Origin of the sequence: Alteromonas aquimaris (genome assembly GCF_026183695.1) — a bacterium.
Lineage (GTDB): Bacteria > Pseudomonadota > Gammaproteobacteria > Enterobacterales > Alteromonadaceae > Alteromonas > Alteromonas aquimaris.
Genome location: NZ_JAPFRD010000002.1, coordinates 54,279 through 169,621, shown reverse-complemented (window position 1 = coordinate 169,621; position 115,343 = coordinate 54,279). Strand labels below are relative to the sequence as shown.

Annotated in this window: 103 protein-coding genes and 1 riboswitch (1 of these 104 only partly in view); of the genes, 55 read left to right on the top strand and 48 right to left on the bottom strand. The window is 45.8% G+C overall.

All coding sequences use genetic code 11. From position 1 onward, the window contains the following. The 15 genes from ftsA to OPS25_RS00880 all read right to left on the bottom strand — a co-directional run. Nucleotides 1-596: the 5' portion of a cell division protein FtsA gene (ftsA, locus tag OPS25_RS00950; protein ID WP_265615771.1), read on the bottom strand. Its footprint begins 634 nt before the window's first position; 596 of the gene's 1,230 nt are visible here — the first part of the coding sequence; its start codon is at nt 594-596; its stop codon lies beyond the left edge, outside the window. Between the two features lie 7 nt (nt 597-603). Beyond that, nucleotides 604-1,344, bottom strand: coding sequence for a cell division protein FtsQ/DivIB (locus OPS25_RS00945; protein ID WP_265615770.1), 741 nt, complete (start codon nt 1,342-1,344; stop codon nt 604-606). After that, nucleotides 1,344-2,315: a D-alanine--D-alanine ligase gene (locus OPS25_RS00940; RefSeq protein WP_265615769.1), complete on the bottom strand. Its 972-nt coding sequence runs from the start codon at nt 2,313-2,315 to the stop codon at nt 1,344-1,346. The genes OPS25_RS00945 and OPS25_RS00940 overlap by 1 nt, the downstream gene beginning before the upstream one ends. Further along, the gene (gene murC, locus OPS25_RS00935; RefSeq protein ID WP_407080205.1) at nt 2,312-3,754 is read right to left on the bottom strand and encodes a UDP-N-acetylmuramate--L-alanine ligase; all 1,443 of its coding nucleotides are present in this window, start codon (nt 3,752-3,754) and stop codon (nt 2,312-2,314) included. Before murC ends, OPS25_RS00940 begins: the two co-directional genes overlap by 4 nt. After that, nucleotides 3,754-4,827, bottom strand: a complete 1,074-nt coding sequence (murG, locus tag OPS25_RS00930) for an undecaprenyldiphospho-muramoylpentapeptide beta-N-acetylglucosaminyltransferase (protein ID WP_265615767.1) — start codon at nt 4,825-4,827, stop codon at nt 3,754-3,756. Before murG ends, murC begins: the two co-directional genes overlap by 1 nt. Continuing rightward, nucleotides 4,820-6,097, bottom strand: a complete 1,278-nt coding sequence (ftsW, locus tag OPS25_RS00925) for a cell division protein FtsW (protein WP_265615766.1) — start codon at nt 6,095-6,097, stop codon at nt 4,820-4,822. The genes murG and ftsW overlap by 8 nt, the downstream gene beginning before the upstream one ends. Further along, nucleotides 6,094-7,401: a UDP-N-acetylmuramoyl-L-alanine--D-glutamate ligase gene (gene murD, locus OPS25_RS00920; RefSeq protein ID WP_265615765.1), complete on the bottom strand. Its 1,308-nt coding sequence runs from the start codon at nt 7,399-7,401 to the stop codon at nt 6,094-6,096. The genes ftsW and murD overlap by 4 nt, the downstream gene beginning before the upstream one ends. 13 nt (nt 7,402-7,414) lie before the next feature. Next, on the bottom strand, nt 7,415-8,497 hold the full coding sequence (gene mraY / locus OPS25_RS00915; protein WP_265615764.1) for a phospho-N-acetylmuramoyl-pentapeptide-transferase: 1,083 nt from the start codon (nt 8,495-8,497) through the stop codon (nt 7,415-7,417). After that, nucleotides 8,491-9,894 carry a UDP-N-acetylmuramoyl-tripeptide--D-alanyl-D-alanine ligase gene (locus OPS25_RS00910; RefSeq protein WP_265615763.1) on the bottom strand — a complete coding sequence of 468 codons (1,404 nt, stop codon included), beginning with the start codon at nt 9,892-9,894 and terminating at the stop codon, nt 8,491-8,493. The genes mraY and OPS25_RS00910 overlap by 7 nt, the downstream gene beginning before the upstream one ends. Continuing rightward, nucleotides 9,891-11,420 carry a UDP-N-acetylmuramoyl-L-alanyl-D-glutamate--2,6-diaminopimelate ligase gene (locus tag OPS25_RS00905; protein WP_265615762.1) on the bottom strand — a complete coding sequence of 510 codons (1,530 nt, stop codon included), beginning with the start codon at nt 11,418-11,420 and terminating at the stop codon, nt 9,891-9,893. The genes OPS25_RS00910 and OPS25_RS00905 overlap by 4 nt, the downstream gene beginning before the upstream one ends. Beyond that, the gene (locus tag OPS25_RS00900) at nt 11,410-13,182 is read right to left on the bottom strand and encodes a peptidoglycan D,D-transpeptidase FtsI family protein (protein WP_265615761.1); all 1,773 of its coding nucleotides are present in this window, start codon (nt 13,180-13,182) and stop codon (nt 11,410-11,412) included. Before OPS25_RS00900 ends, OPS25_RS00905 begins: the two co-directional genes overlap by 11 nt. Further along, nucleotides 13,182-13,511 (bottom strand): cell division protein FtsL, encoded by a 330-nt coding sequence (gene ftsL, locus OPS25_RS00895; protein ID WP_265615759.1) that lies wholly within the window; start codon nt 13,509-13,511, stop codon nt 13,182-13,184. Before ftsL ends, OPS25_RS00900 begins: the two co-directional genes overlap by 1 nt. Further along, a complete protein-coding gene (gene rsmH / locus OPS25_RS00890) occupies nt 13,508-14,443 on the bottom strand; it encodes a 16S rRNA (cytosine(1402)-N(4))-methyltransferase RsmH (protein ID WP_265615758.1) in 936 nt (311 codons plus the stop codon). The genes ftsL and rsmH overlap by 4 nt, the downstream gene beginning before the upstream one ends. Beyond that, entirely contained in the window at nt 14,440-14,898 is a 459-nt protein-coding gene (gene mraZ / locus OPS25_RS00885; protein WP_265615757.1) for a division/cell wall cluster transcriptional repressor MraZ, read from the bottom strand. The genes rsmH and mraZ overlap by 4 nt, the downstream gene beginning before the upstream one ends. Nucleotides 14,899-15,337: 439 nt before the next feature. Beyond that, nucleotides 15,338-16,105 carry a SapC family protein gene (locus tag OPS25_RS00880; RefSeq protein ID WP_265615756.1) on the bottom strand — a complete coding sequence of 256 codons (768 nt, stop codon included), beginning with the start codon at nt 16,103-16,105 and terminating at the stop codon, nt 15,338-15,340. Nucleotides 16,106-16,433: 328 nt separating this feature from the next. Here OPS25_RS00880 and OPS25_RS00875 point away from each other — a divergent pair, with 328 nt between their 5' ends. Continuing rightward, nucleotides 16,434-17,573: a dipeptidase gene (locus tag OPS25_RS00875; protein ID WP_265616133.1), complete on the top strand. Its 1,140-nt coding sequence runs from the start codon at nt 16,434-16,436 to the stop codon at nt 17,571-17,573. Between the two features lie 52 nt (nt 17,574-17,625). Here OPS25_RS00875 and OPS25_RS00870 read toward each other — a convergent pair whose 3' ends face one another. Continuing rightward, on the bottom strand, nt 17,626-18,648 hold the full coding sequence (locus OPS25_RS00870; RefSeq protein ID WP_265615755.1) for an alpha/beta hydrolase: 1,023 nt from the start codon (nt 18,646-18,648) through the stop codon (nt 17,626-17,628). 170 nt (nt 18,649-18,818) lie between these two features. After that, nucleotides 18,819-18,933: riboswitch (cyclic di-GMP riboswitch) on the top strand. Nucleotides 18,934-19,041: 108 nt separating this feature from the next. Here OPS25_RS00870 and OPS25_RS00865 point away from each other — a divergent pair. From OPS25_RS00865 to OPS25_RS00855, 3 genes are all read left to right on the top strand, one after another. Further along, nucleotides 19,042-19,737 carry an AAA family ATPase gene (locus OPS25_RS00865; protein ID WP_265615754.1) on the top strand — a complete coding sequence of 232 codons (696 nt, stop codon included), beginning with the start codon at nt 19,042-19,044 and terminating at the stop codon, nt 19,735-19,737. After that, on the top strand, nt 19,697-20,038 hold the full coding sequence (locus tag OPS25_RS00860; protein WP_265615753.1) for a ribbon-helix-helix domain-containing protein: 342 nt from the start codon (nt 19,697-19,699) through the stop codon (nt 20,036-20,038). The genes OPS25_RS00865 and OPS25_RS00860 overlap by 41 nt, the downstream gene beginning before the upstream one ends. A 278-nt stretch (nt 20,039-20,316) precedes the next feature. Next, entirely contained in the window at nt 20,317-22,410 is a 2,094-nt protein-coding gene (locus OPS25_RS00855) for a tetratricopeptide repeat-containing diguanylate cyclase (protein ID WP_265615752.1), read from the top strand. 34 nt (nt 22,411-22,444) lie between these two features. Here OPS25_RS00855 and prsR read toward each other — a convergent pair whose 3' ends face one another. The 4 genes from prsR to OPS25_RS00835 all read right to left on the bottom strand — a co-directional run bounded on the left by prsR (nt 22,445) and on the right by OPS25_RS00835 (nt 29,666). Next, nucleotides 22,445-23,809, bottom strand: a complete 1,365-nt coding sequence (prsR, locus tag OPS25_RS00850) for a PEP-CTERM-box response regulator transcription factor (RefSeq protein ID WP_265615750.1) — start codon at nt 23,807-23,809, stop codon at nt 22,445-22,447. Between the two features lie 47 nt (nt 23,810-23,856). Then, complete coding sequence (prsK, locus tag OPS25_RS00845; RefSeq protein WP_265615749.1) at nt 23,857-25,884, bottom strand: XrtA/PEP-CTERM system histidine kinase PrsK; 2,028 nt, start codon at nt 25,882-25,884, stop codon at nt 23,857-23,859. 40 nt (nt 25,885-25,924) lie between these two features. Beyond that, the gene (locus OPS25_RS00840; protein ID WP_265615748.1) at nt 25,925-27,049 is read right to left on the bottom strand and encodes a beta-ketoacyl-ACP synthase III; all 1,125 of its coding nucleotides are present in this window, start codon (nt 27,047-27,049) and stop codon (nt 25,925-25,927) included. 145 nt (nt 27,050-27,194) lie between these two features. Continuing rightward, nucleotides 27,195-29,666 (bottom strand): vitamin K epoxide reductase family protein, encoded by a 2,472-nt coding sequence (locus OPS25_RS00835; protein ID WP_265615747.1) that lies wholly within the window; start codon nt 29,664-29,666, stop codon nt 27,195-27,197. Between the two features lie 511 nt (nt 29,667-30,177). Here OPS25_RS00835 and OPS25_RS00830 point away from each other — a divergent pair. The 13 genes from OPS25_RS00830 (at nt 30,178) to OPS25_RS00770 (ending at nt 40,188) form a co-directional block, all read left to right on the top strand. Further along, nucleotides 30,178-30,831, top strand: coding sequence for a protein-L-isoaspartate(D-aspartate) O-methyltransferase (locus tag OPS25_RS00830; protein ID WP_265615746.1), 654 nt, complete (start codon nt 30,178-30,180; stop codon nt 30,829-30,831). Between the two features lie 546 nt (nt 30,832-31,377). After that, nucleotides 31,378-31,557: a CsbD family protein gene (locus OPS25_RS00825; RefSeq protein ID WP_265615745.1), complete on the top strand. Its 180-nt coding sequence runs from the start codon at nt 31,378-31,380 to the stop codon at nt 31,555-31,557. A gap of 529 nt (nt 31,558-32,086) precedes the next feature. Next, the gene (locus OPS25_RS00820; RefSeq protein WP_265615744.1) at nt 32,087-32,416 is read left to right on the top strand and encodes a hypothetical protein; all 330 of its coding nucleotides are present in this window, start codon (nt 32,087-32,089) and stop codon (nt 32,414-32,416) included. 20 nt (nt 32,417-32,436) lie between these two features. Next, nucleotides 32,437-33,306 carry an Imm49 family immunity protein gene (locus OPS25_RS00815; protein WP_265615743.1) on the top strand — a complete coding sequence of 290 codons (870 nt, stop codon included), beginning with the start codon at nt 32,437-32,439 and terminating at the stop codon, nt 33,304-33,306. 375 nt (nt 33,307-33,681) lie between these two features. After that, complete coding sequence (locus OPS25_RS00810) at nt 33,682-34,266, top strand: hypothetical protein (RefSeq protein WP_265615742.1); 585 nt, start codon at nt 33,682-33,684, stop codon at nt 34,264-34,266. Between the two features lie 20 nt (nt 34,267-34,286). Beyond that, nucleotides 34,287-35,156 (top strand): Imm49 family immunity protein, encoded by an 870-nt coding sequence (locus OPS25_RS00805; protein ID WP_265615741.1) that lies wholly within the window; start codon nt 34,287-34,289, stop codon nt 35,154-35,156. 49 nt (nt 35,157-35,205) lie between these two features. Beyond that, nucleotides 35,206-35,472: a hypothetical protein gene (locus OPS25_RS00800; RefSeq protein WP_265615740.1), complete on the top strand. Its 267-nt coding sequence runs from the start codon at nt 35,206-35,208 to the stop codon at nt 35,470-35,472. A gap of 20 nt (nt 35,473-35,492) precedes the next feature. Then, the gene (locus tag OPS25_RS00795; RefSeq protein ID WP_265615739.1) at nt 35,493-36,362 is read left to right on the top strand and encodes an Imm49 family immunity protein; all 870 of its coding nucleotides are present in this window, start codon (nt 35,493-35,495) and stop codon (nt 36,360-36,362) included. A 47-nt stretch (nt 36,363-36,409) separates the two neighbouring features. Continuing rightward, the gene (locus OPS25_RS00790) at nt 36,410-36,775 is read left to right on the top strand and encodes a hypothetical protein (RefSeq protein WP_265615738.1); all 366 of its coding nucleotides are present in this window, start codon (nt 36,410-36,412) and stop codon (nt 36,773-36,775) included. 21 nt (nt 36,776-36,796) lie between these two features. Then, entirely contained in the window at nt 36,797-37,666 is an 870-nt protein-coding gene (locus OPS25_RS00785) for an Imm49 family immunity protein (RefSeq protein ID WP_265615737.1), read from the top strand. A gap of 63 nt (nt 37,667-37,729) precedes the next feature. Next, nucleotides 37,730-38,368, top strand: coding sequence for a hypothetical protein (locus tag OPS25_RS00780; RefSeq protein WP_265615736.1), 639 nt, complete (start codon nt 37,730-37,732; stop codon nt 38,366-38,368). A 45-nt stretch (nt 38,369-38,413) separates the two neighbouring features. Next, a complete protein-coding gene (locus OPS25_RS00775) occupies nt 38,414-39,274 on the top strand; it encodes an Imm49 family immunity protein (RefSeq protein ID WP_265615735.1) in 861 nt (286 codons plus the stop codon). A gap of 113 nt (nt 39,275-39,387) precedes the next feature. Continuing rightward, complete coding sequence (locus tag OPS25_RS00770; protein ID WP_265615734.1) at nt 39,388-40,188, top strand: Imm49 family immunity protein; 801 nt, start codon at nt 39,388-39,390, stop codon at nt 40,186-40,188. Between the two features lie 102 nt (nt 40,189-40,290). On the opposite strand, the gene OPS25_RS00765 is transcribed toward OPS25_RS00770, so the two are convergent. From OPS25_RS00765 to wrbA, 3 genes are all read right to left on the bottom strand, one after another. After that, nucleotides 40,291-40,641, bottom strand: coding sequence for a hypothetical protein (locus tag OPS25_RS00765; protein WP_265615733.1), 351 nt, complete (start codon nt 40,639-40,641; stop codon nt 40,291-40,293). Further along, the gene (locus OPS25_RS00760; protein ID WP_265615732.1) at nt 40,634-41,518 is read right to left on the bottom strand and encodes a formylglycine-generating enzyme family protein; all 885 of its coding nucleotides are present in this window, start codon (nt 41,516-41,518) and stop codon (nt 40,634-40,636) included. The genes OPS25_RS00765 and OPS25_RS00760 overlap by 8 nt, the downstream gene beginning before the upstream one ends. Before the next feature lie 79 nt (nt 41,519-41,597). Next, the gene (wrbA, locus tag OPS25_RS00755) at nt 41,598-42,200 is read right to left on the bottom strand and encodes an NAD(P)H:quinone oxidoreductase (protein ID WP_265615731.1); all 603 of its coding nucleotides are present in this window, start codon (nt 42,198-42,200) and stop codon (nt 41,598-41,600) included. A 265-nt stretch (nt 42,201-42,465) separates the two neighbouring features. Between wrbA and OPS25_RS00750 the strand changes: the two genes are divergently transcribed. After that, entirely contained in the window at nt 42,466-43,263 is a 798-nt protein-coding gene (locus tag OPS25_RS00750; protein WP_265615730.1) for a M48 family metallopeptidase, read from the top strand. A 51-nt stretch (nt 43,264-43,314) separates the two neighbouring features. Here OPS25_RS00750 and OPS25_RS00745 read toward each other — a convergent pair whose 3' ends face one another. After that, a complete protein-coding gene (locus OPS25_RS00745) occupies nt 43,315-44,205 on the bottom strand; it encodes a mechanosensitive ion channel family protein (RefSeq protein ID WP_265615729.1) in 891 nt (296 codons plus the stop codon). Between the two features lie 473 nt (nt 44,206-44,678). Here OPS25_RS00745 and OPS25_RS00740 point away from each other — a divergent pair, with 473 nt between their 5' ends. The 6 genes from OPS25_RS00740 (at nt 44,679) to OPS25_RS00715 (ending at nt 48,878) form a co-directional block, all read left to right on the top strand. Further along, a complete protein-coding gene (locus tag OPS25_RS00740) occupies nt 44,679-44,849 on the top strand; it encodes a hypothetical protein (RefSeq protein ID WP_265615728.1) in 171 nt (56 codons plus the stop codon). A gap of 162 nt (nt 44,850-45,011) precedes the next feature. Next, a complete protein-coding gene (locus tag OPS25_RS00735) occupies nt 45,012-45,740 on the top strand; it encodes a 16S rRNA (uracil(1498)-N(3))-methyltransferase (protein ID WP_265616132.1) in 729 nt (242 codons plus the stop codon). A 74-nt stretch (nt 45,741-45,814) separates the two neighbouring features. Further along, the gene (gene gshB, locus OPS25_RS00730) at nt 45,815-46,768 is read left to right on the top strand and encodes a glutathione synthase (protein ID WP_265615727.1); all 954 of its coding nucleotides are present in this window, start codon (nt 45,815-45,817) and stop codon (nt 46,766-46,768) included. Between the two features lie 7 nt (nt 46,769-46,775). Beyond that, nucleotides 46,776-47,342 (top strand): YqgE/AlgH family protein, encoded by a 567-nt coding sequence (locus tag OPS25_RS00725; protein WP_265615726.1) that lies wholly within the window; start codon nt 46,776-46,778, stop codon nt 47,340-47,342. Continuing rightward, complete coding sequence (gene ruvX, locus OPS25_RS00720; protein ID WP_265615725.1) at nt 47,335-47,766, top strand: Holliday junction resolvase RuvX; 432 nt, start codon at nt 47,335-47,337, stop codon at nt 47,764-47,766. The genes OPS25_RS00725 and ruvX overlap by 8 nt, the downstream gene beginning before the upstream one ends. Nucleotides 47,767-47,876: 110 nt before the next feature. After that, the gene (locus tag OPS25_RS00715) at nt 47,877-48,878 is read left to right on the top strand and encodes a serine hydrolase domain-containing protein (protein WP_265615724.1); all 1,002 of its coding nucleotides are present in this window, start codon (nt 47,877-47,879) and stop codon (nt 48,876-48,878) included. Between the two features lie 2 nt (nt 48,879-48,880). On the opposite strand, the gene OPS25_RS00710 is transcribed toward OPS25_RS00715, so the two are convergent. The 7 genes from OPS25_RS00710 to OPS25_RS00680 all read right to left on the bottom strand — a co-directional run bounded on the left by OPS25_RS00710 (nt 48,881) and on the right by OPS25_RS00680 (nt 55,797). Next, nucleotides 48,881-50,248 carry a DUF3482 domain-containing protein gene (locus OPS25_RS00710; protein WP_265615723.1) on the bottom strand — a complete coding sequence of 456 codons (1,368 nt, stop codon included), beginning with the start codon at nt 50,246-50,248 and terminating at the stop codon, nt 48,881-48,883. Further along, complete coding sequence (locus OPS25_RS00705) at nt 50,245-51,429, bottom strand: DUF2868 domain-containing protein (protein ID WP_265615722.1); 1,185 nt, start codon at nt 51,427-51,429, stop codon at nt 50,245-50,247. Before OPS25_RS00705 ends, OPS25_RS00710 begins: the two co-directional genes overlap by 4 nt. Nucleotides 51,430-51,876: 447 nt before the next feature. Next, complete coding sequence (locus OPS25_RS00700) at nt 51,877-52,530, bottom strand: hypothetical protein (RefSeq protein WP_265615721.1); 654 nt, start codon at nt 52,528-52,530, stop codon at nt 51,877-51,879. A gap of 289 nt (nt 52,531-52,819) precedes the next feature. Continuing rightward, nucleotides 52,820-53,209, bottom strand: coding sequence for an MAPEG family protein (locus OPS25_RS00695; protein WP_265615720.1), 390 nt, complete (start codon nt 53,207-53,209; stop codon nt 52,820-52,822). Between the two features lie 81 nt (nt 53,210-53,290). After that, nucleotides 53,291-53,632 (bottom strand): putative signal transducing protein, encoded by a 342-nt coding sequence (locus OPS25_RS00690; protein WP_265615719.1) that lies wholly within the window; start codon nt 53,630-53,632, stop codon nt 53,291-53,293. 2 nt (nt 53,633-53,634) lie between these two features. Then, a complete protein-coding gene (locus tag OPS25_RS00685; protein ID WP_265615718.1) occupies nt 53,635-54,744 on the bottom strand; it encodes a PilT/PilU family type 4a pilus ATPase in 1,110 nt (369 codons plus the stop codon). 15 nt (nt 54,745-54,759) lie between these two features. After that, nucleotides 54,760-55,797 carry a type IV pilus twitching motility protein PilT gene (locus tag OPS25_RS00680; protein WP_265615717.1) on the bottom strand — a complete coding sequence of 346 codons (1,038 nt, stop codon included), beginning with the start codon at nt 55,795-55,797 and terminating at the stop codon, nt 54,760-54,762. A 29-nt stretch (nt 55,798-55,826) separates the two neighbouring features. Between OPS25_RS00680 and OPS25_RS00675 the strand changes: the two genes are divergently transcribed. Genes OPS25_RS00675 through OPS25_RS00660 form a run of 4 tightly spaced genes read left to right on the top strand, consistent with a single transcriptional unit; the run spans nt 55,827 to nt 58,402 of the window. Next, nucleotides 55,827-56,513: a YggS family pyridoxal phosphate-dependent enzyme gene (locus OPS25_RS00675; protein ID WP_265615716.1), complete on the top strand. Its 687-nt coding sequence runs from the start codon at nt 55,827-55,829 to the stop codon at nt 56,511-56,513. A gap of 41 nt (nt 56,514-56,554) precedes the next feature. Next, a complete protein-coding gene (gene proC / locus OPS25_RS00670) occupies nt 56,555-57,376 on the top strand; it encodes a pyrroline-5-carboxylate reductase (protein WP_265615715.1) in 822 nt (273 codons plus the stop codon). A gap of 23 nt (nt 57,377-57,399) precedes the next feature. Further along, nucleotides 57,400-57,942: a YggT family protein gene (locus OPS25_RS00665; protein WP_265615714.1), complete on the top strand. Its 543-nt coding sequence runs from the start codon at nt 57,400-57,402 to the stop codon at nt 57,940-57,942. Between the two features lie 7 nt (nt 57,943-57,949). Further along, the gene (locus OPS25_RS00660; RefSeq protein WP_265615713.1) at nt 57,950-58,402 is read left to right on the top strand and encodes a DUF4426 domain-containing protein; all 453 of its coding nucleotides are present in this window, start codon (nt 57,950-57,952) and stop codon (nt 58,400-58,402) included. Nucleotides 58,403-58,788: 386 nt separating this feature from the next. On the opposite strand, the gene OPS25_RS00655 is transcribed toward OPS25_RS00660, so the two are convergent. Both OPS25_RS00655 and yaaA read right to left on the bottom strand, forming a co-directional pair. Further along, nucleotides 58,789-59,418, bottom strand: coding sequence for a glutathione S-transferase family protein (locus tag OPS25_RS00655; RefSeq protein WP_265615712.1), 630 nt, complete (start codon nt 59,416-59,418; stop codon nt 58,789-58,791). 60 nt (nt 59,419-59,478) lie between these two features. Beyond that, nucleotides 59,479-60,252: a peroxide stress protein YaaA gene (gene yaaA / locus OPS25_RS00650; protein ID WP_265615711.1), complete on the bottom strand. Its 774-nt coding sequence runs from the start codon at nt 60,250-60,252 to the stop codon at nt 59,479-59,481. A 252-nt stretch (nt 60,253-60,504) separates the two neighbouring features. Between yaaA and tal the strand changes: the two genes are divergently transcribed. The 3 genes from tal to OPS25_RS00635 all read left to right on the top strand — a co-directional run bounded on the left by tal (nt 60,505) and on the right by OPS25_RS00635 (nt 63,519). Then, nucleotides 60,505-61,464, top strand: coding sequence for a transaldolase (gene tal / locus OPS25_RS00645; protein ID WP_265615710.1), 960 nt, complete (start codon nt 60,505-60,507; stop codon nt 61,462-61,464). 21 nt (nt 61,465-61,485) lie between these two features. Beyond that, a complete protein-coding gene (gene pgi, locus OPS25_RS00640) occupies nt 61,486-63,135 on the top strand; it encodes a glucose-6-phosphate isomerase (protein WP_265615709.1) in 1,650 nt (549 codons plus the stop codon). A gap of 207 nt (nt 63,136-63,342) precedes the next feature. Further along, nucleotides 63,343-63,519, top strand: coding sequence for a DUF3545 family protein (locus tag OPS25_RS00635; RefSeq protein ID WP_169209826.1), 177 nt, complete (start codon nt 63,343-63,345; stop codon nt 63,517-63,519). 60 nt (nt 63,520-63,579) lie between these two features. On the opposite strand, the gene ung is transcribed toward OPS25_RS00635, so the two are convergent. The 5 genes from ung to OPS25_RS00610 all read right to left on the bottom strand — a co-directional run bounded on the left by ung (nt 63,580) and on the right by OPS25_RS00610 (nt 70,964). Beyond that, complete coding sequence (ung, locus tag OPS25_RS00630) at nt 63,580-64,236, bottom strand: uracil-DNA glycosylase (protein WP_265615708.1); 657 nt, start codon at nt 64,234-64,236, stop codon at nt 63,580-63,582. Then, entirely contained in the window at nt 64,233-65,519 is a 1,287-nt protein-coding gene (gene thrC / locus OPS25_RS00625) for a threonine synthase (protein WP_265615707.1), read from the bottom strand. Before thrC ends, ung begins: the two co-directional genes overlap by 4 nt. Before the next feature lie 81 nt (nt 65,520-65,600). Then, nucleotides 65,601-66,557 (bottom strand): homoserine kinase, encoded by a 957-nt coding sequence (gene thrB, locus OPS25_RS00620; protein ID WP_265615706.1) that lies wholly within the window; start codon nt 66,555-66,557, stop codon nt 65,601-65,603. An 18-nt stretch (nt 66,558-66,575) separates the two neighbouring features. After that, nucleotides 66,576-69,041 (bottom strand): bifunctional aspartate kinase/homoserine dehydrogenase I, encoded by a 2,466-nt coding sequence (thrA, locus tag OPS25_RS00615; protein ID WP_265615705.1) that lies wholly within the window; start codon nt 69,039-69,041, stop codon nt 66,576-66,578. 303 nt (nt 69,042-69,344) lie between these two features. Continuing rightward, the gene (locus tag OPS25_RS00610) at nt 69,345-70,964 is read right to left on the bottom strand and encodes a S8 family serine peptidase (protein ID WP_265615704.1); all 1,620 of its coding nucleotides are present in this window, start codon (nt 70,962-70,964) and stop codon (nt 69,345-69,347) included. Nucleotides 70,965-71,344: 380 nt separating this feature from the next. Between OPS25_RS00610 and OPS25_RS00605 the strand changes: the two genes are divergently transcribed. Then, nucleotides 71,345-72,025 (top strand): SDR family oxidoreductase, encoded by a 681-nt coding sequence (locus OPS25_RS00605; RefSeq protein ID WP_265615703.1) that lies wholly within the window; start codon nt 71,345-71,347, stop codon nt 72,023-72,025. Between the two features lie 20 nt (nt 72,026-72,045). Here the strand turns inward: OPS25_RS00605 and OPS25_RS00600 are convergent, their stop codons facing one another. Further along, nucleotides 72,046-72,411: a response regulator gene (locus tag OPS25_RS00600; protein ID WP_265615702.1), complete on the bottom strand. Its 366-nt coding sequence runs from the start codon at nt 72,409-72,411 to the stop codon at nt 72,046-72,048. Between the two features lie 173 nt (nt 72,412-72,584). Between OPS25_RS00600 and aceK the strand changes: the two genes are divergently transcribed. From aceK to OPS25_RS00585, 3 genes are all read left to right on the top strand, one after another. Next, nucleotides 72,585-74,315 (top strand): bifunctional isocitrate dehydrogenase kinase/phosphatase, encoded by a 1,731-nt coding sequence (gene aceK, locus OPS25_RS00595; RefSeq protein ID WP_265615701.1) that lies wholly within the window; start codon nt 72,585-72,587, stop codon nt 74,313-74,315. A 543-nt stretch (nt 74,316-74,858) separates the two neighbouring features. Continuing rightward, nucleotides 74,859-75,536, top strand: a complete 678-nt coding sequence (locus OPS25_RS00590) for a response regulator transcription factor (protein ID WP_265615700.1) — start codon at nt 74,859-74,861, stop codon at nt 75,534-75,536. A 50-nt stretch (nt 75,537-75,586) separates the two neighbouring features. After that, a complete protein-coding gene (locus OPS25_RS00585; protein WP_265615699.1) occupies nt 75,587-76,927 on the top strand; it encodes a sensor histidine kinase in 1,341 nt (446 codons plus the stop codon). Here the strand turns inward: OPS25_RS00585 and OPS25_RS00580 are convergent. Further along, nucleotides 76,924-77,469 (bottom strand): DUF3833 domain-containing protein, encoded by a 546-nt coding sequence (locus tag OPS25_RS00580; RefSeq protein ID WP_407080203.1) that lies wholly within the window; start codon nt 77,467-77,469, stop codon nt 76,924-76,926. The two genes, OPS25_RS00585 and OPS25_RS00580, sit on opposite strands and share 4 nt — an antisense overlap. Next, nucleotides 77,456-77,995, bottom strand: a complete 540-nt coding sequence (locus OPS25_RS00575; protein WP_265615697.1) for a chalcone isomerase family protein — start codon at nt 77,993-77,995, stop codon at nt 77,456-77,458. Before OPS25_RS00575 ends, OPS25_RS00580 begins: the two co-directional genes overlap by 14 nt. A gap of 122 nt (nt 77,996-78,117) precedes the next feature. Between OPS25_RS00575 and OPS25_RS00570 the strand changes: the two genes are divergently transcribed. The 4 genes from OPS25_RS00570 (at nt 78,118) to nspC (ending at nt 82,078) form a co-directional block, all read left to right on the top strand. Beyond that, nucleotides 78,118-79,011, top strand: coding sequence for a 1-aminocyclopropane-1-carboxylate deaminase/D-cysteine desulfhydrase (locus tag OPS25_RS00570; protein WP_265615696.1), 894 nt, complete (start codon nt 78,118-78,120; stop codon nt 79,009-79,011). A 182-nt stretch (nt 79,012-79,193) separates the two neighbouring features. Next, nucleotides 79,194-79,595, top strand: a complete 402-nt coding sequence (locus tag OPS25_RS00565) for a hypothetical protein (protein WP_265615695.1) — start codon at nt 79,194-79,196, stop codon at nt 79,593-79,595. A 122-nt stretch (nt 79,596-79,717) separates the two neighbouring features. Then, entirely contained in the window at nt 79,718-80,920 is a 1,203-nt protein-coding gene (locus OPS25_RS00560; protein WP_265615694.1) for a saccharopine dehydrogenase family protein, read from the top strand. Nucleotides 80,921-80,947: 27 nt separating this feature from the next. Next, nucleotides 80,948-82,078 (top strand): carboxynorspermidine decarboxylase, encoded by a 1,131-nt coding sequence (nspC, locus tag OPS25_RS00555; RefSeq protein WP_265615693.1) that lies wholly within the window; start codon nt 80,948-80,950, stop codon nt 82,076-82,078. A gap of 366 nt (nt 82,079-82,444) precedes the next feature. On the opposite strand, the gene OPS25_RS00550 is transcribed toward nspC, so the two are convergent. Then, on the bottom strand, nt 82,445-82,711 hold the full coding sequence (locus tag OPS25_RS00550) for a hypothetical protein (RefSeq protein WP_265615692.1): 267 nt from the start codon (nt 82,709-82,711) through the stop codon (nt 82,445-82,447). Nucleotides 82,712-83,024: 313 nt separating this feature from the next. Continuing rightward, nucleotides 83,025-83,867: a 16S rRNA (cytidine(1402)-2'-O)-methyltransferase gene (gene rsmI, locus OPS25_RS00545; protein ID WP_265615691.1), complete on the bottom strand. Its 843-nt coding sequence runs from the start codon at nt 83,865-83,867 to the stop codon at nt 83,025-83,027. 153 nt (nt 83,868-84,020) lie between these two features. Between rsmI and OPS25_RS00540 the strand changes: the two genes are divergently transcribed. The 10 genes from OPS25_RS00540 to OPS25_RS00495 all read left to right on the top strand — a co-directional run bounded on the left by OPS25_RS00540 (nt 84,021) and on the right by OPS25_RS00495 (nt 95,244). Then, nucleotides 84,021-85,991, top strand: a complete 1,971-nt coding sequence (locus OPS25_RS00540; RefSeq protein WP_265615690.1) for a penicillin-binding protein activator — start codon at nt 84,021-84,023, stop codon at nt 85,989-85,991. After that, nucleotides 85,988-86,338, top strand: a complete 351-nt coding sequence (locus OPS25_RS00535; RefSeq protein ID WP_265615689.1) for a YraN family protein — start codon at nt 85,988-85,990, stop codon at nt 86,336-86,338. Before OPS25_RS00540 ends, OPS25_RS00535 begins: the two co-directional genes overlap by 4 nt. A gap of 33 nt (nt 86,339-86,371) precedes the next feature. Then, nucleotides 86,372-86,965 (top strand): phosphoheptose isomerase, encoded by a 594-nt coding sequence (locus OPS25_RS00530; protein ID WP_265615688.1) that lies wholly within the window; start codon nt 86,372-86,374, stop codon nt 86,963-86,965. 2 nt (nt 86,966-86,967) lie between these two features. After that, nucleotides 86,968-87,558, top strand: a complete 591-nt coding sequence (locus tag OPS25_RS00525) for a BON domain-containing protein (RefSeq protein ID WP_265615687.1) — start codon at nt 86,968-86,970, stop codon at nt 87,556-87,558. A 209-nt stretch (nt 87,559-87,767) separates the two neighbouring features. Further along, nucleotides 87,768-88,451, top strand: a complete 684-nt coding sequence (locus OPS25_RS00520; RefSeq protein WP_265616131.1) for a GntR family transcriptional regulator — start codon at nt 87,768-87,770, stop codon at nt 88,449-88,451. A 1-nt stretch (nt 88,452) separates the two neighbouring features. After that, on the top strand, nt 88,453-89,331 hold the full coding sequence (prpB, locus tag OPS25_RS00515) for a methylisocitrate lyase (protein ID WP_265615686.1): 879 nt from the start codon (nt 88,453-88,455) through the stop codon (nt 89,329-89,331). 79 nt (nt 89,332-89,410) lie between these two features. Next, entirely contained in the window at nt 89,411-90,535 is a 1,125-nt protein-coding gene (gene prpC, locus OPS25_RS00510) for a bifunctional 2-methylcitrate synthase/citrate synthase (RefSeq protein ID WP_265615685.1), read from the top strand. A gap of 74 nt (nt 90,536-90,609) precedes the next feature. Continuing rightward, nucleotides 90,610-93,204 (top strand): Fe/S-dependent 2-methylisocitrate dehydratase AcnD, encoded by a 2,595-nt coding sequence (gene acnD, locus OPS25_RS00505; RefSeq protein ID WP_265615684.1) that lies wholly within the window; start codon nt 90,610-90,612, stop codon nt 93,202-93,204. A 104-nt stretch (nt 93,205-93,308) separates the two neighbouring features. Next, entirely contained in the window at nt 93,309-94,487 is a 1,179-nt protein-coding gene (gene prpF / locus OPS25_RS00500; protein WP_265615683.1) for a 2-methylaconitate cis-trans isomerase PrpF, read from the top strand. A gap of 205 nt (nt 94,488-94,692) precedes the next feature. Continuing rightward, nucleotides 94,693-95,244, top strand: coding sequence for a hypothetical protein (locus OPS25_RS00495; protein WP_265615682.1), 552 nt, complete (start codon nt 94,693-94,695; stop codon nt 95,242-95,244). A gap of 233 nt (nt 95,245-95,477) precedes the next feature. On the opposite strand, the gene OPS25_RS00490 is transcribed toward OPS25_RS00495, so the two are convergent. The 5 genes from OPS25_RS00490 to arcB form a co-directional block, all read right to left on the bottom strand. After that, the gene (locus OPS25_RS00490; protein WP_265615681.1) at nt 95,478-96,749 is read right to left on the bottom strand and encodes an APC family permease; all 1,272 of its coding nucleotides are present in this window, start codon (nt 96,747-96,749) and stop codon (nt 95,478-95,480) included. 583 nt (nt 96,750-97,332) lie between these two features. Next, nucleotides 97,333-97,998, bottom strand: coding sequence for a 2OG-Fe(II) oxygenase (locus OPS25_RS00485; protein ID WP_265616130.1), 666 nt, complete (start codon nt 97,996-97,998; stop codon nt 97,333-97,335). A 311-nt stretch (nt 97,999-98,309) separates the two neighbouring features. After that, entirely contained in the window at nt 98,310-99,848 is a 1,539-nt protein-coding gene (locus tag OPS25_RS00480) for an AbgT family transporter (protein WP_265615680.1), read from the bottom strand. 246 nt (nt 99,849-100,094) lie between these two features. Then, a complete protein-coding gene (locus OPS25_RS00475) occupies nt 100,095-102,032 on the bottom strand; it encodes a thrombospondin type 3 repeat-containing protein (protein ID WP_265615679.1) in 1,938 nt (645 codons plus the stop codon). A 56-nt stretch (nt 102,033-102,088) separates the two neighbouring features. Further along, nucleotides 102,089-104,443 (bottom strand): aerobic respiration two-component sensor histidine kinase ArcB, encoded by a 2,355-nt coding sequence (gene arcB / locus OPS25_RS00470; protein ID WP_265615678.1) that lies wholly within the window; start codon nt 104,441-104,443, stop codon nt 102,089-102,091. A gap of 642 nt (nt 104,444-105,085) precedes the next feature. Between arcB and gltB the strand changes: the two genes are divergently transcribed. The 6 genes from gltB to galE all read left to right on the top strand — a co-directional run bounded on the left by gltB (nt 105,086) and on the right by galE (nt 114,842). Continuing rightward, nucleotides 105,086-109,552 (top strand): glutamate synthase large subunit, encoded by a 4,467-nt coding sequence (gene gltB, locus OPS25_RS00465; protein ID WP_265615677.1) that lies wholly within the window; start codon nt 105,086-105,088, stop codon nt 109,550-109,552. Between the two features lie 11 nt (nt 109,553-109,563). After that, nucleotides 109,564-110,979: an FAD-dependent oxidoreductase gene (locus OPS25_RS00460; protein WP_265615676.1), complete on the top strand. Its 1,416-nt coding sequence runs from the start codon at nt 109,564-109,566 to the stop codon at nt 110,977-110,979. Between the two features lie 145 nt (nt 110,980-111,124). After that, nucleotides 111,125-111,517 (top strand): hypothetical protein, encoded by a 393-nt coding sequence (locus OPS25_RS00455; RefSeq protein ID WP_265615675.1) that lies wholly within the window; start codon nt 111,125-111,127, stop codon nt 111,515-111,517. A gap of 399 nt (nt 111,518-111,916) precedes the next feature. After that, nucleotides 111,917-113,437: a peptide MFS transporter gene (locus OPS25_RS00450; protein ID WP_265615674.1), complete on the top strand. Its 1,521-nt coding sequence runs from the start codon at nt 111,917-111,919 to the stop codon at nt 113,435-113,437. Nucleotides 113,438-113,520: 83 nt separating this feature from the next. After that, complete coding sequence (locus OPS25_RS00445) at nt 113,521-113,823, top strand: DUF6170 family protein (RefSeq protein ID WP_265615673.1); 303 nt, start codon at nt 113,521-113,523, stop codon at nt 113,821-113,823. Further along, a complete protein-coding gene (gene galE, locus OPS25_RS00440; RefSeq protein WP_265615672.1) occupies nt 113,823-114,842 on the top strand; it encodes a UDP-glucose 4-epimerase GalE in 1,020 nt (339 codons plus the stop codon). Before OPS25_RS00445 ends, galE begins: the two co-directional genes overlap by 1 nt. The last annotated feature ends 501 nt before the right edge of the window (nt 114,843-115,343 follow it).

The window sequence follows — 115,343 nt, the reverse complement described above, 5'->3', positions numbered from 1 at the left end:
TCGGTTAATACGGCATAACTTGACGCCAGTGCCGAGAAGATAATTTGATCAACACTTAACTCACAACGCTCAATGCATTTGGTCAGATTTTTCGCCATGTCATCTGCACAGGTAATAATGTGTGCATCGGCTTCCATTCTGACGCCCGACATGCCAACCGGGTTTTTAATCCCTTCCTGAACGTCGATGGTGAACTCCTGTGGTAACACATGCAACAAGCGACGTTCTGCTGCAATGGGTACTGAGCGCGCAGCATGAATAACATTGTCGACATCATCCTGTGTCACTTCCTGGTTGTTGATCGGCACCATACCGTTTTCATTTTGACATTTTACATGACGACCACTGATAGACATAAACACTGACGAGACCCGACAATCTGCCATCAGTTCCATTTCGTTTACTGCACGCTGTACCGATTTTACCACCAGGTTTAAATCATTAACGCCACCTTTATCCATTCCTTTGGCGGCATGCGTACCTACACCAACAATGCTGATTTGATCATCGTTAACCAACTCGCCAACCACTGCCTTAACCTGGCTGGTGCCAATATCAAGCCCTACGATTAAATTACGTTCAGTCGGTTTCGACATGGTAATACTAGCTCTCTTCTTTATTGTTGTTTTCTGTCTCATCAATCCAGCCTACTGCTAAGCCGGTATCATATCTGAGATCCACATAGCGCACTTGCTTTGGCTGTTTTGCCAAAAGCGGATAAATATCAACAAACCGTTGTAAACGATCAATGAATTCCTTTCTTCCCAGGTTCAACTGTACATCATTATTCAGTTGCACTTGCCACGCAAACCGCTCACTTAACGAAAGTTCACGTATACCAATTCCCATTGTAGCCAGCAACGAATGCATAGCATGAAACCCTTCTAAGGCTGTTTTTTCACTGCCCCCTGGCCCGAACAACTTAGGTAACTTCAGCCCTTCCGCCCTGGCATTAAACGTTTCCCCATACGGATTTAACAGCATATCATCATTCCATTGGGCCACTGGTGTTTGTTCGACCAGATAAATTTTTAATTTATTCGGCCACTGCTTGCGTACCGATGCCCGATATATCCATGGCTGAGCTTCTACAAGCTGATAAACCTCGTTCACATCCAGCGAAAAAAAACTTCCTGGCTGCGATTTTCTAATTAATCTTTCCAGCCTGACCACATCAACATGTTTGTAATCACCTGAAAAATCAACCACCTGCACTGGCATGCGCTGTTCGTCCTGCAACCAGTCATACGTCTTAACTCCTGCTACCGCCAATCCGATGAGCACGAGCAGGAGAAACACCACCCCCGACCAAAACTGTGCAGAATAGGAGCGTAGTGTTGTCATTAACGCCAGTCTACCTTATCTGCCGAGGCGGCCGGCATACTGCTGGCCAATATCGCCAGACACAATCCGTCAAAATCAAGCCCAGCTTGTTTTGCAGCTTTAGGTACCAGGCTTTTTTCAGTCATGCCAGGCACCGTATTGGCTTCTAATAAATAAAATTCACCAAGCTTATTCTGCATCACGTCAATACGCCCCCAACCGCGGGCAGACAATGCTCTAAAGGCGCGGCTAGACAGCATGGCTAATTCCGCTTCTTTTTCTGCATCCAAACCGCTGGGGCAAAAATATTGCGTTGTATTATCCTGGTACTTAGCAGAATAATCATAAAAGGTATGGGGAGTAGACATACGAATTGAAGGCAACGCCCGGCCTTGCAGGATACTTACCGTAAATTCGGCACCATCAATATATTGTTCCAGCAGAACTTGATTATCGTATTGAAACGCGTCCTGTATTGCTTTTTCTAGCTGAACTGCACTCGATACTCTGGCCATGCCAATACTCGACCCTTCTCGAGCAGGCTTAACCATGACCTCATTCCCCAATTGCTGCATTATAACGCTGCATGATCCAGCTTCAAAGTAGGATTTATCAGCAATTTGATATTTTGCGGTGGGCAGGTTCAAGCACTGCCAGATTTGCTTGCTATGAATTTTATCCATACACAATGCTGAACCAAGCACGCCACTGCCTGTATAGGGTATTTTCAGCAGCTCTAATGCCCCCTGTAAGGTACCATCTTCGCCACCGCGCCCGTGCAGCATAATGACCACTCGATCTGTTTTTTCGGTGAGCAATTCGGTTATGGGCCGCGTGGCCGGGTCAAACGCAAAGGCATCGACACCTTGCCGTTGCAATGCATTCAGTACTGCTTTGCCAGAATTGAGTGAGACGTCTCGCTCAGCTGATTCACCCCCAAACATTACCGCGACGCGGCCATATTCAGTAGCAGGATAAGACAAAAAGTTCATTGTGCCTCTCCTTTTAATGCGGCAGGTTCTAATCCACTGCTAGCGAGTTGCTGCGCAACTTGACCTATGTTGCCAGCACCTTGCGTCATCACAATATCGCCATCCTGAATGACATTCGCCAGAATGTCGTTCAGCTTGTGAGGGCTACCCACGTAAAGCGGTTCGACTTGACCACGCAAACGAATGGAACGGCACAGACTCTTGCTGTCAGCCCCTTCGATAGGCTCTTCATTTGCTGCATACACGTCTAATAGTAACAATACATCTACGCCGGAGAGAACTTCGACAAAATCTTCATATAAGTCCCGCGTGCGGCTAAAACGATGAGGCTGATAGATCATTATCACGCGCTGTTCAGGCCAGTTGGCTCTCGCTGCTGCAATGGTGGCTTTGACTTCGGTAGGATGGTGTCCATAATCATCCACCAAGGTGACGTTGCCTACGCTGGTCGTAAATTGTCCGAGTACTTCAAACCGGCGCCCTATGCCACCGAAATGTGCCAACGCTTTAACTATAGCGTCATCGTCAATGCCTTCTTCCGTGGCCACGGCAATCGCGGCCAACGCATTTAGTACATTGTGCATACCGGTTAAATTCAACGTCACTTTGAGGCTGGCGTGTCCTTTCCTGATAACGTCGAACCTGGCCTGACCAAAGCTTAAGGTGACATTCACACCCTGCACATCATTATCAGCATTAAACCCATAGCTGATAATACTGCGGCCGATACGATCGCGAATAGATTGAATATTTTCATCATCCCCGCACACGATGGCTTGTCCATAAAACGGCAGATTATGCAAAAACTCCAGATAGGTATCTTTCATACGCGTAAAATCGCCATCATAGGTATCCATATGATCCGCTTCGATGTTGGTGACCACTGAAACTATAGGTTGTAAATGCAGAAATGACGCATCGCTCTCGTCTGCTTCTGCTATTAAATAGGAACCTTTACCTAGTCGTGCGTTAGTGCCGGCACTGTTTAGCAGACCGCCAATAACAAATGTCGGGTCCAGCCCCGCTTCTGCAAAAATGGTAGCAATTAAGCTGGTCGTAGTGGTCTTACCGTGCGTCCCCGCTACCGCAATCCCGTGACGAAAACGCATCAATTCCGCCAACATTTCGGCGCGACGAATTATGGGTATACGATGTTCGCGTGCGAACTGAATTTCCGGATTTTTCTCATTAATTGCGCTGGAAACAACAATAACATCTGCGGCCTCAACGTTAGCATGGTGATGCCCTTGGTAAATCGTCGCACCTAATTTTTGTAGACGCTTGGTCATACTATTTTGCTGTATATCTGAACCGGCAACCCGATAGCCTTCATTCAAAAGGACTTCGGCAATGCCCCCCATGCCGGCCCCACCGATGCCGATAAAGAAAATATTTTTCACTTTCTTTTTCTGCGGATTTTGGAAATCAGCTGCCATGATCATGCTGCAGCCTCCAGTACGGATTCGCACTCATGTACAACATTTTTGGTGGCATCTAGCATGGCAAATTCACGCGCTTTTTTCCCCACGGTCAAACAGGCGGCGGGATCGTTTAACCACAACCGCACTGCGGCCCCTAAATTATCCTGTAACTGAGATTCTTTAATCATCACTCCGGCGTGATGCTTAACCAGTGACATTGCATTTTGCGTTTGATGATCGTCAACCGCATGAGGAAGCGGTACAAAAATCGCTGCCGTGCCGGATGCAGCCACTTCGGCCACCGTCAGCGCGCCTGCTCTGCATATAATCATATCGGCCCATTTGTACGCGCTTGCCATATCGTCAATAAACTCTGTAACCTTCACTTCACCTTCGCTATCTTCATATGCCGTGTTAACCTCGTTCACGTTACCTTTGCCACACTGATGCCAGATGGTCAGTCCCTGTAGCTTTTTACATGTGCGCGGGACAGCAATATTCAATGCCCGTGCACCTAAACTTCCGCCTACTACCAGTAAACGCAGGGGTTGATGGGTGGCCTCTTTGCTCGTAGCATTGATAAACGATTCACGAACTGGGTTCCCTACTGTTACGCAACGTGAGCTTGCGTAGTTAAATGCAGACTTAGCATCATCAAAACCCAGTAATATCTTTTTCGCTATCCGGCCTAATAAGCGATTGGTCATTCCAGCCTTCGCATTCTGTTCGTGGATAAGTAGCGGTACGCCAGCCAGCCAACCCGCCACGCCGCCCGGTCCACTCGCATAACCGCCAAAGCCAATGATTAAGTCAGGAGTTACCTGACGGATAATGTTTCGCGCAGCAAGAGTGCTCTTTAACAAGGCAACTAACCCCGTGAGGCGAAGCAATAGTCCCTTGCCTCTGATCCCCCTCACCTTCACATAATGAATGGGAAAACCATGGGCCGGTACAACCTGAGCTTCCATCCTATCTTCTGTGCCAAGCCAGTCGATATGCCATCCACTATCGCGCAGTGCCTGTGCCACGGCTAGGGCGGGAAAAACATGTCCGCCGGTTCCTCCAGCCATGATCAAACATTTTTTATTCATGTGAGGCCTCCGCAGAAACAGAAGACAACATGGCTTTCAATTTTTGTTTGGCATCTTTTTGTTGCTGGCGGCGTTCTGCTTTGGCTTTTATTTTGCGATCAAGAGCCTGAACGCCCTCCACCCGCAATTCAAAATCGATTCTAAGTAAAATGGCGGTTGCCACTGTCATCACAATAATACTTGAGCCCCCATAACTGACCAAGGGTAAGGTAAGCCCTTTAGTAGGCAGAATACCTGCGCTGGCTCCGATATTCACCGCGGTTTGGAAGCTAAACCACAGCCCTATGCTATAGGCCAGATACCCTTCAAACGGTCGGTTTTTTAGCAGCGCTTTGTTGCCAATTTGCAAGGCTCGCATTACCAGCCAAAATGTCAGCATCAATACTACTACTACGCCAACAAAGCCGAGTTCTTCGGCCAGTATCGCCATCACGAAATCATTGTGCGCTTCTGGCAAAAATTCTAATTTTTGCAAACTATTGCCTAACCCCTGACCGAACCAGTTACCGCGACCATAGGCCATCAGTGATTGGGTCAACTGGTAGCCTGTACCAAAGGGGTCTGCCCACGGGTCTAGAAACGATGTCACCCTGCGGAGGCGGTATTCTTCAAATACTATCAGTGCCACGACCGCCATGAGGCCCACAAAGACCAGCGCGAAAAACTGCCATAATTTAGCCCCAGCCAAAAATAATAAACCGATAGTAGTAGCGAACATCACCACGACGGTGCCTAAGTCTGGCTGGGCGAGCAACAATATCGCCAGCACGAAAAAGACCACTAGTGGCTTAATAAACCCTTTTAAGTTTTCGGTGACTTCTTCGTAACGGCGCACCAGATAGCCAGCAAGGTAGGCGAAGAAAAATAACTTAGCAGGTTCAGCCGCTTGGATGGTGATTGGTCCGATTACCAGCCAGCGGGTACTGCCATTAACATTACGGCCTATTAGCAGCACGGCGACCAGCAATCCAATTGCTAATAATAATAAATAGGGGTTAGTCACCCGCCAGAAATGCATTGGAAGCTGTAACACCACCATTGCCGCAATTAATGCAATAATGAGGTATATGCCATGCTTGATGGCGATGTAAAATGGTGCATCATACAATTTTGCTGAAACCGGCATGGATGCCGAAGTGACAATGATCAACCCTATCGACATTAACGCCAACGCGACTATGACCAGGCCCACATCGTAAGGTCCAGTACTTTCCGCTGCACCATGACGCGCATTGAAAATGGAGACCAGGCTGACTGCTTTGTTGCTCATGCCACCACCTGCCGGATTGATTGATCAAACACCTTTGCCCGATGTTCATAATTTTCAAACATATCCAGACTCGCACAAGCTGGCGAAAGCAGTACAATATCATCGGGCCTGGCCATGTCATGGGCAACTTTAACCGCGTCAAACATAGTGGCCACATAAGTAGAATGGGCGCTTAATGAAGCAATTAGTTTTCCGTCTTTACCCAACGTAATGACATAATCTACAAACTGGTCGATGGCGGGTTTCAGAGCGGATAGATCTGCACCTTTCGCATCTCCGCCTGCAATTAAAATCAGTTTGCCAGATTTTACTGCACCAATGCCAGTAATGGCCGCTTGCGCCGCTCCCACATTGGTTGCTTTGGAGTCGTCTATCCAACTCACGCCGTTATGTAACGCAATTTGGGTGCAGCGGTGTGGGGCCGGAATAAAACTGTACACCGCTTCTGCTGCTGCATCACGAGGAACACCCAGTGCTCTAGCTAGGCCTAGCGCAGCTTGCACATTCAGAATATTGTGAGTGCCCACTAACGGCAACTTAGCAATGTCCAACAGTGGCATTGATTCGTAAGTAATCCAGCCGCTGTCTATCGAAAATCCCTCGCCACTGGCATCAATCCCTATGGTGGTAACAGGGATCCGACTATCAATCGGATAAGTTTCTGGGTGCCCGCGCCATACGACTGCTTGTTTACAGTGGGTAAAGATTCGTTGCTTCGCCTGCAAATAGGCAGACATGGTTTTGTGCCTATCCAGATGGTCATCAGACAGATTTAACAGGACTGCAGCTTCTAATTGTAAAGAGTGGGTTGATTCTAATTGGAAACTGGAAAGCTCAAGCACCACACAATCATATTCGTCTTGGGCGATTTCCAATACGGGCTTGCCTACATTGCCCGCTGCCACAGCGTTCAAACCACAGGATTTTAAAATGTGAGCCAGCAGCAAGGTGACTGTGGTTTTTCCGTTTGACCCCGTGATACCCACCACCTTGCTCGGGCTTATGCGGGCGAATAGTTCAACGTCTCCGATAACTTCAACCTTTGCCGAACGCGCATCTTGGATACCTGGATGAGTTAAATCTATTCCAGGGCTCACCACAAGAACATCTACGCCTTGCCAAAAATGGGCGGGCGGTGTACCAAAATGTACTGGTTCTGACACATCAACTGGGACCGACAATGTTTCTCTGGTATCCCATACTTTGAGATTCGCCTCAAACTGACGTAAAAAACGTAACGTGGCCTGACCGGTTTTACCCAGTCCTGCTACCACTACCGTTTTATTCGTCAATTCGTTTAACATTTATCGTTTACTTTTACCGTAGTTTAAGTGTTGCCAAACCGACTAACACCAATATCAGCGACATGATCCAAAAACGCACAATCACCCGTGGCTCAGGCCACCCTTTTAGTTCGAAATGGTGATGAATAGGCGCCATCCTAAAGATACGTTTTCCACGCAGTTTAAATGAGCCCACCTGCAGGATCACCGACAGGGTTTCCATTACAAAAACGCCGCCCATGATAATCAAGACAATCTCTTGCCTTACCAGCACAGCGAGAATTCCTAACGTTCCTCCCAATGCCAAAGAGCCCACATCGCCCATGAATACTTGTGCTGGATAAGTGTTAAACCATAAAAATCCCAGCCCGGCACCAACAATAGCGGTGCACACTATGACTAACTCACTGGTCATTGGGATGTGCGGAATATTCAGATACGAAGAGAAGTTCACATGGCCGGTAACGTATGCAAAAATCGCAAAAGCGCCTGCGACCAGAATGGTAGGAACGATAGCTAAGCCATCCAAACCGTCTGTCAGATTCACCGCGTTGCTGGTGCCCACCACCGCAAAATATACGATGATCAGATAGAACATTCCGAGTTGGGGCATCACATTCTTGAAGAACGGCACCAATAATGCAGTTTCGGACGGCAACACGGCAGAGCTGTAGAGATAAAGGGCGACGCCAATGGCAATGATAGACTGCCAAAAATATTTCCAGCGAGCGATGAGTCCCTTAGGATCTTTACGAATAACTTTGCGGTAGTCGTCAACAAAACCAATTATGCCATAGCCAATGACGACACTTAACGTCACCAACACATATCGGTTAGTTAAATCCGCCCATAACAGCACACTGGTAACAATTGCAGAGAGTATCAGTAACCCACCCATCGTGGGCGTGCCCGCTTTAGAAAGATGGCTTTGCGGGCCATCATCGCGCACGGTTTGCCCAATCTGCATACGTTGTAATGCGCGAATCATTTTGGGGCCAATAATAATAGCGATAAGCAACGCCGTCAGGGTGCTTAAAATTGCTCGCATAGTCAGATACGAAAATACGTTGAACCCCGATTCGTACTGGGTTAGCCAGTCAGCTAGCCAAATTAGCATGCAATACGCTCCCGACGGCGATCAAGCTTTCCCACCGGAGATTCCTCAATAGCAGTCACAACCCTTTCCATTCTTGAGCTGCGCGAACCTTTCACCAGTATCGAGATATCACGTTGTTCGAAGGATAGCGTGTTCTCCAGGTTATCAATCAAGCTGTCGATATCACTGAAATGGTACCCGTTCGGACCGAATACTGCGCTGGCACATTGACTTAAAACGCCAAGGGTAATGATGGTATCAATTCCTTTATCCAGCGCGTATTGACCTACCTGCTCGTGATAAAACCGCGCTTTTTCTCCGAGCTCAGCCATATCCCCTAGAATCAGCACGCGCTTGCCTGAGAAACTGGCTAACGTATCAATTGCCGCCGATACCGAGGCCACATTCGCGTTGTAAGTGTCATCCAGCAGGCGAACCTGGCTGGTCAGCATTTTAACGTTCAAGCGCCCCTTTACCTGCGCCATATTGAGCAGGCCATCGCGGACATCATCCAGGGTAGCACCCACCTGCAGCGCAAGGGCAGCGGCGACCAGAGCATTACCCACATTGTGGATGCCGGGGATGTTAAGTTGGATAGATACTTGCCCCTGAGGGCAGAGGAGTTCGAATTCAGCGCAACCATTCAAACCTATCGTAATTTCCTGAGCGGTGAAATCCGCTTCATTTTGTTGGTCTGGTGAAAACGTGAGTACGTTATTGTAGCGAAGTTTACCCTTCCAAAAATTGGCGAACTGACTATCGACATTCAGGATAGCTACGCCATGCTCATCAAGCCCCTTGAAAATTTCGCTTTTCGCACGCGCCACCCCCAGCAGACTACCAAAACCTTCTAAATGGGAAGCTGCTGCATTTACTATGGTGGCAACATCTGGCTTAACCAGATTGGTGGTGTAGGCGATTTCACCTAAATGGTTTGCCCCTAACTCCATTACGGCAAAATCATGGTGCGGCTCTAAACGAAGTAATGTTAATGGCACACCAATATCATTGTTAAAGTTGCCTTGCGTGGCCAGTACATTTCCGCGCCGAGATAAAATGGCAGCGGTCATTTCTTTAACAGTGGTTTTGCCTGAGCTTCCCGTTATAGCAATGGTTTTAGGATTCACTTCACGCTTTACAGCGGCACCGAGCTCTCCCAACGCGAGTTTAGTATCTTTGACGTAAACTACAGGCAGATCAGTGTTTATTCTCTCACTGGCTATAACGGCGATGGCCCCGGCGTTTTTTGCATTCTGTACAAATGCATGACCATTATAATTATCGCCAACCAAGGCCAGATAGATGTCACCGTGTTGCAATGTGCGGGTATCAGTACTGATATTTGATACATCACAATCTTGACCTTCCAGTCGACCATTAGTTTGTTGCGCAATCCATGACAGCTTTGTTTTTATCATGTGCTGTACTCCTGTTGTAACCGGGCTATTACTGCTCGCTCGTTATAATCGGTGCGATTGTCACCAATAATTTGATAATCTTCGTGGCCTTTTCCAGCGACCACAATTAAATCGCCGGGTTTACTGTTCTGCAGACAGAAACGAATGGCCTTTTCGCGATCTGCTTCAAACACTGCGTTTTCAGGCTTCTGCAAACCCTGTTTAATATCCTGTGCAATATCGGCCGGCTTTTCTGATCGACTGTTGTCAGTGGTAATCACGATACGATCAGCATGTAGTTCAGCCACTTTCCCCATCAAGGGGCGCTTGCCTTTATCTCTGTCGCCGCCACATCCAAACACACACCAAATGATACCCTGGGCATGTTGCTTGGCACTGGTTAATACTTTCTCCAAGGCATCAGGCGTATGCGCATAATCCACCACGACATTCCCTGCCTGAGCAAAGGAAAAGATTTCCATACGGCCGGCAACAGGGTGAACTTTTCCCATTACCTGAACAATTTCTTCAAACCTTTCACCCTGTGCCAATAATGCAGCCACGGCACTTAAGCTATTGTAAATATTGAACGTTCCCAACAGCGGAATACTGACGTCAGCACTTCCCCAGCTGCTTTGTAAGGTAAAGCTACTACCCTGTGCATGATAACGCACATTAGTGGCAATACAGTGGCTTTGTGAGGTAATCTGCGAGTCTATTTCACCGACACCGGTCCAGATGATTTTGATGTGACTGTCAGCAAATCTTTTCCAGTTTTGGCTTTCCTGATCCTGCGCATTAAGCACAATAGTGTGCAATCCCCTCTGCTTGAGAAGTTGGCGTTTAGCCTGCGCGTAGTCTTCCATTGAAGCGTGATAATCTAAGTGATCGCGACTTAAATTGGTGAAGACTGCTATGTCAGTTTTTACCTGATTGATCCGTCCCTGCACAATCGCATGCGACGACGCTTCGAACGCGGCCTGGCCAGCATCTAATTGGACAAATTCAGCCAATATGTACTGAATGCGAATAGGGTCTGGGGTGGTCGTGCCATCAGGTGCCGGTGTATATTCGGTGTCACGCCCTTCGTATAACCCGTAGCCCAATGTACCAATAGCGCCACTGCGCGTACCCAGCATTGATTTCAACTGCGTAGCCAACTGTACCACTGACGTTTTACCGTTAGTACCAGTGACCGCAATCGTGGACATTTTTTGCGCCGGATAATCGTAAAACGCCGCAGCCAATGAGGAGACCATTTCAGGTAAATCAAACAGAGAAATAATCACACTGCTGCCACGCATTTCCAGATGGCCATGTTGAGCCGGATCCTCAGTTTGCGCCAGGATCACCTTGGCGCCAAGGCTAATTGCCTGGGGAATAAAATCCCTGCCATCTAGGGCATGTCCTTTAATGGCGACAAAAGCCAGCCGCGTGGTAACTTCGCGGCTATCTAAGGTTAACCCGGAAATACGAATATCCGGTGCGTCCACACCGAACTTAGCCATTAACGCACGGGTACTTTGAACGAAAGCACTAACTACCATTGCCCGCTCCTTTTAACCACTGTGTTGAAGTAACCTGACGATCATCAGGCGGCACATTCATCAGTTGAAGGGCTCCCCCCATAATTTTAGAAAATACGGGGGCGGCTGTATCACCGGCATGGTAAAGATCACCACCCGGCTCATTAATAAGTACGATGGTGACCAGCCTTGGGTTAGTCAGAGGCGCTAATCCGGCAAAAATGTTTACGTATTCTTCCCCGTAGCCTCCGGCAACCGCTTTTCGACTCGTGCCCGTTTTTCCGGCCACGCGGTAGCCTTGCACTTTTGCTTTTTTACCCGAGCCATCTTCCTGCGTCACACTTTCCATCATATCGATAATTGCTTTGGCATTATGTTCGCTGATGACCCTCTCTTCCTGAGGTTTCCAGCTGGTCGACTGTGGTTTATGAACAATATTTAACGGACGCTTGATGCCGCCATTCGCCAATGTAGCGTACATACGGGCCAGCTGTGCTGTGGTCACAGAAATACCGTAACCAAATGATAAGGTAGCTAATTCGAATTCAGACCAGCGGCTACGTTCATGAAATATGCCGTTTGCCTCACCGGGTATATTGGTGCCCGTATCAGTCATTAAACCAAGGTTGTAATAGGTGTCCAGCAAAAAGTTCTTGGGTACAGATAAGGCCAGTTTAGATGTTCCCATATTACTGGAATGTTGAATGATTTCTTCGAGCGAAAGTTTCCCGTAGTTGCGAAAATCCTTCACCAAGCTCCCCCCCAAACGCATCCAACCCGGTGAAGTATCAACGATATCGCCCACTTTGGTCTCACCAAATTCTAACGCCGCCAATACCGCTAGGGGCTTCAACGATGAGCCGGGCTCAAAGGCATCGGTGATGACCCGGTTGCGCATGCGATGAGGCGAGACATTATCGCGATCGTTAGGATTAAATGAAGGGGCATTGACCATCGCAAGAATGTCGCCACTTTCCACATCGACTACCAAAGCCGATGCAGACGTAGCTTTGTAATACAGCATTGCTTCTTTAATTTCACGGTAGGCTAACGCCTGGATACGCTGATCGATGGTTAGCTGAACGGTGCCGGCAGCCTCTCCCGCTTCCGACTGTAAAATTTCCACCTGACGCCCCTTGGCATCACGGCGAATAACCCGAGAGCCGGGCGTACCTGTTAACCAGTCGTTGTAGAGTCTTTCAAGACCTTCGATACCATTGTCATCCACATCGGTAATACCAATGAGTTGCGCGGTAACCTCACCATTCGGATAATAACGACGACTTTCCTGGCGAAGATAAATACCAGGAATTTTAAGTTCTTCAACGTATTCCGCCATTGCTGGAGAAACTTGACGTTGCAGGTACACAAAACGGCGTGATGGATTACTTACTTTGCTACGCAACGATTCGACGTCCTGCCCCAAAACCTCGGCTAAGGCTTTCCAGCGGCGGGTTTTCGATAATCCATCTTGCTGATGAATAATTTTAGGGTCGGCATAAATGGCACGAACCGGTACGCTCACCGCCAGTTCTACCCCGTTCCGGTCAGTAATCAATCCACGATAGCTTGGCATATTACGGGTCCGTAAAGTGCGGTTATCGCCTTGCTGAATAAGATTATCCGGCGAAATGACCTGGATATATGCCGCGCGCACCGCCAGACCAGTAAAAACTAAAATAATGGCAAGTAGGACGACCACAAACCGCCAGTGCACCAGGGAGGGTGTCACGTTTTGTTTCGCACCAGTGCGTTTATTTGCTGAGCGGATTACAATAGTCATCAGAAACGCACCACCACTTCTTCGTCGACAGTAGGCCTACGCATGTTCAAATGCTTTTCGACCAACGCTTCAATGCGGTTATGCTCGGTCAGTGCACGTTGTTCCAGCACCAGATTGCGCCACTGCACATCCAGCGCATCTTTTTCCTGCATTTGTTGTTCCAGTGCGATGATTTGCTGCCGATTGCTATGGGTACTTAAAATCACCGCAAACGCACTGACAATAACCATTAAATACAACAAAACCCGCAGTTTATTGCGGGTGAGATCGCTGATTAAAATCAGCAGTAAATTGAAGTTAGTCGAGGATGACTTGTCAGTTTTGCTCATAGCTTCTGCGCCACCCTGAGTACGGAGCTTCTTGCCCGCACATTTCTTTCTATTTCTGCCTGACTGGGTTTAATGGCTTTACTAATAGCCTTTAGCACTTTGTCGGCATCAATCTCAGCCTGCGTAATGGGAAGGCCCGCAGGTACTGATTTTCCTTTGCTTTGTTCTTTAATGAAGCGTTTTACCAACCTGTCTTCTAAAGAATGGAAAGAGATAACAGCCAACACCCCGCCAGATTTAAGCACAGCGGTCGCAGCTTTAAGTCCTTGACGGAGTTGATCGAGTTCGGCATTGATATAAATGCGAATGCCCTGAAAGGCACGAGTGGCCGGATGCTTAAATTTGTCTTTTACCGGCACCGCCTCATCGATAAGCTGTGCTAATTGCAGGGTGCGCTCGATAGGAGTGTGTTTCCGTTGATTAACAATGGCGTGTGCAATGCGTTTACCAAATTTTTCTTCGCCAAATTCCTTAATAACCTGTGCAATATCCTGTTCTTCTGCCTGCGCTAACCACTGCGCCGCGCTTTGTCCACGCGTGGTATCCATGCGCATATCCAGGGGGCCATCACGCAGAAAGCTAAAACCACGTTCGGCATCATCCAGCTGTGGCGAAGACACCCCTAAGTCCATCAGCACACCATCGATTTGTCCCGCAAGATTACGTTCGTGAAGAGCTTCAGCCATTTCAGCAAACGGACGATGGACGATAGTAAAACGAGGATCATCGGCCAGCGACTTAGCCGCTTCAATTGCCTGCGGATCGCGATCAAATGCAATCAGTCGCCCCTGCTGTGACAATTGTTCGAGAATCGCGCGTGAGTGTCCACCACGACCAAAGGTGGCGTCTACGTAAATCCCGTTGGGATCGATAGCTAAGGCATCGATACACTCATTGAGGAGTACCGATGCATGCGATAGTGGCGCGCTCATAATGAAAAGTCCTGTAAACGTTCAGTAAGTTCAAAATTACCTTCACGTTCAGCTTCCATATCATGTTCAATTTGACCAGCCCAGTTGTCTGCACTCCATACTTCAAACTTGTTCAGCTGACCCACCAGCATAACTTCTTTTTCCAGACCAGCATGCAGACGCAAAGGTGCAGGCAGCACGAAGCGGCCGTTTTTATCCATTTCAGCTTCAGTGGCATAACCTAGTAAGAGACGTTGCATACGACGTTCGGCGGGAACCATACTGGAGAATTTGCTGAGTTTCAGCTCGATTTCTTCCCATTCGGGAAGTGGGTAAAGTAGCAAACAGCTTTGCTGGGTGTCGATTGTACAAACCAGTTGTCCGTTGCAATCATCAAGCAGTGGCTGACGGTATTTTGTTGGTATTGCCAGCCTACCCTTTGTGTCAAGATTGATTGCATTAGCGCCGCGGAACATTCCCCTAGCCTTTTATATTTTGATGCTGCTGTTTTTCTAGTCGTGTGTGTGCTGGTTTGTAGTAATTTGCTAATCGATCCACAATTTGCCACTTTTACCCACTGATTGACAGTTTAGGTACCACCTTGCCCCACTGTCAAGAAAAAATTCTGCTCAACCCCACGTATTTCTTGGCTTATAACTGTTATTGCATACAGTAGTTTCAGTGAAGTCACTGAATTTGACTGGGAAAATAATGAGCAAAATGGGATAAAGATATTAGATTAAATGTTGGGTCTACTCGTCTGCCGTATTTCGGGGGCATAGATTGGTTCGGATTAAAAGTGAAACGTCGGCATTTCTATAGCCCAGAAATTGGAATCATAGTGGTGGGATAAAAAAAAAGCGAAAAGCATGATTTGCCTTTCGCCCAATATGTATCTCGTTTTACGCTATTAACTTATTGTTCGGCTGATTCTGCTTTCTCATCTTGCTCTGGCTCAGCACCAATTTGCATATTAACAATTGGGTTCGCTGTATTTTTAGACAGCTCGATAAGACGGTTTAACTGCCCAAGTGACATCATCATCGCGTAGATAGCACCCATAAAGCCTGCTTTATGAAGTTCAACCACTTTGTCCCCATCTAATTCAATCAGCTTTTGTTCACTGATACTCATCATGCCGGTGACATTGCGTTGGGTACCGTCCTCATAGCTGACGCGTATACGGATCGCTTCCAGTAAATCCAGCTCACTAATTTGCTTCACGAATCGCTGTGTGGTCAGTTCGCTATTAGCCAGGTCAGCCAAAAACTGCTGACGATTCTTGAGAAAATCAGTCGCCTCACCCTCTTCATTAAAAAGGGGTAAGCCATCTTCAGTGAAAAGAGCACTGTTTTCGTCAATAAACACGCCCAATTTATCGCCATCAGGGCGAACATCAAACGGATAACGAAGAATGTTCATAGGTACGTGTGAGGCTTGCCATTGTCCGTCAGACAAATATAAGTTCTGCGCCTGTTCCACACCCAGCATTGCTACCACGTGAAGACGCTCGCTTTTTGGATCTTTGATGAATACCACCGGCATTGCACTGGCTAATCGTGCAAATTCTTTAATTGATGCTGCTGCAAGATGCGTATTCTGTGCGAACTCAAACGCATGTTGAGACGCGATTTTGAGATCTTTATGTTTTTCTTTATCCAGTGGGATATAGTTAGCTGCCATAATTTATTTCCAATTTCTCTTATTCGGCGAATGGCAGGTTGCATGACCAACCCACTAAGATGAAAACTTCGCCATTTATTTTACGCCCGCCCGACATCTGTACGGGGGATCTGGCGGGCAGTATGGCTTATTTTTTTTCTCAAGTCACGGGGCAGTGTTGCCAAAATGTTAGTCGCTTTTTTCTTATGACGGTTTTTTACACATTCTATTGTAGTAACTTTCTGAATCCCTTACGCTTAGCAAGATTAACAACGAGTTGGAGAGAGTTGTAGTGAATAAAATTTGTTTTATTACAGCAAGCGCATTATTAGTTTGCTCTCAGGTTGCAATGGCCACCGTTACCGTGAGCAAACAAGCCACGGCCATTGCCAAAAATACCATAATTGTAGATGGTCACATTGATGTCCCCTATCGGTTACGCGAAAAGTGGGTAGATGTTACCCAGGCAACCGATGACGGCGATTTTGATTATCCCCGCGCGATAAAAGGTGGCTTAAATGCCCCCTTTATGTCTATCTATGTGCCCGCATCTTTAGATGGCTCTGCTGCTTCCACTCAGCTTGCACATCAACTGATTGATTCTGTAGAAGCCATTGTGGCTCGCGCACCAGATAAATTTGCCATTGCCTACACTACCGATGATGTTAAAAATCACTTTGCCAAAGGTCTTATCTCTCTCCCCATGGGGATGGAGAATGGATCGCCTATTCAAGGCGAACTGAAAAACCTGCAAACCTTTTATGAGCGCGGTATACGGTATATTACTCTGGCTCACTCTCAATCTAATCATATCAGTGACTCATCCTATGACTTGCGGCGTCAGTGGAAAGGCTTAAGCCCATTCGGCAAAACACTCATTCCGGCAATGAATAATATCGGCATGCTAATTGACATATCCCACGTCTCTGACGATGCATTCTATCAAACATTAGAATTGTCCAAGACGCCTGTCATCGCCTCACATTCATCACTCCGTAAGTTCACTCCGGGCTTCGAAAGAAATATGGACGATGACATGATAAAAGCATTGGCTAAAAACGGAGGAGTTATCATGATTAACTTCGGTTCGAGTTTTGTGACCAAAGAAGCACGCCAATGGCGAGACGGTTTAGCCAAGGCACAGAATGCATTGATTAAAAAAGAAGGTAAAGACAGTGAAAAACTGGCCAATTTTGAAACTGAATATCGAAAGGAAAACCCCTATCCTTATTCAACTCTTGATGAAGTGCTAGACCATATTGACCATGTGGTTAAACTGGTTGGTATTGAACATGTTGGCCTAGGTTCAGATTTTGACGGAGTGGGTGACTCACTGCCGATTGGCCTAAAAGATGTATCCTATTTTCCGAACCTAATCCAAGGATTATTGGATCGTGGATACAAAGAGCCAGAAATTAAAAAGATTCTCAGCGAGAATGTCCTGCGGGTGTGGAAACAGGTGGAAGATTACGCCAAGCGGCATGGTTAAAGCTCTTTTTTCTTTGAGATGTGGGCAGATTTGTTCACACCTCATCCCCCTATCACTCCATCGAAATAAACGTTACTAACATATCAGTCATTTGTCGGAATAACGGATTTGCCTGCGGTACCGTACACTTTTCCAGTTTGGTGACTGCAGTTTTCTTAAAGTGCATGTCAGCTATCGACCTAAAATCAAGCGGTAAGTCTGCGTGACAAAGATCATATTCTTCGGCAACTAAAAACAAGGTATGACGCCCCTTAACGTGATCTAGCAAATCCTCTACGCCATGTAAGGGAGTGGTTAAATCAGCTTGGGAGTGTGCGGCGAACACAGGCACCTCGATTTGCTGCCCGTTTTCAAGTCGCTTTCGAATATCCTGAATAATGCTCATTAATTGAAGGCCGGCGTAGCCCGACACACTTGGATATTTATGCGGATTGGGTCCTGTGGCCTGATAGTCCCCATCAATTAATTTAGCGATCCACTTTGTTCCCCAAATTTTAGCCATGCTCTCTGCATAATCCGATAACGCAAGGGCGGCGGAGAATAAAAGTAGTCCATCAACATTGTCAGGATGACGTAAATAATAATCTGTCGCGATGGCAGCACCTGCAGAAAATCCACCGAGATAGATGTCATCACCCAGCTCCGGAGCAATCTTCATGATTGCTTCAGCGTGCTGGCGCCACGTTTGTGGCATATCGCTATCTTCCATTGCTTCATCCGCTTCACGCAGCCCGTGCCCTGGGGTCAGGGGCACAATAACGTTCATACCCTGGTCGTAAAGCTTGGTGGCGATGGCGCGCATGTAGAAAGGAGAGTCACTTAACCCATGAAATAATACTGCCACCTTGGGTGTTCTCATGCCGTGATGCATAATGAAAGGAGCGTTACCTTCATTACGCAAGAAAGGTGAGCAAACGTGAAATTGATTAAGCTTTCGGACGCGACACGGGGCGACTTTTGTCCATTGGGACTGGTAGTAGGTGGTGAATTTGTCGAACGCACCTTCAATAGCGTGTGGCGGTTGTTGTGCGTAAGCACTGTTTATTAAAAGTAGACAAATCCACACAATGCGCATTTATATGCCCTTCACTGGTCAAAAATAAAAAGAAACATATGTCTCAAGTAGTTAGGTATACGTAATTATCCCTAACTATTAACCATCATCCTATCACATCAATCATTTAGCGCTAGGATAATCCTATCTCCATGCGCTCTGCTAGACGTTTGCAACAACGCATGGGATATAGATGAAAAAGGCAAAACAACGCGAAAGGTTGTGGCGCAAAGCTTCCGGTCTACGGCCATTGAGTGTTCGACAAAAAGAACAAAATACACTGGTTATGATAGCGGGGTTGCCAATGATAGGAACTGCTGTTCCACTGAAACAGCAGGGGCGATCAAGGTGCACTTTTTCAGTCATAAATGAGTAACTTTTTTATTTTTTAGTTATTACTTAAGGACTGTAACAATGATTATCTTGGTTGGAGGAGAAAAGGGCGGAAGTGGTAAGAGTTGTCTTGCCCAAAATATCGCCGTATATCTTCGTACGGAAAAAAATGCCAATGTGCTGATGGTAGATTGTGATCCACAACGCACTACATCAGATTGGATACAAGAACGTAAAGCAGATGATAACTTACCTGATATCAACTGTATTCAACTCTACGGTAAGATCCGTAATGAATTAATCAGTCTCAATCGCCATTACGATTATATCGTGATTGATTGTGGGGGGCAGGATAACCTGGCATTACGCTCTTCTATGTCAGTAGCTGATCATGTGCTTATTCCATTACGACCTAAACGCAGAGACTTGAAAACGGTGCCTCATATGGAAGACATCATTTCGACCTGCCGCATGGTTAATCCGAAAATGAATGCCGCGTTTGTTATCACGCAGTGTCCATCATTGCCCTCGCTGGCGAATAGAATTCTTGAAGCTAAAGAAGTGTGCCGCTCGTTTGAAGTTGCCGTGCTCAATTCGGTTACTTTTAGTCGCAATATGTATGATGACTCAGAAGAATCAGGGCGTTCAGTGATAGAAAGCGAACCCAATGGTAAAGCGGCGATTGAAATCCGAAGCATATTAGATGAAATGTTAGCCCGAGCGAAGGACAACGAGTATGAGTTTATGCAGCCTGCGAAAGTCTCAGCCGTCAGCTAAGCCAGTTCGCCTCTCCGTAGACGATTTTATTAATCAAGCTATTGATTATGCGAAAGGTCAGCGCAAGCCCGTTGAAACTGACCACAGCCCCGCCAAACTGAACGTACTGGAGAGGGAAAACCTAACATCTAATACTACGATGAAACACGCGACCTTCAGTCTCTCGGAAGACGCAATCCAGCATCTGGATGACTTGTCCAGACGCACCGGTATAGCAAAGTCGCGCCTGTTACGCATTTTAATTGATGAACAGGTTAAAAGAGCTAATGAACAGAATTTAACCAGCAGTGAAATAATGTAGTGTGTATAAAATAGTAATAGACAATGACCATTGAGATTATATACTTAACTTTCCCTGCTGCTTTTTTAGCCAAAGGGGCTGGGCAAATCAATATGGATTAACGAAGAAATTATCTGCCACTGAAGGCGCTATATAACGGGGTGCTCGGTAGTTACCGTAATCCTTTTTGATTCAGCAGTATGCTGGCAAACAACATCAATTCAGTTGCGTAGTGAAAAGATTTTTTCTCACTTGGATAACGTATGTATGTGCGCGTGCTTGGGTGTATTTTATGCACTGTGAGCTTTTTGGCTGAGGCAAAATCTGATGCAATACGACTCATAACGTCAACCCAAACCAAAGAGCAATTACAATCAATAACTGCATATCAAGACGCTGGACGACTTGCTCAGGCGGAATCACTTTCTCTATTGCTGCTTGAGCGGGCGCGCAGTCAGGGCAACGATATTGATGCCGCCGCCGCCTTTCATGAATTAGGTCACATATTAATTCTGCAGAACAAGTACGAATTATCGCGCCAGGCATTTCACAATGCGTTAGAGATTTTCACCGGCGAGGGTTTATTAAAGCCAATTGCGGTTATTTTAGCTGATATCGGCAACACCTATCGCTTTCAGTCGGAATATAACCAGGCCCTTAATTTTCACTATCGCGCTCTGTCGTTGTATAAGACGGAAAAAAATCGGCAGGGCATTGCCGATCAACAATTAAATATCGGCATCGTATTAAAAGAACTGGGCCAATTCGAACCTGCCCTGGATTTCCTTAAACGCGCTTTGACCCAACTGCGTAGACAAAAGCGGTTAGAATCCGTCAGTCAGACCCTTTCTCATATTGGTGGCATATACGTTGATATGGCTCAATATGAAAGTGCCCTGACCTATATGAAAGATGCCCTTGCGATCAGCGAGGAGACCCTCTCACGTTATCGTATTGGTAAAAATCATTATCGATTGGGGAACGTGTATCTGAAGTTAGCGCAATATGAATTGGCCACCGTACATCTTAAAGAAGCGCTGGCGATATTTTCTGAGCTCGACGCCCCCAGAGATCATGGCTCAGTGCTAACTGTTTTAGGCCAGGTGGAAATTGCCCAGGGCAACACCGAGAAAGGTTTCCAACATTTAAACCAGGCTTTAACACGGGCGAATGAGGACGCTTTCCCCAAACTAAAATCGGAAGCCCAACTTGCCTTGGCCAAAGCGTATTTGACATTACAACAATTGGACAAGGCGTTAACTCATGCAATGCGGGGCGTGGAGCAAACCGGCAAACGGCAGCAACTAAGTATGCAGGCTAAGTTCCTGCAAGTGATAGTAGATATTTATGTGGCCCAGCAAAATTTTGAAAAAGCATTTAAAACGCTATTACAAAAAAATCAGATAATTTCTGAAATTGTGAGCCAGAACAGCACTATGACAGTGGCGCAGATGCAATCAGAAATAGAAGTCGAACGGCAGGCTCAATCAATTGAAATGCTTCGTAAAAACAAGGCCATTGAGCTGGCGCGGGCGGAACAAACCAATTTACGTACGACTTTTGCGCTCGGCAGCCTGATTGGTACGCTGCTTTTCATTTTCTTACTGTGGAGTCGTTATCATCAAAAAAGGGTAAATTTGTACCTGAAAAAGGAAGTGCGCAAACGTACTCAGGAACTCGTTCACAAAAATAATGAATTAGAGGAAGCCTACCATACACTTGAAGAGGTAAGCTTACGTGACCGATTGACAGGGTTATATAACCGCCACTATCTAGAAGCGCAACTGCCAGGCGAAATCCAGCGCTCTCAGCATACTTTTGCGACGGCTACGCCTCAGGAACCGGTCAGAGACGCGGATCTCCTTTGTTTTTTATTTGATATCGACAACTTTAAAAAGATTAATGATGATTATGGCCACATGGCCGGTGATCAATTTCTAATCCAGTTTACTGAAGTAATCCATGACGTATTCAGGCAAACCGATCTGTTAACTCGCTGGGGCGGAGAAGAGTTTCTGGTAATTTGCCGTCAGGCAAATCGTGACGAGGTCTGTATGCTGGCAGAGCGTTTTCGCGCTGCGGTGCACGAGAAACTGTTTTATTTAAATGATGAGACGCATATACGAGCAAGTTGTAGCATCGGTTTTTGCACGCTGCCGCTATTCGTAAATTCGCCTTATCGCGTAAACTGGCAAAAAACTTTTCTAATTATGGATTACTGCCTGTATGCCGCGAAAGCATCTGGAAAGAATTGCTGGATTGGCGCTATTTCCGCCACCGACGAAAAAATCACCGAAGAAGCAAGATCACCGTTAGCAAAAAAATTCGAGCTCACTTCTGTGAAGCTAGCCACTTCGCTAAACAATCTGGCCAGCATTAACTGGCCAGATTAACGGTGAAGCAAACCTCATTTATTATCAACGCTTACTAGACACCGGTTTTAATATCTTCCATGTGATATTTGTCTATTAACGAATACAAAGTTGGCCGAGTCACCCCGAGAAGTTCCGCCGTTTTTGACATATTCTTATCCGCCGCTTGATAAGCTTTTCTGATGGCGCGACTTTCCGCTTGCTCCCTTACCTCACGTAAGTTGAGGGTTTCGTGTTCACGTTCACTGCTCACAGCAGCTAAGCCTAAGTCTTCAGCATGTACCACTGTACTTTCGGCCATAATAACCGCCGATTTCAACTTGTTTTGCAATTCGCGAATATTTCCCGGCCACTTATGGGCCATCATTGCCTGAATCGCCCCTTCCGAAAATGACTTTGCCTTCGCGTTAAACTCTTCGCGATACTGGTTTAAAAAGGTTCTGGCCAGCAGTAATACATCTTGTTCCCGATCACGCAAGGGTGGAATGAAAATGGGAATTTCTCCAATCCGATAATATAAGTCTTCGCGGAAGCTCTCTTCTTTTACCATGCCTTGCAAATCACGGTGGGTGGCGCAAATGACTCTAATATCTACGGGAATTTCGTTCCGCCCCCCTACCCGCTCAATCACCCGTTCCTGAAGAAAGCGTAGCATTTTCGCTTGCAGGCCAATGGGCATGTCACCAATTTCATCCAGAAACAAGGTGCCGCCGTGAGCCATTTCGATTTTGCCTAAAGTAGTTTTATTCGCTCCCGTAAACGCGCCTTTTTCATAGCCGAACAGCTCACTTTCAAGTAAGTTTTCTGGTATTGAAGCACAGTTGATAGCGACAAAGGGCTTTTCTTTACGCGGACTATGTTCGTGAATACTGCGAGCAAACACTTCCTTACCTGTACCACTTTCCCCTAACAACAGCGTGCTGATGTCGGTCCCCGCAATTTTCTCTGCTCTGCGGGTTACCAGTTGAATGGCTTCACTGTTACCTATGATACGCCCCATGCCGGGCCGAGCTTTGGCTAATACTCTATTCTCGTGTTCCAGATTGGCTAGATTAAGGGCGCGCTGAACTAACAGTTTAATCGTATCTGAATCGATGGGTTTTTGATAAAAATCATAAGCGCCTAAATCAATCGCTCTTAGTGCATTTTCTTTATCATTATTCCCTGTTACGACGATGACTTTAGTGCGGGGGGCCAGGCTGATAATTTCTTCCAGTGTTTTAAGGCCTTCTGAAGCGTTCGCCGGGTCTGGGGGCAGGCCAAGATCCAGGGTTACTACTTTAGGCTCGTGGCGACGCAACTGGGCGATTGCTGACGCGCGATCATCTGCAAAGACAACATTATAATCAGTGAAGCTCCATTTTAACTGCTTTTGGATGCCTAAATCGTCGTCTACTACAAGAATGGTATTCTTCGTCATCCGTTTTATCCGTTTTGTTATTATAAAATGAGTGAGCTGGGGTTAGCTTAATCTAAAGGAAAAGCTAAGGTAAAACAGCTTCCTTTTCCCACTTCACTGGTTACAAATAGTTTACCACCGATTGATTCCATATAATTTTTCGCATCATACGCACCAATTCCCATACCAGCATTGCCCTTTGTGGTATCAAAAGGTTTAAACAAGCGCTCTTCGATGAAGGCCTTATCCATACCACTGCCCGTATCTTCAATTTTGACCAACTGACGATGATTCTGATGATCCAGCTCCAGTTGAATGGTCACTTTACCGTCTTCTGGCGTAGCCTGTTGTGCATTACTGATAATGTGATACACCACGTTTGCAAACTTGTCAGGATCCACTACGACTGCCGCCTCTTCTACGTTGACGATAGTAGGCACGGGCAGACTTTGCTGACACTTACTATCAATCACGGCGGCGATAATAGAAGATAATTTCTCGGCTGAATCCAAGCCGATTTTATCCACTTTTTTATCCGTAAGCTGGCGCAGCATTTTGTCCATCCGTGCCTTAGTGTAATGCAAGGTCTCAAAGGTATCGTCGATAAATTCCGGGTTGCTCTTATGCTGCTCTGCATTACATAAAATCAAGTCTATCTGCGCAAGCACATTTTTCAAATCGTGTAAGACAAACGCCGACATGCGATTGAACGCCGCGAACTGGGCATTCTCGGCCACGGTCATAGCAGCTTCGTTGTGTAATATGTAAGTAGCGACCTGTTCGGTCACAGCGGTCAAATAGTCGCGCACTTCCCAATTCAGACTGACCAACTCACCTTCACCCGGCGATAGCAGGGCAAAACCCCAGACTTTATCCGCTTTGAAAATGGGTAGCGCCAGCTGAAAGCGGCATTCCTTTAGTGCTTCACGATCCAGTTGCAAATCAGCGTAGTTAAAAGGTTTATACTCAAACTCGTCAAAATCTATAAGCCACGATGTTTTGTTGCAATATATGGTCAGTTGGCGAATCAGTTTCGCTTCTGCGTTGTTTAAGCTACCTGCGTTTCGGCGCGCCACTTCTTCTACGTCGATATTGGATACTTTTACCAGCAAACCTTCATCATAATTAATGGCCCCTAAAAAACCACCCAGAGCATTTGCGTAGACCTGCGGCAACGTGGTCGTTTCGGTAGAAAGCGCCTGCGTCAACTTCACCCATTCCACACGGTAATCAAATTGATTAGCGAAAAAATGTTTGGTTATGAAAACTTTTATTTTCGTGCGAAAACTATTGGAGAGGATAAGCGTTGCGAGCAATACGAAAGACATCGCAATCAAGACAATTTGTACGGTCGCTCCCCAGCTTCCCCCAAAGTAATTGATTGCATAACCAATTAATGCCATGCAGAAAAGATATATACCTGCCACCAACAGTAAGGAGGAATGCAGCACCACATCGCGGGAAATAAAAATATCGATTCCCCAGTGTTTTATCCGGCGCATTGCAATGACGAGTAAAGGCGTCAGCAGTAAATAGATATACCCCCTTGCGGCGATGTAACCAATCTCTATTTGATTCACCATGGTGGCATTGGTGTACATCACAAATTCAAATAGGTGCGCCGTCCCCAAATAAAGCACCAGTGGCTTGTACGTCCATTGATTAGATCCCGCTTGCCGGTACATGACTTCCAGAAGGATCAATATTTCCAGCGACATAACGGTTAACATGAAGTAGTACCACGACTCGGCGACAGGCATAAAAACCGGTACGATAAACGTAATTGCCGGAGGTAGCAGAATAAACAGCGTGGCAGGACGGGCCAATACCTGCCAGATATTTTCAAAGTCGTTACGTAAACAGCTGGCAATAAACAGCAGCCACACCGCTTTTTTAACCGCATCAGCGGTGAACATGTAATGAATATCCAGCGGCCCCGCCACTATGCTGACAAAGCCCAATGACCACAGCATAGTAATCATAGTGCCCAACACCAACAAGTGCTTGGCCAAGCCTGACTTACGTACGGTCAGTAAAAGCAACAACAACACCATATAAGCTAAGAAACTTAGCCCATAGCCGATATCCGCGATCATCCTTCTCTCCTACTACCTGCGGGACAGTTCCGTTCTACTTTTATCGCTTTTTTATTACCAAACTTCCAATTGAATAGCCTGCCCCGAAAGAACAGATGACGCCAATATCCCCTTCGCCTAAATTCTCATGATTCAGGGCAAAAGCTATTATTGACCCGGCTGAGGCGGTATTGGCGTATTGGTCAAGCACAATGGGAGCCTCTTCTGGCGTGGCATCACGTCCCAATAATTTTTTACAAATCAGGGTATTCATATTGATGTTGGCCTGATGTAAAAACCAGCGCTTTACGCTTTGAGGCGTTAAGCCATATTGCGACAGGTGCGACTGAATGTGCTGTGCTGCGAGCGGACAGACCTCTTTGAATACTTTTCTTCCCGCCTGATGAAAAAGTTTATCGGGTCCGTAGGGGTCGACATCATGGGCACGACTCATGTAGCCAAAGTTGGAACGAATATTATTGGAAAACTGCGTCAACGCTTTTGTCCCCAAAATGGTGTATTGATGTGCAGACTCAGCGGTGGCTGCGGTTTCCACGACGGCAGCCGTGGCGACGTCGCCAAAAATAAAATGGCTATCGCGGTCAGTGTAGTTTATTTGCGGCGAGACCAGTTCGGGATTGATGACCAATACGCATCTCGCCGTTTTGGCGGCCACCATTTCATAGGCGCGATGCAGACCAAATGTAGCGGCTGAACAGGCTACCAACATATCAAAGCCAAACCCCTGAATGCCTAACTCCTGTTGAACCTCGATGGCCACAGCGGGGTAAGCACGCTGGGTGTAAGCACAGGAAACGATAACCGCATCCACCTCGGAAGCCTGTTTATTGGCCGCAGTCAAAGCTTTGCGCGCTGCCGCAACCGCAATTTCGGCCTGATGGGAAAGTTCATCTTCAGCCCGTTCAGTAATCATTGGACGCATACGATTGATATCTAATGCACCTTCTTTTTGATATATGAACCGCTGTTTAATGCCAGATGCTTTTTCGATGAATTCAGCACTGGAAAAAGGCTTTGCTGCTACCTCGCCACGCTCGATTTTATCTTTATTGGCTTGGTTAAAGGCATCGGCGTAAGCATTATAACTCTCAACCAATTCCTGATTAGTAATGGTGTATTCGGGGTTCCAGACCCCTACGCCAGAAATCACAATATCCTGCGACATAGTATTTCTCTTATTTTATGTCTTACTTGAGACGAATAAGCATCGATCTTGCTCAGTATCAATGCTTATTCCATTAGATAAGGTGTAGCTTATCCCTTTGCGAGGGGATTGTCATGGTAAAGAATTGTTTAGTACCGTGATGTTATTAAACGATCGCTTTGTCCCACAAGCCATATCGATTGTTTACCCCACCTCTGCGGATACTTAAGACAATAAGTAACACCCCGCAAAGTAAGCTTGCGGCCATCGACAGCATGCCTACGGCATACACAAACGGTGTAATTAACAGTGCCGCGCCGAGCGGAATGAGTAAATAACGTACCATTCGGCCAGTTTCTGCCAGAGATGTAACGACCACCGTCAACACGAGCGAACCAATGATGTGATCGGCATTAGCCATCCCCCCTTGCGCATCAAGGGTCAGTCGCGTGAACATTAACCATAATCCAATTGGAATGCACAAGGTCAGATTCCACGGCAGATTCACGCCGCCGCCAAGCATATCTTTGATAATTGACCAGGCGCTGCGATTGAATTCTGTTGTATCGCCTTCCCATTTACCCTCGTCGGTGTCACCCGTAAAGAAGATACGTAGCAATGGACGACCCTGTTTTTTACGGCGATACAGAAATTCTGAGGTGGCCACTAATTCGTCCAGTGAATAGGGAATTTGAATTAACATTGCCGCCGCGCCTATTAAACACAAGGTGCACCACGTACCAATTACAATCGGTTGAATGATAATAAAGAACACAGATACGACACCTAAAGGCACAATCAAAATGCCAAAAAACATCACCAGCCAGGGCATAGTACGCCATCTTCTGGTGGACCCCATCAACCCCGTTAATATTTCTAATGCGTAAGTCATGGCCCCCAGTCCAGCATCAGGAACCGGCCAAGCCTCGGACACCGACGACGTGATGATGGCTTCGGTACCATTTTTTGTCGTCCCAGCTGCGTCTGCAAAGAAAGGGTCCCAGACTGCATCGATGTGCCCCAGTTGATAGGCGCACAAGTATCGGGAAATAAAAAAGCCTACTAATGCTAGTAAAATAATAGGCATGCGCTGTACCCAGCTGGACGGGTTAAAGCTCCATCCCGGGGGGGTATTCGGCCCCGTTTCCGCTGCCACTTGCGCTACTCCAGGCGTGGGCCGCGAGCAGACCGCAAAGCCAATAACCAACATGCCGACCAGCGTATCGTTTAAATATGCGGCTGCGGTGGGCGCCCAAAATAGCAGGGGTGCGCCCAATAACCACAATCCCACGCCTGCGGTAGCGTAACGTGCCAGGCTCATGCGCCAGGACATGGAGAGCAGCGATAACACCAGCAACGCCCCTCCCGACGCCAGGTTGCTATAAATCATGTTCTGGCTTTCGTACCCCAATATGAAGGGGGCAGTAAAAAGCCAGCATGCCAACGCAAAATTAGCAAAGTGGGCCCAGATAAATTGGTAGTGCTGTTGTTGATAGTGGGTTTCATGCTGTTCGCGGATACGATCGGCGTTAACGTGTTTTTCCTTTGATGTCTCTACCCAATCAGGTAATACGATACCGTTGCGTTCATACCATGCCGCTGGGTCGGCTTTTAAATTTACGATGAGTGCTTTAATGCCATCGTAAATTCGATGCTTTGGTCGCCAGCCCAATAATTGCTCCGCTTTGCTATAGTCCAGCTCATAATGATCACTGGATAAATCAATCATAAAAGGGCGAATGAAAGGCTTTTCTCCATGATCGATGGCATCGGGAATAATAGGCTCAGCGTGTTCTTCCACCCAGGCGCCAGGTTTAGCCACAAATTCTGGTACTGAAATCGTAGTCCACTCGCGCTCTCCATAAATGATATGACCGATACGGTTTTGCAGCGCCTGATAGCTCATCACCTCGCTTTCACCCGCCAGCAATATGGTTTCGTTCGGCAGGTGTTTACGTTTTTCAATGGCTTTGGCGAATAAATCAATCATATCCTCTTTATGTAAAAATGCCTGCCCCGCTTGCGAATCCCCTGAATAGAGCCAGCTTTTTAACTGCCGTTCGTAAATGCGCGCGATTTGGTGGCTAAGAGTTGGAACCGCACTTTCTTCATCATATAACCCAGCCATGCGTAATATGGTGTAAGGAATTTTGCCGTGAGATTCTTTTATCGCCTGCTCCGCTTTTGCTTTAGATTGCGGATAAGCCCACCCCGGTTTGATTGGGCTATTTTCGGAAATTTTCTGACCCGGCACGCCCGCTTCGTGCACCAGCATAGTGGAAGCATATATAAAGGTTTCTACCTCATAGTGCTGTAACTCTTCCAGGAAAAAGCGCGTACCTTCAACATTAAGTTTGTCGTAAAGCGGATTATGTTCACCGGTAAAATCGAAATAGGCAGCAAGATGAATAACAGCGGTGATATGTGAATGATAGTTTTCCGCAATTTTATGCAGCGCTAGTTTGATGGAATCGCGCGAGGTAAAGTCACATTCAATACTTACATCCGCTGCTTCACAGGGTTGGATATCCAGCCCGATAACAAAGTGGGTTTGTTTAAGCGATTCGCACAGCGCCGCGCCCACATCTCCTGAGGCCCCCGTTAATAAAACAATGGATTGCTCCCTGTTATGTACCATACGCCTTATTCCGGTATTGTTGCAGATGCTATTGATACCAAAGCAACTATCGATGTGATCACTCGCGTATTCAGTCGCCATATGCAAATTGAATCGAATCGATGAGGTTGTGGCAACTTTCCTTGCAGTAGTGTGCTTTAACTCAAAGGGGGTATTCGAAAGTCATTTCGTACGCGGGAGAGCCACCCTTGCCTAAGTTTGCTCGGACGATTGTAAAAGGAAAGAAAGAGGCCTCGCTTAACGAGAGGGCAAACTACTTGGATTAACACGCTTTCGCTACCCTTATGCGCAATAGCGGCCATGCCGCAGCACGGACAAAATCAGTCAACACGCATTCATCCATTGCATCGCCCCATCAAGCCCTGAAATGGGAAGTTAGAAAAAACCTACTCGCCCCTTGCTGTGATATTTTTTTCAAGGTGAAGCGCAGATAACCTTACCGATTATTATGGTTGAGTAGCGTGATCCCAGCTAAACTTAACGCTTACAAACATAGTCGCGGCTTAATTGAATGCAACAGTCTGACAGCGAAAATTCGCGTGCAAAACAGCTGATGCTTACCCGTCACCTTGGTGAACGTGGTATCCAAGATAGTCATGTGCTTCGCGCAATGGCCACAGTACCTCGCGAAGCTTTTATCAGCGCGATTCATTTTGGCCATGCCTATGTTGACGCTCCCCTACCGATAGACGAAGGCCAAACTATTTCCCAGCCTTATATAGTCGCCAAAATGGCAGAATTAGCAGAAGTGAAAAACGACGCAAAAGTGCTGGAAATAGGCGCCGGCTCAGGCTATGGCGCTGCAATACTGGGGCAGATTGCAGCACAGGTGATTTCTATTGAGCGCAAGCCCGGGCTTGCTGCCCGCGCACGTAAGGTGATTGAAAAACTTGGTTATAACAACATTACTATCATAGAAGGCGACGGGACTAAAGGCCTGCAGCAAGCAGCACCGTTCGATGCCATCATCGTCACTGCTGCGTCACCTGCTATTCCCGAAAGCTTAAAACACCAGTTAGTACTGGGCGGCAGCCTGGTTATTCCTGTGGGTGATGAGACATACCAGCACCTGCTGAAGATTCAACGTACCGACGTCAACCGCTACAAACGCACTGAACACGGCGCCGTACGTTTTGTGCCATTAATAGGAGAATACGGATGGTAGCGGGGACAGGATGAGTGAGCTGTACTTCCAAGTATGTCTGATTTTTTATTGTGATTTCCTGCATTAATTATGTAGAAAACCGCAATTAAATATGTCTCCGTTTAGGGAGATTTACAAAGTGATCGTTCTATTTATTCCTGAATCCATAAACTTCTAATGTAGCTTTCGCGTCATCCCTTTCCTTAGCAAAATTAGGCGTACATCTATCAGCAGAATGTCGGCCCGATAAACATATTTTGTGTCACCAGCTCCCATCCTATGGCTTACAATTTACCTGTAAATGTTACATAACCATTGAAACGACAGTTGTTTTCACACCCCCTATATAGAAACCATTTTAGGGGGTAAATTTTTTTCCATTTGGCGAACTATGCAGCAGCATAGCCGCTAGCGAGACCACAATAAGCTAGCCATCAGGGATATATTGGAAGATAAGCCAGCAGCGCCTCAATCTGCGAGGTGGTATTACTCTTGCACAATACAGGATAGCCTTGGTGTCAGTTGGAACCTTGGCATTATTATAAACCCACAAAAGAGGACATTAATATGTCAGCATCATCAGATAAAGCAGAAGGAACAATGGATAAAGCCAAAGGCAAGGCGAAAGAAGTGACCGGTTCGGTAACAAATGATAAGGAAATGGAAAACGAAGGTAAAGCAGATCAAACTAAAGGCTCCGCTAAAAAAATTAAAGGCGAGGTTAAAGACGCATTTGGTTCTGATTAGCCTGTCACCCTATACATCAAAACGCTTCTTTAATAGAGGCGCTACCATCGCAGAGGGGAAATAGTTAACCGTACATTTCCCCTGATTTCGCTACACCACAAGCCACTTTTGAAGCTGGACGGTTATGATTCCTGTCATACTTTATCCAGCCCCAACGCAAACTCTATCTAGGTTTTTAATCACCACTATCCAGGGCAGGGCTTTCCACTCCTAAAAACCCCTGTATTTTTAGTTAGTTTATCTAACTAAGAGGTGTCTAGGAAATTAGTGTCGATTCAGTACTTTTTACGTTGCCTTCGGAAAAATAAGATTTCAAAGAACTCACCATTATTTTTACACGTGACTTTTCTATAGATACTATCGCGTGAAAACCGAGTGACGGCCTTTTAATAACAAAGACTTATCTGAAGTAGAAGCGTTATTAATAGCGCGAGAAACGGCAAGAGCTGAATACCCCTATGGTGATATTATTCAACCTGATTGGGGAGATGGCTCAAAAGCTAATAACATCGACTTGATAGTAAGATATGTGGATGAAACTGGAACAACAAAATATGTGGTTATTGAGGCCAAGGGAGGCAATTCTGGCTTGGGCAAGCGTTTAACAATTGGTAAAACACAATATGTACAGCAAGGTACTCAGGAGTATCACACCAGTTTGGTGACTGATATGATTGCGAAAGAAGGACGTTTGGGTAGTGCAAATCTTTCTCAAGATATGCGTGACGCGCTAGATTGGATTAAGAGAAATAACGTTGAATTTCGCTCGTTTAGTGACGCTCGATATGATGCGCATGAGAACTTGGCCACAATTAATGATAGTTATTTTGGAATCAAAACCCCTCCACCCAGAGGCTAATGTTGAGGATTAGTACTTAAATGAGATCAATCCATATTAAAAATTTCGTTCCAGAACCTAAGGACCTCGAACGCACAATTGAATACTTAAGAAATGGCGAACCAGAGCGCAATAAAGCTGGTTTAAAGAATTTGTTGGAAAGAAAGGATGAGGATTTCGCGTTCATCATTTGGGAAATCTATAATATGGAGCGGCATAGGACGTTCTCTCTCCTTCAACTCTATGATTATAGTCATGATAAATCTGATTTCACTGATGCAATGCAACATCTAAAAACAAGCTTTAACGCACTTGAAATGTTGATGGAAACGAAAAATATTTTCAACACAACTTCTCAAGAAGTGACCGTGATGGGCATTAGCGGAAAATTACATCCTCGAAAGGGTCCGCTCAATAGACTGGCGTGGGCGCGATATATTTTCGAATCAATCAGTATGCGCAGACCAGACTTGGTGGAAAGGCATATGCAATTTGATCCCGAAGAAGCTGCTCAAGCAGAGCCTAAATCTGCTGATATGGCGCGCTTCTATGTGGAATATATCAAAGGAATGTTAACACCTGATGCACAGCACGAACGATTGCTCCGGCAATATACCGAAGTTTTTGCACCAGAATTGCATCCCAGGGCCAGAGTTGCCTTACAGCCTTTGTATTATGTAGCGATTGGTGATGAAGTAAATTATGAAAAAAGTATGCGCGTAGCGGGTAAAGCCCACCATAAGGCGGCCATGTCCAACCATATCCCATTTGGCATTGACCAAATGGCCTATCCCTCAGACTTGATTGCTACCGCTAGCTTAGCCTACGACAGACACGGCTGGATGCTCAAGCACACGAATGATTATTTACCTGAATGGTGGATTTATAATCGTTTTGCACCTGCCAGTTAATCATATTTTTTACTTGCAGGAATAAGGGGCACTCACTCGATAGTAGGTGCCCCCTATATTTATCCAACTATTATTGACATATGCCTGAGTCTCTCTTGGCACTACGGTGATCTCATAAGCACCTAAAGAAGCTTGCGTTTCACACTCCTCTTCTGCAAATCTGGAAAGTGTGAGTATGGCTTTTTCAACTGTATCACCACTACACTTCAATTTCGTCCCCTTCGCATCTTGCGAACAATAGTGGGTGGGGGAATAACGGAAATTAAGTGACTGTCCTGTATTATCCCATTTAGATCATCACCGGATGTAAAACAAACCAATGTTTCCCACATAAGTTTTGATGGCAAAACAATCGAAATCAAGAACTTCGGTAACATGTCACTACAAGAAATTTATCAGAAACGCTTGGAAATTTATAATGAAAAACAAAGGTTGAAAGTTTCAACGAATTCAGCGGATCAAGAGAAATATAGGGAGCTCCATCAGCAACACAAAGATTTGTCTGAAGCGGAAGGGTTGTTAATAGCGCGAGAAACGGCAAAAGCTGAATATCCCAATGGTGAAATTATCCAACCAGATTGGGGAGATCGTTCTAAAGCTAATAACATCGACTTGATAGTAAGATATGTGGATGAAACTGGAACAACAAAATATGTGGTTATTGAGGCCAAGGGAGGCAATTCTGGCTTGGGCAAGCGTTTAACAATTGGTAAAACACAATATGTACAGCAAGGTACTCAGGAGTATCACACCAGTTTGGTGACTGATATGATTGCAAAAGAAGAAAGGCTAGGCTTGGAAAGCCTCACCCCAGATATGCGTAACGCCTTACACTGGCTAAAAAACAATAATGTGCAGTTCCGCTCAATTAGTGACGCTCGATATGATGCGCATGAAAACTTAGCCACGGTTAATGATAGTTATTTTGGGATCAAAACTCCTCCACCTAATGGAGGCTAATTTTGAGGGTTAGTGTCTAAATGAGATCAATTCATATTAAGAATTACGTTCCTGAACCTAAAGATCTCGAACGCACGATTGAGTTTTTAAGGAACGGTGAACCTGAATACAATAAAGCTGGTTTAGAGAACTTGCTGGAAAGAAAGAATGATGATTTTGCGTTTGTGATTTGGCGACTTTATGAAATGGAGCGCAAGCGAGCGTTTTCAGTTCTTAGACTATATGGGTACACCAAAGCTAAATCTGATTTCATGGCTGCAATGCAACATCTAGAAACCAGCTTTAATGCACTCGAAGTATTGATGAAAAGGGCAACAGATTCGAACGCCCCCCCTCAAGAAGTGACCGTGAATGGTATCACTGGCCTCCTTCTTCCTCGAATGGGTCCGCTTGATAGATTAAGTTGGGCGCGATTCATATTCGAATCAATCAGTATGCGCAGACCAGATTTGGTGGAAATGCATATGCAATTTGATCCCGAAGAAGCTGCTCAAGCAGAACCAAAATCTGCCGATATGGCGCGCTTCTATGTGGAATATATCAAAGGTATGTTAACACCTGATGCACAGCACGAACGATTGCTCAGGCAATATACCGAAGTGTTTGCACCAGAATTGCATCCCAGGGCCAGAGTTGCCTTACAGCCTTTGTATTATGTAGCGATTGGTGATGAAGTAAATTATGAAAAAAGTATGCGCGTAGCGGGTAAAGCCCACCATAAGGCGGCCATGTCCAACCATATCCCATTTGGCATTGACCAAATGGCCTATCCCTCAGACTTGATTGCTACCGCTAGCTTAGCCTACGACAGACACGGCTGGATGCTCAAGCACACCAATGATTATTTACCTGAATGGTGGATTTATAATCGTTTTGCACCCACCAGTTAATCATATTTAACTTTCATGAGTGACTGTTCCGCTGTGTGTTGGCAAGCGTTTGACAGTTGATAAAACACAATATGTACAGCAAGGTACTCAGGAGTATCACACCAGTTTGGTGACTGATATGAACTCTAAAGCTTTACGCGTAGGGGAGGCAAAGATAGATGCTGATATGGCAAAGGCATTAGATTGGCTTCGTAACTATGATATAGAATATCGTTCCTATAGTTCTCCGCGCTATGATCAAGCAGGCAATTTGGCAAGTTTAGAAAACAGCTATTTCGGTACACTCATTCCTCCACCCATCACGAATGGCGCATAATTGAAAGGTAATTGCTAAACATGAAATCAATTCATATTAAAAATTTTCTTCCACAACCTGATGATTTGGATAAGCAAATATCGTTTCTTAAAGTGGGAAAACCCGCACGTTTAAGAGATAGTTTAAAAAATTTGTTGGAAAGAAAGGACGATAATTTCGCATTCGTAATTGGGCGACTTTATGAAATGGAGCGCGAGAGAACATTCTCTACACTCCAACTTTATCAATATGAAAAAGAAAAATCAGTTTTCATGACCGCGATGCAACATCTAAAGGCTAGCTTCAGTGCACTCGAAGTATTGATGAAAAGGGCAACAGATCCGAACGCCCCCCCTCAGGAAGTGACCGTGAATGGTATCACTGGCCTCCTTCTTCCTCGAATGGGTCCCCTTGATAGATTAAGTTGGGCGCGATTCATATTCGAATCAATCAGTATGCGCAGACCAGATTTGGTGGAAAGGCATATGCAATTTGATCCCGAAGAAGCTGCTCAAGCAGAACCAAAATCTGCCGATATGGCCCGCTTCTATGTGGAATATATCAAAGGTATGTTAACACCTGATGCACAGCACGAACGATTGTTCAGGCAATATACCGAAGTGTTTGCACCAGAATTGCATCCCAGGGCCAGAGTTGCCTTACAGCCTTTGTATTATGTAGCGATTGGCGATGAAGTTAATTATGAAAAAAGTATGCGCATAGCGGGTAAAGCCCACCATAAGGCGGCCATGTCCAACCATATCCCATTTGGCATTGACCAAATGGCCTATCCCTCAGACTTGATTGCTACCGCTAGCTTAGCCTACGACAGACACGGCTGGATGCTCAAGCACACCAATGATTATTTACCTGAATGGTGGATTTATAATCGTTTTGCACCTGCCAGTTAATCAAATTTAACTTTCATGAGTGACTGTTCCGCTGTGTGTGCCGCCGTGTGACTTTTGACTTGATAGTAAGATATGTCGATGAAACTGGAGCAACAAAATATGTTGTTATTGAGGCCAAGGGAGGCAATTCTGGCTTGGGCAAGCGTTTGACAGTTGATAAAACACAATATGCACAGCAAGGTACTCAGGAGTACCACACCAGTTTGGTGACTGATATGATTGCAAAAGAAGGACGTTTGGGTAATGCAAACCTAAATTCTGATATGCGTAGAGCCTTAGATTGGCTTAAAGCAAATGACGTAGAATATCGCTCCTATAGTAATGCAAAATACGATGTGCATGAAAATTTAGCAAGTATCGACAATGGTTCTTTTGGATTATTAATATCGCCGTTCTCAACTACAGGCGGCTAAGCGAAGGGTCTAATTACATTTATGAAATCAATTCATATTAAGAATTTCATTCCAGAACCTAAAGATCTAGAACAGACTATAGAGTATTTGCGAAATGGTGAACCTGAACGATTTCGCACACTACTCAATAACGTCTTAGAAAAGAAAAACGATGACTTTGCTTTTGTAGTACGTCATATATATCACATGGAGCGGGACAGGACATTCTCTCTCCTTCAACTTAATGAATATTCAAATGAAAAATCAGATTTCATGGATGCAATGCAACATCTAGAAACCAGCTTTAGTGCACTCGAAGTATTGATGAAAAGGGCAACAGATCCGAACGCCCCCCCTCAGGAAGTGACCGTGAATGGTATCACGGGCCTCCTTCTTCCTCGAATGGGTCCGCTTGATAGATTAAGTTGGGCGCGATTCATATTCGAATCAATCAGTATGCGCAGACCAGATTTGGTGGAAATGCATATGCAATTTGATCCCGAAGAAGCTGCTCAAGCAGAACCAAAATCTGCCGATATGGCGCGCTTCTATGTGGAATATATCAAAGGTATGTTAACACCTGATGCACAGCACGAACGATTGCTCAGGCAATATACCGAAGTGTTTGCACCAGAATTGCATTCCAGGGCCAGAGTTGCCTTACAGCCTTTGTATTATGTAGCGATTGGTGATGAAGTAAATTATGAAAAAAGTATGCGCGTAGCGGGTAAAGCCCACCATAAGGCGGCCATGTCCAACCATATCCCATTTGGCATTGACCAAATGGCCTATCCCTCAGACTTGATTGCTACCGCTAGCTTAGCCTACGACAGACACGGCTGGATGCTCAAGCACACCAATGATTATTTACCTGAATGGTGGATTTATAATCGTTTTGCACCTGCCAGTTAATCATATTTAACTTTCATGAGTGACTGTCCCGCTGTGTGTTGATCAGAGAAAACGACTGTCGGTGTGGGCGAAATTAATTTAGATGGCAGAACCATTGATGTAAATGCGCAATACACGGGCAAATCCCTTGATGAAATTAATGCACTTCGCGATGAGATACGCTTACAAAAAGCAGCCATCACTGATTCCACTGCTCCTGCCGATATTGAAGAATACAAACGTCTTGATAAACTCCATAGGGAGTTATCAGAAGCTGAGGGTCTCCTTCTTGCAGAAGCGTTAGCAGATACCTACCCTAATGCACAGGTAATTACCCCCACTTGGGGTGATGGTTCAAGTAACATCAACCTGGATAGAGTTGTGCAATATCAGGTCAACGACGAAATTAGGTGGCTTGCTATTGAAGCGAAGGGAGGCGGTTCAGGATTAGGTAAACGTCTCACTGTGGACAAACAGCATTATGCTCAGCAAGGTTCTCAGCAGAATTGGGATAGTTTGTATAAAGATATGGTGAGTAAGCGTGATAGCATGGAGCAACGTGGGATTCAAGTGCCAGCTCAAATGGATTCACTGATCTCCGCTATGAAACAGAACAGTTTTGAATACGTCGTTGTTAGCAAAGCTATCTACGACCAGGCTGGCAGGTTTGCTGGATTTACAAAAAGTGTCTTTCCATCTAAAACTCCACCTCCAGGCTCTTAGAATCCTGAGAAGGTAGTCTTAAAGTAATGCATGAGGTAATAATTTTTGAAACAGCTTCATATAAAATTTCACGTTGCGCCACCGAAACATAGCAAGGAGCAACGTCTAGACTTCATGAGAAATTATGTATATAACAGAATTATGAAGTCGATTGCCTATTCGATAGAAGTGAATTTAAAAAATTTTAATTTCTTACTCTCAAGTTTATTTGAGGACTATAGATTCCTCCTTAAAAATTCACTTAATATCTATGAGTTAACGCAGGATAAAACTGATTGGAATGCTGTCCTTGAAAATCTTCACACCAGCTTTTCCGCTCTTGCCGCACTAATAGATCAATCAGATTGTTCGAAAGAAATAACTGTAGCAGGGGTAACTGGCAAGCTAGACCCAAACTATCCTCCCCCCAAGTATAGCGGATGGAGCATTCGGTTATTTGAGTCTATTAGCATGCGACGAAATGATCTCGTTTCTATTTTGCTTAAATACGATCCAGAAACTGCTGCGCAGCTTGAACCTGAGTATGCAGACCTCTCCAGATTTCAAGTAAATTATATTAAGGGAATGCTAAATAAAGAGGGCGAGCATGACCGATTATTCGCGCAGTTAAACGAAGTTTTTTATGCTGACCTACAGTATCACGCGCAAGCGCGCTTAAAGCCTTTTTATTACTTAGCGAAGGAAGACGAAGAAGGATTTGAAAAGGCGATTATCGAAGCAACGCAAGCCCATCGAAGCGCTTGCAAAACAAACGGTGTTCCAATTGAACCAACTCAACTACACTTTCCATCCGCCATTATCGCTGCGGCAAGTCTAGGCTTCGATCGTTACGGTTGGACATTAAAACATAAAAATGACTATCTGCCACAGTGGTGGATATACAACCAATTTACCTCCAACTCTTAAAAGCCTGAAAGGGTACTTTTGGGAAATACATGAGAAAGTAAATTTTGAAACAGCTTCATATAAAATTTCACGTTGCGCCACCGAAACAAAGTAGGGAGCAACGTCTAGACTTCATGAAGAATTATGTCAATAACCTTTATGGAAACTCAATTAACAGTGCCATAGAATCAAGTTTAAAATTAAATCATATTTTATGGCTATTGTTTCAAAATTACAGGTTTCTACTCAAAAATTCACTTAATATCTATGAGTTAACGCAGGATAAATCTGATTGGAAAGCCGTCCTTGAAAATCTTCACACCAGCTTTTCCGCTCTTGCCGCATTAATAGAACAATCAGATTGTTCGAAAGAAATAACTGTAGCAGGGGTAACTGGCAAGTTGGATCCAAACTATCCTCCCCCCAAGTATAGCGGATGGAGCATTCGGTTATTTGAGTCTATTAGCATGCGACGAAATGATCTCGTTTCTATTTTACTTAAATACGATCCAGAAACTGCTGCGCAGCTTGAACCTGAGTATGCAGACCTTTCAAGATTTCAGGTAAATTATATAAAGGGAATGCTAAATAAAGAGGGCGAGCACGACCGATTATTCGCGCAGTTAAACGAAGTTTATTATGCCGACCTACAGTATCACGCGCAAGCGCGCTTAAAGCCTTTTTATTACTTAGCGAAGGAAGACGAAGAAGGATTTGAAAAGGCGATTATCGAAGCAACGCAAGCCCATCGAAGCGCTTGCAAAACAAACGGTGTTCCAATTGAACCAACTCAACTACACTTTCCATCCGCCATTATCGCCGCGGCAAGCCTTGGTTATGACCGACACGGCTGGACATTAAAGCATAAAAACGACTATTTGCCGGAATGGTGGATATACAACCAGTTTGAGCTTGAAGACTCTCTTGATACTTAATTGAAATTAATTGGGGCATGTATTCCCGATGCCCAAAATTATTCGATAAGCTGAGTCAAGTTGATATTACTAAATATGATCTTCAGGTAAAAGGTAACAAGTTCAGTATGGTGTACCAATAACATTTTTTGGATTTATCTCATCACATGAATATTCCGCGTTCACCCTATAATAATAACCACCATTAAATTTCACCCAGCTATTATTCACATACATCTGGGAATCTCTAGTGCGTAAATCAATGTCATGCTCTGTAAGTACTGCAACCCCCTTGTCACACTTACTGTTTGCAAACTGTTGCAATGTATTTGTTGCTTGCTCAACTGTATCTTCACTGCAAGAAAGTAAGGTTTCACGAGCACTGCAATGTGCAAAATGCGAAGTTATACAACCACTTAATAACTGCGAAACTAAAAGCACTAAAAATACTTTTAAAACAACCTCTTTAAACATCAATCAATTCCCTTAGACCAATTGCCAGCCTGGCACTACACCCACCGTCAGCCGCCCCACAGGCAATGCGTGTGGTTGATCTACATAAATCCCAGTCATAACATATCCAGCCACCCCGTAAGATACCATCAGCGTTTGGATTAGCAGAATAATAAGGTGCAGATGAGGATTGTCGCACGCCATAAAGATGCTTGTCGTCTTCTACCCATTCACTTAAGTTACCCAACATGCCGACTAATCCAAATGCATTAGCTTTCTTCTGAGCCTGCCTTGATAGAGTAAAATACCCCCCTGGAGGAAAGGTGACCGTGTGCTTCGTCCACGCATAATCATCATCAGGTTCATTTCCCCAGTAAAACAGCGAATTCGTACCCGCTTTACACGCATACTCCCATTCTATTTCGCCAGGTAAGCGCAAACCGACCTTATTGGCAGCATCGCGAACATCCTCTCGTTTCACCGCGTCCACGCCGTGATTTTCTCCATACTCCTTAAAAAGTTTAGTGCCTTCCATGATTTTCCATTGGGCTTCGGTGATAACAAATTCACCAATGAGAAATGGGGTTACTGAATGCGCAAACTGCTGCTCGAAATCATTTTCATCAATATCCATCCAACGATTTTGCTTAGCCGTAGCATAAAACTCTGGGGCAATACCCAGCTTAAAATCATCACTACCGGGAATAAGGTGCATCACCATACCGGTTTGCCGATGAGTAAATCGGGCGATGGGATTACTCAATCCAGCGCATTCAAACTGCTTAATATCAATGAAATCAAAAAGCTTATTCAGCCCTTGTGAGAGTAATTGTTGGATTTCATCCTGACGCTGCGCGTCGGTGGCATTGCGCCATGTATCATGATTAGAAATTAGCATTAAGCCTCGATATTCCTATGCAACTTGAACAAAGAATATCACAGGCTTAATTTCTTAAAAACACGGTTACTCTTGCTATCTAGGCTTTCGCGAGCTTCGCCGCAATCTCAGCCACATACTTACCCTGATATCTTGCGCCACCTAATTCTATTTCACTGGGTTGACGGGAGCCGTCACCACCGGTAAGTGTGGTGGCGCCATAAGGCGTGCCGCCTGCGACTTCTTCTAACTGAGCGAGTTTTTCGTACGAATAAGGCAAGCCCACTACCACCATGCCCATGTGGAAAAAAGTGGTCATGTTGGAAACCAGCGTGGTTTCCTGGCCGCCGTGTTGGCTGGCGGTGGAGGTAAAGGTTGAAGCCACTTTGCCTTCCAGAGCGCCTTTCTGCCACAAGCCGCCGGTTTGATCCCAGAATGCTGCCATCTGTGAGGCCATGCGACCATAGCGTGTGCCGACACCCACGATAATGGCATCGTAATTGGCCAAATCGTCCACTTTGGCGATGGGCGCTGGTTGATCGGTTTTGAAGCCAGCGTTTTTGACTACCTCATCCGGTGCGGTTTCTGGAACCCGTTTTATATCCACTTCTGCACCCGCAGATCTTGCGCCTTCTGCCACCGCTTCTGCCATTTGTTCAATGTGTCCGTAAGAGGAATAGTAAAGTACCAGCACTTTTGCCATGGTTTTCTCCGTGGGTAGATTTATTTTATATCTTTACGCCAGGTTTGGGTTTTAGATTTCATTAATCTGTGCTGCCTGCACACGTTAACGGAAATCAGCCGGAGTTATTGCAGTTAATTTCTTGATAACTTGCAACTTTTCATTTTTACTTACCTTAACATTCTGTGGTGCTAATGAAGCTAAATAGACAATCGCTTCGTATATCAGCTACACATCAACTCGTAATTTACTGCCTTAACTGCAGCCATTAAAAAAGGAAAGTGTTATGCCGAAGTGGATTAAATACGCAGGAATAGTGTCACTTGTCACTATACTTAGCGCATGCGGAACCTCGCCAACAGGTCGCAATCAGCTGTTACTTTTCCCTGAAGAGCAGATGGCCCAAATGGGACAGCAAGCTTTTTCCAGCATGAAAGAAGATTTGAAAATATCCAATAAGCGGGTCGCAAACGCGTACGTGGAATGCGTGGCACGTTCTATTACTGTCCACGTGCCGCAGGATGTGTTTCCGGGTCAGTGGGAAGTTGTGGTGTTTGATGATGAACAAGTGAATGCCTTTGCGCTCCCTGGCGGTAAAATCGGGGTCTACACCGGGCTGTTAAACGTGGCAAAAAATCAACATCAACTGGCTGCCGTCATTGGTCACGAGATTGGCCATGTTATTGCCCATCATGGCAATGAACGTATGTCTATCGGTACGGCAAGTAACCTCACCACTCAGGTGGTAGGCCAGGTGTTAGCAGCGAATGAAGTAGCCTACTCGGGCCCCATTATGGCAGCTATCGGTTTAGGCGCGCAGGTGGGTGTTCAGTTGCCTTATAGCAGAAGCCATGAGTCTGAAGCCGATTTAATCGGCTTGACCTTAATGGCGCAAGCGGGCTTTAATCCGCAGGAGTCGGTGGCTTTATGGCACAACATGGATGCGGCGAGTGAAGGAAACCGTCCACCGGAGATGCTTTCCACTCACCCGGCTCCTGATACGCGCATAAAAGATTTACAGGCCAATATGGCTGAAGCCAGTGCATTGTATCAACAGGCTCCCAGACGGCCCGATTGTAAATAGTAAAGAGAAAACGCCACTTCAATAGGGGAAGTGGCGTTTACCTTTTTTTAATCAAATTTCCGGTGTGACCCTCACTTTATCTTTTTCATCTTCTGCATTATCTTCGTTTTCTTCTTTATGCAGATGCACATCCATTTGAGGATAGGGTATCGAAATGCCTTCTTCATCAAAGCGCAGTTTGACAGCTTCGGTAATTGCATATTTGACCGGCCATACGTCAGCGGTATTTACCCAAGGTCTGACATTAAAATTGACACTGGAATCACCTAGTTCCGAAACAGCAATCAGGGGCGCGGGCTCTGCCAGCACTCTTTCATCCTGCTTAACAATTTCCTCTAAGATTTGTTTAGCTTTGAGGAGGTCATCGTCATAACCAATACCAAATACCATATCCACCCGACGGGTATGCTTGGCAGAATAATTGGTAATATTATCACCATATATTTTTCCATTGGGGATGATGATTTCTTTGTTATCCGGGGTGGTCAGGGTGGACGTAAAAATACCAATTTTGTTTACAGAGCCTGACGTTCCAGCAACTTCTACAAAGTCACCTGCTTTAAAGGGTTTAAAAACAAGTAACATGACGCCTGCGGCGAAGTTTTTAAGTGAGTCCTGTAGAGATAACCCAATGGCTAAACCGGCCGCACCAAGTATGGCTACCAAAGAAGTGGTATCAACCCCAAGCTGATCCAATGATGCTACGATGACAAACAGCATCAATATCGCGCTGATAATGGATTCCAAAAAATCTATCAGCATCTGGTCATATTTGGAACGCGCCATCAGTTTAGTGACCATACGCATTACAATCGAGACAATAATGCGACCAATGACAAATATTAAAATTGCCATAGCAATGTTAATTGCCCATGGAATGGCATAGACGTTGATATAACGTTCGATATCTTCAGCGGTAAACTTTGACAGTATTTCTTCCATAGCGATGCAGTTCTGCAGCCCCCATATCTGTATTGCTAAATTATTTGCTTAACCAAAATATCAGTGAATCAAGCACGTGCACAACCTTTATTAAACTTAATACTTAATTATGATCACCCAATCTTAAAAAAATTTAGGAAAAAGGCATGATGTGTCATATCGCTGTCATCTATCAGAACTATGCTTTACACAGTTTATGATCGACAAGCATGCGCAGCTAGGTAACACGTTGATTTATCGATATTACGTAAAAAAAAGCTGAGAAATCGTTTTACAAGCTGGAATTAACGCGTTTTTTGACTATATTTTTTACTTAACATCAATGCAGGACACACGTGTTTTAGCCATGGTGGTTACAGGCTTAAGTAGAGTATAATACTGCTCGGCTTTCGTTTTGTTTTCCCATGAGCTGTATTCATGCACTCGTAAACTAAAGCAGCCATTGATAGTTAATGTTTTTAAAGGATTTGAAAATGTTATTTATAACTGTTCTTTTCTTAGTAGTGTTGTTGTTATTAGCGTATGCATTGTCAACCGATAAGGGTAAAAATACCGTTCATGCCAGACGAAGTAAGTCCGCTATCGTGACCGAACCAGTTCATGCGATGACCAAAACCAATTCTAAGGCTTTGCACGCTAATTGAGTTTTCTAAACTTTGTCGTTTTTTCCTAAGTTATTCAAGCGGGCCACTGGGTCCGCTTGATACATAGCATCATATTTGCCTTAAGAAAGGCGCATTTCGTTGCAGACTGGTACCGCTTATCAGTATCATGTTCCAATTGTCAGAATTAGTTGGATTTTTCGCATGCGCATTCCCCGCATATTTCACCCTGCCCCCATTACTCTGGACACCGAATTTGAACTAAGTGCTGAAGCTACCCATCATGTAGCTAACGTGTTGCGTTTACGGCCGGGCCATCCCGTGGTCTTATTTAACGGCGATGGCAATGAATATAGTGGCGTACTGGTAAATGTAAGCAAACGACAGGTTGTGGTCGAAGCTGACGCTTGTTTGTCGTTAAGTAAAGAGTCGCCCTTGTACCTTCATTTAGGTCAAGGTATTTCCAAAGGGGATAGAATGGAAACGGTTTTGCAAAAGGCCGTAGAACTGGGTGTCGCGGAAATCACGCCCCTGATCACAGAAAGATGTTCGGTGAAGCTGGATGAGAAGCGATGGGAAAAGAAGACCCAGCAATGGTTGAAGATTATCAGTGGTGCGTGCGAACAATGTGGTCGCAACAAGTTACCTAAACTCAACCCCCCGACTGCGTTAGGTCACTGGCTAGCTATATCTACAAAGGCTCAACGGATCACCTTAGCACCTACTGCAAACGACCCCATTACTAAACTTGCATATCATTCTCATGGCTACCAGCTTTTGATTGGACCAGAGGGAGGCTTGTCTGACAATGAAATACATCAGGCCCAGGAATGCGGGTATTTAACAGTCAGCATGGGTCCGCGCGTACTTAGAACAGAAACTGCCGCAATAACCAGTTTAAGTATTTTACAGGCCATGCACGGCGACTTTTAGTAGCCTTAAATGGTTGAAAATTCCTGAATAATCGCCATAGTGTGGGTTAAGCTAATTAAAATCGTATGTGAATCATGAGCTACTCTGTTGGCATTGTGATGGATCCTATTGCGTCCATCAAGCCCCATAAAGACACCAGTTTTGCGATGATGCTTGAAGCCCAGCGTCGCGGCGTTACCCTTTATTATTTTGAGGTGGGCGATTTATATCTTGATAACGGGACACCGAAAGGTTTCGCCAGGAAGGTTACGGTAACTGATCGAGCTACGGATTTTTATACACTCAGTGAGGGTGAACACCTACAGCTTGCCGACATTGATGTGTTTTTGATGCGTAAAGATCCCCCATTCGATAGCGAATACCTTTACGCCACACAAATTTTAACCCTAGTAGAAGAAGCCGGTTCACTGGTGGTCAATAAGCCTTCCAGTCTGCGTGATTTTAACGAGAAATTATTTACCGCCTGGTTTCCTGATCTGATACCCGCCACCTTAGTTACTCGTAACGCTGCGTTGATTAGAAAGTTCCATCAACAGCATAAAGACATTATTTGCAAGCCGTTAGACGGCATGGGCGGTGCTTCCATATTCCGGGTGAAAGAAGATGGCAATAATTTGGGGGTGGTAATTGAAACCCTGACGCGGTTGAACCAGCGCTTCATGATGGTGCAAGAATATTTACCCCAAATTAGTGAAGGGGATAAGCGTATTTTAATTGTGGATGGTGAGGTTATGCCTTATGCGCTGGCCCGTTTACCTTCACAGGGCGAAACTCGTGGAAATCTTGCCGCAGGAGGTACGGGCAGACCACAGCCCCTGTCTGCCTCCGATCTCGCGCTTGCCCAAAAAATAGCGCCTGTGGTCAAAGAAAAAGGTTTGTTGTTTGTGGGTATCGATGTCATCGGAAATAAAGTCACAGAAATAAACGTAACCAGCCCCACCTGCGTAAGAGAGATTGAGGCGCATTTTGATATTAATATAACAGGCAAACTGTTCGATGCGATTGAGCGCCGGATCGTACATTCGTGAGGGTTTCATGACGGAGTTAAAAAGTTTACAAAACCATTTTCTGATTGCCATGCCTTCTATGGAAGATCCGTACTTTTCGCGCTCGCTCACCTATATTTGTGAACACAATGCCGATGGAGCGATGGGTATCGTAGTCAATCAGCCTTCCACCATGAATTTAAAGCAACTTCTGGAACAAACTGACAAAGACGCAATCGTTGCTGACGATCGCAAAGAGCAAATTATATTAGCAGGCGGTCCTGTGAGTCAGGAGCGTGGATTTGTACTGCATACTAACGAAGGAAAATGGGCGTCTAGTCTGGCTCTAAGCGATGAAATCATGGTGACTACCTCTAAGGATATTCTAACCGCAATAGGTAACAAAAGCGGGCCGCAAAGCGCGGTTATCGCATTAGGGTATGCAGGGTGGACGGCGGGGCAGTTAGAAGCGGAAATGCAGCATAACGCCTGGCTGACTATTGAAGCTGATCCCGAAATTCTTTTCCACACCCCCATTCATAAACGATGGCAAGCTGCGGTGAACAAATTAGGTATCGATGTGTGGCAGCTCGCCCCGGAGAGTGGACGTGCCTGAGGCAGGAACGCGCACCGTATTAGCGTTCGACTTTGGCACCAAAAGTATCGGCATTGCGGTGGGCCAGGAAGTGACGGGCACCGCAGCCCCCCTCGCAGCGTTAAAAGCGCGTGATGGCGTACCGGATTGGGATGCTTTGCACAAAATCATTGAACAATGGCAACCTGATTTGGCGGTGGTCGGCCTGCCGCTGAATATGGATGGCACAGAGCAGGATGTTACCCAACGTGCGAAGAAATTTGCGAATAGACTTCACGGTCGTTTCAAGCTAAAAGTAGAAACCTGGGACGAACGCTTAACCACCGTCGATGCCAGAGCGATGCTGTTTGAGCTGGGCGGATACAAAAAACTGACAAAGGACAAAGTAGATAGTGTTTCTGCCTGTGTGATTTTTACAAGTTGGGCGGAGAATCAATATAATTAAATTTCGGTTGCGCTAGCGCAGTATTGTCCTTTTTTTGTGCTAGCCTTGTTGTCACAGTCAAGACTAAATTTCGCTATCATGATTTTCTCACGATTTTTTTTCTACTTGTTGTGATAATTTTCATTACCAGCGGTTGCGGAGGTAGCAAGAGTTCAACACCACCGCAAACTAATAGCTCTCCTAGCACGCATCCTGTATCCTCTGCACCGACAACACTACGACAGATTGCCAATGATATTCGTAAACATAGCGATATATCAGGAATAATCTTATTATCTCAAACTGGCAACCTAAAGGCAGACGTAGTCGCTTCAGGGATTGATCTTGAACAGGAGCATTTGTTTAAAATAGCCAGCATCAGCAAATTATTTATGGCAGTAGCGGTGACCAAGCTGGTTAACGAAAATGCCTTAGATCTGCGAGATTTCGTTTCAACATGGTTACCCGAGCTTTCGTTGAGCATCGCAAATGCTGAATCCGCTACCCTTAAACATTTAATTACGCATCGTAGCGGGATCCCTGATTTCGATAGTCAACCGGGCTTTTCGTGGGACCGTTCCCATACGGATATTGTGGCAACCCTTAAGCTAATAGAAGGAAAACCCGCCGATTTTAATCCGGGCGAACGCTACGCCTACTCGAACAGTAACTATTTATTGTTAGGTCTGGTAATGGATAAAGTACTGGGGTTTAGTCACGAGCTGTACATTCAGAATGAAATACTCGCGCCGCTGGGAATGAAAGACACCTATTTACAGCAAGCCTATGCGCCACAGGATTCACTCATCACCGGTTACTGGAATGGTAGAGATAAAAAAGCACAAAAATACGCTATTCCAGGAGGCTCAATGGTGGCGTCTGCTGAAGATATTGCCATGTTTATGGGTGCGCTCAACCGAGGCGAATTATTGAATGAACAGGAAGCAAACCTTTACGTCTATTATCATGAACACACAGGCTGGTTGCCCGGTTATCAGAGTATTGCCCGCTACGATGCTTTATCTGATACCGTAATCCTTGTTTTTACCACCAATACCGGTGGCGAAAGCAGTTCGCTTAGCGAACGCGCATTCAACCAAATCAGAAATATTGTTCGCCAACGAGGCAGTTAGCCTTAATTAAACAAGGGGGTGAGTATCGATTCCAGGTTATCAACTGGGCGCTGTTTGATGAGTCTTTCACATGCTTGGTGTAGCTCACGCTGGGTGCTTTTCTCAAGATTTTGCACGCGCTGCTGAAAGTCATTGGCATCGAGGGCTAACGCATCGCGACTAGCGTGACTGCGTTGCGATATTTGTGCATGTAAATGAATAAAACGACCGATCACCACATACGGAAAATTACGATTTTTAATAGGTCCTAAGCGTGCTTCATAGCCTCCTACAGGCAGCCCCTGTACAGACAAATCTGCGAGTTTGTCTGCGCCAAACCACGCACTGGAAGCGCCAATAAGCCCCCCTCCAAGTGCACCCAACATAAAGCTTGAGCCCGCCACCGCCGCATCCAACGCGGCGCCGCCCAGCGCCCCGGTCGCGGTTGCAGCATACACCAACTGCTTTTTATCCAAGCCCCATATAAACCATTGGCCACAGTCGAACAGGTCGGGTGGCAAATCTATTTGCTGTGCTACCACATCACTTTGAAAGTGGCCGTATATAGCCATCAGCTCTCTTACTGCCTGTGTTTCCCGTTCCCGCATCCAGTGATGGTATTGCTTTTCGAGCATTGGCTTGATTTTTTCTGCCTGAGACGGCGTAAGCACTTTCTGCGTTTCTCTATGCTCACATAAGTCTTCAACTAAGCGACTTAGCAAGGCAATACTTTGTTCCAGCTGTTGTTGCCGCTGAACTTGTAAATCACCAATCGTATTTTGTAGGGCGTCAGACCAGGCAGAATTTAGATGAGAAAATGTTTTCAGTAAGGTTATTTGTTTTTCAAAGTCTGCCTTCATGGGATTAAAGACTTGAACCGATTTAAAGTACTGCAATAACGCACTTTTCCATTCATCAACGTAATCAACGCTCTCTATTGGGTTGATAAGTGCCATAGATGGCTGCCCACTCCAACGTAGGATCTCCATTTCAGCTTCGTATTCGGCACCGTAAGGATGGGAACCATCCACCACATAAAGTATTGCTGCGCCATTGACAATGGGTTTAAGCAATTCCACCTCATCGGGAAACTGTTTTTGACAGTCGCTATCATGGACAAATTTTTCTAACACCTTGGCCCGCTCGCTCGCGTTAGCTCCTTGCTCGTGAAGCCAGCGCAAAACTTTAACCGGCCGCTGAAATCCCGGTGTGTCTATTAGTTGGTAGCCACCATTAGCAGTATCCACGGTAATACTTTCGGCCTTTTCGGTGGTACCACTGCGACTGGATATCACCACATCGTCATTATGCGATAAGGTGGACACGATGGACGATTTTCCTTTGTTGGGGTGCCCTACCACCGCAAAGCGTGCCAGTTTGTTTGCTTTCATGCCGTACCCTCGCCATCTCGTGTAGCTGAACGCTCGTCATCACCTCGAAGCGTTGTTGCAGCGGCGGGCTGGAACAACTGCCAGTTATGCAGTTCTGAGCAGAATCGCCGCCATTCCTTCAGATGTTTCTGCTCTGCATTACGCACTGTGTGTTGGTGGTAATTGACAGGGTAGATAAACCCCTGCCCGTGTTGCAGAAAATCGTGTAATTCACCCAGGGGGGGCTCCCAGGCTTTTACCAACACGAGTTTATATTCTGCATACTGTTCTGCCTGAGTTTGCTCTTTCTCACTTGCAAGTGGCCCTGCGACGAGCCTTGGTTGGCCTGCAACCTCATCTAATTGGGCAACAATTGCCTCAGGTAAGGCGCTCCAATTAATTACCGCATAAGTAGAAGGCAATTGATGACGCACTTCGGATAATTCAAAGTGCTCGGGCTGACGACGTGGGTTCTGCTGGATGCGTTGTTTTAACTGTTGTTCAAAGTCGCTCTTGAGTCGGTGTTTTATAATAGACCGGCTGACCACCAGTAACATACCTCTTAACAGAAACGCATAAAAAATTTGGGTTGCAAGGATAAACGGCCACCATAACGCGAGGTTGGCAGGCGATTCGTAAAGCTGGGTGAGTCTGGAGTCCTGAGTGCGCTCGAGTAGCTCAACAGAAGGTTGGGCGGATTCCCAAAACCACCAGGGTGAGGCGATGCCCTTTAGCCAGGGATAAATATCGTTGGCGGTTAATATAGTGCTGCGCCACACAAAATTAATATCGGTCGCTACCAGTAATATTAATAAGGTAAGGATACCAGCGAGCGAGTACGCTAACATCGCAAACTGACTTTGCAGAAAAAACCAATGCTTATCCAGATGTCGTTGCCTGAGCTGGCGCAGAACGCTGGAACGGGATACACCTAAAAAACCCAGCTTACTCACAATGCGCGCAAGATTTACCCCCTTACCGCTCACCATAGATAAAACGGAAGTGATTAAGCCTAACAGGGGAAACAGTAAAAACACCAATAACAAATAAAATAGGTTAACCCGCCCCTGGGCATCACCGTTTAACAAAACAAAACTTAGCAAGAACCCCAATAGCATGCCAGCGCATACAATTGCCGGTGACATGCGCACAGTTTGAGAGATATCATTTTGCGCTGCCGAGGTAATTTCAGAATCGGTCACACTACAACTCTAATTAATTAAAATTGAAAGACTTTTCAAATGGTACGTAATTAGGAAAGTCTCTACAATGAAAACTAGCGGGTTTCGCGGTATCGTACAAGCAAATGTCGCTGTATTTTGTAAAGATAACCAGAAACGTGGTGCATGTACGTGAGTTTGAATAGGAGTTAAAAGTGGTAAAGCGCACCCCTATCCCGCCAGAAAGCCTGCGTATGCACAACCCCTGGGTGTGAAAAGCCGCGCAATATCCACAGTTACAGGTTCACGCTCGTGGTGAATCAATAACCTATCGACCTTGAGTTTACTGTTGCCTAATCCTATGGCTATCACCAGCGGTATGCAAAACTCTTCAATCACTGAAACCACTAACGCGCGAATTCGATAAGTAAGGTATGCTGACCCTACTGCCCTTAGAGCTGCACGCAGCATGTTATACAGAATTACAAGTTATAGGGGTTCATTATCGCGAAAAAACGCCACGCTCAAGCATAGGAACCAAAGGATCTGGCCAAGCCCGAAAATTGCCCCGAAATCACTTAGGCCAGGCAAGATCGTAAGACAACCGGCAATACCTACAATTATGCCTACGATATTGAGGGCTGTAGAAAAAGTTCGGGTGCGTAGCGCCATAACGCTGATCAGCACCACCCATAGGCCACCGAGCACTTCCACACCACCGCCTAACCCATCCTGGATAATCCCCAACATCTGCCATACTGTGACCGCAAGCGCGGGGTCAGACGCATACAAAGACGACACTTTTTCCATCCCCACATTGGCGATCATACCACTTGCAATCAATAAAGCGGCCCAGATAAAGCCCAATGTTTTGGTGGCTTTTGTGCGAATGATGTCGGTATGGGGGATTCTTGTATCTAAAGCTAGAGTAAGAAAGATAAGCACTATTCCAAACACGGTATAAATGACATTATTCCAGATGTGCAGCAGGGTTTTATTTTCTAATAAGAATTCAAGCCGTTGCGCGTGCGACCACTCACTAGCCTGTTCGGGGGAAAGTAACAGCAGTAGTACACTAAACCCAAAGATATATGCGCACCCAGCATATAGCGCAGCAAAGCCACCCGTTTGTTTTAGTTCCATCTTTTTTCCTGTGTCCTATGGCTATCAAAACTGAAAAGAAAAAATTCTTTATAACACCAAACCCCAGGCTGATGTAGTGGCTTAAAGCGAAAGAGAAATACCTCCAACCGCCCCTCCTTTACTAAGAAGCCTAGATAGAGAAGCCGCGTACGAATCAGCATGGCGCCACAATAGCCTACTTCGGTGCCAACCTTAGGTCAGGTTCCTGCATTACGGTAAAAAAGCTTACGTTCCCCCTTGGGGGGTAGATTGCCATGACTTTATTGCGATACCTGGGTGGTAATACCGTTTAAGGGATCGCGAAATAAATCAGTGCCAATGACACGCCAAAGCCGACTAACCACGCGGTGCTGCGCAAAAGGTGGATATTGAACCAGTAGGCAAAAAGATAAATGGTTCGGGCTGCGATGAAGGTAATTGCCAGCGTGGTAATAACAGGCCCGATTGTCTCGGTCGCGATACACACCAACACGCCAGGCGCAAACATGGTTAACGCTTCAAAACAGTTTTCATGGGCCGCTTTAGCTCTTGCTCCAAAGCCTTTCAGGCACGCCTGTTGGGCCCGCGGCTCTTTATTGTCATAGCCTCCCTGCATCTCGTTTTGCGCATAGGCTAAAGGTACTTTGGCTAATATCGGCATCACAGTTGCGATGAGTAAGCATAATATCAGTATTGTCATCTATCCTGCCTTTTAAGTATTCAATAGAAAATTAAAGCAGAATAACCTGAACGCGCAAATTTGAATAGCGTGTTGGTCGTATCAGGAAATCGGAACAGAGCGCTGCTCATACTGACATTGCCAACACGATTCAAATTCTGGCTCGTTAAATTCGTGGCACTCGGGACATTGCCATAATTGCGCACAAACCTTTACATCGTCAGCTTTTAACTGTTGCGTTAATCCTTCAATCACTTTGCTGGCTTTGGGTTCCCAGGCCTCATCGATTAACCAAATTTCGGGCAAGACTTCCTGCCAGGGAAGCTCACCCATTGCGCCGCTGATGAATTCGTTTTTCATCAGATAGGGAATGTCCAATGCTTCAAGTTCACTGCGAACTTGTTGAACTAAAAAACTGTCATGACTCGAAAACAGTTTTTTCATCGTTAATCCATATCAATAGAAACGTTAGAAAGCGAGCCCAAGCCAGAACCTTCTTTAGTATCCAATTTAATCATCAAACGTAGATCGTTGGGAGAATCGGCATGGTGCAAGGCCTGATCAAGCTCAATTTTGCCGGCTTTATATAAATCATAAAGTGCCATATCAAAACTCTGCATACCCATTTCGCGCCCTTTTTTCATCGCGTCTTTTAAGCCGCCTATTTCGTTTCGTTGAATAAGATCAGACACTAACGGAGAATTCAACAAAATTTCAATCGCCGCTACCCGCCCCTTACCGTCTTTGGTAGGGACCAGCTGCTGGGCCACGATTGCACGAATATTTAAACTTAAGTCAAAACGTAGCTTATCGTGCATATCTTTAGGCGCTAAATGCATAATGCGCTCAATGGCTTGATTGGCATTGTTGGCGTGCAGCGTGGCCACACACAAATGGCCGGTGTCTGCGAATGACATGGCATATTCCATGGTTTCCATAGAACGGATTTCACCAATTAATATCACGTCAGGGGCCTGACGTAGCGAACTTTTCAGCGCATCATCAAAAGACTGCGTATCGATGCCTACTTCGCGTTGAGTAACCACGCAGTTACGATGCTCATGTACAAATTCGATTGGATCTTCGATGGTTAGAATGTGTCCGTGAGAGTTCTCATTGCGGTGTCCAATCAAGGCGGCAAGGGATGTTGATTTACCGGTGCCGGTGCCGCCGACAAAGAGGATCAACCCTCGCTTTGCCATAATAATATCTTTTAACACGGGAGGCAGGCCAAGCGAATCCGCCTGAGGGATTTGCGTCACAATTCGACGCACAACCATGCCAGCATTATCACGCTGCCAAAAGGCGCTGCAGCGGAATCGCCCCACACCGTCTCTGGCGATAGCGAAATTACATTCCTTGCTGGTATGAAAGGTGTCTTGTTGCTTTTCGTCCATCGCCTCATGCACCAGTGCCAAGGCTTCAGCATCTGATAGGGGTGCATCACTGAATGGCGTCATCTGTCCGTTCACTTTAGCACTAACGGGAAATCCAGCCGTCACGAAAAGGTCTGAGGCTGAAGTTTCGACCATTTTTTCTAAATAGGAATCCAGCATGGTTTCTCCTTCCCGCTAACCCATTTTGGCTTTATCAATAGATTTGGCGGCTGCATCTTGCTGCGTAATTACGCCCATCGCCACAAGTTTTTGCAGACATTGATCCATAGTCTGCATACCGTGTGCCTGTCCAGTCTGAATAACTGAGTACATTTGAGGCACTTTGTCTTCTCGAATCAGGTTACGAATGGCCGGGATCCCGACCATGATTTCATGGGCAGCAACCCGTCCCCCGCCAATTTTTTTAAGCAACGTTTGTGAGATTACGGCGCGTAACGACTCTGAGAGCATTGAGCGCACCATGGCTTTTTCCTCGGCAGGAAACACGTCAATAATACGGTCGATAGTCTTGGGAGCAGAATTGGTATGTAACGTTCCAAACACCAAATGTCCCGTCTCCGCAGCCGACATGGCCAAACGGATGGTTTCGAGGTCACGTAGCTCACCGACCAGAATAACATCGGGATCCTCACGTAGCGCCGAGCGTAAGGCATTGGAAAAACTATGCGTATCGCGATGAACTTCCCGCTGGTTAAGCACACTCATTTTATTTTCGTGTACAAATTCAATAGGGTCTTCGATTGTGAGAATGTGTTCCCGTTTGTAAGAATTGATATGATCAACCATCGCTGCCAAGGTGGTACTTTTACCCGAGCCTGTGGCGCCAGTCACTAACACCAGTCCGGTAGGCTGATTGATAATATCTTTGAAAATAGCCGGAGCACCCAGCTCATCCAGCGTCAGCACGCGGCTGGGTATGGTACGCAGTACGGCTGCTGCACCACGATTTTGGACAAACGCATTTACCCGGAAGCGAGATAAATCCTTAACTTCAAATGAGAAATCGGTTTCTAAGTTCTCTTCGTATTCTTTACGCTGACGATCATTCATGATTTCATAAACCAGCGCATGTACTTGCTTATGATCCAGCTCAGGCACATTTAAGCGGCGCATTTCGCCGTCAACGCGAATGATCGGAGGTAAGCCAGCTGACAGGTGCAAGTCGGAGGCGTTATTTTTTACACTGAAAGCTAAAAGTTCGGTAATATCCAAGGCTATCTCTCCAAAACTTATGGTGACTAATGCAAACAATAGCAGAACGGCTGCAATCCGCCTATGTACGGATAGAACAGGCCACTGATAATGCTCATCGTCCCCGAAATTCGGTTAAATTACTAGCCGTCAGCAAGACCAAACCGGTATCTGATATCAGTCAAGCGTATGAAGCGGGACACCGTTTATTTGGTGAAAACTATGTTCAGGAGGGGGTTGAAAAAATTATTCAATTGCAACAGCTTAGCGACATTGAATGGCATATGATTGGTCCCATTCAATCAAATAAGACAAAGCTGGTCGCCGAACATTTTGACTGGGTACAATCACTCGACCGCGCTAAAATTGCTCGTCGCTTGAACGAACAGCGACCGGCAAACCTGCCGCCACTAAACTGCTGCATTCAAGTCAATATTAATGATGAAGCGTCAAAGTCGGGCATCCCACCCAATCAACTACCAGAACTTGTTGAAATTGTAGAACCTCTCCCCCATCTAACACTGAGAGGGCTGATGGCCATTCCTAAGGCGAACATGGACGCGGTTGAACAAGAAACGACACTATCCATGCTAGAGGAATTATTCGGCGAATATCGTACAAAGCTGAGCAATTTTGATACCCTATCCGTAGGTATGAGCGATGATGTGGAAGCAGCCATTCAACATGGTTCAACTATGGTGCGTATCGGGACAGCGATATTTGGCGCACGCAATTAGCCAGGCCATCGCAGCAACATAAATTAACTAAAAGGGTTTTCATGCAACACAAAAAATTGGCATTTATCGGTGCAGGTAATATGACTCGCAGCATTATCAGTGGTTTAATTCACTCTGGTTATCCTGCCGATCACATTCTGGCAAGCAATCCAAGCATGCCTAAATTAGAGAAACTTGAACACGATTTCGGCATAAAAATCACTCAGTCTAATGATGATGCCTGCCAGTTTGCCGATGCCATTGTATTAGCGGTAAAACCACAAATCATGGGTGATATGTGCGCGGCTCTTCAACAGAATAACAATCTCGAAGGCAAGCTGTTTTTGTCCATCGCAGCCGGTTTAACCGTGGCGCGTCTACAGGAAATGCTGGGCGGAGCTCACCCTGTTGTACGTATCATGCCAAACACCCCAAGTTTACTCGGCAAAGGCATGTCGGGCATGTTCGCTGATAGCAATGTAAGTGAAGCGGATAGACATTATGTGGACGACGTAATGGGCAGCGTAGGCGAAACCATCTGGGTGGATAACGAAGAGGAAATTAATGGGGTTATTGCCGCTGCAGGCAGCAGCCCTGCCTATTTCTTCTTATTTTTACAAGCCATGCAGGAAGAGGCTATGCAATTGGGCTTCGATAAGGACGATGCCCGTCTAATGGTTCAACAGGCAATGTTGGGTGCCGCAGAAATGGTATGTCAGAATCCCGAGCTTGAATTAAGTGAGCTGCGTGCGCAAGTCACCTCTAAAGGTGGCACTACTGCGGCAGCGGTGAATACACTGATAGATCAAGGCTTAGAAAAAATAGTATCCAAGGCAATGCAGGCAGCGGTTGCCCGTGCTGACGAAATGGCTAAACAACTTTAATAATTTTCAGGAAGTTTTTTGAAATGAACGCTTCAGTATTTCTCATCAGTACATTATTTAATCTGTATTTAATGGTGGTCATCTTACGGTTATGGCTGCAGTTAGTACGCGCTGACTTTTATAACCCACTCAGTCAGTTTGTGGTTAAAGCGACGCATCCAATTGTAGGACCATTGCGACGGGTGGTCCCTTCAATCGGGCGCTTTGATACGGCAACATTTGTGTTAGCGTTACTCGTATCTTTTATAAAAGTGGCCACGCTCTCGTTTGTGTTTGGCACCGGCACCATCCATGTGGTTGGTTTTATTGTGTATGCCTTCTTTGATGTGATTAAAGAAGCCTTGTCGCTGATGTTCTGGGTGTTAATTATTCGCGCCATTCTAAGTTGGTTCTCGCAAGGACAGAATCCCATCGAGTATGTACTGCACCAGCTGACCGAGCCGTTTCTGGCCCCTATCAGAAAAGTCATCCCTCCCATAGGCGGATTAGACTTGTCAGTACTGGTGGCTATAATTGCATTGCAATTTTTGCAATTGTTGATTCAAGACACCTTTGGTTTATATTGAGACCTCCATGAAAACCTATTTTCACTATGCCGTTACCCCTCTCACAGTTTGTATTTTAGCGTTAGCGTTGCTGACCCCTGGAGGAAATGCATTCGCAGAACAGAAGCAAATACTGGGCGATTATGAAGTGCATTACATGGTAGTAAACAGCACCTTTTTCACGCCTGAAGTAGCGCGAAACTATGGTTTGGTGCGCAGTCGCTACAACGCCTTGGTCAACGTGGCCGTATTAGATAAAACGAGCAAAAAAGCGCTTGATGTCGCGCTATCCGGCAAAGCTACCAACTTGCTTGGTACCGCAAAGGAATTAAAATTTAAGAAAGTGAAAGAAGGCGACGCCATCTATTATCTTGCTACCTTACCGGTAGATGATGCTGAAATCTATCGTTTCAACATTGATATTCAGATTGGCAACAACCGCAAGCAACTAAAGTTTCAGCAAAAAATTTATCTGGATTAAGAACCAGTTTTAAACGCATACAGGTATCAAGATTGGATATACCTGATTTAAACAGCGACCGGGTTGGATAACGTGCAATAACCCGGTCGTAGTTTCCCCCTTCTAACGCGGTTTTTCTCTTCAGTCCTCTCGGTCTTACCCTTGTCATTTTTTATCTGAGGCATTGAAAGTGAGAATATTCTGTTCAAATAATCCTTCGTATCGGCTAAGGGGCCCCTGCCATGTGACAACGTGTTCCTATATCGCAATTACGCCTACATTTCTCCATTTGAGTACATAGCGTATCCGCGCGCTGCGAGCATATTTATTCATTAAGGTTACTTCGCACAGTCAGACCGGGAAATGCCAATCCTGCAGCAAATATCTGGGGGATGGAGTATCCCCGCTTACCCTGCCAAATACGTATTTTCCCTTTCCCAGGCATGCCTGTAGGCGGGGCGTTGCAATACCCTATCGGCGTAATTGCGAACATGGTCGAAGGTTAAATCCATCCCTTCACTTTTAGCCCAGGCTAGAATGTGTCCTGCAATGATATCGGCTACCGTAAACTCTTCGCCGGCGACGTATTCATTATTTTCCAGAAGACTGCAAAATGCTTTAAGGGCTTTTTCAAACTCGTACTTTGCACTGTCAGCCATTCCCTTAAGACGGTATTGTTCCGGCAAAATAAAAGTATGTTTAGCCTTATTCCATAATGGCTGTTCTAGTTCCGTGATTAAAAAGCACAGCATCTGCGCAAAATGTCCACGGGCGAAAGAAGCGGGTTGTGGAATAAATTTTCCAGCACCATGCTTATCAGCCAAATAGGTGACAATCGCGGCTGACTCGGACAATAACCCCTCAGGGGTTTTTAACAGAGGAACCTTAGCGGTCGGTGAAAGTGCAGCGAAATCATCACTAAGGTGGGCTCCTTTTTTCAAATCAACTAGCTGATACTCATACGGAATATTCATTTCTTCTAACGCCCATGCTACACGCATGGAGCGCGTTTTGGGATAACCGTAAAGCGTATACATATCCTCTCCCTCTGGTTAAGGTACCCATCCTATCGAAAGGTGACACGGTGTCAGGTACGTTTACTGCTCATCACGCAAGAACACCAGCTCAGTCGAACTACTTTGCGCTTCACTATAAGCATAGCCCTGATCGGCAAAAGATTTTAGCTCGTCTACGTCGCTGATCTGATTTTGTAAGACAAAACGCGCCATCATGCCGCGCGCTTTTTTGGCAAAAAAGCTGATGGTTTTATATTGTCCGTTCTTCATGTCTTTGAAGACAGGCGTGATGATCATGCCTTCTACTTTTGCCTTTTTTACCGCTCGAAAATATTCATTCGAGGCAAGATTTATCAGGATGTTGTCACCTTGTGCTTGCAATGCATCATTTAGCTTGTGCGTAATAGTGTCGCCCCAATAGGCATACAAATCCTTGCCAACGGGGTTGGTCAGCTTAGTTCCCATTTCCAGCCTGTATGGCTGCATTAAGTCCAAAGGTTTGAGTAACCCATACAGCCCGGAGAGGATGCGTAGGTGACCTTGTGCATACTCAAGCGTTGGCTTGTCCAGGGAGTAGGCGTCTAAACCGGTGTACACGTCCCCATTAAACGCGAATATTGCCTGGCGCGCATTATTTGCTGTAAAAGGCAAAGTAAATTCGGCAAAACGATTGGCATTTAAGGTCGCCAACTTATCGCTAATGCTCATTAACGAAGCTAACTCTGCGGGTGATAATTGCCGGCTAATTTCCACCAGTTTCTGTGTTTGTTCCATCATCTCAGGCTGGCTGAATTGGGTAACCGGAACATTCGTCTCATAATCTAAATTTTTCGCTGGTGAAACAACAACTAACATCTACTCTCCTGAAAGGGTTTGAATATGTTTATTTTTGAACAAGTCGTATCATTAGGCGTAATCATAACATGGTGCGGCTTAAGGGTATAAAAATAGCGCTATCTCTGCTATAAAGAACAAATGTTTATGCTGACGCAATCCGTCAGACAACCTACCCTGTAATACCTTACTTATTGGTGAAAATACATCAGGATTTCATTTGATTGCTGACGTGAGTCAGCAGGTATCATTTAACATTATCAGAGAGAAAGAATGAGCAATCAGCTAGCATCGTTACGTGAAATAACCACTGTTGTTGCCGACACGGGTGACATTGAAGCCATTAAAAAATATACCCCTGTTGACGCCACCACAAACCCGTCGCTTCTTTTAAAAGCCGCGTCATTACCTCAGTACAGCGGTTTAATTGACGATGCGGTTGCCTGGGCCAAGCTACAGTCCAAAGACAACGATCAGCAACTCACCGATGCCGCCGATAAACTTGCAGTAATGATAGGTAAAGAAATCTCCGCGCTCATTCCAGGGCGCATTTCAACAGAGGTCGATGCACGTTTGTCTTTCGATACCCAAGCTACTATCAGCAAAGCAGAGCGCTTAGTTCAGTTATACAGCGACGAAGGCATTGATACATCACGCATTCTTATTAAAGTCGCGTCCACGTGGGAAGGTATTCGGGCTGCCGAAGTACTTGAACAAAAGGGTATCAATTGTAATCTGACCTTACTGTTCAGTTTTGCCCAGGCACGTGCGTGTGCTGAAGCGGGTGTATTTCTTATTTCGCCATTCGTTGGCCGCATTCTGGATTGGTATAAACAAAATACTGACAAAAAAGAGTATGCACCAAATGAAGATCCAGGTGTCGTATCGGTCTCTAAAATTTACGATTTTTACAAAGCGAACGGCTACAAGACAGTGGTAATGGGCGCGAGTTTTAGAAATATCGGTGAAATTCAAGCCTTGGCAGGTTGCGATCGTTTAACCATTAGCCCGCAATTACTTGAGGAACTAGCCAATCAGCCTGGTGAACTAAAAGCCGTGCTAAATGATAATGGCGCTACAGAGGTACCGGGCGAAAAGCTTTCCGAAAGCGCGTTTCGCTGGGAAATGAATGAAGATGCCATGGCCACAGAAAAGCTTGCCGAAGGTATCCGTAACTTCGCTGCGGATCAGGTTAAGCTGGAAACTATGCTCAAACAGAAGCTTGGAATTTAGTCACGCACACTGGGAAGAAATATGACTGAGTTAACTGCTTTGCCCCAGTGGCAACACCTTCAAGAGCTGGCCTCAACTATCGATCAACAACACATGCGGGATTGGTTTGCCGAGGATGAAGATCGTGCTGCACGCATGCAGGTTGAAAGTTGTGGCTTATATTTAGATTTTTCTAAAAACCGCGTGACCGATGAAGTGATGCAAACCCTGTTTTCACTTGCAGAGGCGCAAGGACTAAGTGACAAACGGCAAAAAATGTTTGCCGGTGAAGCGATTAACACAACAGAAAACAGGGCGGTATTGCATACTGCCCTGCGCAATGTTTCTGATACGCCTGTTCTGGTTGATGGCAAAGACGTTATGCCTGAAGTGAAAGCGACACTACAAAAAATGGAGTCGTTCACTGAGGCGGTGCACAGTGGTGCGCACACCGGTTACACCGGGAAACCCATAAAACATGTAGTGAGTATAGGTATCGGTGGCTCTTTCTTAGGGCCTAAAATTATGACCGAAGCCTTAAAGCCCTTTCGTCATAGCGCGGTCAAGGTACATTTTGTGGCTAACGTAGATGGTTGCCATATTCACGATGTACTCAGTGAGTTAGATCATACTGAAACCCTGATTGTGATGTCATCTAAGTCTTTTACTACGCAAGAGACACTGCAAAACACCCAGTCAGCCAAAGCATGGTTTTTAGCCCAGGGGGGTGCTCAGGAAGATGTAGCCAAACACTTCGTGGCCGTGTCATCCAATGTCACAGCTGCGGTAAGTTTTGGCATTGCAAAAGACAATATTTTCCCAATGTGGGATTGGGTGGGCGGACGCTATTCATTGTGGTCAGCCATCGGATTGCCAATTGCGCTGGCACTTGGCTTTGCTAATTTCAAGCAACTGCTCGAAGGTGCACACGACATGGACCGGCATTTTGCTACCGCCCCGAGTGAACGTAACCTCCCCGTTATCTTAGCGATGTTGGGCGTGTGGTATCGCAATTTTTTTGGTGCCCAATCGCATGTGCTGCTTCCCTATTATCACTATTTACGGGGGCTGCCTGCTTATGTTCAGCAGTTGGATATGGAAAGTAATGGCAAATCGGTTACCCAATCGGGCGAAAATGTTGCCTATCCAACCGGCCCCATCATTTGGGGAAGTGAAGGGACCAACGGTCAGCACAGCTTTCATCAACTTATTCATCAAGGACAGGGTATAATTCCGGCCGATTTTATATTGCCCCTTAATGTGCCAAATCAAGACGACACTCACCACGCTATGTTGGCGTCAAATTGTTTCGGTCAATCGCAAGCATTGATGCAAGGCAAAACCTTTGAAGAATGTTTTGCCGACCTCGCTGATAAAGGCCTTGAAGAGGACGAACGTGAGCGTCTGGCGCGTCACAAAACCATGCCAGGAAATAAGCCCAGTAACACCATATTGTTTGATTCGTTGACCCCCCATACCCTTGGCGCACTGATTGCTATGTATGAACATAAGGTGTTTGTGCAAGGTGTGGTGTGGCAGCTTAACTCGTTCGATCAGTGGGGTGTAGAACTTGGCAAAGTATTGGGTGATCGAGTGCTCGCGGGCATTCATGGAGACCAAGACGATGCAGACTTTGATGCTTCAACACAACAACTGATTGCCCGATTCAAACACGCAAACGCACCAGAATAGGGCAGACGACTAAAATGCCAAATCGGCCAGCTCGACTGGCCGAAACCCGCCTTCACTTATTCACCTTCATTAAACTGTCACTGCATGTTAATAAAAAGTAAATATTTATGTTTTATTTTTTACGTAGCTGTGGTACAAATTTGCGCAGAGGGATATATCTACTCACTCTGACACTTGTGGTAAGTGGTATAAATGAAGGAGACCCATGTGGATAAGTCAGATCTATTTGCATTACTAGATATCGAAACCAGTCCTGCTAAAACAAAAAGCAAAAAAAGGAAGTGGCGAGAAATAGAAGCACTTCAAGATAGATTCAGACTCGAGAAAGAGCTTGCCGAATACGATTGTGAATTCGAATACGAGCTTGAAGCCCTGGAAAGATAAGATTTAAACAAACGGCTATCACCCTGTGATAGCCGTTTGTTTTTTCAGGGAGCTAAAACGTTACAACTGCCATTTTACTGGCTCTTTACCGTGGCTTCTAAGATAAGCGTTCGCTTGGCTGAAATGCTTGCATCCCAAGAAGCCGCGATGAGCTGACAATGGTGACGGGTGCGGTGCGCGCAGTACTAAGTGTCGGACAGGGTCGATACGTTCGCCCTTCTTTTGGGCATAGCTGCCCCACAGCATAAACACCGTATTGCTCGTATGTGTATTGAGCACTTGAATGACTTTGTCGGTGAATTGTTGCCATCCCAGTTTCGCGTGACTATGCGCCATACCCTGCTCTACCGTAAGGACCGTGTTGAGTAACAACACCCCTTGCTGCGCCCATGCTGTCAAATTTCCACTTAAGGGAACTGAGAAATCAGGTATATCCGCTTGTAATTCTTTGAATATATTCCTCAGCGATGGAGGTAATGCTATGCCATCTCGCACCGAAAAGCTTAATCCATGGGCCTGCCCGGGACCGTGATACGGGTCTTGCCCCAGAATAACCACTTTCACCTTTTCTAGCGGGGTAAGTGTCAAGGCATCGAACACCTCGGCAGCGGGAGGGAAAATGGTTTTACCGGCCTGTCGTTCGGCGTCGACAGCCTCGATAATCTGCTTGAAATAAGTTTGTTGTTTTTCCTGTGCTAACGCTTCTTGCCAGTTCATGACGGTTTAAGCAACGCTATCATATGCTGTTTGAGGATCTGATATTCGTTTGGCAAGGTCTCCGCCAGACTGTCTTTACTCGCTACCTCAGAAAGAGCCTGCGGCAAGCTGATTGGCTGACCTAAAACATTTTCTACGGTTTCACGGAATTTTGCCGGATGAGCGGTTGCTAAAAACAGACCTGTTTCATTTTCATCTAAATCATGGCTGAGCGCTCGATAAGCCACCGCGGCGTGGGGTTCACTGGTATAGCCTTGCTGGGCAAGTTGGCGAATCGCAATTTGTGTGTAATCTTCATCGACACTTTCTCCGCGTAAAACGGATTTATCCAGGTAGCCTTGCTCTATTAGCGCTTCAATGCGAGGCCAGTTATTAGGTTGGCTCACATCCATCGCGTTGGACATAGTGGCAACGGTGGGTTTGGGGTCCCATTTCCCCTCTTTTAGATACCGGGGAACCGTATCGTTTGAATTGGTGGCGGCAATAAAACGTTTAACGGGAAGCCCCATAGCCTTTGCTATCATGCCTGCGGTAAGATTACCAAAATTACCACTGGGCACGGCTACCACCAATTCTTCCCGTTGCTGCACAGGAATTTGGCTAAGCGCTTCGAAGTAGTAACATACTTGGGCTAACAAGCGGCTAATGTTGATAGAGTTAGCTGAATTCAAATGCAATCCTTCGCGAATATCGGGATCGTCGAATGCTTGTTTTACTAACGTTTGACAGGCATCAAAATCGCCTTCAATGGCAATAGTATGAATATTATCTCCCAGGGTAGTGAATAATTTTTCCTGTAAAGGGCTGATTTTTCCTTTGGGAAACAAAATGACGACATTAATATTGTCCAGTCCATGAAAAGCGTGGGCCACCGCTGCGCCAGTATCTCCTGACGTTGCGGTTAGAATAGTCACCGGTTCATGGTTGGTTAAGCGGGCCAAGCACTGTGCCATAAAGCGGCCGCCAAAATCCTTGAACGCGAGGGTTGGACCGTGAAACAACTCTAATACTGATATCTTATCGCTAATTTGCACCACCGGAGCGTCAAAGGTAAAGGCTTGCTGAACAATATTGCGGACCTCATCGGCCATCTCATCGCCCAACAAAGTGGAGAGAATGAACGTGCTTCGCTCAACAAAAGGCATTGCCAGCACGTTTTCAATATTTTGCAGAGCTGGAATTTCGGTAGGAAAATACAACCCTTGATTTTTTCCCAGCCCGCGCTTTACTGCTTGGGCAAATGTTACGTTATCTGTTGCGTCTTTTAAATTTGCTAATTTCACTTCACAGCCTCTGAATACTTTTAGTTTGTATGCCACGGTTAACAGTGTGGTTAAAAGCTATAACCCTTTCTTTTTTTATTTTTAACCGTTTATCGTTGCACCCTGTTCATCAATTTTGCAGATTTTAGTAAAGCCGTGGTCAGTTTGGATATACTGCTGCGTAAGCAGTGTTTCAACCTGCTGGGCAATTTCCAAACTTTCACAGACGGCGAAAACCGTAGGTCCAGAACCCGATATACCAAAGGCACTGGCTCCTGCCGCAATACTTTTCAGCCTTACTGCGTCAAATGCAGGGAGTAGCCGCTTTCTGTGGGGCTCAGCGATGACATCATGCATGACTGCGCTGGCCATCTTTGCATCCTGGGCGTGCAGCGCCTGCACAAAAATCGCTAGTTGTCGGCCAAAGGTTAAAGTATCTGATAATGAATATGAAGGAGGCAAAATCTTTCGCGCTTCTGCGGTGGAGACCTTTATACCCGAGTAGCAGATCACCCAATACCAGTCTGATATGACTGGAAGCGTTACCGCGATTTTGTCGTCCAATCCGGTCATCAATGTAATTCCGCCCAGAAAGCTTGGGGCGACATTGTCATAATGGATGCTACCGCTGATTTGCCCTTCCATTTCCCCCATCATCTGAAGTAGCTGATTGTCAGAAAAGGGCGAGTCAAAATAGGCGTTCAGCCCGGTTAGTGCTGCCACTATGGAGCTGGCACTGGAGCCCAACCCGCTACCAATGGGTAAATTCTTTCGCAGCGTGATGCGAACAGGGATATTGGCATTATCGACATTCCCTAATGCATGGGTAAAACGCTGATAACACTGAAAGACTATATTCTCGCGGTGACTAGAGGGTAATTTGTCGGCAAATTTACCGTCCACAGCAAAATCAAATAACTCTGGTCCGCAAGAAGTTTCGATTTCTACTTCATCGCCAGTCTTGCTGCCATCCACTGGGGCTAGTGCCGCACCCAATATATCGAACCCCAAACTAACATTGCCTATTGAGGCGGGCGCGTATGCCGTAACTTTTTTCATTTAACCTCTACAAAAAATTCAATGAACTGACTGCTTCCACGGCATTGTACGTAAAATATCCGCAAATACACCTGCTGCGGTCACGGTTCCACCTGCGCCATACCCGCGTATTACGTAAGGAATGGGTTGATAGTAGTCGCTACTGATGGCCAATGCGTTCTCGCCGTCTTTTACTGCAGCTAAAGGATGGGTGGCAGGTACAGCTTGAATGCTTACCTTACACCTTTTTCCTTCTATACTTCCAATGTATCGCAAAACTTTTTGTTCACTGGTCGCACGAGTAACTCGGTCCGAAAATGCATCGTCTAAATCGCTTAATGATTGCATAAACTCATCAACAGATAGATTTTCACCGAAGCCATGCGGTAACACAGATTCTATTTCGATATCAGAGAGTTCCAATTCGAGATCGGCTTCGCGCGCCATGATCAGTAATTTTCGCGCAACATCCATACCGCTAAGATCATCCCGGGGATCAGGTTCGGTGTATCCATTTTCTTTTGCCAGCCGCGTCGCTTCAGAAAGGGTCATGCCTTCTTCCAGTTTGCCAAACACGTACGACAAGCTACCTGATAATATGCCTTCGAAGCGATGTAAGGTATCGCCGGCACTGAATAATTTTTGCAAATTATCGATTACTGGTAACCCGGCGCCTACTGTTGTTTCATATAAATATTGTCTGCTGGTATTAAGTGCGGTTTCTCTTAGCTGACGATAGTAAGCCAGTGTGTCGGTGTTGGCTTTCTTATTCGGGGTGACCACATGAAAACCCTTTTCCATCATAGCCACATACTGGGAAGCGACCGCCGCATTACTTGTGCAATCTACTATCACCGGATTCACCAAACTATTGTTATTAACGAAATTACGCAAAACCTCAATGCTCAACGTCTCAGTTGCCTGTTTTAGCTTGCCAACCCAATCATTGGTGATATTAATGCCATTACTATCTAACAAGAGCTTTTTACTATTGGCAATGCCATAAACTTTAAGTTTGATATTGCGTTTGGCTAACGCTGGCTGTTGACGGGCAATCTGATCTAATAACTCTTTACCTACATTGCCACAGCCGATGAGAAAAACATCAATGCTATGGCCTTTGGAAAAAAAATTCTGGTGTACCACCCGCACCGCTTTCTTTGCTTTACTTCCTTCAATGACGGTAGAAATTGAACGCTCAGAGGAGCCCTGAGCAATGGCAATATTATTCACACGTGCTTGCGCCAGAGCATTGAAAAAACGCGCCGCCAGCCCTTTGGTCTGTTTCATCCCGTCTCCCACCAGCGTTACGATCGCCAAATCCCGTCGCACTTCGATTGGTTCTAACAACTGGTTTTGTAATTCCAGTACGAATGCATCTTCTAATAAATTTTGCGCTTTAGCGGCATCTTTTGATTGAATACAAAAGCTAATACTGTACTCAGAGCTGGACTGGGTGATAAGACTGATGGAGATATTTGCGTTAGACATCACTTCAAATACTCGGCTTGCCATGCCTACCATGCCTTTTAAGCCTGGCCCCGCCACATTGAACATGGCTACATTATCGAGCTGGGATATACCTTTTACCGATGTCCATACTTCACTGGCTTCATTCGAAATCAAGGTTCCCGGCGCTTCGGGGTTGAGCGTATTGCGAATAAGACAGGGAATATGGTGCTGGGCGATGGGACCTATCGTTTTGGGATGTAACACTTTCGCCCCAAAGTAAGAGAGCTCCATCGCTTCTTGATAAGTGAGTTTATCTAGCAGCACAGCCCCTTCAACCTGATTGGGATCGGCATTATAAACACCGTCTACATCTGTCCAGATTTCACAACATTTTGCGTCAATGCACGCAGCTAATACCGCTGCCGAATAGTCTGAGCCATTCCTGCCCAAGGTCACTTTTTCGCCCTCCTCGTTAGCGGCCACGAATCCAGGCATGACCAACAGTTTGCTACCATCTATTGGAATATGCGAGAAACGGGCTTTACTTAACGCGACGTCGGCGATGCTATCTAAATAATCTCCTTCTGCCAGAATTAACTCTTTGGGATCAAGCAACTGATTGCCAACGTTTGAAGCGTCAAGCATGGCAGTGAAAAGCGTAACGCTGATATATTCACCAATTGAAAGGATACTGGCTGCAACGGGATCCGGTATACATTTTAACAGCTTAATGCCTTCCAACTGCTGGGAAAGCTGGGTTAGCTGGGTGGCGATGAATTGATCTACTTTCTCGTAATCAAATGCTTCCAGCGTTTCGCTGAGTTCTTTCGCGATCCCATTTACCGTCTCATTTAGCAGGGTCAATAGTTCGTGAAAATCTTCCCCTTTAGCAGCTTGCTCACACAAAGATGCCAGCGCGTTCGTGACCCCTTTTGGAGCGGATAATACCACCGCTGCACCATCGGTTTGATGAGTTGCCATACTGATAGACATGACGCGTAAATATTTCTGCGCATCGGCTAAAGACGAGCCACCAAACTTTAACACTTTCATTTGTTACTCCTTTCCCATGAATCTATGGCAACTAAAAAAAAACCCGCTCCTCTTGGGGCGGGTTTTCGGTTAATTTTGAATACATGCACTAACCAGCCACCGCCCTAAATAAGGTGGTAATCATCATGCCGGTGGTGCGAATTATTGTTTTCATAGGGTCAATTTGCCGTATAGACGTCTATATGTCAACTAAGAAGGTGATCATTTTTTACTTGGTATGAGCTCACTATCATCTTTTCATACGGAAACTAATCCATTCCCTCCGGTTAGAGGGAGTGGTAAACGGAGTATCAACGATACGATTTATTGATTTGTGTAGGTCAATGTGACTCCATTGAATGAACTATGGCTTCTCAATCCGACAACCCATTTTCCAGTCGCCGGTGCATTGATTATGCACTCCTCAACATTACCACCATTAACCGAGCGGCAATCGTAATTGCTTAACGTTGGCGCTTTGTTAAAACGCACATAAAGATCAGCATCGCCGCTTCCCCCTTCAGTACGAAAAATAATTTTTTGCGTATTGGCGGGGATTGTCCAAGTTTTCCAAATCCAACCGCGTTTGTTTAAAGACAGATTTTCCACCAGTTCTGTCACACCAGAGGTCGGCTCATCAGGTTCCGGTTCCGGTTCCGGTTCTGATGAATTATTCGCAGCACAACTCTGATAGGCCAGATAGTCATACGCCCGCTTTGTTTTTACAATGCCATAACCGTAGTAGTTATCCCGGCCAGTGCTACCTTTATCTGCCGCAGTCACCGTCAGCGCCTGACGAATTTCTGCGTTGGAACACTGTGGATAAAAACTCCACAACAAGGCAGCAGCACCTGAAACATGTGGTGTTGCCATTGATGTGCCACTCATTGTCGCATATCGGTCAACCGGATAGGTGGAGAGCACTGACGTGCCAGGCGCGGCCAGCTCTACCTTATTATTGTATTGTGAGTAACTGGCGCGGTTCCCGTCCGCTTTCACTGCAGCTACAGAGATAACCGCATCATAAGAAGCGGGATAGGATTTTGCACTTGTGCCTGCATTACCTGCCGCAGCGACCAACAACATCCCGTCGTTGTTAAAGGACTGCATAGCATCACGCTCTGCAGCCGAAGAATAGCTGCCCCCAAGACTCATGTTAACGACGTTGGCACCTGCCTGTTTACACTGCTCTACCGCGTCGATAAGGTCAGATGCGTAGGTCCAGGCCCCTTGGTCATTAAAGATTTTGACAACATGCAAAGATACCCCAGGATAGACTCCCACCACACCGATGTTATTATCAAGCGCACTTATGGTACCCGCAACGTGGGTTCCATGACCGTGCCCATCGTTATACCAGTTCCCCACCTGTGTATTGTTGCTATTACCGGTTAATCCACTGTTTGTATCAGGGAGATCGCTATGACCGCGATTAATTCCTGTATCAATGACACAGACTTTACCGGCAGACGTATCGCTTTGTACTAATCGGTCTGCTTCCACCATCTTATAGCCGTATGGCGTTGATTGTGCCATTAGCTCGCGTTTGTGGTCGATAGAAATGCGTTTGATATCACCTTGTTTTAGTAACGCTTTCATTGCTTTCTGAGTAAGCTTGGCCACTACAATATTATGTTTGTGAATCACTTTTAGCGCTTTGCCTTTAACCTCAGCTACTGCTGACCTGGCTGCTGCTTCGTTAAATTTTTTCGTTTTACGCGAGGAGCCTGTTGGAAGAAGTGTTTCCTCGGTATTATCTAAGAATTCGATGATATAACGTTGCTCTGCTTCTGCAGCTAATACACCATTTAACGAATCCTGCAAAAGCACGCTAAGATCCGAATGATTATCTGCCGGATTGTTTGACGCATGGGCTGCCGTTGTTATTGACGCACTAAGCAGACTAACGGAGAGTAAAGTAATTGATTGAAATTTATTGAACATATTTATCCCATTACTGATATTACCACTGCATCAATTTTCAATTATCAAATATCAATTATTGAGGCAAAAAAAGGGGATGAGTTTAAAACTGCATAAACCCTACGATGATGTGCTTCCTGCAAAATACATGAGCGGTTGCTCGGTGACGGATATTCATTATATCGCCAAATGAGTCTGTTTCTGGATGGTTAAGGGCAGGTTTTACCATTAAGTTATTTTAATCTTTCCACAATTTCACTAACTCTAATTCGCTTGTATCTCTGTAATTCGTTTGGCTCAAGGCTAAGAACTATGGGTTATTCAAACCTTACCATGCCTCACCAGATGATCTATCTGGTCCTTTTCTAAGAACACAAACATAATGATTGGGCAGGAGATAAGTGATGACGGCAAAAATCGTATTAATTACCGGCGCATCTAGCGGTATTGGCGCAGCAACAGCGAAAAAGCTTGTCGCTGCTGGCCATAAAGTAGCGCTTACTGCACGCAGCAAAGATAAATTACACCAATTACAGAAGCAGTTAGGCAGCGAAAATTGTCGTGTATATCCTGCTGATGCGACAGACGCCAATGCGATCGAAAAAGTTATCAATGAAGCAGCAACAGAATTCGGGCAGCTGGATTGTGTATTTGCGAACGCCGGCAAGGGTGTTTCTTCCCCGGGAACCGAAAAAGGTGATATTGACGAATGGCGGTCTATGTTAGATATCAACATTAATGCGTTACTGTATACTGCCAAATACAGCCTCCCCTACCTGAGAAAAACGAAAGGTCATTTCATTTTAACCAGTTCGGCGGCAGGAAGAGCCACCATTAAAGGGTCGATATATGGCGCCAGTAAATGGTTCGCGTATGGTTTTGGGCGAAATCTCGCTGAAGAGATGAAAGAATGGGGTGGGCGCTGCACCACAATATGTCCTGGTATGGTTAACACGCCGTTTTTTGATGAGCCCAAGGAAGATAAGTTACAACCTGAGGATGTGGCCGATGCCGTTACTTATGCAGTGGAAGCTCCGCATCGCAATAGCGTGAGAGAAATTTATCTCATGCCAACCAATTAAAGCCACACTACCACGTTAAGCTAGTACAATCCAAAACGATGAAGGGTAGTGTGTAGCTCACCTGATTTAATAGGTTTGGGGATAAAATCTAACGCGCCGAGCCGCATCACACGTTCGCGCATTTGTGGTTGGATATCGCCTGATACGACGACGACGAAAACATCTAACGCCCGACGACGTATCTCTTCGAGTACCCCAACTCCGTCCAGTACTGGCATGGTGAGATCCAGTAATAAAACTTCTATAGCATGCTTGTCTATCACAGAGATCGCTTCTACGCCGTTACTTGCCTGGTGAATTTCAGCCGCGAAGCCTTCTGGTAAACTCCGTTTAGCCAGCTTCCTTGCTAGTGATGAATCATCGCAAATTAATACTTTAAAACTCACATTACTTCCTGTTTACCCTACCGAGCAGATAAAATGATTCATTTATCTTGCATATATTATTGTTTTTATAAAAATAGTAAATTACCTCAATCGAGCATGATTGCAACGATTTTCTACAGTGGCAGCGCCTTCATCCTGTGATAGGCTAAAAACTAAGGATCAGGGAATTATTCATGTCTACAGCGGTATCTACTAAACAAGTTGCCTATCAGATTATTCATCACTTTGACAAAAATTATCGTTGGTTTTCACGTATAACTCGAGGTGCACAGGAACGTTTCGAAAAGGGACTGTGGAAACAATCTCTCGATGCCTCGAAAGAGCGGATAACTCTTTATGATTTAAGTGTTTCTGATGCGGTTGCCGAAATATACCATCAGGTTACCGTGCACCAAAAGAACGACCATTTCTGGCACGAGATGAAGATGAGGTTTAGCCGTTTGTTAGCGGGACACCCTCAATTTGAACTGGCAGAAACCTTTTATAATTCGGTGATTGGACGTATTTTTCGGCACCAAAAGATTGATGACAGGTTTATGTATATTTATCCAAGCCAATGTTTTCTGGCAGGTAAAGACCGGCATCATGTGGTGAACAGCTTTGATACGACCACCACGGTGGCGAAAATGTATGACACCATCTTCACCGTTTATCGTTTCAACATTCCCTTTGAAGATCTCCCCCGTGACAAACTGCAGCTGGAGAAAGCATTAAGAAAACGGTTAGATCGAAAACAGTTAGCCAGGGTGCATACCGTAGAATTACTCAAGCCCGTCTTTTACCGTGGTAAAGCGGCTTATCTGATAGGTCGAATCTGTATGCCTGATGAAACCCTCCCTTTTGTTTTAGCATTGCAGACGAATGAGAAGCAGCAGCTCTTTGTGGATGCCTTATTGACCGATCGCAAAGATTTAAGTGTAATTTTTGGTTTCGCCCGTAGTTATTTTATGGCTGACACACAGAATCCGGCAGAGGTCGTGGCCTTTTTACATGAATTACTGCCAAACAAAAAATCTTTTGAACTGTATATGGCGTTAGGCCATTTTAAGCATGGAAAAACTGACTTTTACCGCAACTTTCTTGACCATCTCTCTCATTCAAATGATGAGTTTGAGGCCGCCCCGGGTATACGTGGGCTGGTAATGATGGTATTTCATCTGCCCTCTTATGGCGTCGTATTTAAAATCATAAAAGATGAATTCCCTGAAAGTAAGAAAATTACACGAGATCACGTCAAAGACTGTTATCGGCTGGTTAAAATGTCGGACCGGGTGGGAAGGATGGCCGATACCCACGAATATATGAATTTTCGTATTCCGCTCTCACGGGTCTCACCAGCGTTATTTGAGGAGCTACGGCAAACGTGTTCTTCCAGCATTCTGGTTACTGAAGACGAACTGGTTATTCGCCATTTATATATCGAACGCAAAATGACACCGTTGAATATTTATCTGGATGAGGAAACGGCACCGGAAAAGATTGAGCATGCATTAAATGAGTTAGGTCTATGTATTAAACAAATAGCAAAGGCAAACATCTTTCCTGGTGATATGTTGCACAAAAATTTTGGCATTACGCGTCATGGTCGCGTCATATTTTATGATTATGATGAAATTTGTTTAATGAGCGAGCGGAATTTTCGAGAGTTACCCAAATCGGATGATCCGTTCGCAATGGACACCTTATCAGTAGCACCAAATGATGTATTCCCTGAACAATTTGAGCATTTTATAGTGGGCAAGATGCACTTGAAAAGGCTGTTAAAAAAGTTACATGGCGACTTGATGTCCCCTGCTTACTGGAAACAGATCCAGGCCGTTACGGCCAGAGGCGACGTGCAAAATTTCACCCCGTATAACGAAGCCATGCGTTTTCCTCGAGAAGGTAGTGACACCTCGGTCTAACCCTTATACAACATTGGCTTATCATGACCTATAAAGTGATAGCTGCTGCCCCTTCTAAAAAACTTAATGGAATAACATAGCTGGGAGTCTGTGGGACAACTCATATACTTGGCAAGAACGGGTGACTTCGCTTACCGCCAAGGCTCATTTCCTTGCTCCCATCTTCGTATGAAATGCACCTCGATAGGCATTGTTTTGGTAACCGTTCCAGTGTGAGACGAAAAGCGTCCTGCGGTACGATGATAAATACCCTCGCCAGCGTGAAATAATCAAAACAATGTTTTAAGCAATGGCGGTCTGATCTTCTAGTCAGGAGCCGCGCACATACATTATCAGCTAGTATGTCATCCACCTGCATTGCCGATTGGAAAATCTATTATCAGGCCTCACCCGACGTTGCTGGAAAGATAACCACTGTGGCGGAATGATCCACACCAGAAAAAAATTAAACCTTTTTAATAGTTAAGTGATCGGGTGGGGGGCATTAGGCAGTAATAAAGGAAGCAACAGCTGAAGCTTTTTTTCCCAAAGGACTATCGTTTAATGAAAACGCTGCTCATTGAAGACGACCAAACCGTCGCTGAACATATCCAGCATGGATTCGAAGAAGCCGGTCACCGCTGCGAAGTTAGACATTCCGGTGACGCAGGCTTACATGAAGCTCAGGTTAACGATTATGACCTGATTATTCTTGATGTGATGTTACCCGTTATAGACGGCATGGACATTCTTAATATTATCCGGGGTCAAGGTAACAATACCCCTGTTCTGGTACTCAGTGCCAAAAACCAGGTTGAGGACAGAGTACAAGGCTTACGGGCGGGTGCCAGTGATTACCTTACCAAACCTTTTGCGTTTGAAGAGTTACTGGCGCGAGCGGAAGGATTGGCCGGCCGTAATGACCAACATGACTCGACCACGTTACAGGTGGGGGACTTAACCCTTGATCTTGTTCACCGGCGGGTTACCAGAGGTGATCAGGAAATTGAGTTACAGGCAAAGGAGTTTCAACTTCTTGAATGTCTGCTTCGCAATCGCGGGCACGTGGTCACGCGCAGCATGTTATTAGAACATGTGTGGAATTATCATTTTGATCCGCAAACCAATGTAATTGACGTGCATATTAGTCGATTACGCCAGAAGGTAGACAAGGCGTTTAACGTTCCTCTGATTGAAACAGTTCGTGGAACTGGCTACAGGATATCGGACGCGATTACGTGAGTGCGATCAGTGCCTTCACCCGAAGTTCCAGCTTCAGGATAGGCGCAATTATGACTGCCCTTTCCATAGCGGCAGTCATCTTCATACTGTATTTTTGGACGCTTGCCAACGACGAGGTCTTCTTAAAGGAGGCCTATTCTGCGTTGGAAAATGAACAGTTTACCTTCGGCTCAATTTATCGATTTGGCGGACAAGATGCCCTTGATGAAGCCGTGGCGATCAAAGTGAGTGTAATGAAGAATCGCTCTCTAATTGGTTTATTCGATGGCGATTATAATCCTCTGGCGGGTAACATAGCGAAATGGCCTGAGGTAAAAGAACAACGCGATATTTTTCAGGTATCAGAAAGGTTGAATCAGTTAGTAACCGACGAATACAGCGAAAACTATAACCCCCGTTCTAAACAGTTTTTAGTTTCAATCCGACAATTTAGTGATGACCGCATTTTATTTCTTGCCAGAGATGTTCAACACATTTACTCAGCGCAGTGGATGGGAAGTTATTTCAGCTGGGTATTTGTCGGTTGCTTATTAATTATTGTGGTATTAAGTTACTTTGTAGCCTGGTACGTAGTCAATCGCATAAACAGAATGGCGTTGACCGCGGATAATATTATAAAAACAGGTAACTTGAAGCGACGTCTGTATGTGGATAGCCACTGGGACGACTTGAGCCGTCTCGCCATCGTATTTAACCGCATGTTAGCGAAAATCGAAGAGTCGGTCACCAATATCAAATCAGTTACCGACAATATCGCCCACGATCTGCGTACTCCTCTGTCCCGCTTGCGAACCACTCTGGAGAAAATTCCTGAAGCGGAACTACGCAAAAAAAGCCTCCGTGAAACCGATATTTTACTCTCTATGTTCAACGGTCTTTTACGTATTGGCGACATAGAAACCCAGCGCCAGCGTAGAGCATTTCAACGCATTTATTTAGACGTGATAGTGGATGATGTTGTTTCGTTATATCAACCTGTGGCCGACCAGAAAAAAATGACGATTGAGATGGATATATCGCCAGTCAGTATTATTGGCGATAGGGATCTCATTTTCCAAGCTATCGCCAATATCATCGATAATTGCATTAAATATGCAGGTACTGAGTCCACTATCACTATTATAGTGAAAGAGTACACCCACTGTGTGGCCATTAGTATAAACGATTCCGGGCCAGGGGTAGCCAGCGCTCAATTCACCCACTTGGAGAGACGTTTCTATCGGGCGGAAGAAAGCAGAACATCAGCAGGGAACGGTTTAGGCTTATCACTGGTGCGTGCGGTGGCAAAATTGCATGACGGCGATTTATGGTTTGTTGATAACCCAAACATGCAGCGCTCCGGGCTTGGTGTCACCATTACCCTACCGAGGCCAAACTCAAATAAATTTTAGTCTACCTGCTGCATAAATATGGTCACTTCCGCCATCACCAGACCAAACTTTTTAATATAGGAACGATTCATTATTGTTTGTTCATCCATGGCGAAAAACCAGTCATCAAATGCTACCTTGTAGATGTCATCTCCAACAGGCAGGTCCATCTTATACTCGAAGTTGAACGCGTTGCCGAATGACGTTCCCCTTGCAGGGGCCGTTATATCGTTGGCCCGGCCAATATATTCGCCATTCTGGCCACGTTCAATTCTCCACGTGCGAGTAGTGGGTCCTTCGCCTAACTGGTAGGAGAAAGTTTCATGCAGGACTAACTCGTTTTGTTTAACACTGCCCTTGATATCTACGATAAACCGCTGAATTACATTGCCTGAACGATCTTGGACAATGCCCCATCCTTTAATCTGTGAATCAAAAAACCTAAACAGATCCAGCTGGGGTGTCATCGTTACATAATGCTCCCCTTCGATAGACGTGCTGCATCCGCCTATGAAAATTGTTAGAACAAGCAACAAATAGCGTAGTTTATTAACCATTAGCATTTCCTAGTAACCGTTGTCTCAATTTGGGCTCTGACGTTTTTTCATCCAGCCATATGGCAAAAAAACACTGAGTAAAGTCAGGTTCGTTTATCACCCCAATCTCGCGCCCATTATAGAAGAATCGCGCGTTTCCCTGACTGTCGCGAACTCCCGTGAGCACGTCACCTTCGCTCACTGCAGGGAAAATATCAGACATCATTTTTTCCCAACGAGATAAGTGGGTAGAGGCGCACAGGGCTTGCTGTTTGATTTCCTTGATTGAACGTTGTGCGATTTCCACTCCCGCTATATCTCTATGGTAAGACAAGGATAATGCGAAAGGCTTGTCACTCCGAAAACGCCCCTCCACGGAATAAAGAGATGCGTCATAAATATCCCAGAACAAATAACGCATTCTGCCCTCACCCACTAATTTAGCCTGTGGAACGTAAGTAAGTGCCTTTTCTAATCTTTGTCGTGTTTCAGTGGCAGCAAGAGACGTGATGCATAACATCAGGGTAATAAAACACAAATTAACTATTTTCATTGCGGGCCCCCTATATGAGAATATTCAATGGCTCATTGCATGCCTTACAATAGGATAGGTATATATGCTTAACCGCGCAGCTGGATTTACGATCCTGAACGTCAATTATACTGAGTGAATAAATGCTTGATATTACCCTACCGTCCCCTTGCGAGCGGTTTACGCCAGATTGGAAATACGCAGACGATGTGGATATATACGTTAAACGGGACGATTTGATTCATCCCGTAATTTCCGGCAATAAATGGCGAAAGCTTAAGTACGCCTTGAGCGAACTTCCTGATGGGATGAGTCGTACTGTCAGTTTCGGCGGTGGCTACTCAAATCATTTACACGCTCTGGGTTATGCTTGCCAACAGCTTGCTATTCCTTTCACAGCTATAGTCAGAGGTGACTATTCTGCCTCACCCACTCCCATGCTTATGGATTTATTGGCATGGAACTGTGAGCTTGTTTACGTTAACAAATTGGAATACCGACAACGTGAAACCCCAGCGTACCTTAAACAAATCCGCATGCGTTATCCTAATGCAGTAATCATTCCGGAGGGCGGCAAGCAACCAAGTGCACTAAAAGGCGTAGGTGAAATAATCGATGAGCTTACTTTCCAACCCGACTACATACTTTTACCGGTAGGTTCAGGTGCTACCCTTGCCGGGCTCATCCCTAAGCTAAATGCCGCTCAACATGCTATCGGCATCGCTGTGCTGAAAGGCGAAAACTATTTGGAAACAGAAGTTGAATCTCTCTTGACTAAACCGCATACAAACTGGCGTATTGAGCATAAATTCCACCAAGGTGGTTACGCCAAACATTCACCGGAATTAGTACAATTCTGCCAAGCCTTGTTCCAAAATCATGGTATTGCAACTGAACCTGTTTACACCGGCAAGTTGTTTTATGCTGCTAAAACGTTGATAGAGAACTGTTATTTTCAAAAAGGAGCAAAAATTTTACTCATCCATACTGGGGGCTTACAGGGAGCAAGAAAAATTAAGACTGATGAGACAAATTAATAACTAACCACTTTACATTTTTTTGTGATCTGTATTTTGACATAGGTCGTTCAAACTTTAGCAATATAACGTATCCGACATGTGAACCAGGCTTTGTTTGATAATCGCTCCACCGTTTCAATAGGTGCATCTATTGCCTGCCGCTCCCTTCAGTCAGATCCATTTTAAGGAGGGCCGCAATCTTGATCCATTGTCCTGACGACTTACCCAGGCCTTTGCAAATTCTAGTGGGTCGCAGTCTACGCTTGTGCGAGATGATATTACCGCATACAAAAGTGCTCTATCCGTTTGCCGCAGTTTATGAAGCGGGGCGCGTAGGTTGTTTGTTTTCTGATGAAAGTGTCCAGGTCGAAAGCGAACGGCAATTGATTGAACAATTACAATGGCGAATAATCGACACCACCACACATACTGATAGCTATAGCGTATTAGTATACGCCGTCACCGTGCAAACGCAGACCAACAAAAAAATTGATGCTATAGCGATTAATGCATCTCCCCCTGATGATGAAGAAACGATGCTGTTATACCCCTTTTTCAGAATCGGCCACAGAATCGTTTTGTCTCCCCCCATTCATGGGTGAGTTAGCTTATTCTTAAGCACATTTTCGCGCTTTCTTTAAACAAACAATCTAACTTAGTTTGCCAAATTTGTATTGTCTGCTAGCATTCAGCGCTAAATCTACAAGCCCGAGGAACGACAACTATGTCTCGAGTATTAATTATTGGTGCTGGCGGTGTAGCCGCAGTGACTGTTAAAAAATGTGCGCGTTTGCCACAACACTTTGATGAGATTTATCTAGCAAGCCGTACAGTCTCCAAATGTGAAGCGTTACAAAAAGAAGTAGGCGCTGATCGCGTTAAGGCCGTTTATGCTGTTGACGCTGACAATGCCAGCGAAGTAGAAAATCTTATAAATGAAGTGAAGCCTGATCTGGTCATCAATCTTGCGTTGCCGTATCAGGATTTGCCTATAATGGATGCGTGCCTGGCAACCAAAACCGACTACCTCGACACCGCGAATTACGAACCTAAAGATGTAGCAAAGTTTGAATATTCCTGGCAGTGGGCTTACCAAGACAAATTTAAAGATGCGGGGATCATGGCATTGTTAGGTAGTGGGTTTGACCCAGGCGTGACCAATGTCTACACCGCTTATGCGGCTAAGCACTATTTTGATGAAATTCATTATCTTGATATCGTCGACTGTAATGGCGGTGATCACGGACAAGCTTTTGCGACAAACTTCAACCCCGAAATCAATATTCGCGAAATTACCCAACGTGGTCGCTTCTGGGAAAATGGTGAATGGAAAGAAACTGACCCATTAAGCGTACGCGAAGATCTGGATTATCAAAATATCGGGGTACGCGCCTCCTATCTGATGTTTCACGAAGAACTCGAGTCATTAGTTAAACATTTTCCAACATTAAAACGCGCGCGATTCTGGATGACATTCGGTGATGCCTACTTAAACCATTTGCGGGTACTTGAAGGTATCGGAATGACCAGCATCGAGCCAGTCGAATTTCAAGGGCAAAAAATTGTCCCGCTAGAGTTCTTAAAAGCGGTGTTACCTAATCCTGGTTCGCTCGCCGAAGGTTACACCGGCATGACATGTATCGGAACCTATATAACGGGTGTAAAAGACGGTAAAGAAAAGACCATCTTTATTTACAATAATTGCGATCATGCTAAATGTAATGAAGAGGTGGGCGCACAGGCCGTATCTTACACCACAGGTGTGCCTGCTATGATTGGTGCAGCGTTGATGTTAAATGGTACGTGGAAAGAATCTGGGGTGTGGAACATGGAGCAATTCGATCCTGATCCGTTTATGGAAATGCTAAACGAACATGGCTTGCCATGGCATGTATTAGAGTGCGACAAAAGCCCTTTCGCTAAGTAATCAAAAAGTAAAAGTGGAGTAACTCGGTTGACCGATTTAACAAAACGTGCAGACATCCCTTCGCCTTGTTATGTCTTGGAGGAAGAAAAACTTGTCCGCAATCTGGAGCTTATGAAACGTGTTCAGGATGAATCCGGGGCACGCATCATATTGGCACTAAAAGGCTTCTCCATGTGGTCCAGTTTTGACATCATCAAGCCTTACCTGCACGGTGCTACCGCGAGCTCGGTGTGGGAAGCCAAATTGGCAAGTGAAATGGGAAAAGAAGTGCATGCCTATGCACCGGCCTATAAACCCACGGATATTGCGGAACTGAAAAATCTGGTCAACCACATCTCTTTCAATAGCCTTGCCCAGTGGCAGCGCTACAAAGATGATGTAAATGGGATCTCCACCGGTTTGCGCATCAATCCTGAACATCAGGAAGCAAATACACCTTTATATGATCCGGCGGCGCCCGGTTCCCGCTTGGGTATTCGTGCCAGTGAACTGCAAAAAGTGGATCTGACTGGAATCGAAGGGTTTCACTGTCACAATTTATGTGAGTGCGACTCTTTCGCCACTGAACGCACGCTCAGTGCCATTGAACAACGTTTTGCCAAGTGGTTACCGCAATTAAAATGGTTGAATTTAGGCGGCGGCCATCTTATGACCAAAAAAGGTTATGAGGTTGATCATTTAATCACTACCCTTAGCAATTTCAAAGCGCGTTATCCGCATCTGGACATTATTCTTGAACCAGGGTCAGCCGTTGCGTGGGAGACCGGTCCATTAATTGCTGAGGTCGTTGATATTGTTGATAACGAAGGCCCTATCGCTATTCTGGATATTTCAGCCACAGCCCATATGCCCGATGTACTTGAAATGCCCTATCGCCCTACGATACTTGATAGTGCGGAAGAGGGTGTCAAAGCTTTTACCTACAAACTAGGCGGGAACTCCTGTCTTGCTGGGGATGTGATTGACAAATATTCTTTCGATGCCCCCCTTAATATTGGGGATCGGCTGCAGTTTGAAGACATGATGCATTACACCATGGTCAAAACCACCTTCTTCAATGGGGTTGAACATCCTGCTATTGCCATTTTACGCAGGGACGGTGCTTTAGATGTGGTACGGCGATTCAGCTATGAGGATTTTAAATCAAGACTATCCTGATTGGTAAAATGCCAGCACCACGCCTTCTCTGGGCTCGTGGCTTCCCAGTTAATTCCATAGGGTAGCTCAAATTTTCGGTTATATAAGACCCCATCCTTCGATGGGGTGACGCCTCTGCAGAAATGGGGTGGCATTTTCGAACAGATGGTGTGACATCTTTGAATGGGTGGCGTGGCATCTTCGCATCGATGGCGTCGTATCGTCGAATCGAGAGGCTGACATCTTTGAACCAATGGAAACGCATCTACGAATCGTTAGCGTTACATCTTTGTATCGATGAGATACCAGCTTCAGATTGTTAGAAGCGTAACAGCGTTCCTGCAAGGAAAGGTTACGCCATAATGACGCCAAAGTTACTGCATTAGTCTAAATCACGCTATTGCCACGCGCGACCTGCGACTCATCTACTTCGCCTTCCACTAAGCGTTTGTCGTCAAGATAAATGGCATACCGCGTACCTTTTGGGGCGGAAATGCTGTAATTAAAGCCATACATTGTATTTTCTTTTAACTCGACATTTGTTTCCCGATGCGGATAAATCAGCTCATATTGGCCGCTATCCTGGCCCTGCGAAAACACATCCACGGTCCAACGGCCCTCTTGAATCTCAATTCTTAGTGTTGATACTGTCATGTTACCTCCTTTCATCCCAAACCGTATTGATGATTTATCAGCTTAGAGATAGAGGCAGGTATCTAGTCAAGGCGCTTTGGCGAACAGTGAAGGATGCTGGAGCCTCTCAAGCCAATGTAACGCAGAATAGATATCCGCCGCCATCTCCCTGTGAGCGCGGCTCTTACACTTTTAAGCAGCACCAATTATGCGCGATTTGGGTGCACTAAATCTTCACAAAATTGGTTTGTTAAAAGTGTAAAAATTCACACCCTGAGTGAGCAAACATCAATGCGGATTGGTATCACCTACATGGTAACCATTACGCGATATGTCAGTGATCGTTCAATTCCAATCCAATTTGATACAGTCGATTCTTTTTAAGGCCGTAATGTTGAGCCACAATAGCAGCGGCTTTTTTAAGAGGAAGCTCCGTTTGTAATATCGTCAATAACTGCAAAGCTTCGGGTGGTACTTCGGTAGTAGTGCTTGCACAACCTGCAATCATCAATACAAACTCCCCTTTTTGATGCGCGGGATCGCGATGTAAGTACTCTAGAATGGTTTGTGGATTACCACTGACATAAGTTTCAAACGTTTTGCTGATTTCTTTAGCTAATACCAGTTGCCGATCTTCCCCTAACACCTTCGCAACCGCTTCCACGGTGTCTACCACGCGACGGGGTGCTTCGTAAAACACAGAGGTTATCGTTCGCGTTTGCAGGGTTTCCAAAACTTGTTCCCGTGCCAGCATTTTTACCGGCAGGAATCCTTCGAAGACAAACTTATCGGTGGGTAAACCCGAAGCACTTAACGCGGTAACAGCGGCGCACGGGCCTGGTAGTGCTATTATTTTCACGCCCTCTTCTCTGCATTTTCTCACCAATACAAAACCTGGGTCGCTAATCAGCGGAGTGCCCGCATCACTGACCAACGCGACGGACTCACCATCGATTAATCGTTGGCACAACATGGCTGCGCGTTTGTCTTCATTGTGCTCATGTAAAGACAGCGTTCGTCCATTTATTGAAAAGTGTTGCAACAACTTATGGGTATGCCTGGTGTCCTCTGCCGCAATCCAATCGACATTTCTTAACGTATCAAGCGCACGTTGGGTAATATCCTGTAAATTACCGATCGGGGTGGGAACGATATAAAGAGTGGCAGATGATGACATAATAGCCTTATTTTCAGTTTGTTATCCGGACCCTAGGGTATTTTCAGCCATCTTATCAGGTAAAAGTTGGTACAGTTCTTTATTGCTACCATAGCTTTTCTGGCTGGAATCATTAAACTTGGAATCGTTAAGTGAAAACGCAAGGACCCCTGAGTGCATTTACCTCATATAGTAGCTTTGATAAAGCCTGTCGTCACCTGCGCATTGGCGGTTTTATTAGTCGCTTGTTCAAGTTCCCCAGAAACACAGCCTAAAATAGCTAAACCTGAAGTCATTTCCCCTATTGAGAAGGAGAATGCAGCTTATACTCCGCAAGAGCTGATTGAGCAAGCCCGACACGTATGGCAACAGGAACGTGATGCTGCACAGCGCGATGCACTTCTCCTTGACGCGGCAGCTATGTATATTAATCAATCGAAAGTATTCAAGGCACAAGCGTTGCTCAAAATGATTGAGCGCAGCAATCTTAGTCCCACCTTACGCGAACGGACAAACCTGTTAATTGCTCAGGTATATATGGACAGCAGCGAAGCCTCTGCCAGTGAGTTGTTGACCTTAGTATCTCCTCTTTCCACCAATAAGGATATTCGCCAACAGCAACTTCAGTTGCAAACGGATTTATATCATCGGCTACAAAATTGGGCCGCGGCTGCGGATGCACTCATTAGCTCACACCCGGCGACCGAGGAAACGATTGCAAAAGTCTGGCAATGGAGTAACCATATTCCAAAGGAGCAGCTAGGCAAGGCACAGCAAGATTATCCTGCTCTACGCCCTTACCTTGCGTTACGTAGTTTGGTGGCAACCTATGGTTTACAGCCAGCTAAACTCAGTGAAAATATTGTTCAGTTTAAGAGGGTTTTCCGTGGACATCCTTTATTGGACTACTTACCAGAATCTGTGACTCGCGCCACCCAGCTGTCAATAAAGGCGCCAGAAGACATCGTCGTATTACTCCCCTTAAGTGGCAGGCTGGAAGCAACCGGTAACGCCGTCAAAGAAGGCATTGTCGCCGCTTATTTTGAGCATACGAAAAATGTGCGTTCGACACATCGCGTGCCCACTTTGCGATTTGTCGATACAGTTAATAAATCTGACATTCAATTAGTTGAGGAAATTGGAGAGAGTCGCTGGGTTATAGGCCCCCTTATTAAAGAAACCATCGAACATTTGCATGGCAAGCTACCGCCCTCTGTGAATATGTTAGCGCTCAATCGAATCAGTTTGAAAAAGCTCGAGGAAGCCTCTGCTATTCCTGAGGATAAGATTGCGAACAGTATGGAGCAACCTGATACCTTAAACCGCGCACAAGAGGTCGTGGGTCAGCAGGCCATTGCCTATTTCGCCCTGGCCCCCGAAGATGAAGCTGCGCAGCTGGCTGAGCTGATATTTGTCAATGGGTACCGAGCGCCCGTAGTAATTACCTCTGACAGCAATATTAACCAACGTATGCTGGCATCCTTTAGCCAACGTTGGCAGGAGCTGAATGCCCTTCGCAAAGGCCGTAACAAGATTAGCTTAACTAAAGTGACCTTTACCGATAACAGCTCATTGAAGGAGGGCGTTACCCAGGCGTTAGACGTTGCACAAAGTGAAAAACGTATCAATCAAATTCGCTACATGCTCAATGAAGAATTGTACAATATGCCGCGCAACCGAGAGGATATCGATGCAATCGTTGCCTTTGCTTCGCCTGAGCAAACCGAGTTGTTAAACCCCATGATCGAAGCCAGCATTAATCCATTTTTTGGCAAGACTGTGCCTGTCTATGCCACCTCACGCTCGGTAGAATATGACAGCACGAAAAACCAATGGCGTGATTTACAAAATGTACGCTTTCTGGATATGCCGTGGATGTTACCCCACAATCCCAAACAAGAGATGAAACAGCAACTCAACGGACTTTGGCAGGATCGCAGCACCCAAGAATCCAGATTGTTTGCCTTTGGAATCGATGCCTATCAACTCTTACCCCATCTGGCTAGTATGGCGCTTCTACCTCAGGTGGCGGTAGCGGGCCTCACCGGAGAGCTTTCTATGAATAAGAACGGTGAAATTATCCGTACTTTGCCGCAAGCGTTAATAAGTAACCAAAAAGTAACATTATACAAGCCGCTACAGTGACCCAAGCTAAACGGATTGGCAATAACGCAGAAGATAAAGCCAGGCTATATTTGCAACAGCGTGGCCTGACATTTGTGGCCGCCAATGTGCATAGCCGGTTTGGCGAACTGGACTTAGTGATGAAAGACAAAGCTTGTTGGGTGGCGGTGGAGGTGAAGTATCGTCGCTCGAGCCAATATGGCGATGCGATGGAGTTTGTTACCCCTAGCAAATTAACAAAAATCAAAATAACCTTTGAACAATTTTTGATTAAGCAAGGCCTTAATCCAGCAAGTACCCCTATGCGAATCGATGTTATCGCAGTAAACTCAACACACCTAGACTGGCTTCAGAATGTGGCATACTGAGCCATTATTCCGAAAGCGTATAAAGAAACGATTATGATTGAAAATATAAAAGCAAATTTCACCGAAAGTATTCAAACTAAAATTGCTGCTTCCGAGATGTTACCTGAAGCTATTGAGAAGGCTGCGACCATGATGGTGGAGGCTCTCATTCGCGGAAATAAAATATTAAGTTGCGGAAATGGCGGGTCGGCGGGGGACGCTCAGCATTTTTCATCTGAGATGCTAAACCGCTATGAACGCGATCGCCCTAGTCTGCCTGCGATTGCGCTATCCACTGACACCTCAACGTTAACCTCTATCGCCAATGATTATAGCTATGATGAAATATTTGCAAAGCAGGTCAGAGCGTTAGGCCAGCCAGGCGATATTTTGTTGGCGATATCGACCAGCGGTAACTCTCGTAACGTTATAGCGGCGATGGAAGCCGCTCTCTCCCGTGATATGACAATAGTTGCCTTGACAGGCAAGGATGGCGGTGAAATGGCCGGATTTCTGAATGAACATGACGTAGAGATCCGTGTGCCGTCGAATCGCACCGCGCGGATTCAGGAAGTCCACTTGCTTGTTATCCATAACCTGTGCGAATGTATAGATGACAGCCTGTTTCCTGCCGAACATGAGGAATAACCATGATAAAACAAGGTGTTAAGCAGATTGCTGCAGTATGCGTAGCAACGTTGGTTATCGCATCATCTCAAGGTTGCGCTGTGGTTGCTGTAGGCGCCGCAGGGGTGGCCGCGAAAGTTGCGACAGACAGACGAACTGTTGGCACCCAGTTGGACGACCAGACTTCAGAGGGCAAAGTGGCCTACAATTGGTCACAAAACGATTCCTTAAAAGAATTAGCCAACCTCCAGGTTGACGTCTATAACGGCGTGGCCCTGTTAACCGGCCAGGCTCCTTCTGCTGCACTAATCCAAGAGGCATTAAAAGCTGCCCAAAACGTGGAATCACTCAATAAAATTCATAATCAAATTCGCGTAGGTGAGCCCATTGCGGCAACCACTCAGGCTAACGATATATGGCTTGCCTCAAAAGTTCGCACAAAGCTGTTGACTGACGATCGCATACCGGCGCTTCAGGTGAAGGTGGTGGTGCAAGATAGCGAAGTATTTTTACTCGGCAGGGTAAATAATCAGGAAGCGACCTCTGCCGTTGAAGTAGCCCGGAATGTCACTGGGGTAGCTCGGGTAGTTAGGGCGTTCCAGATTATTCAGTAACATCGTTGGGGCTGTAGCGTATCAACACGCGCAGCCAGTTTGTCGACAATTTCCCTCTAAAACTGTTGATGAACATCGGCGACCATTCTGTAAAATACGCATGACACTGCATTTTAAACTTTTCATTAAGCCTGCCTGCGTTTAATTGACATCCTTGACTTCGCTCTCTATATTGTCGACAAAGTTTTAAAATGTCGTCGATTTCATCCATGGATTTTACCAGTGAATCAGCAGTAACCAATGCCGATAAAACCTACATACAACTTCGCAACGATATTGTCGAGGGGCGCATAACCGCTGGCACTAAACTAAGTGAAGTCGAACTATCGACCAATTACTCGGTCAGCCGTGCAGTCATTCGTGAGGCCATCAATCGATTGATGGCGTGTCATTTGGTTGAACGAAAAGCGAACGTCGGCGCGCGAGTGGTGACGCTCTCACCAGAGGGGCTGGAGCAGCTATATCAGGTGAGAGAATCATTGGAAGGGATGGCGGCGAGATTAGCTGCTAAACATATGACCGATCAGGAAATTGCGGACTTGCAACAACTTCTCAATGCGCACTTTGATAAACAGGTACAAGCAGGCGAGTCCTACTATCAGGAAGCCGGTGATGTAGACTTTCATTATCGTATAATTCAAGGTAGTAAAAATCAGCATTTGATATCAGTGCTGGTAAATGGTCTTTATCACTTGGTGCGGATGTATCGAGTACAATTAGGCATGGCTGGCCCGCGGGTTACCACCGCCTTCGACGAGCATCTACACATCGTTAAAGCAATTGCTAACCGTGACGAAGAATTGGCTGAAATCCTCATGCGTCGACATATTCTTTACTCAAAAAATAATGTTCAAACTAAACTTCTCAATCATTCAAACCTAAAAGGACAATGAAATGAGCCCAGGTAAAAAATTTCGTCAGGCGTTAACTGACAACTCACCTCTTCAAATTGTAGGAACCATAAATGCCTACACTGCCATTATGGCGAAACAAATCGGTCATAAGGCAATCTACCTTTCAGGCGGTGGCGTGGCGAATGCGTCTTACGGATTACCTGACTTGGGCATGACATCATTGAATGATGTTATTGCTGATGTGCAGCGCATTACTGCGGCTTGTGACCTTCCTTTACTGGTTGACATTGATACCGGTTGGGGCGGGGCATTTAATATCGCCAAGACCATTAAAGATATGGAAAAAGCCGGGGCCGCTGCTGTGCATATGGAAGATCAGGTGGCGCAGAAGCGTTGTGGTCATCGGCCGAATAAAGAAATTGTGTCAACTGAAGAAATGGTGGATCGCATTAAGGCGGCGGTAGATGCCCGCACTGATCCTGATTTCTTTATCATGGCCCGTACCGATGCTTTTGCCCAGGAAGGCATCGATGCCGCGATTGAGCGTGCTAAAGCCTATGTTGCGGCCGGTGCTGACGGTATTTTTGCGGAAGCAGTGCAAACTGAAGAGCATTACCGCGCCTTTGCTGAAGCCCTTGACGTACCTATTCTCGCCAACATCACTGAGTTCGGTAAAACAGAGTTATGGAATAAAAAAGAATTAGGTGAATGGGGCGTAGCGATGGTGCTGTATCCACTAAGCGCGTTTCGGGCCATGAATAAGGCAGCAGAAACGGTTTACACGTCTATTCTTGAAAAAGGCGATCAAAAAGCGGTTACCGATATGATGCAAACACGTATGGAGCTGTACGATTATCTTGGCTACCACGAGTATGAGAAAAAGCTCGATAGTTTGTTTGCTCAAGGCAAAAATAAGTAACCCTTACACAATAATAATGCTGTGCTGGAACTTTCTGGCACAACCAAAGACTCTACAAATTAAAATCGGAGATTAACTTATGGCGAAACAACTTAGCGGTGCCGGATTACGCGGCCAGGTGGCAGGCAAAACAGCGCTTTCGACTGTTGGACAAACTGGCTCTGGTCTGACTTACCGCGGGTATGACATCAAGGAACTGGCCAATAAGTGTCAATTCGAAGAAGTCGCCTATCTGATTCTGAAAGGCAAATTGCCCAATCAGCAGGAATTGGATTCCTATAAAGCTAAATTACAAACGCTGCGCGGTTTGCCGCAGGAATTAAAAGACGTGCTCGAGCGTATTCCAAAAGACGCTCATCCCATGGACGTGCTACGTACAGGTTGTTCAATGCTTGGCAATCTTGAGACAGAAACCAGTTTTGAACAGCAGCAAGAAGTGACTGACCGCATGCTTGCATGTTTCCCCAGTATTATTTGCTACTGGTACCGTTATTCGCACGATGGTGTTCGCATCGATGTGGAAACGGACAACGATTCAATTGGCTCGCATTTCTTACAAATGCTGCATGGTAACAAGCCGAGTGAACTTCATGAGCAAGTTATGCATGTGTCGTTAATACTTTACGCAGAGCATGAATTCAATGCTTCTACCTTCACTGCACGAGTGTGCGCGTCAACCCTATCTGATATGCATTCTTGTGTCACCGGGGCAATAGGCTCACTTCGCGGTCCTCTGCATGGCGGAGCGAATGAAGCGGCCATGGATATGATTGAGAAGTTTAACTCACCTGACCATGCCGAAGAAGAAATGATGGGTATGCTGGCGCGGAAGGAAAAAATTATGGGCTTCGGTCATGCGATTTATTCTGAATCAGATCCACGAAATGAAATCATCAAACAGTGGTCTGAAAAACTGGCCAAAGACGTGGGCGATGAAGTGCTTTACCCCGTTTCTGTACGTTGCGAAGAAGTGATGTGGCGGGAGAAGAAATTGTTCTGTAACGCAGATTTTTTCCATGCGTCTGCCTATAACTTCATGGGCATTCCCACTAAGTTATTTACACCTATCTTCGTGATGTCGCGTTTAACTGGCTGGGCTGCTCATGTGATGGAACAGCGCGCTGATAACCGCATCATCCGTCCTTCAGCAGAGTACACGGGTGAAGACTTGCGTACAGTGACGCCTATAGCTGAACGCGGCTAATATAAGCCAAAAAGCCAAGCCTAAGAGGCCAGATTTTTGTCTGGCCTTCTTCTCATTTGAAACAGGATATCACCATGAACACCGATTACCGCAAACCGCTTCCCGGTGCATCGCTGGATTACTTCGATACCCGCGAAGCTGTGGAAGCTATTGAACCAGGCGCCTACGACAAACTGCCCTATACTTCTAAAGTATTGGCAGAAAACCTGGTTAGAAAATGCGACCCCGCAGCACTCACCGACTCGTTAAAACAACTGATTTATCGCAAACGTGATCTTGACTTCCCCTGGTTCCCGTCACGCGTTGTTTGCCACGACATTCTGGGTCAGACGGCGTTTGTTGACCTGGCCGGATTGCGCGACGCCATTGCAGCAAAAGGCGGTGATCCTTCTAAAGTCAATCCGGTGGTACCTACACAGTTAATCGTTGACCACTCGCTGGCCGTTGAGCACGCTGGCTTTGAAAAAGACGCGTTTGACAAAAACAGGGCGATTGAAGATCGCCGTAACGATGACCGTTTTCATTTCATCAACTGGACCAAAACCGCCTTCAAAAATGTCGATGTTATTGGGCCGGGCAATGGCATTATGCATCAGATCAATCTGGAGAAAATGTCTCCGGTGGTGCACGCCAGAGATGGCGTGGCGTTCCCCGACACCCTAGTGGGTACAGACAGCCATACTCCGCATGTGGATGCGTTGGGTGTGATCGCCGTCGGTGTAGGAGGCCTGGAGGCAGAGAGTGTCATGCTTGGTCGTGCTTCCTATATGCGTTTGCCAGACATTGTAGGTGTTGAACTAACGGGCAAACCCCAACCCGGCATCACCGCCACGGATATCGTACTGGCGTTAACCGAGTTTTTGCGTAAAGAGCGTGTGGTCTCAGCGTATTTAGAGTTCTATGGTGAAGGCGCATCGCACCTCACCTTGGGTGATCGGGCTACGATTTCAAATATGACACCTGAATATGGTGCGACCGCAGCAATGTTCTATATTGATGAACAGACCATTGAATATTTGAAACTAACAGGCCGCGAAGATAAACAGGTTGCCTTGGTAGAAACTTACGCTAAGCAGACAGGGCTATGGGCCGATGCGTTAAAAACGGCAGAATATGAACGCGTACTTAAATTCGATCTGGCAAGTGTAGGTCGAAATATGGCCGGTCCGTCTAATCCTCACGCCCGCTTGTCCACCAGCGATTTGAGTAGCAAAGGGATCAGCAAGCCCATCGAGCAGGAAGCAGGAAAAATGCCGGATGGCGCTGTGATAATCGCAGCCATCACCAGCTGTACAAATACCAGTAACCCGCGCAATGTGATTGCGGCGGGATTGATTGCGCGCAATGCCAAGCGTAAAGGCCTTGTACGTAAGCCTTGGGTCAAATCATCTTTAGCGCCCGGTTCGAAAGCGGTGCAATTGTATTTGGAAGAAGCGGGCTTAATGGAAGATCTGGAAAGTCTAGGCTTCGGTATTGTCGGCTTTGCATGTACCACCTGTAACGGCATGAGCGGAGCGCTCGATCCAGCTATCCAGCAAGAAATTATCGAACGGGATTTATATTCTACTGCCGTACTGTCTGGCAACCGTAACTTCGATGGTCGTATTCACCCCTATGCCAAGCAAGCTTTTCTGGCTTCGCCGCCTTTGGTCGTGGCGTATGCCATTGCGGGCACCATTCGCTTTGACATTGAAAAGGATGTGCTCGGTCATGATGATAAAGGCAACCCGGTTACCTTGAGCGATATCTGGCCGACGGATGAAGAAATTGATGATATTGTCAGCAAGCATGTGAAACCCGAGCAGTTCCGTAAGGTTTACGAGCCCATGTTCGACTTGAAAGTTGAATACGGCAAAGATTTATCACCGCTTTACCAATGGCGTGAAACCAGCACCTATATACGCCGCCCCCCCTATTGGGAAGGTGCGCTGGCCAAGGCGCCCTCTTTGAAAGGTATGCGTCCACTGGCGATTTTCGGTGACAATATCACCACGGATCACTTATCCCCCTCAAACGCCATACTGGCATCCAGTGCAGCCGGGGAATATCTGGCGAAAATGGGCTTACCAGAAGAAGATTTTAACTCTTACGCTACACACCGAGGTGATCACCACACTGCCCAACGTGCTACGTTAGCTAACCCTAAAATTTTTAACGAAATGGTAATGGAAAATGGCGAGGTGAAGCAAGGATCCCTAGCTCGTATTGAACCAGAAGGTGAAGTAGTGCGCATGTGGGAAGCGATCGAAACGTATATGGATCGGGGTCAGCCACTCATTATCGTAGCGGGTGCCGACTATGGTCAGGGTTCATCCCGGGACTGGGCCGCGAAAGGAGTGCGCTTGGCCGGAGTGGAAGTAATTTTAGCTGAAGGCTTCGAACGCATTCACCGTACCAATCTTATTGGTATGGGTGTGTTACCACTTGAGTTTAAAGAAGGGACAACCCGTAAAACCCTTAAGCTGGATGGCACAGAAACCTACGATGTATCGGGTGAACCTGCACCTGGCGCTACGTTGGAAGTTGTCATTAACCGTACTGACGGCACCCGGGAAACTGTGCCCGTGAAATGTCGCTTAGATACCGCAGAAGAAGTCAGCATATACAGTGCTGGGGGCGTGTTACAACGCTTTGCCAAAGACTTTCTTGAAGCGGAAGAAACCGCCTGAAACACGACTAAGTCAGTGAGATAAGCTAGCCTGCAAACGAATTGCAGGCTTTTGTAATTCTATTCTCTGTAAATATAATCAGAGATATTTTGGAGTGTTCCATAATGACATTTGCTCCACAGCTTAAAATACCTGCCACCTATATGCGCGGCGGTACCAGTAAAGGTGTATTTTTCCACCTGTTAGATCTACCTGAAAAAGCCCAGCAGCCAGGAAGTTATCGCGATAATCTGTTGCTGCGCATCATTGGCAGCCCGGATCCTTATCAAAAACACACGGATGGCATGGGGGGTGCAACCTCAAGCACCAGTAAAACAGTTATTTTGTCGAAATGCGAAAAAGCCGATTACGACGTGGACTATTTGTTCGGTCAGGTGGCTATTGATAAAGCCCACATCGACTGGAGCGGTAATTGTGGTAACCTCACTGCTGCTGTAGGTGCGTTTGCAATTAATAACGGTTTAGTTGAACCTGCGAGGATTCCTCGCAATGGCATTGCAGAAGTGCGTATCTGGCAGGTTAACATTCAAAAGGCCATCATCGCGCACGTACCTATAACTAACGGCGAGGTACAGGAAACGGGAGATTTCGAACTTGATGGGGTCACCTTCCCTGCCGCAGAAGTAAAGATTGAATTTATTGATCCCGCAGATGGTGAAGGCGCGTTATTTCCGACCGGCAATCAGGTCGATATATTCGATGTACCAGGAGTAGGCAGTGTAGAAGCTACCTTTATCAATGCTGGTATTCCGACTATTTTTGTGAATGCGGAAGCTATTGGCTATGCAGGAACGGAACTGCAGGATGACATTAACAGTGACGCTGCCGCGCTGGCCCGCTTCGAGACTATCCGCGCGCACGGCGCACTTAAAATGGGTCTTATTGACGATTTGGGCGAAGCGGCTACTCGTCAGCATACCCCCAAAATCGCGTTTGTCTGCCCAGCCACCTCGTATACTGCTTCCAGTGGTAAAGAAGTCCAAGCAGACGATATCGATTTGTGTGTACGCGCTCTTTCTATGGGTAAGTTACATCATGCCATGATGGGTACGGCAGCTGTGGCCATAGCTACCGCAGCTGTAATTCCTGGCACACTGGTTAACAAAGCGGCGGGCGGCAACGTGAGGGAGTCAGTAACCTTCGGCCATCCTTCTGGAACGTTACAAGTCGGCGCCGCCGCCCAAAAGGATGGCGATAACTGGCAAGTAGAAAAAGTTATCATGAGTCGCAGCGCACGTATCCTCATGGAAGGCTGGGTGCGCACGCCCCCCGTAGACGCCTAAAACGCCAGAAAATGGGAAAAGGGGTCGGAGTCATTTTGCAAAATGACTCCGACCCCTTTTTATCCTAAATTAACTGTTGCTCTCTTCGATCATTTTAGTAGACTAAAGTCTAACATCAGATAAGGACATCCGCCTGCTTGCATACGGGCCGAATAATAAAGTGCAGTGGTACACCCTGCCAACAACACACTGATGAGGAAAAGTTATGCAATCAATTTTGGTAGAAGACCCGTTTATTTCACGCGCAGCGTTGTTTAGCGCAAGACGTTTTGCTCTTGCAGGGTTGTTTTCTCCCTACTCTGGTCATGCATTTGTCAATCATCCTAGAGCAGTCGCAGACAAACTCTCTCAGTTACCTCATAGTAAAACCCTTTTAGCGTGTGCGTGGCTACATAGTCAGCTTTCACTTAAATTTACCGATATTGTTGAAATTGAAGAACAATTTGGACACGATATAGCAGAATTAATCACGCAAGTTGCTGCGCTAAATATACCTTTAACAGCTGACCTTGATGCATTATCGGATTTTGATATTGCCGGCGTGGAAAAGACATCGGCAGAACTTCAAACCCTGATCCTGGCAGAACTTTTTATCTTGGCAGAAACAATCGACGTTTATCAGCCTGCGCTTTTAAATGATTATCTGTATTGGTTCAACCTCGTTCTTGATGCATTGTGTCATGCGCACCCAGCCTTAATGTCTGAGGCAAGAGACTTTGTTGCTGCTTGCGTCGAGAACAATTTTACAGCCCATTAGTTGCGTAAAAGGCTACCTGAGCTTATCACTTTATATTTTAAAAAGTTTATAGGACGAGTAGATAGGATCGACTCCTTTTTTGCCTCAAAATTGGTATGGAACGATTTTTGCTCAACCTGCAATGGGCTTTTTGCGGCCTAACCTGTAGCAACTTTCAACTATCGTTTTACGTTTTACAGCAAACTGCATCGATTTGTAATCTTGTGCGAGTAGCCCCCTGGGCGCAGTGGGGATTAAACCGCATTATTGGCTCGCCGCGCGATGAAAAATAGTAACGTCCCCACCATAGCAAAGCCACCAAGCGCCTGCCATTGCGTCGCGTCGGTTTGAGTCGCCGCCCATAAACTGAGAGATAACGCGATCGGCGCTGCCACTATGATGGTTGTATTGAATGGAGCTAAGCCTGCTTGCTGTCGCAATTTTGGCAATGCGGCAATCGATGAGATATAAGCCAACAAACGCGCCAGCGTGCTCACAGCGGCCAGCGCCAAAAAGTCATCCCATAGGGAAAACAGGATCGCTACGACGCCAAAAAAGACGATTGAATTGGCAGGTGTTCCCCAGCGTGACACCTTACCGAACCAGGCGGGAAGCAATCCATCGTCGGCCAACGATGGGGGTATGCGACTTGCCGATGTATGACCAGCGGTAAGATTGGCAAGCACACTTAATACAATCGTGGCGGCGATTAATATAGCACCGATATCACCAGCATATTCCCCTGCCAGCGCAGTTAACGGCGCATCAGATCCGGTGCCTGCAATAACGCTGTGGCTGTATGCCCACTGCAATCCAAAATAAAGCAGGGTCACCGCGGCAAGACCAGCCATGAGTGCACGTGGCATGGCTTGTTGAGGGTTTTTCGTTTCTCCTGCCGGAATTGTGGCATTTTCGAACCCAACAAAGGCGTAGAGTGCTGCTAACGCAATGCCTTCTACCGCACTAAATTCAGGCAATTCGACCGGCCCCGAATGTGTTGCCGCGCCGATACCAATCACTGTCAGTAACAGCAGTGGCAACAACTTAAACACAGTCATCGCGCCCAACACGATGACCACCCGCCCAATGCCGATGACATTGATTATGGTGAGCCCACCCAGCACTAAGATGATTAAAATGACTTTTGCGAAGCCCTCTCCTAGCACTGGCCATAGCGCTGCAGCATAAGCTGCCATCACTAACACATTAGCACCCTGGCTAATGAGCCGCGCCGCATAAAAAGTCCAGCCAATAACAAATCCCGGATAAGCACCAAATGCGTCACCCACATAACGCTGCGGTCCGCCCGAACGGTCAGTTAACTTGGTCAATTCGATGAAACAAATGACAATAGCCATGACTGTCGTGCCACCGATCAGCAATAACCAGGGTGCAAAGGTGCCGACGGCACCATGAAGTGCTTCGGGGAGCCCAAATATGCCCGCGCCAATTAACCCATTAACCACAATGAATAACACGCCGAGTGTTCCCATATCGCGACGATATTTAGAGGTTTCGGTCGTCATTAAACTCCTTACGAACGAACAATAGAAAGTGAAGGCTACATTACGCAGGGGTAGACAAAAAAATTGCTACTGCTTTTGGATATTCTTAGGCGTATCGAACCTGCGTGGCTGTTTAATCTCAGCTTATAGTGGACTAGTTATATCACAGAATGTGTTAGAAAGGGTTAAAGGGCCATTTTCCCACAGTTATTTGTCATCACACGCAGTTATTCGTCATCCTCCGCACCGGCGGAGGATCTCCTTTCTCCCCACACAAAGTTAAAAGCAATAATCATCCCCACTACTCTCTTTGCAGATTCCCACTTTCGTGGGAATGACAAAATTAAACAACATCATCCTCCGCCCTCCCTCGTCATCCTCCGCGTCGGCGGAGGATCTCCTTTCTCTCCACGCAAAGTTAAAAGCAATAATCACCCCCACTACAGGGGCTTTGGAGATTCCCACCTGCGTGTAATGACAGGGGTTTTGAGGACGCCATTCTTTGACAATTCATCGAAATGACATAGCGACTCCTCGCCTACTCAAGCACTGGCGGATAAGAGGAGGGTGCTACTACCATGCCTAATACTTTTCTGTAGCCCCTTTACCTTGGCGGGTCCACTCTGTCCGTTACCGAGGAATTTACTCTAAACCAGCCGGCCACAGAATAACGGTCCCGCGCTGCCGGCAGTACCTCATGGGGAAAATCTTCGCTTAAAAATAGGGCAAGCGTGCCCATTAATGGCACGACACGTGTACCCACTTGGTCGTTTTCATCCCGATACAGCACCAGCTCACCGCCGTCGTCGATTGCCCAATTGGAGTTGAGATAGGTGACCAGCGATAACACCCGGTTAGTGTTACCTTTAAACGAATCCACATGTCGCTTGTAGAAAGCGCCGGGCGGGTAATGGGCGAAATGACTTTCAAACGAAAATAAACCAAGGAACAATCTTCGATTGAGATAGCTTTTTAGCTCACTAGCCCAATCCAGCCAAAGTTTACCGGCATCCGATTCGCCGGTGATCCAGCAAATTTCGTCGGTTCGGACAAAGCGATTATTAATCTGGTCTTCGCCGCGTCCGATGCCTGCCTCCCGGTATTTGGCACTGTTCAAACTCAATTGATGGGCTAATAACGCCTCAGCAATATTGGCTGGTAAAGCGCCAAGGCGAATACTATACCCCTGAGTTTCAATATCGTGCGCTATCTGTTCATATAATTGACTATGATCAGTTTGAGCAGGGAGATCGATGATGTTTGCGAGCATGTGTGACAAGCTAATTATCCCAATAAAAATTTAACCCCGTATTCGTTTTAGAGAAACGCTATTTTGCGCTCAGAAAACGGCGCATTGTATCTGAGGATTTTTAAAATGCGAATGTTTTTCATGCAACATTTTATGTTGTCCAAATAACCATTAAATGACCTCAATCCGCATCAATTTCGGCCCACTTTGCGCTGAGGTTGTTTAACTTTTGTGACGAGTAGTCGTCATAAGGTGGTGGCGGCGGAATCAAGAAAATCTAAGACTTTTTACGTTGAAAAGGCCCGAAACAAATCGGGCCTGTATTTAACGCATTATGGCATGCTGTACTCATACGATGCCTGAATGCCCAGTGGAATGCCTAGCGTCCAATAGAGAACCAGAAACAATGTCCAGACAACCAGGAAGCTCACTGAGAATGGCAACATCATTGACGTTAAGGTACCAATACCTGTGTTAGTCACATAGCGCTGACAAAAAACCACGACTAATGGGAAATATGGCATCAACGGGGTGATGATATTAGTGCTTGAATCACCGATACGATACGCGGCTTGCGCTAAATCGGGCGAAATACCTAATTGCATCAGCATGGGAATAAAGATGGGTGCTAATAATGCCCATTTAGCCGACGCGGAGCCCACAAACAGGTTGATCAATCCGGTCAGTAAAATTATCCCTGTAATGGTTATTCCCGCAGGAAGTTGCATTGCCTGTAAGAAATCTGCGCCCTGTACCGCTAACAAAATGCCTAAGTTGGATTGCCCGAACGCGTAAATAAATTGCGCAATACAAAACATGATGACGAGATAGTAGCCCATGCCCTGCATAGCTTTCGTCATGCCTTCGACAAATTGTTTGGAGGTTCTGATAGAACCGATGATCAGTCCATACACCAGACCAGGGATCATAAATAGAAGAAAGATTAACGGTACAATAGACTTCATCAACGGTGCTGAAAACGACGTTAACGAGCCGTCATTACCCCGCCAGGGTGAAGATTCAAATGAGGCGGTAACCACCAGAAAGATTATGCCTAAAACCACCGCCAGCAACGACCAGCGTAAAGCTTTTCGTTCGTTATCTTTCAGCGGCTCCATGGAGGGCAAATCAGACATATCGCCATCAATCGGGTTATTCTTTAGCTTGGGCTCGACCAATTTATCCGTAATAAACCATCCCAATAAGGTAACCACAATGGCAGAGGCAGCGGTAAAGTAATAATTATTTAGCGGATTAAGTATGATAGTAGGGTCGAGCAACTGTGCGCCAGCTTGTGAAATCCCCTGCAACATTGGATCCAGTGCCGAGGGAACAAAGTTTGCGGAAAAGCCACCGGAAACTCCCGCAAACGCGGCGGCAATCCCTGCTAATGGGTGACGGCCAGCAGCATAGAAAATCACGCCCCCTAATGGAATAACCAATACGTAACCTGCATCCACTGCAGAGTGACTCACAATACCAATGAGAATAATCATTGGTGTCAGCAACCACTTGGCGGTAACCGATAACAATGCACGTAAACCTGCATTAATAAAACCAGAATACTCTGCTATTCCTATTCCCAGCATAGCAACCAGCACAACCCCCACCGGATGGAAATGTGCAAAGTTGGTAACCATAGTAGACATTAACTGCGTTAACGCCTCACCAGAGAACTGGTTACTGATACGCAAAGGCTCGCCATTACGTGGATCGACTACGTCAAAATCGACCCCGGATAAGGCCCAGGAAAGTGCCCACACCGTGGCTAATAATATAATGAATAATACAGCTGGATCGGGAAGTTTATTTCCCCAGATTTCAACCTTGTTGAGAAGCCGCTGTACCGGCGATACGTTTGTTTGTTCCATAGAGAATGCTCTTTTTATTTTAGTTTTTACATCAATTTCCAAAGGAGGCGAATCACATCACTGTGTGGATGCTTTATTTGATTTCGCAGGTCACGCCTGTTGAAAACGACACATTTTTCAGCCGTTAAGTTACGTGAAAAAAAAGGAAATATACAGAATTAAGTTCATCAAAATTGTCTTCTAATTAAGCACAGAGGAGTCAGGAATGTTAAAACTCCCCTTCAAATTTGCCTTCATAGGGGTCATTCAATTCTCTACTCTGGTTAACCGGATATCGTTGTTGCGAACATTTCTGATGCACATTGTGATGAACATTAACAGGTACCAGATATAATCGAACGTTCCGCCTCCACCAGAAGCACTGGCAGGCGGTTTAGTTGGATTTTGATTACTAACGGCAGGGGGCGTGACCGGATCTTGAGTACCGCCAGTCTCATCACTATCGTCTGCATGGTTAGTCACTGTCACTCTTAACATTGCAGTATGACTGCTATGTCCATCACTTACCGTCACCCTGAATTGCATCGTTGAATCCTCTGTGACATCGGGGGCAATTAGTCTAAGCCTCGACGCGGTAGGGTTTTCCAGCGCCAGCTGCGGCCCTTCGAGCTGCTCCCACCTAAAACTCAACATATCTCCATCGGGGTCCGAACTTCCGTTTGCATCAAGGTGGAAACTCTGGCCTTCTTTCACCGTTGCTGGCCCATCAAGTTTTGCCGTGGGAGAACTACTGGCTATCGCAGCTACATACACAGGGTCCTCAACTTCACCATTTTGCACACCATCTGTATCGTTGGGCCCACCGTCTTCAATTGACAGCAACAAGCATTCAGCACCTTCCTGCAATCCAGAGGCGTACATGGTTGAACCAATGGAGGGACAGTTTCCGTCACTGTCCAGGTTAGACGAATATAAAGCGTTATGCTCGTCTTCGACGAAGTTATACCATCCGTCTGCGCGACTAAATTTACGCACGCCCATCCCTGCCGCAATGGGTTTATTGAGTGGAATAACAACATTTACCGTATCGCCATTAGTCACTAAACCTGAAACTTTAAAGTTAATAGGCTGTAAAGCTGCGTTTTCGTCCGTGGCCGTGTAATTTGGTATAGAAGAAACTGCCTCTGAAAATAATGATTCTATGCCAATAGTCGCATTCGCGGCATTGCTCCCAAAGTTTCTTATAACAACATTCCCTAGCGAGAAAGTTAAGCCTGACTCAGTAACGATATCCCGCTCTCCCGACGCCATTGGCAACCTGTTTGGAACATTATTGGAATCCAGATAATTGGGGATCCCATCTCGATCATCGTCAAATACACCCTCCTCGAAATCAGAGATACCATCATTATCGCTGTCCCCATGCCCTAAGGTGGGTAGAGAATCCCTCACCATAAGTTCAATGCTCGAAGTAGCTCCATATTTTTCAGCCGTATTTTTTTCAGCTATACTGAATTCGGCCTCCAGGAATGTATCTAACTCTAATGGATTCAGCTCAAATATCACTGAGTGAGACGTTGAGGAAATTTCATATATTTCTGTATTGGCTGAGCCATTTACTATCTGTATCTCATCGTTAACATTGATATCACTCCACTTCACTTCAAGTATTACATTCCCAGCCGATTTATCGATGGCGGTTACAGCCCCCCCATTTTGAAAAGCGGAAAGTTGCAGCCGAGGTGGGCGATTGTCATCAATGACTTCAATCTTCATCTTCGATGAAGAATAGTTGATATGCGTGTTATATACCCATAACAACTCCACCTCTATCTGTTCGCCAGGTAGAGATGTTGGTGGAATGGCGATGCGCTGTATGGATGTCTGCCCCTCATGAATCGAGTCGTAATAGTATTCACTGCTGCCATCGGGGTACGATATACGATAGTCAAATTCAACAGGATAAACAGGGGGCAATCCACTAAGGGCAAACATCATATCCACCTGTGCCCCTGCTTCAGCATGCATTTTACTACCCACTTGAATTGACGGATAAATAGACACTTCTACAGTTCGCCGAGCCACATTGCCGCTACTATCTTCTGCGATAACATTTACGGTATGAGTACCCGTTCTCAGTAGTGCGTCAGATTCAAACCTGACTTCTGTTACTCCATCCACAGCATCATAGGCGAACCCAGTCCAAACGTAATGAATCTCGACACTGCACAATCCAATATTCATATTTGCGGATTGGCAATGGGCTCATTATTGTTGCACTTCACTGAGAGGGGTCGAATTCAATCATCCACCATCTGCTCGTTTAACCATTCATTCAGTGACTTCATGTCATGGGGCACGGCCATGTGCAGTTCTTCGACCCAATCATGCACATTCTGCCACCACGCGGGGTGGTCGCCCTGTTGGATCTGGTTGGCAATCCGCTGAACTCTGGCTAGCCCAACCGAGCCCGCTGCGCCCTTAATTTTATGGGCCTGCGCGCATACTTCATCTTTTTCACTGGCGCTTAAGTTGGAAAGCAGGATATCCATATATTCGGGCATTTTATCCTGGAACACTTTCACGCTGGCGCGGATCATGTCCTCTCCAATGGTATCCACCAGCATTTGCAATAAATCCATATCAAGAATATTGTTAAGTGACTTCGTGGCATCACGCTTTGAATCACTGCTATCACTAATCCGCAAGGTCATTGGATCGGCAAACAGAGAATTAAATACTTCAATCACCCGGCTTTTCTTGATGGGCTTGGCAATAATGTCATCCATGCCGTTTTGCAAATACTCTTCGCGCTTCTTAATCACATTAGCTGTTAGCGCAACGATGGGTGTTTGCATTACTAAATCTTCTTCATGAAGGGTACTGGCGACATCAAACCCCGTCATATCGGGTAACTGAATATCTAACAGAATTAAGTCGTACTGATTTTTCCTAACTTTATCAATTGCTTCAGACCCGGTCATGGCAACATCCACCCGTTGGCCGAGTTTCTCTAATAAAGCTTTGGCCACCATTACATTCAGTTCAATATCTTCTACCAGTAAAATGTTAAGGTCGGTTACCTGTAACTTTTCAACCTGCATAGGCCGTTTAGATATGTGTAACGGCAACTCAATTTCAAACCGGGTACCTTTACCTACCTCACTGCTCACGCGAATTTCGCCTTTCATCAGTTCAACCATTTGTTTACAGATCGCTAAACCAATTCCTGTTCCAGTGGCAGACTGATGATCAGGGTGATCAACCTGATAATACATAGCAAAAATTTTATCCAATTCGTCTTCAGGGATACCGACACCCGTATCTTCGATCACGTACGTCACTACTGAAACGTCTTTGTCTGGCTTCGTTGCGGACACGGTCAGGCTAACCTGCCCTTTTTGGGTAAATTTCACTGCATTAAATAAAATGTTCCACAATATCTGCCGCAGTCGCGTACCGTCCACTTCCACCAATTGAGGTAATGGCTCTTTAATCGTAGTAATGAGATTGAGGGATTTATCGGCGGCCAACAATCGAATAATACTGCTTAGCTCTTCCGTAAAATCCTTTAAGGAAACGGTTTTTAAACTTAATTCAAGCTTGTCACGGTCCAGCTTATCCAGATCGATAATATCGTTGAAGATATTGCCTAAGGTAATTGCGCTGGCGTAAATTGTGCTCACCCAGCTAAATTGCTCTTCACTCAATTCGGTATCGCGCAGCATTCTGCTGAGGCCGACAATGCCATTTAAAGGGGTGCGCAGTTCATGACTGATCGTGGCAATAAATCGGGTCTTGTCCGTGCTGGCCTTCGCTGCCGCGTTCTCAGCAATTTTACGCTCAGTCATATCGCGGCCAAACGCCAGCAAGCCCAGTCTTTTACCATCCGCATCAAAAAAAGGAACTTTTCGCATTTCAAAATAACGCCGGCGACCATCGGCAAAGCGTAACCATAGCTCCTCGGTAATGCTGGCATTAGTTTCAAATACTTCATGATCGCTGGTCACCACCTGGCGCGCCAGATCTTCTTCATACACATCATGGGGGGTCAGACCCAGTAGTTCCTTTTCCGATTTACCGGTCATCATTTCAGCTACCCGATTACACCCGGCAAAGCGACCTTCTTCATTACGGTAATAAATTAAATCGGGAGACGCATCAATGATAGACCTTAATAACGTAGACAACCTGCGCGCCTGCTCTTCCTGTTCAGATTTATCCTGTATTTCTTTTTCTAAATCTTTAAACACCGCTTCTCGCTCTTCCTGAGCGGTCCGGCGTTGTTCAATTTCGTAATTCAACTGTCGAATGTTGTTTTGCAGTTCTCGGTTCAAAAAGACATCTTCTTCGCGCAGTTTTTCTAGCTGCGATACCACTTCTTTCAGGTTGGTACGGGAGGTTTCCAGTTGTTTAACCAACTCACTAAAAAAGAAAAGCACCCAGGGCGCAGAAAGCATGGTGAGAATAACCGCACTAATGAAATCATCTGGATCGACATCACTTCCGAGGCTCACTCTGATCATGTAAGAGCCTCCCAACGTCACCACCAAGGTAACTAATACAAATACAATACTCAGCTTTAATGTGCCAAAGCGCTGAACAAACTGAGCAAAGCGAATTGCCCATGAATCTTTTGGTGAATCTTGATGCATCTACAGTCTATCTAACAATATCCGGTGACATATCCTATCAGGTGTGAACTGGCTACGTCTAAACTTGGAGCGATTAATTAAGGGAAAACCCTAGCGGAAGGTTTAGAAAAGGGCAAATGTAAAATAATTGTGAATATTAAGGGCATAAATATTCACTGCAAGTGACATTTAGATACCACCAAAATTAGGATAATCATCCTAATTTTTCTTTTTCTCTTAATTTGCGCGCAGCCCCTAAAAACACACCAACCAATTGTTTTAGAATGACAATAAATTAATATGCCAAATTTCTCCTGTTACTACTTGCGTTACAGATTGATTTTATTTTCTAAAATAGCTATGTTGTACATCCGCAGACTAAAAATGAATAATAATGCGAACAGCAATTCATCTCTAAGAGGGCAACGACAGTGAGCGGCAAGGTTGAAAAGTAAGAAATAAGAAGTATGGCTGTTGTGTTAAAAATAAGGGAGTGAAGTGAGGAGATTCTTTCAATCGTTCCTGAAAGAATGATATGCCACTCTCTACTTTCAGTCTTGTTCACCCCTGATAAATTAAAATTGCCAACACCTTGCACCGCGCGGTTATAAACGACGCTATGCAGCGTTGTACCCCACCTATGCATGGTTGAAGGAGTAGATAATGAGTTTATACAATCCCAATGACTCTCGGGACAATTGCGGTTTCGGGTTAATCGCCCATATCAAGGGTGACGCCAGCCATGAATTGGTCACAACCGCAATTCATGGGTTAGATAGGATGCAACACCGTGGCGGTATTGCAGCCGATGGCAAAACCGGTGACGGTTGCGGCTTGCTGATGCAAAAGCCGGAGGCGTTTTTTCAGGCTATCGCACAGGAGAATGGCTGGAAACTAAGTAAAAAGTATGGTGTAGGGATGATTTTTCTCAGCCAGGATGAGGAAAAAGCCAATGCTGCACGCGACATTCTTAACGAAGAGCTAGAAAAAGAAACCTTAGGCGTTGTTGGCTGGCGCAAAGTCCCTGTTAACCATCAGGTGTTGGGTGAACTAGCCTTAACTGGCGTTCCTCAAATCGAACAGATATTCGTCAACGCGCCGCCTGGTTGGCGTAAGAAGGACTTGGAACGCCGTTTATATATGATCAGAAGGCGCACAGAAAAGCGTCTTGAAGCAGACGAGGACTTTTATATTGCCTGCCTTTCAGGGCTGGTCACCGTATATAAAGGTTTAGTGATGCCAAAAGATCTCCCTGCATTCTATTCTGATCTTGCAGATGAACGCATGCAGAGTGCGATTTGCGTGTTCCACCAGCGTTTCTCTACTAACACGTTACCCCGTTGGCCTTTAGCACAACCCTTCCGATTTCTCGCCCACAATGGTGAAATTAATACTATTAAAGGCAATCGGGACTGGGCAATGGCTCGCACAGGTAAATTTGCGACGCCTTTGATCCCCGATTTAAAAGATGCCGCCCCTTTTGTGAATACCCAAGGCTCTGACTCATCCTCACTGGATAATATGCTGGAACTCTTTCTGGCAGGGGGTATGGACTTGTTTCGCGCGATGCGCTTATTAGTTCCCCCCGCGTATCAAAACAACCAGACCATGGACGCCGATCTCCGTGCTTTTTATGAATTCAATTCTATGCACATGGAACCTTGGGATGGGCCTGCGGGAATTGTCTTAACCAATGGCCGCCACGTTGCCTGCAACCTTGATCGCAACGGCTTACGGCCTGCCCGTTACGTGATTACCGACAATGGATTTATCACCTTGGCATCGGAAATTGGGATTTGGGATTACTCCCAGCACAATGTCGTAGAGAAAGGCCGTGTGGGTCCTGGTGAAATGTTGGCCGTTGACACCTACACAGGCAAAATTTGGCGCTCCAATGAGATTGATGACGATTTGAAAGATCGCCACCCCTACGCTGAATGGCTGCAAAAACATATTCGCCGTTTAACGCCCATTGAACAGATGGATGCTTCCGCTATCGGGAAACGTGTATTTGATGATGACATGATGGCGGTGTATCACAAACTGTTTAATTACAGTTACGAAGAAATACAACAAATAATTAAAGTGTTGGCTAAAGATGGTCAGGAAGCGGTGGGGTCGATGGGCGACGATACCCCCATGGCCGTATTGTCATCAAAGCATCGTACATTATTTGATTACTTCCGTCAGCAGTTTGCCCAAGTAACCAATCCCCCTATTGACCCTCTCCGAGAAAGTCATGTGATGTCTCTGGCCACCTGTATAGGACGCGAGCAGAACGTGTTCAATGAGACATCCGGCTACGCAGATAGAGTGTTGTTTAACTCACCTGTTTTGATGTACACCGACTTAAAACAACTCAGAGAGTTTAATCCGGAACATTATTATTCGGAAAAGGTGGAGTTGCACTATTGCGCAGAAGAAGGATTAAAAAAAGCTATCGAACGGATATGCAACGAAGTTGAATATCTGGTGAAGCAAAAACGCGCAGCGTTTGTGGTGTTATCAGATCGACACATTAAAAAAGGTACCCTGCCTATCCCCGTTGCCATGGCAGTAGGTGCCGTACAGCGCCGCTTGATCGATAAGGCGCTTCGATGTGATGCCAATGTTGTGGTAGAAACTGCCGCTGTGCGCGATCCGCATCACTTCGCAGTGTTAATTGGTTTGGGTGCCACGGCCATATACCCGTTCCTGGCATATGAAACCATTGAACAGTTATGCGAAAAGGGCGAGCTGGATATTCCGGTCATGCAAGCTACGTTGAACTATCGTCAGGGCATCAACAAAGGCTTGTATAAGATCATGTCTAAAATGGGCATCAGCACGGTGGCCAGTTATCGGAGTGCCAAACTATTTGAAGCGGTAGGAATCAATCATGAGGTAATGCAGTTATGTTTCGCTGGTATTCCTTCCCGCATTCAGGGTGCAGGATTTGAAGATTTTGAGCAAGATCAGCTCAACCTCTCACGAATCGCATGGCTCAAACGTAAGCCTATGTCACATGGCGGTTTACTGAAGTACGTTCATGACGGTGAGTATCATGCGTACAATCCGGATGTGGTTACCTCTTTGCAAAAAGCAGTGGTAAGTGGCAATTACGACGACTACAAAGTTTTTTCACGATTGGTCAACGAACGCTCACCCGCTCATTTAAGAGATTTGCTACAAATAGGTTCCGCCAATGCGCCCATTGACATCAAGGAAGTAGAAACAGCGGAAAATTTGTACTCTCGTTTTGATACCGCCGCAATGTCTATTGGAGCATTGAGTCCAGAGGCTCACGAAGCATTAGCCATTGCGATGAACAGATTAGGCGGCCAGTCTAACTCAGGGGAAGGGGGTGAACATCCCTCACGCTTTGGAACTGAGAAAAACTCTAAGATCAAACAAGTGGCTTCTGGCCGCTTTGGTGTAACCCCCCATTATCTTATCAATGCGAATGTCATCCAGATCAAAGTTGCGCAGGGTGCCAAGCCTGGCGAGGGCGGGCAACTTCCTGGTGATAAGGTTAACAAGTACATTGCCCAGTTACGTTTTTCCGTACCGGGTGTGACCTTAATTTCTCCGCCTCCCCATCACGACATTTATTCAATTGAGGATTTAGCACAGCTGATTTTTGACTTAAAGCAGGTCAACCCCACTGCATTAATTTCAGTTAAATTGGTGTCAGAGCCTGGTGTAGGCACTATCGCCACAGGCGTAGCGAAAGCCTATGCCGATTTTATTACTATCTCCGGTTATGATGGTGGCACCGGCGCAAGTCCGTTGACCTCCGTAAAGTATGCGGGTAGCCCTTTTGAGCTTGGCTTAGCTGAAACGCAACAAGCATTGGTCGAAAACGGTCTGCGCCATAAGGTGCGTGTGCAAACGGATGGAGGACTCAAAACCGGACTCGATGTCATTAAAGCAGCGATGCTGGGCGCTGAAAGCTTCGGATTTGGCACCGGACCTATGGTTGCGCTTGGCTGCAAGTATCTACGCATTTGTCACTTAAATAATTGTGCGACAGGCGTGGCCACTCAGGATCAAAAGTTGCGCGATGATTACTTTATTGGCTTACCTGAAATGGTGATGAATTACTTTAAATTTATCGCGCAGGAAGTCCGGGAAATAATGGCCGAATTGGGTATTCGCCACTTCGACGAATTGGTTGGTCGAACTGAGCTTCTTAAACCTAAACAAGGGTTTACCGCCAAACAAAATAAATTGGATCTCTCGCCTCTACTGGCTACGCCCAAAGCGGGGGAACATACCAGACTCTTTTGTTCAGAAATTGCCAATTTGCCCATGGATAAAGGTGAGCTCAATGCCCGCTTATTGGACCAGGCACGCAGCGCAGTGGTAACCACTTCAGGCAAACATCTTAGCTACACCATTCGGAATACCGACCGCTCGGTGGGTGCCATGCTTTCAGGTTTCATAGCTCGTCATCATGGCAATCATGGAATGGAGGATCAGCCAGTGAGCGTTCGATTTACTGGCACAGCCGGACAAAGTTTTGGAGTATGGAACGCTGGTGGGCTGCATATGCGGCTTGAAGGCGATGCGAATGATTACGTTGGAAAAGGAATGACGGGTGGCAAACTGGTTATTTATCCCCCTGCCAAGGTTAAATTTGATACACATAACAGCACGATTATGGGTAATACCTGCCTCTATGGCGCAACCGGCGGCAAACTGTTTGCTGCAGGCCGTGCAGGGGAACGTTTTGGCGTCCGCAACTCTGGGGCCATCGCCGTCGTGGAGGGGATTGGTGATAACGGGTGCGAGTATATGACAGGGGGCATCGTGGCCGTACTGGGGAATATTGGTGTGAATTTCGGCGCCGGGATGACAGGGGGTTTCGCGTATCTCTATGACAACGAACAAAACCTGGAACATCGCATCAATACCGGGCTTGTCGAAGTCCTTTCTATTGCAGACAAAGTCATTCTGGCTGAACATCTGCGCGGTCTTATTAATCAGCATTATGAAGAAACGGGCAGCGAGTTCGCATTATCACTTTTAACTAATTTCGCTGAATCACTGAAAAAATTTAAATTGGTCAAACCTAAAACCAGTGATGTGAAAAACCTGCTAGGCCACATTAGTCGCTCTAGTGCAGAGCTACGAGTTGAGGCGCAGTAACAGGAGGCTTTATGGCAAAAAATGTTTATCAGTTTGTGGATGTTGAACGAATCGATCCACCGAAAAAGCCCATCACAATCAGAAAGTCAGAGTTTGGTGAAATTTATCAGCCACTGAGCCAATCGCAAACTGAGGGCCAGGCTGACAGGTGTTTAGATTGTGGCAACCCATATTGCGAATGGAAATGCCCAGTACATAACTATATTCCTCAGTGGCTGCATCTGGCCAACGAGGGACGCATACTTGAAGCTGCGGAGTTGTCCCATAAAACCAATAGTCTGCCCGAAGTGTGCGGGCGCGTCTGTCCCCAAGACCGGTTATGCGAAGGCGCATGTACCCTGAATGATGATTTTGGCGCCGTCACCATCGGTAGCATTGAAAAATACATCACCGATACGGCGTTCAAAATGGGCTGGCGGCCTGATATGTCTGATGTGGAATGGACGGACCGAAAAGTAGCGATTGTGGGAGCAGGTCCTGCAGGCCTGGCCTGCGCCGACATCCTGGTACGTAACGGGGTGAAACCTGTGGTGTTCGATCGTTATGAAGAAATCGGCGGGTTGCTAACTTTCGGCATTCCATCATTCAAACTCGAAAAAGAGGTGATCAAACTGCGTCGTGAAATTTTCACCGAAATGGGGGTAGAATTCAGACTCAACACTGAGATTGGCAAAGATCTTCCCTTCCAGACCCTGTTGGATAAGTACGATGCTGTATTTTTAGGAATGGGTACCTATACCGCCATGCAGGGCGGGTTTGAAAATGAAAAGGCCGCTGGCGTGGTCGATGCCCTGCCCTTTTTAATTGCTAATACAAATCGTGTGATGGGCATTGAAAAAGATCCTACTGATTTTATCGATATGAAAGGTAAAAAAGTGGTGGTTCTTGGCGGAGGGGATACCACCATGGATTGTGTACGCACTTCGATACGACAAGGGGCCGAACAGGTTATTTGCGCGTATCGCCGCGACGAAGATAGTATGCCAGGTTCAAGAAGGGAGGTGGTCAATGCGCGGGAAGAGGGCGTTGAGTTTATGTTCAATTTGCAGCCACTGGATATTGTGACTGATGAGCAGGGTAAAGCCACCGGCATAAAGTTTGTTAAAACCACCATGGGCCCCGCTGATGTGCATGGTCGCCGTCGTCCTGTAGAAATCGCGGATTCTGAGCATGTGATTGAGGCAGATGCTGTGATTATTGCCTTTGGTTTTCAACCGAGTCCCGCTGGCTGGTTTGGCGAATACGGTATCATTTTGGATGAAAAAGGTCGCGTGCGCGCCCCTGCAAACGGCAAATTTGCCTATCAAACGTCAAATCCGCAGATCTTTGCGGGCGGAGATATGGTCCGAGGCAGTGACCTGGTAGTGACAGCTATTGATGAGGGACGCAAAGCAGCAAACGGAATTTTAGACTACCTCCAGATTTAATCCTAATAGCTATCCGCTTTGCCGGGTGATGAGCCTATACTTTACCGTCCGTTTTCATACCTATACGCGCGGTAAAGTCATTGCTCCAGAAAAGTAGAGGCACTATAGTAAATAAACGAAAGAGCAGTATTCAATCGGGACAATGATGAATCTAATAGTTCAAACGGGTTTAGTGGCGCTGGGTATAGCGTTTTCTCACTCAATATTTGCAGCCAACAGTTCTTCTACTCAACCGGATATCAAAGTCTGCCCTGATTCCTTTTTTTCGGTGACCCTGCCGACCAATGCAAAACAATGCCAGGTGTTTGATACCGACAAGCCTGCTTCATTAATTTTTTTCTCACCAGCGAATAAAGACGCAATGATTCAACATTTTCAGTCATCAACTCCCGCCCTGAAAGTGACCTCTTCATTTAACGATTACACCTTGCTAACGGGGGAAGACGATGCGGTTCGTATCGTTGTTTCGTCTGATGGAAAGGGTTCCCAGGTTGATGTATTGATTCTACAAACTGCTGTAGTGGCCGATAATTCGTAACCGTCACTGCATTGCTATCTAGACTATCTGAGTTCTATTTCAAACGTTGCCAATGGCTGCAGGGAATAGAAACCTACTTATCATAAGAGAAAAGCCTATTACCTGCGAGAAGGGTACACAGTTCGCGTGGTTTGATTTTTCCGATATGGACCAAGTGCTTAAGAAATGCTTCGCCTTATTTCTATAATTTACTGCATAAAATGACATAACTATTCATCGATAAAGTTGGCTTGCGCGCTTGTAACCGCCCATTTCCTCTAGTATAACGGGCTATCTTTGATAAAAGACGAATCTCAACACCTGTTTCTCGTCATGACACGATGAAAGTCTGAACAGATTAATGAGATCACTGATAAAAATATCACAACAACAATATTTCTACGGAACAAGACGTAAATAATGAAAAATTCTAACGACACCAGCTTTTTTGGGCACCCCGGGGGGCTCCAAACTTTATTCTTTACCGAGATGTGGGAACGAATGAGTTACTATGGGATGCGCGCCCTGCTCGTTCTTTTCATGACAGCCAGTTTACAAGAAGAAGGTCTGGCATTTACCGTTGCCACCGCTACGGCCATCTATGGTTTATATACCGGAGCGGTTTATTTCATGGGCTTGCCCGGCGGTTGGATTGCTGACCGCTTAATCGGGGGGCAGAAAGCGGTATGGTATGGCGGCTTCATTATCATGACCGGCCATATTGTTCTGGCTATTCCGGCTAAAGCGTCCTTTTTTATTGGCTTGATCCTGGTTGTACTTGGCACAGGTTTACTTAAACCCAATATCGGTGCAATCGTCGGTCAATTGTATTCCAGCGAAGATACCCGCCGTGACAGTGGTTACACCATTTACTATATGGGTATCAACATCGGCTCGGTTATAGGGTATTTAGTATGTGGTTGGCTTCAGGTTAATCAGGGGTACCATTGGGCATTTGGTGCTGCAGCGGTTGGTATGGCAATTGGTTTAATTCAGTATCGAATGACCCAGCACAAACTTCAGGGAGAGTCGAGTGAGCCAACGGTTACGATATCTCCTACCGCTAGAAAATTAAGTTGGACAGCGATAATTACTTTTCTGGTGGCGCTTGCAGCGACAACTTTTCTTGTCATGCAAGGTACAGTGCAAATCAATCCGGTTACATTGGCGGAAAAAGTAGCGGTCATATTTACCGTCACTTTCCTACTGTATTTTGGGGGAATTTTCTTTTTCGGGGAACTTTCGTCTGCTGAAAAAAGACGAATGGGTGCCCTGTTTCTAATTTGTGTGGCTTCCGCATGTTTTTGGGCAGGCTTTGAGCAGGCAGGTTCTTCATTAAACCTGTTTGGTCGTGACTATACGGACAGAATGATCGGGGCGTTTGAAATTCCAGCAGCCTGGTTCCAGTCTGCCAACTCCTTTTTTATTATCTTGCTCTCACCTTTCTTTGCCGCTTTATGGATTAACCTTGGCAAACGCATGTTAGACCCTTCCTATGGTGCAAAATGCGCGATCGGTCTGATTATCATGGCCAGTGGTTTTATCGTCATGTTTTTTGCCGCGCAAATAGCCGCGAGTGGCTTAAAGGTGGCGCCTTATTGGTTGGTTATGACGTATTTCTTACACACAGTTGGTGAGCTATGTCTAAGTCCTGTAGCGCTAAGTGCGGTGAGTAAATTATCTCCAAAGCGATTTGCTGGGCAGATGATGGGGGTGTTTGTATTAACTTACTCGATTGGTAACGTCATCGCTGGATTATTGGCCGGTAACTTTAACCCAGAACGCCTAGATCAAATGCCTAATCTATTCATCCAAATAAGCTTGTTTAGTATTGCAATCGGCATTGTAGTGCTGCTACTGACGTTGAAAACACGTAAGTGGGAAAAGCTGGCGGAAAAAGATCATCTGGCGGAGCCCCACCCCGTTCCGCAGCAGGGCTAAAAGACATAGATCCTATTAGGTAAATAATCCATATAAACCGCTGAGTATGAAAATGCCTCAGCGGTTTTTTTTAAGAGGTAAAAATGGCATTTTATTTTTCAACAAAACACATTCCAGACTTGCAAGGTTTGACGCTGACAGAAAGAATGAAACGGCTTGAAGACGCAGCCAAATCGCTGTCTGTTCCAGAAAAAATGTTGTTGAATATATTGAAGTTGCTCATCATTTGTCCTGTGTTCGCGCTGCTATTAAAGATAGCGCAGGATTGGACCGCATTACTCTGGGCAGTCGCCATCATTTTGCTTTATCCACTATTGGTAAAGCCTATACAGTATTCATTAAGTGCTAAGTATTTAACCACCAACCCCAATTCCAAGGAGTCATAATGAAGTCGGTACTAGTTACTGGGGGAGCAGGATATATCGGTAGTCACACAACGCTACAATTACTTGAGCAAGGCTATTCGGTCGTTGTATTAGACAATCTTACTAATTCTAGCGTTGAGTCATTACGTCGTGTTGAAGAAATAACGGGTAAATCAGTCACCTTTATTGAAGGCGACATTCGCGATGAATCTGTACTTGAAAGGATTTTTAGTGAATACGACATAGGTTATGTTATTCATTTTGCTGGGCTGAAAGCCGTAGGTGAATCAGTAGAAAAACCCATGCAATACTATGAAAACAATGTTTATGGCACCCTTACCCTGTGTCGTGTGATGCAAGAGCATCAGGTTAAAAACATCGTGTTTAGTTCTTCCGCTACCGTGTATGGCGACCCGGTTTCACTGCCATTAAGAGAAAGCATGTCAACCGGCCATCCTACCAATCCTTATGGTATGTCAAAGCTGATGGTCGAGCACATACTGGCAGACATCTATAATTCCGATACCGCGTGGAACATTGTTCTTCTTCGTTACTTTAACCCCGTGGGTGCACACCCATCTGGCAAAATAGGAGAAGACCCGAATGGCATACCAAACAATCTGATGCCCTATATTTCTCAGGTTGCCACTGGGAAATTAAAAGAATTGAGTGTATTCGGAGACGATTACGACACTGCAGACGGCACTGGGGTTAGAGACTACATTCACGTTGAAGATTTGGCTAATGGACACTTAAAAGCACTAGACCGTTTGAACCTTAATATGGGGTTAGACATTTATAATTTGGGTACGGGTCAGGGCTATTCCGTTTTAGAAATGATTAGGGCATTTGAAACGGCGTCGGGTAAAAAGGTTCCCTATAAGATTGCACCAAGAAGAAGTGGCGATGTGGCTGCTTGCTACGCTGACCCTACTCTCGCAGCCAAAGAATTGAATTGGCATGCAGAAAAGGGACTGGATGAAATGTGTGCAGATATCTGGCGTTGGCAATCTAATAATCCCGAGGGATATACCCGATAACTACTAAAATTTGGTGTCAGAGAAAACGAAGTATAAAACCTTTTGGTTCCGCTTCGTTTCCTTTTGACCCGCTTTTAGGCAATTAAAAAGCCAGCACCGCGACAATAGTTTAAATTAGCTATTGAGTGGTGTTATTAAAGTACGGCAGTGTCCACACACCAGAGTAAATCTCGACGAAACTTTGCCGTTCCTACGCTGGAAATTATCTCGACAATATCTATTCTCTTGTCCATACCTAGTTACGTCCATACCTAGTCACTTCCAAAGCTAGTCACTTCCATAGCTAGTCACTCTCCATATACCTCGTCACTCCCACGAAGGTGGGAGTCTCCAAATCAAGCTGTATTACTCGGATAACATATCGGCTGAACACCGGATGCGCACGAGAGAGATCCTCCGCCGCCGCGGAGGATGACGGGTGAATGCCACCTCGTCACTCCCACGAAGGTGGGAGTCTCCCAAACACGCTGCGTTAGTCGAATAATGCATCGGCTGAACACC

What these genes read in the sequence shown, in the direction of transcription:
- OPS25_RS00945 (WP_265615770.1), bottom strand. Translation starts at nt 1,344, where the DNA reads ATGACAACACTACGCTCCTATTCTGCACAGTTTTGGTCGGGGGTGGTG.
- OPS25_RS00940 (WP_265615769.1), bottom strand. Translation starts at nt 2,315, where the DNA reads ATGAACTTTTTGTCTTATCCTGCTACTGAATATGGCCGCGTCGCGGTA.
- murG (WP_265615767.1), bottom strand. Translation starts at nt 4,827, where the DNA reads ATGAATAAAAAATGTTTGATCATGGCTGGAGGAACCGGCGGACATGTT.
- ftsW (WP_265615766.1), bottom strand. Translation starts at nt 6,097, where the DNA reads ATGAGCAACAAAGCAGTCAGCCTGGTCTCCATTTTCAATGCGCGTCAT.
- murD (WP_265615765.1), bottom strand. Translation starts at nt 7,401, where the DNA reads ATGTTAAACGAATTGACGAATAAAACGGTAGTGGTAGCAGGACTGGGT.
- mraY (WP_265615764.1), bottom strand. Translation starts at nt 8,497, where the DNA reads ATGCTAATTTGGCTAGCTGACTGGCTAACCCAGTACGAATCGGGGTTC.
- OPS25_RS00910 (WP_265615763.1), bottom strand. Translation starts at nt 9,894, where the DNA reads ATGATAAAAACAAAGCTGTCATGGATTGCGCAACAAACTAATGGTCGA.
- OPS25_RS00905 (WP_265615762.1), bottom strand. Translation starts at nt 11,420, where the DNA reads ATGGTAGTTAGTGCTTTCGTTCAAAGTACCCGTGCGTTAATGGCTAAG.
- OPS25_RS00900 (WP_265615761.1), bottom strand. Translation starts at nt 13,182, where the DNA reads ATGACTATTGTAATCCGCTCAGCAAATAAACGCACTGGTGCGAAACAA.
- ftsL (WP_265615759.1), bottom strand. Translation starts at nt 13,511, where the DNA reads ATGAGCAAAACTGACAAGTCATCCTCGACTAACTTCAATTTACTGCTG.
- rsmH (WP_265615758.1), bottom strand. Translation starts at nt 14,443, where the DNA reads ATGAGCGCGCCACTATCGCATGCATCGGTACTCCTCAATGAGTGTATC.
- mraZ (WP_265615757.1), bottom strand. Translation starts at nt 14,898, where the DNA reads ATGTTCCGCGGCGCTAATGCAATCAATCTTGACACAAAGGGTAGGCTG.
- OPS25_RS00880 (WP_265615756.1), bottom strand. Translation starts at nt 16,105, where the DNA reads ATGGCAGCTAACTATATCCCACTGGATAAAGAAAAACATAAAGATCTC.
- OPS25_RS00875 (WP_265616133.1), top strand. Translation starts at nt 16,434, where the DNA reads ATGGCCACCGTTACCGTGAGCAAACAAGCCACGGCCATTGCCAAAAAT.
- OPS25_RS00870 (WP_265615755.1), bottom strand. Translation starts at nt 18,648, where the DNA reads ATGCGCATTGTGTGGATTTGTCTACTTTTAATAAACAGTGCTTACGCA.
- OPS25_RS00865 (WP_265615754.1), top strand. Translation starts at nt 19,042, where the DNA reads ATGATTATCTTGGTTGGAGGAGAAAAGGGCGGAAGTGGTAAGAGTTGT.
- OPS25_RS00860 (WP_265615753.1), top strand. Translation starts at nt 19,697, where the DNA reads ATGAGTTTATGCAGCCTGCGAAAGTCTCAGCCGTCAGCTAAGCCAGTT.
- prsR (WP_265615750.1), bottom strand. Translation starts at nt 23,809, where the DNA reads ATGACGAAGAATACCATTCTTGTAGTAGACGACGATTTAGGCATCCAA.
- prsK (WP_265615749.1), bottom strand. Translation starts at nt 25,884, where the DNA reads ATGATCGCGGATATCGGCTATGGGCTAAGTTTCTTAGCTTATATGGTG.
- OPS25_RS00840 (WP_265615748.1), bottom strand. Translation starts at nt 27,049, where the DNA reads ATGTCGCAGGATATTGTGATTTCTGGCGTAGGGGTCTGGAACCCCGAA.
- OPS25_RS00835 (WP_265615747.1), bottom strand. Translation starts at nt 29,666, where the DNA reads ATGGTACATAACAGGGAGCAATCCATTGTTTTATTAACGGGGGCCTCA.
- OPS25_RS00830 (WP_265615746.1), top strand. Translation starts at nt 30,178, where the DNA reads ATGCAACAGTCTGACAGCGAAAATTCGCGTGCAAAACAGCTGATGCTT.
- OPS25_RS00825 (WP_265615745.1), top strand. Translation starts at nt 31,378, where the DNA reads ATGTCAGCATCATCAGATAAAGCAGAAGGAACAATGGATAAAGCCAAA.
- OPS25_RS00815 (WP_265615743.1), top strand. Translation starts at nt 32,437, where the DNA reads ATGAGATCAATCCATATTAAAAATTTCGTTCCAGAACCTAAGGACCTC.
- OPS25_RS00810 (WP_265615742.1), top strand. Translation starts at nt 33,682, where the DNA reads ATGTCACTACAAGAAATTTATCAGAAACGCTTGGAAATTTATAATGAA.
- OPS25_RS00805 (WP_265615741.1), top strand. Translation starts at nt 34,287, where the DNA reads ATGAGATCAATTCATATTAAGAATTACGTTCCTGAACCTAAAGATCTC.
- OPS25_RS00795 (WP_265615739.1), top strand. Translation starts at nt 35,493, where the DNA reads ATGAAATCAATTCATATTAAAAATTTTCTTCCACAACCTGATGATTTG.
- OPS25_RS00785 (WP_265615737.1), top strand. Translation starts at nt 36,797, where the DNA reads ATGAAATCAATTCATATTAAGAATTTCATTCCAGAACCTAAAGATCTA.
- OPS25_RS00770 (WP_265615734.1), top strand. Translation starts at nt 39,388, where the DNA reads ATGAAGAATTATGTCAATAACCTTTATGGAAACTCAATTAACAGTGCC.
- OPS25_RS00765 (WP_265615733.1), bottom strand. Translation starts at nt 40,641, where the DNA reads ATGTTTAAAGAGGTTGTTTTAAAAGTATTTTTAGTGCTTTTAGTTTCG.
- OPS25_RS00760 (WP_265615732.1), bottom strand. Translation starts at nt 41,518, where the DNA reads ATGCTAATTTCTAATCATGATACATGGCGCAATGCCACCGACGCGCAG.
- wrbA (WP_265615731.1), bottom strand. Translation starts at nt 42,200, where the DNA reads ATGGCAAAAGTGCTGGTACTTTACTATTCCTCTTACGGACACATTGAA.
- OPS25_RS00750 (WP_265615730.1), top strand. Translation starts at nt 42,466, where the DNA reads ATGCCGAAGTGGATTAAATACGCAGGAATAGTGTCACTTGTCACTATA.
- OPS25_RS00745 (WP_265615729.1), bottom strand. Translation starts at nt 44,205, where the DNA reads ATGGAAGAAATACTGTCAAAGTTTACCGCTGAAGATATCGAACGTTAT.
- OPS25_RS00740 (WP_265615728.1), top strand. Translation starts at nt 44,679, where the DNA reads ATGTTATTTATAACTGTTCTTTTCTTAGTAGTGTTGTTGTTATTAGCG.
- OPS25_RS00735 (WP_265616132.1), top strand. Translation starts at nt 45,012, where the DNA reads ATGCGCATTCCCCGCATATTTCACCCTGCCCCCATTACTCTGGACACC.
- gshB (WP_265615727.1), top strand. Translation starts at nt 45,815, where the DNA reads ATGAGCTACTCTGTTGGCATTGTGATGGATCCTATTGCGTCCATCAAG.
- OPS25_RS00725 (WP_265615726.1), top strand. Translation starts at nt 46,776, where the DNA reads ATGACGGAGTTAAAAAGTTTACAAAACCATTTTCTGATTGCCATGCCT.
- OPS25_RS00710 (WP_265615723.1), bottom strand. Translation starts at nt 50,248, where the DNA reads ATGAAAGCAAACAAACTGGCACGCTTTGCGGTGGTAGGGCACCCCAAC.
- OPS25_RS00700 (WP_265615721.1), bottom strand. Translation starts at nt 52,530, where the DNA reads ATGGAACTAAAACAAACGGGTGGCTTTGCTGCGCTATATGCTGGGTGC.
- OPS25_RS00695 (WP_265615720.1), bottom strand. Translation starts at nt 53,209, where the DNA reads ATGACAATACTGATATTATGCTTACTCATCGCAACTGTGATGCCGATA.
- OPS25_RS00690 (WP_265615719.1), bottom strand. Translation starts at nt 53,632, where the DNA reads ATGAAAAAACTGTTTTCGAGTCATGACAGTTTTTTAGTTCAACAAGTT.
- OPS25_RS00685 (WP_265615718.1), bottom strand. Translation starts at nt 54,744, where the DNA reads ATGCTGGATTCCTATTTAGAAAAAATGGTCGAAACTTCAGCCTCAGAC.
- OPS25_RS00675 (WP_265615716.1), top strand. Translation starts at nt 55,827, where the DNA reads ATGCAAACAATAGCAGAACGGCTGCAATCCGCCTATGTACGGATAGAA.
- proC (WP_265615715.1), top strand. Translation starts at nt 56,555, where the DNA reads ATGCAACACAAAAAATTGGCATTTATCGGTGCAGGTAATATGACTCGC.
- OPS25_RS00665 (WP_265615714.1), top strand. Translation starts at nt 57,400, where the DNA reads ATGAACGCTTCAGTATTTCTCATCAGTACATTATTTAATCTGTATTTA.
- OPS25_RS00660 (WP_265615713.1), top strand. Translation starts at nt 57,950, where the DNA reads ATGAAAACCTATTTTCACTATGCCGTTACCCCTCTCACAGTTTGTATT.
- OPS25_RS00655 (WP_265615712.1), bottom strand. Translation starts at nt 59,418, where the DNA reads ATGTATACGCTTTACGGTTATCCCAAAACGCGCTCCATGCGTGTAGCA.
- yaaA (WP_265615711.1), bottom strand. Translation starts at nt 60,252, where the DNA reads ATGTTAGTTGTTGTTTCACCAGCGAAAAATTTAGATTATGAGACGAAT.
- tal (WP_265615710.1), top strand. Translation starts at nt 60,505, where the DNA reads ATGAGCAATCAGCTAGCATCGTTACGTGAAATAACCACTGTTGTTGCC.
- pgi (WP_265615709.1), top strand. Translation starts at nt 61,486, where the DNA reads ATGACTGAGTTAACTGCTTTGCCCCAGTGGCAACACCTTCAAGAGCTG.
- ung (WP_265615708.1), bottom strand. Translation starts at nt 64,236, where the DNA reads ATGAACTGGCAAGAAGCGTTAGCACAGGAAAAACAACAAACTTATTTC.
- thrB (WP_265615706.1), bottom strand. Translation starts at nt 66,557, where the DNA reads ATGAAAAAAGTTACGGCATACGCGCCCGCCTCAATAGGCAATGTTAGT.
- thrA (WP_265615705.1), bottom strand. Translation starts at nt 69,041, where the DNA reads ATGAAAGTGTTAAAGTTTGGTGGCTCGTCTTTAGCCGATGCGCAGAAA.
- OPS25_RS00610 (WP_265615704.1), bottom strand. Translation starts at nt 70,964, where the DNA reads ATGTTCAATAAATTTCAATCAATTACTTTACTCTCCGTTAGTCTGCTT.
- aceK (WP_265615701.1), top strand. Translation starts at nt 72,585, where the DNA reads ATGTCTACAGCGGTATCTACTAAACAAGTTGCCTATCAGATTATTCAT.
- OPS25_RS00590 (WP_265615700.1), top strand. Translation starts at nt 74,859, where the DNA reads ATGAAAACGCTGCTCATTGAAGACGACCAAACCGTCGCTGAACATATC.
- OPS25_RS00585 (WP_265615699.1), top strand. Translation starts at nt 75,587, where the DNA reads ATGACTGCCCTTTCCATAGCGGCAGTCATCTTCATACTGTATTTTTGG.
- OPS25_RS00580 (WP_407080203.1), bottom strand. Translation starts at nt 77,469, where the DNA reads ATGCTAATGGTTAATAAACTACGCTATTTGTTGCTTGTTCTAACAATT.
- OPS25_RS00575 (WP_265615697.1), bottom strand. Translation starts at nt 77,995, where the DNA reads ATGAAAATAGTTAATTTGTGTTTTATTACCCTGATGTTATGCATCACG.
- OPS25_RS00570 (WP_265615696.1), top strand. Translation starts at nt 78,118, where the DNA reads ATGCTTGATATTACCCTACCGTCCCCTTGCGAGCGGTTTACGCCAGAT.
- OPS25_RS00560 (WP_265615694.1), top strand. Translation starts at nt 79,718, where the DNA reads ATGTCTCGAGTATTAATTATTGGTGCTGGCGGTGTAGCCGCAGTGACT.
- OPS25_RS00550 (WP_265615692.1), bottom strand. Translation starts at nt 82,711, where the DNA reads ATGACAGTATCAACACTAAGAATTGAGATTCAAGAGGGCCGTTGGACC.
- rsmI (WP_265615691.1), bottom strand. Translation starts at nt 83,867, where the DNA reads ATGTCATCATCTGCCACTCTTTATATCGTTCCCACCCCGATCGGTAAT.
- OPS25_RS00530 (WP_265615688.1), top strand. Translation starts at nt 86,372, where the DNA reads ATGATTGAAAATATAAAAGCAAATTTCACCGAAAGTATTCAAACTAAA.
- OPS25_RS00525 (WP_265615687.1), top strand. Translation starts at nt 86,968, where the DNA reads ATGATAAAACAAGGTGTTAAGCAGATTGCTGCAGTATGCGTAGCAACG.
- OPS25_RS00520 (WP_265616131.1), top strand. Translation starts at nt 87,768, where the DNA reads ATGGATTTTACCAGTGAATCAGCAGTAACCAATGCCGATAAAACCTAC.
- prpB (WP_265615686.1), top strand. Translation starts at nt 88,453, where the DNA reads ATGAGCCCAGGTAAAAAATTTCGTCAGGCGTTAACTGACAACTCACCT.
- prpC (WP_265615685.1), top strand. Translation starts at nt 89,411, where the DNA reads ATGGCGAAACAACTTAGCGGTGCCGGATTACGCGGCCAGGTGGCAGGC.
- acnD (WP_265615684.1), top strand. Translation starts at nt 90,610, where the DNA reads ATGAACACCGATTACCGCAAACCGCTTCCCGGTGCATCGCTGGATTAC.
- prpF (WP_265615683.1), top strand. Translation starts at nt 93,309, where the DNA reads ATGACATTTGCTCCACAGCTTAAAATACCTGCCACCTATATGCGCGGC.
- OPS25_RS00495 (WP_265615682.1), top strand. Translation starts at nt 94,693, where the DNA reads ATGCAATCAATTTTGGTAGAAGACCCGTTTATTTCACGCGCAGCGTTG.
- OPS25_RS00490 (WP_265615681.1), bottom strand. Translation starts at nt 96,749, where the DNA reads ATGACGACCGAAACCTCTAAATATCGTCGCGATATGGGAACACTCGGC.
- OPS25_RS00485 (WP_265616130.1), bottom strand. Translation starts at nt 97,998, where the DNA reads ATGCTCGCAAACATCATCGATCTCCCTGCTCAAACTGATCATAGTCAA.
- OPS25_RS00480 (WP_265615680.1), bottom strand. Translation starts at nt 99,848, where the DNA reads ATGGAACAAACAAACGTATCGCCGGTACAGCGGCTTCTCAACAAGGTT.
- OPS25_RS00475 (WP_265615679.1), bottom strand. Translation starts at nt 102,032, where the DNA reads ATGAATATTGGATTGTGCAGTGTCGAGATTCATTACGTTTGGACTGGG.
- arcB (WP_265615678.1), bottom strand. Translation starts at nt 104,443, where the DNA reads ATGCATCAAGATTCACCAAAAGATTCATGGGCAATTCGCTTTGCTCAG.
- gltB (WP_265615677.1), top strand. Translation starts at nt 105,086, where the DNA reads ATGAGTTTATACAATCCCAATGACTCTCGGGACAATTGCGGTTTCGGG.
- OPS25_RS00460 (WP_265615676.1), top strand. Translation starts at nt 109,564, where the DNA reads ATGGCAAAAAATGTTTATCAGTTTGTGGATGTTGAACGAATCGATCCA.
- OPS25_RS00455 (WP_265615675.1), top strand. Translation starts at nt 111,125, where the DNA reads ATGAATCTAATAGTTCAAACGGGTTTAGTGGCGCTGGGTATAGCGTTT.
- OPS25_RS00450 (WP_265615674.1), top strand. Translation starts at nt 111,917, where the DNA reads ATGAAAAATTCTAACGACACCAGCTTTTTTGGGCACCCCGGGGGGCTC.
- OPS25_RS00445 (WP_265615673.1), top strand. Translation starts at nt 113,521, where the DNA reads ATGGCATTTTATTTTTCAACAAAACACATTCCAGACTTGCAAGGTTTG.
- galE (WP_265615672.1), top strand. Translation starts at nt 113,823, where the DNA reads ATGAAGTCGGTACTAGTTACTGGGGGAGCAGGATATATCGGTAGTCAC.